Below are 86,895 nucleotides of genomic sequence, written 5' to 3' on the forward strand. Positions count from 1 at the left end.
CATCGACGCCAACGGCATCATGCACGTGACCGCGAAGGACCTCGGCACGGGCAAGGAGCAGAAGATGACCGTCACCGGCGGCTCCTCGCTGCCGAGGGACGAGGTCGACCGCATGCGCCAGGAGGCCGAGAAGTACGCGGACGAGGACCACGCCCGCCGCGAGGCCGCCGAGACCCGCAACCAGGGCGAGCAGCTCGTCTACCAGACGGAGAAGTTCCTCAAGGACAACGAGGACAAGGTCCCCGGCGAGATCAAGACCGAGGTCGAGGCGTCCGTCGAGGAGCTGAAGGCCGCGCTCAAGGGCGAGGACTCCGCCGAGATCCGCACCGCCACCGAGAAGGTCGCCGCGGTCTCGCAGAAGCTCGGCCAGGCCATGTACGCCGACGCCCAGGCCTCGCAGGCCGCGGGCGGCGACGCCCACGGCGCCGAGGCCCCGAAGGCCGACGACGACGTCGTCGACGCCGAGATCGTCGACGAGGACCGCCGGGACGGTGCCGCGTGACGGAGGAGACCCCGGGCTACGAAGAGCAGCCCGACGTCCCTTCCGGCGCCACCTCTGACGACGCCGAGCCGCAGTCCGCCACCCCCTCTGCGGAGGGGGCGGCGGCCCCGGACGGGGACGCAGCAGCACAGTTGACCGGCCTGACGGCCCAGCTGGACCAGGCCCGTATGGCGCTCACCGAGCGCACCGCGGACCTCCAGCGGCTCCAGGCCGAGTTCCAGAACTACCGCCGCCGGGTCGAGCGCGACCGGATCGCGGTCAGGGAGGTCGCCGTCGCGAGCCTCCTGACCGAGCTCCTGCCCGTGCTCGACGACATCGGCCGCGCGCGGGATCACGGCGAGCTCGTCGGCGGATTCAAGTCCGTCGCCGAATCGCTGGAGACGGTCGCGGCGAAGATGGGGCTCCAGCAGTTCGGCAAGGAGGGCGAGCCCTTCGACCCGACGATCCACGAGGCCTTGATGCACTCGTACGCGCCGGACGTCACCGAGACGACGTGCGTGGCGATTCTGCAGCCGGGGTATCGCTTCGGCGAGCGCACCATCCGCCCCGCGCGGGTGGCCGTCGCCGAGCCGCAGCCCGGGGCGCAGACGGTCAAGGCCGAGGAATCGGCCGAGGCGGCCGATGACAAGGAGAGCGGTGGCCCGGACGAGGGCTGAGCTTGAACGGACGAGGGAGGAGGGACGTCGGGGATGAGCACCAAGGACTTCATCGAGAAGGACTTCTACAAGGTCCTCGGCGTCCCCAAGGACGCCACCGAGGCCGAGATCAAGAAGGCGTACCGGAAGCTCGCCCGCGAGTTCCACCCGGACGCCAACAAGGGCAACGCCAAGGCCGAGGAGCGCTTCAAGGAGATCTCCGAGGCGAACGACGTGCTCGGCGACCCCAAGAAGCGCAAGGAGTACGACGAGGCACGCGCCCTCTTCGGCAACGGCGGCTTCCGGCCGGGTCCCGGCGCGGGCGGCGGCAACTTCAACTTCGACCTGGGGGACCTCTTCGGAGGCGGCGCCCAGGGACAGGGAGCGGGAGGAGCCGGCGGCTTCGGCGGCGGTATAGGTGACGTCTTCGGGGGCCTGTTCAACCGCGGCGGCGCCACCACGGGAACGCGGACGCAGCCCCGGCGCGGCCAGGACATCGACACCGAGGTCACGCTCTCCTTCACGGAGGCGGTGGACGGCGCGACCGTTCCGCTGCGGATGACCTCGCAGCAGCCGTGCAAGGCCTGCTCCGGCACCGGCGACAAGAACGGCACACCTCGCGTGTGCCCGACCTGCGTCGGAACCGGCCAGGTGGCGCGGGGCTCGGGCGGCGGTTTCTCGCTGACGGACCCCTGCCCGGACTGCAAGGGCCGCGGCCTGATCGCCGAGCACCCCTGCATGGAGTGCTCGGGCAGCGGCCGTGCCAAGTCGTCCCGGACCATGCAGGTCCGGATTCCCGCGGGCGTCAGTGACAACCAGCGGATCCGGCTGCGCGGCAAGGGCGCGCCCGGCGAGCGGGGAGGCCCGGCCGGCGACCTGTACGTCACCGTCCATGTCGACGCCCACCCGGTCTTCGGCCGCAAGGACGACAACCTCACCGTCACCGTGCCCGTCACCTTCGCGGAGGCGGCGCTGGGCGGCGAGGTGAAGGTGCCGACGCTGGGCGGCCCCCCGGTGACCCTGAAGCTGCCGCCGGGCACGCCCAACGGACGCACCATGCGCGCCCGGGGCAGGGGCGCGGTCCGTAAGGACGGCACGCGGGGAGACCTCCTCGTCACCGTCGAAGTGGCGGTCCCCCAGGACCTGTCCGGCAAGGCTCGTGACGCTCTGGAGGCGTATCGCGAGGCGACCGCGGGTGAGGACCCGCGGGCGGAGCTGTTCCAGGCCGCGAAGGGAGCATGACGGAGCCATGGACACGACCGGTCGTCGACGCAACCCGTACGAACTGACCGAGGAGACTCCGGTCTACGTCATCTCGGTGGCGGCCCAGCTCTCCGGACTGCACCCGCAGACACTGCGTCAGTACGACCGGCTCGGTCTGGTCTCTCCCGACCGCACGGCGGGCCGGGGCCGCCGCTACTCGGCCCGTGACATCGAGCTGCTGCGCACCGTCCAGCAGCTGTCGCAGGACGAGGGCATCAACCTGGCCGGCATCAAGCGCATCATCGAGCTGGAGAACCAGGTGGCCGCTCTCCAGTCCCGTGTCGCGGAGATGGAGTCGGCCCTCGACGGCGCCGCGGCCGCCATGCGGCAGCGCGAGGCCGCCGTGCACGCCTCCTACCGCCGTGACCTGGTTCCGTACCAGGAGGTCCAGCAGACCAGCGCGCTGGTCGTGTGGCGTCCCAAGCGGTCGGCGGAGTAGAACCCGGTTGCCGGAGTGGACCCCGGTCGTCCGAGCGGAACCCGGGCGCCCTGGCAGGGCACGGACATCTGAAGGGGCCCGGAGGTCATCGACCTCCGGGCCCCTTCGCGCGTTCGGGACGCGAGGACCGCGTCACCGGCTCCGGGCACCGGCTCGGTTGCCGGCGGCGTACACGGCCGTCACCGAGTAGTAGCGGCCGTCTCCCAGTAGTAGGGGACTGCCCGCTGTAGTAGGGGACAGCCCGCTCGGCCGTGGCGTCGCGGTACGGGTCCTGGCCGGTGCCGCGGATTCCGCTGGAGGAGCCTTTTTCGGACGTCGTCCGGTGCGCCTCGTGCGAGGCCACTCCCGAGGTCACTCCCGAGGCCACTCCCGAGGCCGCGGTCCGGCCGGTCCCCGGTCCGCCCTTCTCGGAGGGATCGGTGACGGCCGGGCGGCGGGGCACGGCCGTCACCCTCCGGTCGGTGGTGGTCGCCGCGCGGTCCCTCCCGCCCGCGGACCGGTTGCCCTCCGTGTCGTGGGCGCGGACCTCGTCATACCAGGTCTCGACGGTCGGCGGGAGGGGCGCGTGGGTGTGCCCGGTGGCGGTCGCGGTGGTCCCTCGCTTCCCGGTCCCGCCGCCCTTGAGGCGATGGGCGACGCGCTGTCCGGCGAGGTCCGTCACCTGGTTCCTGGACCGGGCGGCCCGGCCCCTGCCCGCGGCGGTGTCGTCATGACGCCGGAGAACCCCTCCGCGGGTGGCTTGATCTGATCGGTGCCGAAGAGGGAGGCTTTTTTGTTGATGAAAGTAAGCCTTTGTCTCTCTTGTCCATTTGGAGAACGCGGGCGCACAGGGGCCCGGTTCTCCTTGATGGCGAAGCGTTGGTCCGTCTTTTCCCGTGCGTCGGGGAATGCGGCATTCGCGAAGAACCGTGGTTCGCGGCAAGAGTGATGTGCGGTTGGTCACGGTGAAGGTGGCCGTGCCGGTCGCGGTGAGCGGCCCGACCGCGGTGGTGAACGCGAGGGTGGGGGAGGGGGGTGCCCTTCGCGCCGACGGCTCTGTCCCGCGTTCCTCCCGGTCCGCCTGATCGTCAACGATGGTTAAAAATCTGTTGGCGATCACGTCCCCTGTGAACGGGAGTTGGTTGTACGGGTGAATGACAGAAGGTGAAGCTGAGGGGATTGGTCGAAGGTTGGGCGTAGTCTTTTCCCGTCGTGTTCACTTGTGGAACACGAAGCGCCGTTGCCATCTCGTTAAGTGGTTACTCCTTGACGCTGAGGTGATCGCCGCGTTGGCTTTCAGCCACCTGGGTCGCAATGCTGCAACCTCGCCCGGAAGGCACCTGATGTGAACACTCGTAACACCGGCCTCCGCCGTACCGCCATATCCCTGGCGTCGTCCGCCATGGCCGTCTCCCTCACCGGCTGCGGCATGGGCTTCGGCGGGAGTGGCACCTCGGCAAGCCCCACGAAGGGCAACGACATCAAGGTGGGCCTGCTCCTTCCCGAGAAGGAGAACTCTCGTTACGACAAGTTCGACTACCCGATCATCAGGGAGCAGGTCCGCAAGCTCACCGACGGCAAGGGCGACGTCGTCTACTCCAACGCCGAGCAGGACGCGGCCAAGCAGCTGCGCCAGTTCCAGCAGATGGTCGACGACAAGGTCGACGTCATCCTCGTCGACGCGGTGGACTCGGTGACCATCGCCAAGGGTGTGCGCAAGGCGAAGGAGGCCGGTATCCCGGTCATCGCCTACGACCGTCTGGCGCAGGGCCCGATCGACGCGTACATCTCCTTCGACAACGAGTTGGTCGGCGAGGTCCAGGGCAAGGCCCTGGTCGGCGCGCTGGGCACCAACTCGGCCTCGAAGAAGATCATCATGATGAACGGCTCGCCGACCGACCCGAACGCGGCGCAGTTCAAGGCCGGCGCCCAGTCCGAGCTCCAGGACAAGGTGATCATCGCCAGCTCGTACGACACCAAGGACTGGAAGCCGGAAAACGCCAAGGCCAACATGGAGCGGTCCATCCAGAACGTCGGCCTGAGCAACATCGCCGGTGTCTACGCCGCCAACGACGGCATCGCGGGCGCGGTCATCGACGTCTTCAAGGCCGCGGGCGTCACCAAGGTGCCGCCGGTCACCGGTCAGGACTCCGAGCTCGTCGCCGTGCAGCGGATCATCAAGGGCGACCAGTTCATGAGCGTGTACAAGTCGTACCCGCAGGAGGCCAGCGCCGCCGCCGAGATGGCCGTCGCCCGGGTCCAGGGTCGCTCGATCGAGTTCGACGCGCTCACCCGCGACAAGGTCAGCAGCCCCACGAACAAGGACATCCCGTCCCAGCTCGTGCCCGTGGTGGACCTCACCAAGGACAACATCGAGGACACGGTCATCCAGGACAGCATCTACTCCGTCAAGGAGATCTGCACGGTGCCCTACAAGGCGGCCTGCGGCGCGCTCGGTATCAAGTAGGTCCGTCCCCCGGCCGTCTCGGGACCGAGGCGGTGGGCACGGTTCCGGCCCCGGCTGCGGGTGCGCGCCATGAGCGCGCAGCCGCAGGCGGGGCCGCTCCGTATCCGCCCCGGTGGGCACCCCGTCGGCGGTTCGGCCGTCATCCCGACCGGTGCCCCGCGCGGCGCGGGAGGCCCCTCGGGGGAGCTGTGCGGCCGTCTGGCCGCACGGCACCGACTCGGCCCGGCCCGGGAGCGCACACGGCCTGCCCGGCGCGCTCAGGGGCGTACGCCCTCATCCGGCGTGATCGCCCCATGCCCACCTCGCCCGCGTCGACGCCGACGGCCGGGAACTGGACGCGGGAACCTGACATGGGTACGCGCGTGAACGCGGACCCCGAGGACGACGGCGGCGCCTGTCGCACCGCCACGGACGGCATCGACGGGAGTCACGCCTGCGGGGCTGCGGCCGGGACGCGGGCCGGCGTGCTCGCGGGGCCGTTCCGCGGTGTCACCCGCACGTCCGGGTGGCATCCCCTTCAGCTTGTTGCAGCGAGCGTGGCGAAGATCCTGATTTGTCAGGACGAGAAGGGGCGAACGGACGCCCCTCGGCGACACAGCCTTGTTGCGGTGCAGGACGCGTCCGCGCATAGTTGCGCTGCGGAGGACGCCCTGACGCGGGGCTGCACGCCAGGGGTTGGAGCTGGAGCCAGGGGTGGGAGATGGCCGGGCACGGGACGGACAGGCATCCGCACGGCGCTGACCGACTGTGCGATGCGGGCGACCGGGTGTACTCACGGGCCGTGCGGCGTGGCCGGGTGCCGCGCGAGGACGCCGAGACGGTGCCCTGCCTGCTGGAACTGGCGCTGCTGCACCCCGATCCGGACGACATGGGCTGGCTGGTGCCGACCTCGCCCCAGGAGGTCATGACCAGGCTCCTGCGGGGCGTGTACGAGGAAGTCAGCGCGAGCCAGGCGCGGGTGGGCGACGCGGTGTCGGCCTTCGAGTGGTACGCGGGCCTCGGCGGCCGGGTACGGACGCCGGCCGAAGGGGTGGCGATCCGTGTCCTCGACGGGCTGCCCCGGATCCACGCCGCCATGGACAAGGCGACCGAGGAGTGCACCAGCGAGGTCCTGACGGTGCAGCCGGGCGGCATCCGGCGCGAGGACGAACTCGTGGAGGGCCTGCACCGGGCGATGGAGATGCGCCGGCGCGGGGTGCGCATGCGCGATCTGTACACCCACGTGGCCCGGCACGGTCAAGGCCTTCTGAACTACATGGAGTTGATGGGCGACGCGGCGGAGGCCCGCACCCTCGACGAGGTCGTCGAACGGCTCATCCTCTTCGACCGCACCGTCGCCTTCATCCCCGCGAACTCGGACCGCACGATCGCGCTGGAGCTGCGTCACCCGGCGCTGGTCGACTACTTGGTGACGGTCTTCGAGCGGTTGTGGCGGCTGGCGATCCCGCTGACCTCGCCGATGCCCTCGACGGGCATCGAGGGAATCACCCACCGGGAGCGGTCCATCGCGGCGTTGCTGGCCGAGGGGCACCAGGACGCGGTCGTCGCGGAGCGCCTGGGCATCAGTGTGCGCACGTGCCGGGCGCACATCGCCCGGCTGTCGGAGACACTGGGAGCGGCGAGCCGGACGCAGTTGGGTGTGCGCATCGCCCAGGCGGGACTTGACGGGCCGCAGCGTTCCCCCGCACCCGAGGCGGTCACCGTCGTGGAGGCGGCGTCGGGAGCCCCCGCCGTCCCCGACCGCGGATCCCCGGCCGGCCGCTGAGGAAGGCGGGCCGGTCCCGGCCCCTGCCGCCCGGGAGGCGGACCGGACGGTCTGACGGCAGCCGGCGTCACTCCCCTGCCTCGGGCTGGTCCAGGAGTCCCGACTGCGCTATCAGGAAGCCGAGTTGAGCCCGGCTTCCGCTGCCGAGGGCGGAGGCCAGCTTGGCGATGTGGGCGCGGCAGGTACGGACGTTCATGCCCAGGCGGCGGGCTATGGCCTCGTCCACGTGCCCCTCGATGAGCAGTTTGGCGATGGAGCGCTGGACACCGGTGACGCCGTTGGGGCCGACGTCGTTCGGAACGTCCTCGGTGAGCGGGACCGCGCGTTGCCACAGCTGCTCGAAGACCTTGCTCAGGTACAGCACCAGGCCGGGGTGGCGGAGTTCGAGGGCGACCCGCCGGTCGTCGCTGGCCGGTATGAAGGCGACGGTGCTGTCGAAGATGATCAGCCGCTCGATGAGTTCCTCCAGGGTGCGGACCTGGATCCTGCCGCCGGATATGCGCTCCACGTAGGCGAGCGTTCCCTGGCTGTGTCTGGCGGTGTGCTGGTACAGGGTGCGGATGCGCACCCCGCGGTCGGTGAGCGGTCTGTCGCGCTCCAGCGCCTGCATGAGGGCGTCGGCGGGGCGGCCGCCGCCCGGCTGGATCGTCAGCATCTCCGTGTGACACTCGGCGGTGGCCGAATTGAGCGCCGCGTTGATCCGGTCGAACCCTTCCAGGACAGTGATCGCGTGGATGCTCGCCGCGCTCTGCGTGCTGATCGCGATGAACGGATCGAAGGAGTCGGTCAGTTCGATCGCCAGCCGGCGGCGTTCCTGGATCTCCCGTTCCAGAGGCTGCAGGCGCTGGGCGAGCGCGACGGACGGCGGAACCGGGCGCAGCCACTTCTCGTCGTCGGGGTCGGGATGAAGCAGTGCGAACTCCAAGAGGCAAGGGGCTGTTTCCACTTCGACCCGAGTGATGCGGCCGGAGTGCAGCGCACTGGCGTAAAGGCGTGCTCCTTCGTCACACAACGTGGTGACAGCGTGGGGATGTGTCGGTTGTGAGTTCTTTGTGGTCAAATCTCCACCCCCCAGGGTCCTGAACGTGCAGGAACATGATGCATCGCTCCTGTGGCATTGACGTGCCTGAATAAGCCATCGTCTTGTGACGACGGGGGAGAAGATTCCATCAAGTGAGGACGAAGCCGACTATGCGAGCGAGATTGCTTGGTTCAGTGCTTGCCGCAGTCTTCTCTGTCGCTGTGGCGTTCGGCGCCCTGGGAGGCTCGGGTCTTGATGCCGGGGGTGCCCGGACGTGGGCCGACCCGGACAGTGGTTGGACCAGCGTGAAGGCGACCCCGGCGGACAGCGGCTGGACCGCTGTCGAGGCGGGGGTCCAGGGAGACAGTGGCTGGACCGCTGTCGAGGCTGCGACCCAGGGAGACAGTGGCTGGACCGCTGTCGAGGCCGCGGCCCAGGGAGACAGCGGCTGGACCCGCGTCGTGGCGGTCCCCGCGGACAGCGGCTGGACCGACGCCGTGGCGGTCCCGGCGGACAGCGGCTGGACGATCATCTCCGCGGGCGCAGAAGCATGACCATTCCTCCCGACGACCGTTCCTTCCGCCGAGAAATGGCCACCGCCTACCGGTCCGGCTGGCATTTCATCGACCTGGTCACCGCCATCCCCGGCAGCGGCGACTCGCTGATGGTGACCGTGTTCGGTGAGCCCGTCGTCGTCACCCGCGACGACGACGAGGACGTACGGGCGTACCGGTGTCTGCGGCGGCCTCGGGGGGCGCCGCAGCCCGTCCGGTGCGCCATTCGTTACGGAATGATCTTCGTGAACCTCGATCAGCGTGACCACCAGCTGACCGGACCGGACGTCCCGGACGTCCAGACCATCGCAGCCACCCCCCGCAGTGCCTGACGCGATTCCCCCGTCGTAGTAGATCGCGCAGGTACTTCCCCCCGCAGCGGCGTCACCGTGACCTGAACACGGTGACGCCGCTGCAGTTTCCGGGGAAATCTCCGGTTTTCGCCGGATCCCGGCAAGGGCTGGAACCGGTCGCGGGACGTGAGGTCGCGGGACCGGGTCAGGGCGCGTCCGCGTGTGCGGGCGGCGAGCCGCGGCGCGGGGCGCGGGGCCGCTCGCCCCGTCGGCTGTCCGGGGGCTCGGCCCGCCCGCCGGTGCCGGTCGCGGGCTCATCCGCGGCCCATCGCCGCCGTGAGCTCGATCTCGATCACCACGCGGGACGGGTTCGGCGACGGTGTGCGCTCGTACCGCTCCGCGTAGCGCCGCACCGCCTCCGCGACGCGCGCCGGCTCCGTGGAGACCCGGGCCCTCCCCTCCAGCGTCGCCCATCGCGGGCCGTCCACCTGGCAGACCGCCACACGCGCCCCGTCCGTCCCCGCCGCGAGCACATGGCCCACCTTCGCGCTGGACTTGTCGGTGATGACCCGAGCGAGACCGGCCTCGGGGTCGTATGTAACGCCGACGGGCACCACGTGCGGGCTGCCGTCGGGGCGGAGGGTGGTCAGGGTGCACAGATGGCGCTCGCGCCAGAAGCTCAGGTAGGCGGCGTCGGGCTGCCGCGGGTCCACCGGATAGGAAGCCATGGGGCCCGAATCTACGCCTCATGGGCGTCCATTTCCCTCCCCTTGCAGCCTTGAGTGGAATAGACTCAACTTTGTGTAAGTTGACCGAGTCAGGAAACGGTCAGGAACGCCAGGAGGAGGAGAACGCGAACGTGGACGCCGAGCTGACCAACAGGAGCCGGGACGCGATCAACGCGGCCAGCAACCGCGCCGTGAAGGAGGGGCACCCGGACCTCACCCCCGCCCACCTGCTGCTCGCTCTGCTGGAGGGGCAGGACAACGAGAACATCATCGATCTGCTGGCAGCCGTGGACGCCGATCAGGCCTCCGTGCGCGCCGGCACCGAGCGCGTGCTCGCCGGCCTGCCCAGCGTGACCGGCTCCACCGTCGCGCCCCCGCAGCCCAACCGCGAGGTGCTCGCCGTCATCGCCGACGCCGCCGAGCGTGCCAAGGAGCTCGGCGACGAGTTCATCTCCACCGAGCACCTGCTCATCGGGATCGCCGCGAAGGGCGGAGTGACCGGCGACGTACTCTCCCAGCAGGGCGCCAGTGCCAAGAAGCTGCTGGACGCGTTCCAGAAGACCAGGGGAGGGCGCCGGGTGACGACCCCGGATCCCGAGGGCCAGTACAAGGCGCTCGAAAAATTCGGCACCGACTTCACCGCCGCGGCGCGTGAGGGCAAGCTCGACCCCGTCATCGGCCGGGACCACGAGATCCGCCGGGTGGTGCAGGTCCTGTCCCGCCGTACGAAGAACAACCCCGTCCTCATCGGCGAGCCCGGCGTCGGCAAGACCGCCGTCGTCGAGGGGCTCGCCCAGCGGATCGTGAAGGGCGACGTACCGGAGTCGCTCAAGAACAAGCGGCTCGTCTCCCTGGACCTCGGCGCGATGGTCGCCGGCGCGAAGTACCGGGGCGAGTTCGAGGAGCGCCTGAAGACCGTGCTCGCGGAGATCAAGGACTCCGACGGGCAGGTCATCACCTTCATCGACGAGCTGCACACCGTCGTGGGCGCGGGCGCGGGCGGCGACTCCGCCATGGACGCGGGCAACATGCTCAAGCCCATGCTCGCCCGCGGTGAGCTGCGCATGGTCGGCGCCACCACCCTCGACGAGTACCGCGAGCGGATCGAGAAGGACCCGGCGCTGGAGCGGCGCTTCCAGCAGGTGCTGGTCGCCGAGCCGACCGTCGAGGACACCATCGCCATCCTGCGCGGTCTCAAGGGCCGCTACGAGGCCCACCACAAGGTCCAGATCGCCGACAGGGCGCTGGTGGCCGCCGCGACCCTGTCCGACCGCTACATCACCTCCCGCTTCCTTCCCGACAAGGCCATCGACCTCGTCGACGAGGCGGCCTCACGGCTGCGCATGGAGATCGACTCCTCCCCGGTCGAGATCGACGAGCTCCAGCGGGTCGTCGACCGGCTCAAGATGGAGGAGCTGGCGATCGGCAAGGAGACCGACGCGGCCAGCCGGGAGCGCCTGGACAAGCTGCGCCGCGACCTCGCCGACAAGGAGGAGGAACTGCGCGGTCTCACCGCACGCTGGGAGAAGGAGAAGCAGTCCCTCAACCGTGTCGGTGAGCTGAAGGAGAAGCTCGACGAGCTGCGCGGCCAGGCCGAACGCGCGCAGCGAGACGGCGACTTCGACACCGCCTCCAAGCTGCTCTACGGCGAGATCCCCACCCTGGAAAGGGACTTGGAGGAAGCCTCGCAGGCCGAGGAGGAGGTCGCCAAGGGCACGATGGTCAAGGAGGAGGTCGGGCCGGACGACATCGCGGACGTCGTCGGCGCCTGGACCGGCATCCCGGCCGGCCGTCTCCTGGAGGGCGAGACACAGAAACTCCTGCGGATGGAGGCCGAGTTGGGCCGCCGCCTGATCGGCCAGGCCGAGGCCGTGGGGGCGGTGTCCGACGCGGTGCGGCGCACCCGGGCCGGTATCGCCGACCCGGACCGGCCCACCGGCTCCTTCCTCTTCCTCGGCCCGACGGGCGTCGGCAAGACCGAACTCGCCAAGGCGCTGGCCGACTTCCTCTTCGACGACGAGCGGGCGATGGTCCGCATCGACATGTCGGAGTACGGCGAGAAGCACAGCGTGGCCCGGCTGGTCGGCGCGCCGCCCGGGTACATCGGCTATGAGGAGGGCGGCCAGCTCACCGAGGCCGTACGCCGTCGCCCGTACAGCGTGATCCTGCTCGACGAGGTGGAGAAGGCGCACCCCGAGGTCTTCGACGTCCTGCTCCAGGTGCTGGACGACGGGCGGCTGACGGACGGTCAGGGGCGGACGGTCGACTTCCGCAACACCATCCTGATCCTCACCTCGAACCTGGGCAGCCAGTTCCTGAGCGGGCAGAGCCTCGCCGATCCGATGAGCTCCGAGGAGGAGCGGAAGCGGCAGGTCCTGGAGGTGGTCCGCGCCTCCTTCAAGCCGGAGTTCCTGAACCGGCTGGACGACCTCGTCGTCTTCTCCGCGCTCGACCAGCGGGAGCTGGAGCGCATCGCCAGGCTCCAGATCGACCGCCTGGCGAAGCGGCTCGCCGAGCGCCGGCTCACCCTGGAGGTCACCGACGCGGCGCTGGCCTGGCTGGCCGAGGAGGGCAACGACCCGGCCTACGGAGCGCGCCCGCTGCGGCGCCTCGTCCAGACGGCCATCGGCGACCGGCTGGCCAAGGAGATCCTGGCGGGCGAGGTCAAGGACGGCGACACGGTCCGCGTGGACGCCTTCGGCGACGGCCTGATCGTGGGACCGGCGACCGGCAAGACGCTCTAGCCCCAGCCCCAGCCGTAGCCCGGTGCCGGTGGCAGTACCGGAACCCCGTACCGGTACCGGCTCTACCGGAACTCGGCGAGCGAAGGACCCGCGGCACACCAGCCGCGGGTTCTTCGCATGTTCACGCCAGCGCCGTACGAGCGACTCCCGGCGTGCCCGTGCGGGCGGTCCCCGCCAGGCCTGATGCCCGTACGTGACCGGATCTTGTCAGCCACCGGCGGACAGGCCCCGTCAGGGGTTGCCGCTCCCCTCCCCGCATGGGGGAGGATGGCACCATCCGTACGAAGGGAAATACACGGTGAGCATCGACCCGTCCTCGATTCCGAACTTCGGGGGCCAGCCCGAGCCGCAGTCCGGCGGCCCCGCGGGCCCCGTGGTCCCGGATCAGGACCTCGTGAAGCAGCTCCTCGAACAGATGGAGCTGAAGTACGTCGTCGACGACGAGGGTGACCTCGCGGCGCCGTGGGAGGAGTTCCGTACCTACTTCATGTTCCGCGGCGAGGGTGACCAGCAGGTCTTCTCGGTGCGGACGTTCTACGACCGCCCGCACCAGCTCGACGAGAAGCACGCGCTCCTCGAGTCGATCGACGACTGGAACCGCCGCACCCTGTGGCCCAAGGTCTACAGCCACACCCACGACGACGGCACCGTCCGCCTGATCGGCGAGGCGCAGATGCTGATCGGCACCGGCGTCAGCCTGGAGCACTTCGTGTCCTCCACGGTCAGCTGGGTGCGCGCCGCCATCGAGTTCGACAAGTGGCTCGTCGAGCAGCTCGGCCTCGAGCAGGAGATCAACGAGGCGGAGAAGCCCGAGGACGACGGCGGAGCCGAAGCCGAAGACGAGTAGGCCCGTCCTCGCAGCGGCGCTCCTCACGGCGCGCACCGGCCCTGGGACAGGTCCTAGAGCGGGGTGCGCGCGATCACGACCAGATAAGCGCCGTAGGCGAACGAGAGCCCGGCCAGGGCACCGACCACCAGGGTCGCGTGCCAGGGGCGGGCTCTCGCCGTTCGCACCAGCGCGCGGGCCAGCGGCAGCAGCAGCGGGAACGCCGGCAGCAGGAACCGCGGCTTCGACTCGAAGAACCCCGAGCCGCCCAGCGCGATCAGCAGCAGGACGCCGCTGTAGACCAGCAGCGGCAGGGGCGCCCGGTCCGCGATCAGCAGCCCGTACAGCAGGACGGCCGCGGCGACGATCATCATCGCCATGGGGAACACGAACCGGTCCCCGTGCAGCAGCAGGTGCTTGACGAAATGGAGCGACCCCGCGCCGAGGTCGAAGCGCGAGCCCCACAGTCGCTGCACCTGGAAGTAGCCGCCGAGCAGGTCGCCCTCGCGGTGTCCCACCCACAGCGCGTAGCCGCCCCAGCCGATCGGGGCGAGCGCGGCGCCCGTCCACAGCCTGTGGGAAACCTTTCCGCGCCGCCGCCAGATCTCGTGCGCCGCCGCCGCGAGGACCGCCGCGGCGACCGCGAGGCCGTTCGGCCTGGCCAGCCCCGCGAGCGCGGCCAGCGAGCCCGCCCACAGCCAGCGCCGGCCGAGCACCGCGTACAGCGACCAGGCGGCGAACGCGGTCAGCACGGGTTCGGTGTACGCCATCGTCAGCACCACCGAGTGCGGGAGCAGCGCCCACAGCAGCACCAGCGCGGTACCGACCGCCCGGCCGTACAGCCGGGCCCCGACCGCGTACACCCCGCACACGGCGACCGCCGCCGCGGTCCAGGAGACCAGCAGGCCTGCCGAGCCCCCGGTGAGCGGGGTGAGCGTGACGACGGCCCGGACGGCGCCCGGGTAGAGCGGGAAGAACGCGAGGTCGCTGTAGACCACCGCGGGGTGGAGGTGGAGCGTCCGGCCGTAGCCGTGCGCGGCGATCCCCAGATACCAGGACGAGTCCCAGGACCGCGCGAGCAGGACGACCGGATGCCTGCCGGTGGCCCAGGCGGTCCAGGCGAGCACGAGGAGACCTGTCAGGCGTGCGGCGGCGAACAGCCCGAGCGCCGTGATCGCGGCGGACACCGGACCGCGTGCGGCGCGGGACGGGCGTGCGGCGGCGAACCGTCCGAGTGCCGTGATGGCGGCGGACGCCGGGCCGAGTGTGGAGCGGGACGGGCAGACGACACGGTCGCCGGGCTCCGTGAGAGCGGGGCGAGCGAGGGTGCTCGGGTGGGTCACACCCCGAACTGTGCGTTTTCCGCGGGGTGTTTGCGAGCTTTGATCGCCCGTGCGGGTTTCGTTCCGGGGCTTCCGGCGCGCCGCCCGCGTGTGGGGTGCCGCCGGTGCTAGACGGCCCCGCACGGCGGGTTCCCCCGTGCTTCCGGTCCGGCCGGCGCTGTGCTCGATCCCTGAGCCGAGCCGAGGCTGTCAGCTCTCGTAGTGGTAGCGGCACTGTGCGATCAGGGCGCCGTCCTCGGTGGCCTTGTAGATCAGTCGGTGCTCGTCGTTGATGCGGCGTGACCAGTAGTCCTGGAATCCGTGCTTGAGCGGTTCCGGTTTCCCGATCCCCTCGTTGCCGTTCCGGGCCGTCGTCCCGGTCCGTGACAGCAAGCTCCCGCACGGTCCGGCGCTGTGCTTCGAAGCCGCTTCCTGGGCCGCCTTCATAGGCGAGTTGAAGGCCGGGCACCACCGTTCCTGAGGCGGCCGGGCCTCGGCCGCGGTCCGTCTTCCGGGCTCGCCGGGCTTCGGTCACCGTCCGTCTTCCGGGCTCACCGGACCCTTGTCCGCGAGGGTCCGGCGAGCCGCTGACCTCCTGAAAGAACCGGGGGAAAGAACTACCCGCCCACCCACCCTCCCCGCCGGGAAGCCCGCGTCACTCGTCCGGGTGACCGGCTTGCAGGGGCGGGATGCGGACCGTTACGTTCGCCGCGACAACCGAAAAAAGTACGGCCCCCGGCCGGGACGGCAATCCCGAACGAGGGCCTGACCAACCAGGAAGTGCGACCTTCCCGATGGCTGAATCGCAGTCTAACGCGCGCCTGCGCGCCGACGCCGGAGCTCCGACCTCCGGCGTGATCCACGTACGCACCCGCCTCACGGCCGACTTCACCGTGCTCTCCAACGCCCTCGCCCAGCGACGCGGCAGCGCGGTCACGATCGGCGTCGCGGCGTACATCTCCTCACTGCCCGACGGCTCCTCCGTGAGCATCGCCGCCCTGTGCGAGCACTTCAGCGAGGGCGAGATCCTGATCTCGCGGGCGCTCAGGGAGTTGGAGACGGCCGGATACCTGGAGCGCCGCCGCGAGCGCCTGTCCACCGGGCAGATCCGTACCCGGACGTACTTCTACGACGTACCCGGCGGCGATCCGGATCCGGACGGCCCGCCCGAGCCGCCGAAGCCGCCCCGGCCCCGGCAGCAGCCGGCCACGGCGGCGGCGGTCCCGCCCGCGTCCGCGGCCGTGCAGCCGCCCGTACAGGCCGAGGCCGAGACGCCGATCCCGCTTGCCGACGCCGACTCGCTTGCCGATGCCGACCCACAGGCCGTCGCCGTACTCGCCGCTCTGCGCCGGGTCGACGCCCGCCTCATCCTGTCCGCGCGGGAAGCCGCCCGCCTCGCCCCGGCCGTCGCCCGGTGGCTCGCGGCAGGTCTCCTGCCCACGCAGATCACGGACCACCTCACCGCACGGCTCCCGGACCATTTCCTGACGCGCCCGGCAGGCATCCTCGCCTACCGGCTCAAGGAGACTCCCCTCTCCCCTCCTCTCCCCGAACCGGCCCGAAGCGCAGAACCCCTCGTGCGTCCGGCGGTCGTGCCCATGCGGAACTGCGACGGCTGCGACCGGGGGTTCCGCACGGCGGAACCCGGCCGCTGCCGGGACTGCCGATCCCGGGACCGACTCCGCCCGGCCGGCTGAGCCGATGACCGGGTGTGCGGTTCACACGATCGCCTCGCGCTTCTCTTTCGGCGACGGCGTGATTCAGGTTCCCGGAGGCCGCCGCCACGCTTGGTGACTGTCAGCCGGCCAGTGCCCTGAGCCGGGAGACCGCCTCCTCCAGCACGCTCGTCCGCTTGCAGAACGCGAAGCGGACGAAGGGCGCGCCCTGCTCGCGGTGGTCGTAGAAGACGGCGTTCGGGATGGCCACGACACCGGCCCGCTCGGGCAGGGCGCGGCAGAAGGCGAAACCGTCGCTCTCGCCGAGCGGGCGGATGTCGGTGGTGATGAAGTACGTGCCCGCGGGCTGGAAGACCTTGAACCCCGCCTCCGTGAGCCCGGCCGCCAGCACGTCCCGCTTCGCCAGCATGTCCGCGCGGAAGGCCTCGAAGTATGTGTCCGGCAGCGCGAGCGCCTCGGCGACGGCGTACTGGAACGGCCCGGAGGCCACGTACGTCAGGAACTGCTTCGCCGACCGTACGGCGCCGACCAGGGCCGGCGGAGCGGTCACCCAGCCCACCTTCCAACCGGTGAACGAGAACGTCTTGCCCGCGCTGCCGATGGTGACCGTCCGCTCGCGCATCCCCGGCAGAGTGGCCAGCGGCACGTGCTCGGCGTCGTCGAAGACCAGGTGTTCGTAGACCTCGTCCGTCACCACGAGCAGGTCCCGCTCGACGGCGATCCGCGCGATCTCCGTCAGCTCCGCGCGGGTGAGGACGGTGCCCGTCGGGTTGTGCGGGGTGTTGATCAGCAGCAGCCGGGTCCGCCCGGTGACCGCGTCGCGCAGTTCGTCGAGGTCGAGCCGGAAGCGCCGGTGGGCGGCTCCGTCGGGCGTGCCCTCGGCCGTGCTCCCGGTCGTGCCCTCGTCGGGGCGCAGCGTCACGGGCACGCGCGTGCCGCCCGCCATGGCGATGCAGGCCGCGTACGAGTCGTAGTACGGCTCCAGGGCGATCACCTCGTCGCCGGGCTCCAGGAGCGCGAGCAGGGCGGCGGCGATGGCCTCGGTGGCGCCCGCCGTCACCAGGACCTCGGTGTCGGGGTCGTACGACAGGCCGTAGTGGTGCTTCTGATGCGCGGCGACCGCGGTGCGCAGTTCGGGGACGCCCGGACCCGGCGGGTACTGGTTGCCGCGTCCGTCCCGCAGCGCGCGTACGGCGGCCTCCCGGATCTCGTCGGGACCGTCCGTGTCCGGGAAACCCTGGCCGAGGTTGATCGAGCCGGTACTCATCGCGAGGGCGGACATCTCGGCGAAGATCGTCGTCCCGAACTCGGCGAGCCGGCGGTTCAGGAGGGGGCGCGCGCTGGAGGTCATGCCGGTCATCCTCCGCCCGGGCCCGGGAGTTCCTCAACTCGCGGCCCCCTCGGACGGCTCCTTCGGTCCGCCCGCAGACGGCCCGTTTCCGGTCCCCGGGAAAGTTGGTGGACATCGCCGCCGACACAGATCGGAGGCAGCGGCCGCCGAACGGACCCCATCGAAAGAATTTGACCGAATCAGTTCGGCAAGTGATGATCGTCGATCAACTCAGCTGTTTTTGAGACTACTTGAGGGAACTTGATGAATCAGAAGATGAGAAGTCGCGTCGCGTCGTTCCTGGCGGCCAGTGTCCTCGTCGGCGGAACCTCCCTCACGCTCGGAGCGACCGACGCGGCGGCGGCCGACTTCACGTTCTCGAAGAGCTCGGTGTCCGCCGACGGGAGCTTCAAGGTCGAGGTCTACTACGGCGGCGACCACGCGGGCACCATGGAGTGGAACGGCGACCCCTCGGGCAGCCAACCGGGTGACGCGTTCCGGGTGGTGGACTGGTCCGCAGACGGGTTCGGCATTGAGGCGCGCATGGTCGACCCGACGACGGGGCGTTACGCGACCACGCGTGGGGAGCCGTCCGTCTACTACAGCGGCTGGAGCACCGGCAACCTGGCTGAGGGCACCGAGGTCTTCATCCAGGTGTGCGGGATCAAGGGCACCGGGTCGTGGTGCAGCATCGCGTACGAGGGCCACGCGTAAACAGCACGCGGGCCGTCCGGCCCGGTGGGACTTCGACGGCCCCTGACCTGCTGATGAGCAGATCAGGGGCCTTCTTCGTGCGGGCCCTCTCCGGCGTTCGACCGGCTGCCGGCGGGGATGAGCGATGTGCCGTGCCCCGGTGGGCAGTTGGGTGTCCGGGTCTAGTGGCGGAGGCGAACGAGAGCGGTCGGCCGCTCCGTGCGGACGCGCGTGCAGCAGCGGCGTTCGAGAGCGCCGGACGAGTCCAGGAACCCGCCGACCCGCACTCGCTCGGGCGCATGGTTCTGCGCAGGTCAGGGGTCATCCCTACATTCGGAAGCTCTGGAGTTCCTCAACTCTGCTTTGAGCCGTGAGGCGTGGGGGCATCTCCCTGCCACGCGAGAGCGGAATCGAGAAGCACGGCCCACGGGGGGCCGCTTCGGGGGAACGGAAGGAGGGTGACGCCATGGTCGTCGGCATCATCCTGGGGGTCGTCCTGCTCGTAGTGATCGTGAGGGCCGCCATGAGGGCCCGGAGGAGGAACGGCCGTTCCACGAGGGACGGTGGCAGTTGGTGGGCCGGTGGCGCGGGGGCGGCCGGGGGTGCCGAGTCCTGCGGTTCGTCAGGCGGGCACCACGGAGGTCACTCCTGCGGGGGTCACTCGTCGTGCGGAGGTTCGTCCTGCGGAGGCGGGTCCTCGTGCGGCGGGGGCGGATGCGGCGGAGGCAGCTGACACGGGGCAGCTGAGCTCCCTCGCGGGAAGGTGTCCCGCGCGCGGACGTGCCCGTCGGCCGGTGACTGTCGACGGGCACGTCCGTGCGCGGGGCGCACGCCGTAGTTGAACAGTTGAGCTGTGAGGCCCTCGGGGGGATGGAAACCGCACGAAGTTGGGTAAAACCGCTGTGGCGGCATCACAGTTCATGATTCCCTCTAAACCACCAAAGCAGCCCTGGTAAATCGCCAAGCAGCCCTGGGTCGACAGGCCTCGGAAGTGCATCGGATGGTCCTATCGGACGCGTCCTTCGGATGCCCTTCCGGCCGGGCTGACCGGGCCGTTCCCCCGGTGTTGACCGGGTGCGCCGGAACCCCACCTCACCTTTGCGTGCTAGCGGAGCCGACCCATGCTCACGACCCTGAAAACCTCGTACACCGACACGCGCGCGGCCGATCTCGCCTGGGCCCTGGGCCGCGAACCGCTGCCGGCCCTCGCCACCCTCGACCTCGAACTTGCCGGGGCGAAACTCCAGTTGAGACTGCTCGGAGCATCCCACCAGGTACTCCTGGAGGAGGAGCGGGGCAGTTGTTCGGAGACCGTCGCCTGCATCGCCGGCAGCAGCACACCCCTGCCGCTGGGTGTCGCGAAGCGGTTCGACGACTGGGAGTACGAGTTCGCGGCCCGCGTCGAGATCCTGTCCCCCGGCTCCTTCGCGGGCCGTGCCCAGGAGCTGCTGGCGCTGGTCTCCGACCACCCCCAGGGTCTCGCCGGCGTCTTCCCCGGCAGCCCGCACGCGTTCACCGCGATGCTCGCCCAGCGCCACGAGGGCCAGGTCCATTGGCGTACGTGGCACGCGTACCCGCAGGACGGCCAGTTGGTCGCGACGCGTACGCGGGTCGGCGTGCGGAAGGACGCCTTCAGCGCGTCCGGCGTCTGAGGTCTTCCGCGCCCCCTTCGTGTCCCGTGCACGGGCGGTCGCGAGGGGGACGTACGCGCGGCGGGAAAGAGGCGGGCGCGGATGTGGGGTTCGCGCGCGGTGTGCCGGGAAGATGCCCAGGTCAACTCCGCGCGGCATAAAGAGCAACGGTTTCCACACGTGTGGGTGACGAGGCGTGGTGGCGGCGTGACGTAGCGTTCACGACGTGATCGAACCGCACGCGCCAGCTCCCCCCGGCGCGCCGCCGCCCTGGGGCGTCCAGGGCCAGGCGCGGCTGCCCGTCCGTCCGGGCATCGGCAGGTTGCTCGTCCTGGCGGGAGTGTTCGTCTGCGCGGCATGCGGACTCGTGTACGAACTCGAACTCGTCGCCCTGGCCTCGTACTTGATCGGCGACTCGGTCACCCAGGCATCCGTCGTGCTCTCCGTCATGGTCTTCGCGATGGGCGTCGGCTCCCTCGCCGCCAAGCGGCTGCGCCCGCGCGCCGCGGCCGGCTTCGGCGCCATCGAGGCGGCGCTCGCCCTGGTCGGCGGATGCAGCGCGATGGCCCTGTACGCGGTGTTCGCCTGGACGGGCGCGTGGGGCGGCCTGTGGGCGGACGGGCCCCGCTGTCTGCTGGTGGTCTTCTCGCTCGCCATCGGCCTGCTCATCGGCGCCGAAGTCCCCCTCCTCATGGAGCTGATACAGCGCATCCGCCGCCAGGACCCCGGTGGCGCGGTCGCGGACCTGTTCGCGGCCGACTACGTGGGCGCCCTCGTCGGAGGCCTGGCCTTCCCGTTCCTGCTGCTGCCCCTGCTGGGCCAGCTGACGGGCGCGCTGCTGACCGGAACGGTGAACGCGGTCGCCGGCGGAGCGCTCGTACTGGGCCTGTTCCGAAAGGACTTGAGCCGCCGCGCGCGCTGGACCCTGGTCCTCGCCAACGTCGTCGTCCTCGGCCTCCTCGCCTCCGCCGCGGTGCTGGTCGGAGACTTCGAACGGGCCGCGCGGCACGCGCTGTACGGGGCGGACGTACGCGTCGCGCTCCGCACCGGTGTGCAGGAGGTCGTCCTCACCGGCGGCACCCGCGGCCGGCCGCTCCACCTCTTCGTCGACGGCCGCCTGCGGTTCAGCGGCCACGACGAGCACCGCTACCACGAGGCGCTGGTCCACCCCGCGATGAACGGCCCGCACGCCCGCGTGCTCATCCTCGGCGGCGGTGACGGACTCGCCGCCCGCGAGGTACTGCGCCACTCCGGGGTACGCCGTGTCGACATTGTCCAGCCCGACACGGACCTGGTCCGGCTGGCACGCCACGACGCCGCGCTGTCCGCCCTCAACCGCCATGCTTACGACGATCCCCGGGTGCACGAGGTGACGGCGGACGCCTTCAGCCGGCTGCGCGACGCCCGGCTGCGCGGCCCCCGGTCGACGTACGACGTCGTCATCTCGGACCTGCCCGATCCGGGCATCACCGCGAGCACCAAGCTGTACTCGCAGGAGTTCTACGGCCTCGTGCTCCGCGTGCTCGCCCCCGGCGGGCGTCTCGTGGTCCACGCGGGCCCGCTGGCCGACCGGCACCGCGCCTTCTGGACGGTCGACGCGACGATCCGTGCGGCCGGCCTGTTCACCAGGCCCTACCGTGTCGGCGGCCGGGACTCCGGATTCACGGCCGGTCCCGACCGGCTGGTCGGCGGCGCGGCGGGCTCCGCGGGCGACTGGGGTTTCATCCTGGCCTCCCGTACGCCCGGGCCCCTGCGGCTGGACTCCTCCTGTCCGCGGCTGCGCACCCTCACCCAGGCGGCCCTGACGGCGGACGCGCGCGCCGCCTTCCGCAGCCGCTTCCTCCGCCCCCTCCCGCCCTCCACGCTGGTGCATCCGCGGTACACCGGCTGAGGCCCGGGTGCGGGAATCCCGTGATACGCGGGTGCGGTCCCGGTCCCGCTGGGTAGGCTCGGCTGACATGGAGCATGAGGTGTTCGTTCCGTTTCCGGCCGGGCGGCTGAGGGAGGCGCTGGCCGATCCGGTCCGGGTCGCCCGCGCGATCCCGGGTCTCCAGCAGGACGCGTCGGCCGTCTCCGGCAGCGCGGCGGACGCGGAGGCGGGCGCGCCGCGCGTCTCCGGGACCGAGCCGCCCGTCTCCGGGACCGGGCGGGGCGCCGAGGAGATGACCTCCGGCGCCGGAGGCGAGCGGGACGCGGGGGCCGCGCGTGTCGCCGGGCGGCTGAAGGTCCGCATCGCCGGTCACACGATCACCTATCGCGGCGCGTTCCGCGTCACGGCCCAGGCCGACGGCTCGTACGCCGTGGAGGGCGACGCCTCGGAGGTACGCGGCGGGGGCACCGTGAAACTGGCGCTGACCCTGCGGCTCCTGCCCGCCGAAGGCGGTACCGCCCTCGTGTTCGGCGGCACGGCCTCCGGCGACGGCCGCGTGGCCGAACTCCCGCAGGACGCGGTGTCCTCGGCGGGACAGCGCCTGCTGAGCCGCTTCGGAGAAACCCTCGCGGCGGACCTCGCGAAACGGGCCGACTCCGCTTCCGGAGCCGCTGCCGCGTCCGAGCGCGTGTCCGGGGCCCAGCGCCTGTCCGGTGCCGAGGATCGACTCCGGTCCGAGCCGACAACCGATGCCGACGCCGACGCCGACACCGACCTCGACTCCGGATCCGATCTGGAAACCGGATCCGAGACCGGGGCCGAAGCCGAGACCGGGGCCGAGACCACGGCCGAAGCCGGATCAGAGCCGGAAACCGGATCCGAGGCCGGAGGAGGCCCCGAATCCGGACCCGAGGCCGAACCCGAGGCCGGGGCAGAGTCCGAACCAGAGCCCGAACCAGAACCCGAGGCCGGAGCAGTGTCCGAACCAGAACCCGAGGCCGGAGCAGAGTCCGAACCTCGACCCGAGTCCGGAGCCGGACCCGAGGCCGAAGTCGAGGCGTCCTCCTTCTTTGAGGCGGACGCGCCGCTTGAGGCGGACGTGCCGCCCTCTTCGCTCGATCCGTCGGCCGGGGACGACGAGTTCGACGGGGAGGACTTCGTGGCGGAGGCCGCTGCCCCGGGGAGGGCGGACGCGATGGCCGAGGCGGCCCACGCGCGCCGGACGATGATCGGCCGCAGCGCGGAGGAGGTGGACCACGCTCCGCCGCGTGGCCGCTACGCCCCCGTCCCGCCGCCGGAGGCCACCGCCGCCCGCGACACCCTTCGCTGGGCGGCCCCCGCGGCGGCCCTGGCGCTCGCCTCGGCGATCGTCGTGACCCGGGCGCTGCGCAAGCGCCGTTGAGGGCGGCGGACAACGGGGCGTTCCCGTCCCAGTAGGGTCGACCCCGTGAGTAACGAAGACATCACGCTGACCGCGGGTGACGCGGAGGTGACCGTGACGCCGGGGAACGGCGGACGGGTCGGGAGTCTGCGGGTCGGCGGTCACGAACTGCTCCGGCAGGGAGCGAAGTTCGGGTGCTTCCCGATGGTCCCGTGGTGCGGGCGGATCCGCGACGGCAGGTTCCTCGACGGCGCCGACGTGCGGCAGATGCCGCTCAACTCCCCGCCGCACGCCATCCACGGCACCGCCCGCGACGGCGCCTGGACCACGGCCCGCGTCACCGCGGACGATGCCGTGATCACGTACGCCCTGGTGGATCCCTGGCCGCATCCCGCCCGTGTCACCCAGGCCTTCACCCTCAGCGAGGACGCCCTGACGGTCACCATGGCCGTGGAGACGTACGGGGACTCGTTCCCGGCCCAGATCGGCTGGCACCCCTGGTTCAACAGGAACCTGGGGGACGGCGGCGAGGACGTCCGCGTCGACTTCCTGCCCGGCTGGCAGGAGGAGCGGGGCGACGACCACCTGCCCACCGGTCGCCGCGTCGACCCGAAGCCCGGCCCCTGGGACGACTGCTTCGGCATGCCGGACGGCGTCGACGTCACCCTCACCTGGCCCGGGCGGCTGGAGCTGAAGGTCGCCAGCCGCGAGCAGTGGGTCGTCGTCTACGACGAGCAGGAGGCGGCCGTGTGCGTGGAGCCGCAGACCGGTCCGCCGAACGGGCTCAACACCCACCCCCGGCTGGTCACACCCATCGAGCCCCTCGAAGCCACCACGACCTGGAGCTGGCGGCGCCTCTAAGCTGGCGTCCATGAGTGATGTACGCGGAGCGCTGCTGCAGCAGATCAAGGACAAGGCCGTGGTGCACGGCAAGGTGACCCTCTCCTCGGGTCTTGAGGCCGACTACTACGTGGACCTGCGCCGGATCACCCTGGACGGCGAGGCCGCCCCGCTCGTCGGACAGGTCCTCCTCGACCTCACCGCCGACCTGGAGTTCGACGCGGTCGGCGGGCTGACCATGGGCGCCGACCCGGTCGCCGGGGCCATGCTGCACGCCGCCGCCGCGAGCGGGCGCAAGCTGGACGCCTTCGTCGTCCGCAAGGCCGCCAAGGCGCACGGCCTGCAGCGCCGTGTCGAGGGTCCGGAGATCAAGGGCCGGCGCGTCCTCGTGGTCGAGGACACCTCGACCACGGGCGGCTCCCCGCTGGAGGCCGTCCAGGCCGTCCGGGAGGCCGGAGCCGAGGTCGTCGGCGTCGCCACGATCGTCGACCGCGCGACCGGTGCCGCCGAGAAGATCGAGGCCGGAGCCGGTGTTCCGTACCTCTTCGCCTACTCCAAGGGCGAGTTGGGGCTCGACTGACGAAACTCCCGCGGGGCCCCGCCGACGGCAGGGTCCCGCATGTCGGATGGGGGTCTGGAGCATCCGGCGATGTCTGGAAAGATGGGGCCGACGATGACGTCGCCCCCCTAGGTCAGGGCCATAAGCACCAGTCCCGTCGTACCGCAGCAGCAGTACGCAGACCCGCACATACAAGGAGCGGACAGATGCCCATCGCAACCCCCGAGGTCTACAACGAGATGCTCGACCGGGCGAAGGCAGGCAAGTTCGCCTACCCGGCCATCAACGTGACCTCGTCCCAGACCCTGCACGCTGCGCTGCGCGGCTTCGCGGAGGCGGAGAGCGACGGCATCATCCAGATCTCCACCGGTGGTGCGGAGTTCCTGGGCGGTCAGCACAAGAAGGACATGGTGACGGGCGCCGTCGCGCTCGCCGAGTTCGCGCACATCGTCGCCGCGAAGTACGACATCACGGTCGCGCTGCACACGGACCACTGCCCCAAGGACAAGCTGGACGGCTACGTACGTCCGCTGCTCGACATCTCCGCCGAGCGCGTCGCCCGCGGTGAGAACCCGCTGTTCCAGTCCCACATGTGGGACGGTTCCGCCGAGACCCTCGCCGACAACCTGGCCATCGGCCAGGAGCTGCTCGCCAAGGCCGTCGCCGCGAAGATCATCCTCGAGGTCGAGATCACCCCGACCGGTGGCGAGGAGGACGGCGTCAGCCACGAGATCAACGACGAGCTGTACACGACCGTCGACGACGCGCTGCGCACCGCCGAGGCCCTCGGCCTGGGCGACAAGGGCCGCTACCTGCTCGCCGCCTCGTTCGGCAACGTGCACGGTGTGTACAAGCCGGGCAACGTCGTCCTGCGCCCCGAGCTCCTCAAGGACCTCCAGGAGGGTGTCGCCGCCAAGTACGGCAAGGCGAGCCCGTTCGACTTCGTCTTCCACGGCGGCTCCGGCTCCACCGCCGAGGAGATCGCCACCGCGCTGGAGAACGGCGTCGTGAAGATGAACCTCGACACCGACACCCAGTACGCCTTCACCCGGCCGGTCGTGGACCACATGTTCCGCAACTACGACGGTGTCCTGAAGGTCGACGGCGAGGTCGGCACCAAGTCGAAGTACGACCCGCGCACCTGGGGCAAGCTCGCCGAGGCCGGCATGGCCCAGCGTGTGACCGAGGCCTGCGCCGCCCTGCGTTCCACGGGCACCCGGCTCAAGTAGTCGTCCGGTGGTCCGCCGGTAGGCCATCGGCACTCCTCGCCGGTGGCCCGGCGGTCACCCTGCGCAAGGGCCCGGCACCTCCCACGGTGCCGGGCCCTTCCGTATGCTCCGAGGTATGGCTGTTCCTGCGCGGGACGCATCGGACGTGTCGGACGGCGGCCCCGCCGTCCGGATCGCCTCCCGGACCGGGAAGTGGATCCTGCTGACCACCGTCCTCGGCTCCAGCATGGCCCTGCTGGACTCGACGGTCGTCAATGTGGCTCTGCCGACCATCGGCCGTGACCTGAACGCGAGCCTCGCCGCCCTCCAGTGGACCGTGAACGGCTACATGCTGTCGCTGGCCGGGCTGATCCTGCTGGGCGGCTCGCTCGGGGACCGTTTCGGGCGCCGGAAGGTCTTCGTCATCGGCGTGGTGTGGTTCGCCGCCGCCTCGCTGCTGTGCGGGCTCGCGCCGAACGTGGGCGTGCTCATCGCGGCCCGTGTCCTCCAGGGCGTCGGCGGGGCGCTGCTCACCCCAGGCTCGCTGGCGATCATCCAGGCCTCCTTCCACCCGGACGACCGGGCCCGCGCCATCGGCCTGTGGTCGGGCTTCGGGGGTGTCGGGGCCGCCGTCGGGCCGTTCCTCGGCGGCTGGCTGGTGGACGGGCCCGGCTGGCGCTGGGTCTTCCTGCTGAACATCCCCGTGGCGCTGGTGTGTGCCCCGATCGCCTTGCTGCACGTTCCGGAGTCGGTCGGCGGTACCTCCCGCGCGACCGGAGCCGAGAGCGGGGGAGACAAGCCCCACCGCGGCTTCGACGTCCTCGGCGCCGCCCTCGGCGCGCTCTCCCTCGCCCTGGTGACGTACGCCCTGATCGAGGCCAGGAGCGGTTCCCCGCTCGTGTGGGTGGCGGCGGTCGGAGGTGTGGCGGCGGGGGTGGCGTTCGTGTACGTCGAGAAGCGGCGGCCCGATCCGATGATGCCGCTGGACATCTTCGCCTCGCGCCAGTTCACGGCCGTCAACCTGGTGACCCTGTGTGTCTACGCGGCCTTCGGCGGCTTCTTCTTCCTGACCGCGCTCCAGCTCCAGGTCGTGGCGGGCTACTCGGCGCTCCAGGCCGGTACGGCCCTGCTGCCGACCACGGTCTTGATGCTGCTCTTCTCCGCCCGCTCCGGCGAGATCTCCCAGCGCATCGGCCCGCGCATCCCGCTGACCGTCGGACCGCTGCTGTGCGCGGCGGGCATGCTGCTGATGCTGCGGGTGGGCGAGAACGCGTCGTACGTGGCCGACGTACTGCCCGCGCTGCTGGTGATGGGCCTCGGCATGGTGACCCTGGTCGCGCCGCTGACCGCGACCGTCCTGGCCTCCGTGGACGTCGGGCGGGCGGGCCTGGCCAGCGGGATCAACAACGCGGCGGCCCGCGTGGCCGGGCTCCTCGCCGTGGCCGCGCTGCCGCTGCTCACCGGTATGGGAGCGGAGGCGTACCGCTCGGCGGAGGCCTTCGACGCCGCCTTCCGGCGGGCGATGCCGCTGTGCGCCGGTGTGCTGGTGGTCGGCGCGGTGCTGGCCTTCACGACCGTACGGCGCCCGGCGCCCGGCTGCCTCCGCCCCGAGTGCCACACGCACGGCTCGCTGACGGCGCCCCCGCTGGAGCCGGAGCGCTCCAGGGGCGTCCTCGGGGCCCCGGGCTCCCCCGGCTCTCCAGGCTCTTCGGGTTCTTCGGGTTCTACGCCTTCCAGCGCTGGTCCAGCTTCGTGATCGTGCCGGAGGCGTCGAGCCGTACGCCTACGCCCGTACGGGCTACCACCGCGGTCTGGACGCCCTGCGCCGCAGCGGCTGGAAGGGCCACGGCCCGGTGCCGTGGGGAAACGGCGCTACATGTGATCGTGCCGTTTCTGCGTTCTGGGCCGCCGTCGCTGTCCGAGTGACGGCGGCCCAGACGTTTCAGCTGCGGTGGCTATCGCTTCAGCTCGGTGTACGCCTCGGCGCTGCTGTCCTTGAGGAACTGCCAGCAACGCTCCGTCTCGTCCTTCTCGTCGATCTCGCCGGCGGCGCGAGCGAGGCCGGCGAGGCAACGCAGGAACCCGCGATTGGCCCGGTGGCTCCAAGGGATGGGGCCGTGCCCCTTCCATCCGGCCCGGCGCAACGCGTCCAGACCGCGGTGATAGCCGGTGCGCGCGTAGGCGTACGACTCGACCACTCGCCCCGCCTCGAAGGCGTCGTCGGCGAGCATGGCCCAGGCGAGCGAGAACGTGGGGTACTTCGCCGCGACCTCGGCCGGGGGCTGGGATTCCTCACCCAGCAGGCGGTATGCCTCTTCGTTCTCCGGCAGGTACGTCGGCTCCGGGCCGCCGAGCAGGTTCTTGTGCGTAGTCATGGAAGCAGTCTGTCACTTGCGGACGGGCACTCGGGGTGCCCATGAGGCTCGCTACACCGCACTCACCGAAGACCTGGAGGAGCAGATCGCGGAGTCGCGCCGGGAGCGGGCCCTGCACCGCGCCGAGGCCGCGACCTTCGCGGACGGCCCCGTCGGCATACGGGAGCGGTGGATCACCCCGGACGCCATGGCCCGCGATCTGGCCGCGCACTTCGGGGTGGCCGGCAGGGGCCGCCCCGCGGGGACCCTGACGCGGGTCCGCCCGGTGTGACCAGGCGGACCTTGCGGTTTTGGGGGACGATTGTGGAGGATGCCCGGTGGGGACCGGGGCCCCCGTGTCGGTAACGGCAGGGGCGGACCGCTACCCGGAGCACATTGCAGGAGACAGCGATGTCCCACCAGGCTCAGCCCACGCAGGCTCAGGAGCCCGAGACTCCGCATCTCGACTTCCAGGGCACGACGCCGTACGAGGACTACGTACAGGCGGACGTGCTCACCCACCTCCAGCACACCCTCTCCGACGACCCCGGAGAGATGGTCTTCCTGGTGACGACCCAGGTCATGGAGCTGTGGTTCACGGTCATCGTCCACGAGTGGGAGACGGCGGCCAAGGCGCTGCGCGCCGACGACGTCCCCGTCGCGGTGGCCGCGCTGAAGCGGTCCGTACGCGAGCTGGACGCGCTCAACGCGTCCTGGCGCCCGCTCGGACAGCTCACCCCCGCGCAGTTCAACTCCTACCGTTCGGCCCTCGGCGAGGGTTCCGGTTTCCAGTCGGCGATGTACCGGCGCATGGAGTTCCTGCTCGGCGAGAAGTCCGCCTCCATGCTCGTCCCGCACCGGGGCGCGTCGCGGGTGTACGCCGAGCTGGAGAAGGCGCTGCACGAGCCGAGCCTGTACGACGAGGTGCTGCGGCTGCTCTCGCGGCGCGGGCACGCGATCCCGGCCTCCGTGCTGGAGCGCGACGTGTCGAAGCGCTACGAGCCCGCGCCCGAGGTGGAGGCCGCCTGGGCGGCTCTGTACTCCGGTGACGACAGCGACGAGCTCGCGCGGCTCGGCGAGGCGCTGACCGATGTCGCCGAGCTGGTGTGGCGCTGGCGCAACGACCACCTCGTCGCCACCCGGCGGGCGATGGGCTCGAAGACCGGCACGGGCGGCTCCGCCGGGGTGGCCTGGCTGGAGAAGCGCGCGCAGAAGAACGTGTTCCCCGAGCTGTGGACGGCGAGGTCCCATGTCTGAGCGAGCCCTTGTGTCCGCGTCGGCCGCGCGGGCCGCCGAACTGGACGCGGCCGACGAACTCGCCGGGCTGCGCGAGCAGTTCGTGCTCGACGACGTGGTGTACCTGGACGGGAACTCGCTCGGCGCGCTGTCGGCCGGGGTCCCCGGCAGGGTCGAGGACGTCGTCCGCAGGCAGTGGGGCGAACTCCGCATCCGCTCCTGGGAGGAGAGCGGCTGGTGGACCGCGCCCGAGCGGATCGGCGACCTGATCGCCCCGCTGGTCGGCGCGGCGGCCGGACAGATCGTGGTCGGCGACTCGACCAGCGTGAACGTCTTCAAGGCCCTGGTGGGCGCGGTACGGCTGGCGGGCGAGGGACGCGACGAGATCCTCGTCGACGCGACGACGTTCCCGACGGACGGGTACATCGCGGCGTCGGCGGCCCGTATGACGGGCTGCGAGCTGCGTCCGGTCGACCCTGACGAGGTGCCCGCGGCGCTCGGCCCGCGCACGGCGGCCGTGCTGCTCAACCACGTCGACTACCGCACGGGCCGGCGCTTCGACCTCCCGTCCCTGACGTCCGCGATCCGTGCGGCGGGTGCCGTATCGGTGTGGGACCTGTGCCATTCCGCGGGCGCCCTGCCTGTCGGTCTTGACGAGCACGGGGTGGACCTCGCGGTCGGGTGCACCTACAAGTACCTGAACGGCGGCCCGGGTTCGCCCGCGTACCTCTACGTCCGGGCCGGCATCCAGGACCGCTTCGACTCGCCGCTCCCCGGCTGGAACTCGCACGCGGACCCCTTCGGCATGAGCCCGTCGTACGCACCCGCGCCCGGCGCGCTGCGCGGACGGGTCGGCACGCCGGACATCCTGTCGATGCTGGCCCTGGAAGCGGCTCTGGAGGTGTGGGACGGCGTCTCGATCGACAGCGTCCGCGCCAAGTCCCTCGCCCTGACCGACTTCTTCCTGGAGTGCGTCGCCGCGTACGTGCCCGAGGGGCGGGTCGAGTCCGTGACTCCCTCCGCCCACGCGGAACGGGGCAGCCAGGTGGCCCTGCGCTGCGCGGACGCGGGCGCCGTGATGAAGCGCCTGATCGACAACGGCGTCGTGGGCGACTTCCGCCACCCGGACATCCTCCGCTTCGGCTTCACACCTCTGTACGTCGGCTTCGCCGACACGGAGAGGGCCGCACGGGTACTGGCGGAGACGCTGAGCTGACCAGGGGCAGTACGGCCCCCGAGCCGGCCGGCAGGGCCGATCCGGCCCATCGGGCGCAGGATTCAGCTCTTCCGGCGTTTGAGGAGCGGGGTCTGGGGCGAACCCCAGGGACGATGGGGGAGGGCAGGGGCGGAGGGAGTGAAATCCCTCCGGCCCTGCCCGGTACCGCCGGGTGTCGGCTCCGCCCGGTACCGCCGGGTCACCGAGCGTGACAACCCGTTGTTAGCGCACGTCACCGGCCTGATACCGTCCCGGCCGACGGCCGAATTGTTCCTTGGTCCGCCAAATCCGTTTCACCGCTGAGAGGTTGGAGCATGCAGGACGACGCCGTATCCCGGGACGGCGACGACGCCGCGGCGCGGCACCGCGCGGGCGCACAGCGCGACGGTGCACCTCGGGACGGTGCGTCTCCGGAAGGTGCACCCCGGGACGGTGCCGCCATCGCGCGCGACGCCGCCGAAGAGGCATCCGCCTTCTCGCACCCGGCCGTGGACCCCGACGTCACCATGGCGTACGGCGACCACCCCGACCAGGTGATCGACTTCTACGCCCCGCGCGAGCCCGACCCGGCGGTCCTCACCCCTCTCGTGGTCGTCCTGCACGGTGGTGCCTGGCGGGCCCCGTACGATCGCCGCCACATCACCCCGTTCGCCGACTTCCTGACCCGCCGCGGATTCGCCGTGGCGAACGTCGAGTACCGCCGCGGCCAGGCGACGTCTTCCGCGCCGGGCGGGCCCGCGATCCCCGCGCAGGGCGGCCCCCCGACCCCCGGACCGGACGGCGCGGCCTCTTCCGGGGCCGACGGATCCGGCGACCGAGGCGATGACAGGGCTCAGGGCGGCACCGGCGCCGGAACTCCGGTCGCCGGCCGGTGGCCCGACACCTTCGACGACGTGGCCGCCGCGCTCGACGCTCTGCCCGCCCTCGTACGCGCGGCGCTCCCGCAGGCCGACCCCGGGCGCATGGTGATCACCGGCCACTCGGCGGGCGGTCACCTGGCCCTGTGGGCCGCGGCCCGTCACCTCCTGCCGGACGACGCGCCCTGGCGCACAGAGCGCCCCGCGCCACTGCGCGGTGTCGTCGCCCTCGCCCCGATCGCGGACTTCCAGGTTGCGGAGAAGCTCGATGTCTGCGGCGGGGCGTCCCGCCAACTCCTGGGCGGAGAAGCGACGTTCGCGGAACGCCTGCCGTACGCCGACCCGGTGCGGCTGCTTCCCACCGGCATCGCCACCACCCTCGTCCAGGGCCGTACCGACATCGTCGTTCCGCAGGCGGTCGCCGAGTCGTACGCGGACGCGGCGGCCAAGGCGGGCGAGGTGGTCGGTCTGACGCTTCTGGAGGGCGTCGGCCACTTCCCTCTGATCGACCCGGCCGCCGACGCCTGTGCCGTGGTGGCGGAGGAGATCGCCCAACTGGCCTGGTAGTCGGACGACCGACACTCGACACTCGGCGACCGGCGACCGGCGACCGACCTGGTGGCCGGGCGACTGACCTGCAGCCAAAGGGCCTCAACAACCTTGGAAAGCAGGGAAGTTGACCTTACTCGTCCGAACCCTGGTCATACCCGTAGTACCTGAGAGCTACTTTCCAGATGGGGTCCGCAGCGGGACGCGGACGACAGGTGACGATCCGTAATTTCCCTTCCAGCGACGCCCGATGAACGGGCGGACGGGGAGGGGCGGACACCATGGATTTCCGGGCGCAGCCGATCGGCAAGGTGAGAGCGGACGTCCCCGTGGACCCGCCAGGGGGCAGGCCGAGCGCACCACCCGCAGCGCCCGAAGCTCCTTGTCCTCGCGTCGAAGCTCCTCGCCTCCTCGTCGAAGCCCCTTGTCCCAGTGCCGAAGCCGCTTGCCCCCGCGTCGAAGTCCCTTTCCACCGTGTCGAAGACCCCGGCCGCCGCGTCGAGGCCCCTCTCCGACGCGTCGAAGTCCCGAACCGCCGATCCGGAGACGGGTTCGCCCGTCGGCTGCGCCGGACGCTGCTCGCCGCGCTCGTCACGGCCGCGGTCGTCGTCCCCGTGTCCGGCGCCGCCCGCCCTGAGATCCCCGCGCCGGCACCCGCGGTCCTCGCACCACTGACGGCCGCGACACTGGACAAGGCGTACGAGGCGAACCGGGCCAACGCCGCGCGGGCGGCCCGGATGGCCGCGGACCACGGCGACCGCACCCGGGCCGCCGCCGACCGCGCCATGGCCGTCCCCTCCCGGCGTTTCCTCTCCTACGACGGCCGGGGACCCGGCCGGGCCGTCGAGGTCTTCGGCGACCTCGCCCACGCCGACCGCGTGGCGGTCCTGGTGCCGGGTTCGGACACCACGCTGGAGACGTACGGCCGTTTCCGCGCCGGTGCCGTCGCCCTGCACGACCGACTCGGCCCGCGCGGCGCCGTCCTCGCCTGGCTCGGCTACGAGACGCCCGGCACCGTGAGCACCACGGTCCTGACGACGGACCGCGCGGATCGGGCGGCCCACCTCTTACGGGCGTTCCTGCGCCAACTGCGCGGTGTCGTCGGCCGGTCGGCGCACCTGTCCCTGCTGTGCCACTCGTACGGCACGGTGGTCTGCGGCCGCGCGGCCCCGGGCCTGGACGTGAGCGACATCGTCGTCGTGGGCAGTCCGGGCACCGGAGCCTCGTCCGCCGCCGCGCTGCGCACCTCCGCCCGCGTCTGGGCGGCCCGCGGCTCCGCCGACTGGATCGCGTACGTCCCGCACGTGAGCGTCGGCCTCTTCGGTACGACCGTCGGTCTCGGCCCCGACCCGGTGTCCCCGTCCTTCGGCGCGCGGGTCTTCCAGGCGGGCACCGGCGGCCACAGCGACTACTTCGCACCGGGCTCGGTGTCCCTGGCCAACCTCGCCCGCATCGTCCTCGGCGACACCTCGGAGGTGACCCGTGCGTGACCTGACCGGCACGACCGCCCTGACCGGCGTACGGACCGCGATCCACCGCATCGAGCGCGCCACCCCCGTCGAGCGGGACCGCGCCGTCGACGCCCTGCGCGCCCTCGCGATCCTGGGCGTCGTGCTGGGCCACTGGCTGGTGACCGCGCTGGTCGCGGACGGCGGCGCACTGCGTACGGCGAGCCCGTTGCAGCACATGCCCTATCTGACGCCGATCTCGTGGCTCTTCCAGACGCTTGCCGTGTTCTTCCTGGTGGGCGGCCATGTGGCGACGAAGAGCTACGCGTCGGCCCGGGCGCGCGGCACGACGTACGGACAGTGGCTGCGCGCCCGGACGGGCCGCCTCCTGAGGCCGGTGGCGGCGGTGCTGGTGCTCTGGGCGGTGGCGACGGCCTGTCTGATCGCGTCCGGTGCGGACCTCGGCACGGTGCACACACTCGTGAAGCTGGCACTGTCCCCGCTCTGGTTCCTGGTGGTCTTCGCCGGACTGACCGCGGCGACACCGCTGCTGACCCGCCTCAACCCGCTGTGGCCGCTGGCCGTCGTCCTCCACGTGGACGTCATCCGCTTCGGCTTCGGCGGCCCGGCGTGGCTCGGCTGGGTGAACCTCGCGGCGGGCTGGCTGGTGCCGTACGCGCTGGGCGCCGCCTGGACACGCGGCGAGCTGGAGCGGCGGCGCGCGGGCTGGGTACTGTTCGGCGGCGGCGCGGTGACGACGGCGGTGCTGGTGACGTGGGCCGGTTATCCGGCGTCCATGGTCGGCATACCGGGGGCCGCCGTCTCCAACCTGAACCCGCCGACGCTGGCCGCGGTCACCTTCGGGCTTGCCCAGTGCGGACTCGCCCTGCTGCTGCGCGAGCAGCTGCGCCGGGGAATGCGGCGCCCCGCCGTCTGGGCGGGCACGGCCTTCGCCAACCTCTCCGCGATGACGATATTCCTCTGGCACCAGACGTCGCTGATGGCGGTGACCGCCCTCGGCCTGCTCGCGGGCCGGCTTCCCGGCCTGCACACCACCCCCGACTCCCTGGCCTGGGTGGCCGCGAGAGTCGCCTGGCTGCCCGTGTTTCTCTGTGCCCTCGCCCTGTGCTGGTGCGCCTTCAGCATCCACGAGCGGGGACCGCGCCGCCCCACGGGACGCCCGTCCCGAGTCGTCCGCGTCCACCGCGGTCGTGGCCCGGCCACACCCGAGGCGGCGCCTCGTGCCTAGGCTTGACGACGTGACCAGCGAGGAGCACCGGCCCCCGAACAGCGAGCCCGCCACGCTCCCTGACGCCCCCTCACACCCGCCCGAGACCCCTGCCCATACCGGCGTGCCCGAGACCTCCGCCCCCGCCCCCGTGTCCGAGACCTTTGCCGCCGCTCCCGTGTCCGAGGCTTCCGCCGCTGTCCCCGCAGCCGCACCCATCGGCGCACCCATCGGCGGTGACCCCATTACCGCACCCTTCCGCGGTGACCTCACCACCGTGCCCACCAGCCGTGGCCTCCGTTCCTCCAGAGGCACCCGCGTTCAGACACTGGCCCAGGCCCCTTTCCCGTTCCTGCGCGGGATCCTGGCCGAGCTCGCGGTGCCGGCGGCCGCGCCGCTGCCACCGCTGTCCCGGCCCCGTTGGCTGCGCCGCCTGCCGCATGTCGTGGTGTGCCTGATCGCCCTCTGCCTCGGGCTGGCGGCCATGGACGAGCTGAGCGACGGCTATCGACTGGGATTGCTGGGCACGGTGAGCGGCCTCGCGCTGGGCGTGGCGATCGTGTTCGCGCTGTGGCGTCCCGTGCCGGCCTGGTGGCTGTCGCTCGGCGTCACCGTGGTCGCCGCCGCCGCTGCCCGCTCGGACATGGTGGCGGCCAACCCGGGACCGGGACCGGACTGGCCTTGGAGCACGTCCACGATGACGGCGCAGGCCTTCGTGCTCTTCCTGCTCGCCCTGCGGCTGCCCACGCGCGTCGCTGTCGGCGCGCTGTCCCTGACCTGTCTGGCCACCTATGCGCTGCAGGGCCTGGCCGGCGAACCGTCGTACCCTCCGACGGGCATGCTCCCTGGACCCTCGTACCACCCGGGACCCTCGTACTACCCGACGGGAGCGCTGGCGGTCGTGGTCTTCGCCGCCGTCGTCCTTCTCGGAACGGCGCTGCGCGGTCGCCGGGAGGCCCGGACCCAACTGGTCGAGCAGGCGTTCCTGACCGAGGAGGAGCGTGCCCGCCGCACGGTCCTGGAGGAGCGCAGCCGTATCGCGCGCGAACTCCATGACGTGGTCGCGCACCACATGTCGGTGATCTCCATTCAGGCACAGGTCGCCCCGCACCTGGTCGAGAACCCGACCGACGAACTGAAGGAGAACCTGGAGGGCATCCGGCAGAACGCCCTGGAGGCGCTGACCGAGTTGCGCCGGGTGCTCGGAGTGCTGCGTTCGGAGAATCCTGAGGATCCGTACGGACTCGGCGCGGGTGCCGGCGTGGCGCCGGATGCCCCGCAGCCCACGCTGGGCCGCCTCGACGCCCTGGTCGAGAACACCCGCGCCGCGGGACTGGACGTGACCACGGAGATCAGCGGGGAACAGCTTCCCCTGGCGCCCGGCGTCGAACTGTCGGCCTACCGGATCATCCAGGAGGCACTGAGCAACGCCCTGCGCCACGCGCCGGGTTCCGCCGTCAAGGTGGAGCTCTGGCACTTCCCGCGAGGTCTCCAGGTGAGAGTCGTCAACTCGCGGCCCGAGCGTCCCGCTCCGCCGTCCCCGGGCGCGGGACACGGACTGCTCGGCATGCGCGAGCGCGTCGCGATGCTGGGTGGCACCCTCGTGACCTCGGAGACGTCGTGCGGCGGATTCGCGGTGGCGGCCTTCCTCCCGGGCAACGGCCACGGCGCCGCACCCACCGACGACGATGCGCCCGCCCACGATGCCGCCCGGACCGGAGGTACCTTCACCAGCCTCCCAGACGAAATCTGTACAGGCCTCCCAGGAGAAGAGAAGCCATGACGACCATGAGCGGCACCATCCGCGTACTGATCGCCGACGACCAGCAGATGGTCCGGCAGGGATTCACCGTGCTGCTCAACACCCACCCCGGCATCGAGGTGGTCGGCCAGGCCGTCGACGGACTCGACGCGATCCTCAAGGTCGCCGAACTCTCCCCGGACGTCGTCCTGATGGACATCCGCATGCCCGAACTCGGCGGCATCGAGGCGACCCGTCGCATCACCACCGACACGCCGCACATCAAGGTCCTGGTGCTCACCACCTTCGACCTCGACGAGTACGTCTACGAAGCACTCCGCGCCGGTGCCTCCGGTTTCCTCCTCAAGGACGCCTCGGCCGACCAACTCGCGGAGGCGGTCCGCGTGGTCGCGGCCGGCGACGCCCTGCTCGCTCCCGGCATCACCCGTCGCCTCATCGCCGAGTTCTCCCGCCTCGGCTCCACCCCGCGCGCGCCCCTCAAGCAACGGATCGGCGACCTCACCGAACGCGAGACCGAGGTCCTGGCCCACATCGCCCAGGGCCTCTCCAACGCCGAGATCGCCCAACGCCTGGTGGTGGCCGAGCAGACCGTGAAAACCCACGTGGGCCGCATCCTCGTCAAACTCGGCCTGCGCGACCGCACCCAAGCAGCGGTCTTCGCCTACGAATCAGGTCTGATCCGCCCCACGGGCTACTGACTCGCCCTACGGTCCCCGGAGCTCGGCACCCACCCCTATGATCCCCGGGGCTCTGCACCCACCCCGGGAGTCCCCGGGGCTTCACCCCGGCCCTACCCGTAGTACCTGAGACGGACCCGCAAGGACCCTCCTCGCAGGTGACGACCACACACCCCGCCCGGCCCTACCGTTTTGAACGTGACCGAGACGACCCAGACGCAGACGACACCCCCGCCCCCCGGTGGTGCGGGGGCCAAGCCCCGAAGCCCGGAGCACCGCATCGCCGCGGACGCCGTGCGCGGCCTGCGGCAGGACATGTTCCACGACGCCTTCGCCTACCGCCCGCTCCCTCCCAGGCGCACGGACGGCTTTCTCACCCGCCGCCTCCCCGGAGCCCTGCGTGCAAAGGCGGCCTGGATCCCACACGGGACGGTGGTGGCGGCCGGGCTGCTGGCGATGGCCGCGGGCTACACAGCCGTCGGCGGCCCGTTCGCCCCCCTGCTGTGCGGGCTCCTCGCTCTGATCCCGGTCCTGGCGACCCTCGTCCGCCCGGTCGGCGCCTTCTGGCTCTCGATGGCGGCGACCCCGGTCGTCGCCATGTTCGGCAGCAGCTGGGGCGACTGGCCGTGGGCGCCCGGCAGTTTCATGGCGCACATCACCGTGATGACGGTCGTGGCGCTGCGGTCACGCCCCCGCGTCGCGGCCTGGATGTGGCTGCTGACCGCCGGTTACGGCCTGCTCGCGGACACGCTCTTCGGCGGGGGCTATTACAGCGTCAACACGTCCCCGATGCTCTTCCTCTCCGCGCTGGTCCTCCTGGTCGTCACGGTCCTGAACATACGCAGGGAGGCCGAGCAGGAGGTGACGGCCCACCAGTCGGAGACGGCGCAGGAGCGTTCCAGGCGCACCCTCCTGGAAGAGCGCACGACGATCGCCCGCGAGCTGCACGATGTGGTGGCGCACCATATGTCGGTGGTCGCCATCCAGGCGGAGGCGGCGCCCTACCGGGTGGAGAATCCGCCCCCGGAGCTGGAGCAGGCCTTCGTCACGATCCGGGAGAACGCGGTGGCGGCGCTGACCGAGCTGCGCCGGGTGCTGGGCGTGGTCAGGGCCGAGGACTACGAGGCCCCGGACGCGCCGCAGCCCACTCTCGCCGATCTGGACGTGCTTCTCGCCAATGTGCGGGACGCGGGTCTGACCGTGGAGAAGGCGGTCACCGGCGCGGTGCGCGAGCTTCCGCAGGGCGTCGAGCTGTCGGCGTACCGGATAGTCCAGGAGGCTCTCAGCAACACCCTGCGGCATGCGCCGGGAGCGTCGGCCCGCGTCGAGATCGGTTATGTCCTCGGTGGGCTCGGCCTGCGCATAGTCAACGGTCCCGCGCCGGTGACGACCCTGGAGAAGTCCACGCACGGCGCGGGGCACGGCATCACGGGCATGCGCGAGCGGGTCACGATGCTGGACGGTGAGATGACGACGGGCGTCATGGACGACGGAGGGTATGAGGTGGCGGTGTTCCTGCCGGTGCCGTCGGGGGAGGAGACCGGATGACGGGCGGCACGGGCCGCGCGATCCGCGTACTGATCGCCGACGACCAGATGATGGTCCGCGAGGGCTTCTCCGTGCTGCTCGGCGCGATGCCGGACATCGAGGTGGTCGGTGAGGCGGTCAACGGCCGGGAGGCGGTCGACCGGGTCCGCGAGCTGCAACCGGACGTCGTGCTGATGGACATCCGCATGCCGGAGATGAACGGGATCGACGCGACCCGGGAGATCGTCGCCGCGGACGGTGCCGCGAAGGTGCTGGTGCTGACGACGTTCGATCTCGACGAGTACGTGTATCAGGCGCTGCGGGCAGGGGCGTCCGGGTTCCTGCTCAAGGATGCCTCGGCCCGCCAGCTCGCCGACGGGGTGAGGGTGGTGTCGGCCGGGGAGGCGCTGCTCGCCCCCTCGGTCACCAGGCGGCTGATCACGGAGTTCTCCAAGCTCGCGGACGCGCCCCGGCTGTCGGCGACGGCGCACGCGGCGTACGGGGATCTGACCGATCGGGAGACGGAGGTGCTGGTGCTGATCGCGCAGGGGCTGTCGAACGCGGAGATCGCCGCGCGGCTCGTCGTCGCGGAGTCGACGATCAAGACCCATGTGAGCCGCATCCTGGTGAAGCTGGGCCTGCGGGACCGGACGCAGGCGGCTGTGTTCGCGTACGAGGCCCGCCTGGTCACCCCGAGATGACCGTGGCACGGCCGGTCGCGCCCCGGTGACCGTGGCACGGCGGGCGCACGGGGCGACGGGCAGGAGCCGGATCCGCCGGGTGACCGGGAGGGGAGGCGGCGGGTGACCGGGAGGGGAGGCGGCGGCCCGCTGTCAGGACGGCCCTGTTCAGCGGGGGGCAGGTCGGGCTAGCGTCCTTTCATGGCAGCTTTGGAGAGTTCGCGGGCCACCTTCGACCCGTGGGATCCGGCGTTCGTGGCGGACCCGTACCCGGCGTACGAGGAACTGCGCGCGCGGGGCCGGGTGCACTACTACGAGCCGACGAACCAGTGGCTGGTGCCGCACCACGCGGATGTGTCGGCGCTGCTGCGGGACCGCCGGCTGGGCCGGACGTATCAGCACCGGTTCACGCACGAGGACTTCGGGCGGACGGCGCCGCCGCCGGAGCACGAACCGTTCCATGTGCTCAACGATCACGGGATGCTCGATCTGGAGCCCCCGGACCACACGCGGATCCGGCGGCTGGTGTCGAAGGCGTTCACGCCCCGCACGGTCGAGCGGCTGAAGCCGTATGTGGAGGGGCTGGCGGGTGAGCTGGTCGGCCGGCTGGTGGAGGCGGGCGGCGGGGATCTGCTGACCGATGTGGCGGAGCCGCTGCCGGTGTCGGTGATCGCGGAGATGCTGGGTGTCCCGGAGTCCGAACGGGCGCCGTTGCGGCCCTGGTCGGCGGACATCTGCGGGATGTACGAGCTGAATCCGTCCGAGGAGGTGGCGCGGAAGGCGGTGCGGGCGTCGGTGGAGTTCACCGAGTACCTCCGGGGGCTGATCGAGGCCCGCCGCAAGGAGCCGGCGGACGATCTGATCTCGGGGCTCATCACGGCGCACGACGAGGGAGACCGGCTCACCGAGCAGGAGATGATCTCCACCTGTGTGCTGCTGCTGAACGCGGGGCACGAGGCGACGGTCAACTCGACGGTGACCGGCTGGTGGACCCTGTTCCGGCACCCCGGGCAGCTGGCGGCGCTGCGGGCGGACCACACCCTGATCCCCACGGCGGTGGAGGAGCTGATGCGCTACGACACCCCGCTCCAGCTGTTCGAGCGCTGGGTGCTGGACGACATCGAGATCGACGGGACGACGGTCCCCCGGGGTGCGGAGATCGCGATGCTCTTCGGTTCGGCGAACCGTGACGCCGAGGTGTTCGCGGCCCCGGAGACGCTGGACCTGTCCCGGGCGGAGAACCCGCACATCTCCTTCAGCGCGGGTATCCACTACTGCATCGGCGCTCCGCTGGCCCGGCTCGAACTGGCGGCGTCCATGAGCGCGCTCCTGACCAGGGCCCCGGCTCTCCGGCTCACCGAGGAGCCGGTCCGCAGTCCGAACTTCGTGATCCGCGGACTGGAGGGTCTGTCGGTCGAGGTCTGACCACCTGGGCCCCCGCCGACAGACATCGCCTCCGCCTCCGAGCGGCATCGCCTCCGCCTCCGAGCGGCATCGCCTCCGCCGCCGACCGGCATCGGCAGGCCCTTCCCGGTGGCGCGGCCTCTTTCTGTCGCCGGGCCGCGCCTTTTCGCACCGCCGTACTCGCGACCGGTCGTGCCGTCGGCCTGCTTCCGCCGTTGGACCGGTCCCGCCTGTCACCCCGTCAGCCCACCCCGTCAGCCCACCTCGCCCGCACACCGTCAGGCCGACTCGCCGCCCGGATCGCCGCTCAGGTCGTCAGGTCGCGGCGGCGCAGGGACGTCAGTCCCGCTGCCGTGAGGGCCGCCGCGATCCCGGTGAGGACGAGGACCGGTGTCCAGGCCATGGTGCCGCCCGGCAGCTTCGGGAGGTGGCCGAAGGGGGAGAGGTCCATGACGGTCTGGGGGATGTTCAGGGCGGGGCCGATCCAGCCCAGGAGGAGGGAGAGGCCCGCCACGGCCCAGGCGCCGGGGGCAAGCCGGGGCGAGAGGCCGTGGAGCAGGACGGCGACGCCGCCCAGGGTCCAGATCGCGGGGACCTGGACCAGACAGGCGCCGAGGACGGCGCCGAGTTCGAAGCCGTAGCCGAGACCGAGGCCGAGTCCGCCGAGCAGCATGATGAGGACCGCGCCGCCGAAGGCGAGGACGAGGTGCCCGCCCGCCCAGCGCAGTCGGCCGACGGCGGCGGCGAGCAGGGGTTCGGCGCGCTGTGAGGTCTCCTCGCCGTGCAGCCGGAGCACGGAGGAGACGATGTAGAGGGCGGCGACCATGCCCAGCATGTTCACCATGGCGGCGAGGAACGCGTCGGTGATCCCGGCCTGCCCGCCCATCCGCTCGATGATCTCGCGGGTCTTGGCGTTGCCGCCGACCAGGTCCGCGGCCCCCTTCGTGATGCCGCCGAACGCGGCGCCCGCGGCGAGGAAACCGAGGCTCCAGCCGAGCACCGCGCCGCGTTGCAGCCGCCAGGCCAGCGCTCCGGCGGTGCCGAGGCGGCCGGTCGCGGGTCCCGGCCGGGTGGGCAGGAAACTCATGCCGACATCGCGCCGCCCGGCGAGTGCGTAGGCGGCGCCACCCTGTACGGCGATGGCCGCGACGAAGATCGGCAGGACCCACCAGCGTTCGTCCGCGAAGGCGCGGAGGTTCTCCAGCCAGCCCACCGGGGAGATCCAGGTCAGCGGCGACGAGCCGTCGTCGGTGGCCGAGTCGCCCGCAGCCCTGAGGACGAAGGCGGCGCCGATCAGCCCGCCCGTCAGTCCCTTGGCGAGCCGCGCGCTCTCCGTCAGCTGGGCGACGATCGCGGCCATGGTCGCGAAGACCATCCCGGTCGCGCCGATGGCGAGTCCCAGCGCCAGGGCCCCGGAGCCACCCTGTCCGGCGAGGCCGCCCGTGATGAGCAGGGCGAGGAGGCCGTTGGCGACGAGCGCCGCGAGCAGGGCCGCGGTCAGCGGAGCCCGCCGTCCGACCATCGCGGCGGAGACGAGTTCCTGCCGTCCGCTCTCCTCCTCGTCACGAGTGTGCCGTACGACGATGACCAGGCTCATGATGGCGGCGAGGACTCCCGCGTAGCCGCCGATGCGCCAGGCGGTGAGTCCGCCGAGCGAGTCGCTGAACACCGGCCCGTAGGTGGCGCGCAGGGAGCTGTTGGTGAGCATCTGCTGTGCCAGGGTGGCCCGTTCGGCCGGGGTGCTGTAGACGGTCTTCAGCGAGGCCGGCAGGGAGAGCACCATCAGACCGGTCACGCCGATCCACAGCGGCATCATCACGCGGTCGCGGCGCAGCGCGAACCTCAGGAGCGTTCCGGTGCCGGCCAGCGGGCGGGAGCCGCCGACGCGTACGGCGAAGGCGCCGGCGGTCGTGGCGGTCATCGGGCCATCGCCTCTTCGGAACCGTCCGCCGGGACGTCCCCCTGGTAGTGCCGCAGGAAGAGCTCCTCCAGGGTCGGCGGGGTCGAGGTCAGCGACCGTACGCCGGAGTCGGTCAGCGACCGCAGGACGGCGTTCAGTTTGTCGGTGTCGACGTGCAGCCGGACCCGGCACCGGACTCCGTCCGGCCGGACCCCGGCGGCCTGGTCGTCGAGGTCCTGGACGACGAGGTCGTGGACCCCGGGCAGGGACGCCAGCCCGTTCGGCGGGCCGGTGAGTTCGGCGGTGACGCTGGTGCGGGTGAGATGGCGCAGGTCGGCGAGGGAGCCGCTCTCGACGGTCTGGCCCTTGCGGATGATGCTGACGCGGTCGCAGAGTTCCTCGACCTCGCTCAGGATGTGCGAGGACAGCAGGATGGTGCGGCCCCGGTCGCGTTCCTCCCGGACGCACCGCTGGAAGACCTCTTCCATCAGCGGGTCGAGGCCCGAGGTCGGCTCGTCCAGGATGAGCACGTCGACGTCCGAGGCGAAGGCGGCGACGAGGGCGACCTTCTGGCGGTTGCCCTTCGAGTAGGTGCGCCCCTTCTTGGTGGGGTCGAGTTCGAAGCGCTCGATCAGGTCGGCGCGCCGCGCCGGGTCGAGACCGCCGGTCCGTTTGCCGTCCTGCCCGCCGCGCCGGGCGCGGCCCCCGTTGTGCAGCCGCCCGTAGAGGTCGATGACCTCGCCGCCGGAGAGGTTGCGCCACAGGGTCACGTCGCCGGGGACGTAGGCGACCCGGCGGTGCAGTTCCACCGCGTCGGCCCAGGGGTCCATGCCCAGCATCTGTGCCGCGCCCGAGTCGGCGCGCAGCAGGCCCAGCAGGACCCGGATGGTGGTGGACTTCCCGGAGCCGTTGGGGCCGAGGAAGCCGTGCACCTCACCGGCCTCGACCTCCAGGTCGAGGCCGTCCAGCGCGTGCGTCCTGCCGAACGACTTGTGCAGTCCGGCGACGCTGATTGCCTTCGTCATGGCCCAGAACGTACGCTTCTTTCAGAAATTTGTGAAGTTAAGGAAGCGTGTAAATATTGGATACACTCGGCGGCGGTGCGTGAGCAGGGGAGATGATCGACAGATGGCCGAACCGACCGCGGCGGAACGGGATCCGGAGGCGGTCTCGAAGTTCGTCGAGGGCTTCGCGGCACAGCTGGTCGAGGCCGGGATGCAGCGGATGCCCTCACGGGTCTTCGCGGCGCTGCTGGCCTCCGACGCCGGCGCCATGACCTCCGCCGAACTCGGCGAGCAGCTCCAGGTCAGCCCCGCCGCCGTCTCCGGGGCGGTGCGCTATCTCGCGCAGCAGCACTTGGTCTCGCGCGAGCGGGAACCCGGTTCGCGGCGCGAGCGGTACCGCGTGCACAGCAACCAGTGGTACGAGGCGCTGACCAACCGTGACGCGGTGCTCAAGCGCTGGGAGCTGGCCCTGCGCGTCGGCGTCGACTCCCTCGGTTCCGCGACTCCCGCCGGGCGGAGGCTCTCCGAGACCCTCGCGTTCTTCGAGTTCATCGACGGCGAGATCGCCGCGATGATGGAACGCTGGCGCGCCCACCGCGAGACGCTGTACGGCGACGGGTGACGACCGGGACCGGGCGGCACCCCGGTCCCGCTCCGTCGGAGCGGTCAGTGGGTGGCCGGCAGGGTCAGGCCCCAGGCCGATTCCCGTACCGTCCAGGTCCGGGTCCGGACCGGGCCGCTCACCACGGAGTCCGCGCGGTAGCGGAAGTCGGCGCCGGAGACGGTGACCTTGTGGCCCAGCAGCCGCAGGGGCGGGGACCCGGCCCCCACGGACACCGCGCGGACCTCGATCTCGGCTCCGGTTCCCGATCCGCCCGGTGTCACGGACACGGCTTCCACGGGCTGGTCCAGATCCACCACGCACACCCCGTCGACCTCGATCCGCAGCCGGGAGGGCCCGAGTCCGGCTGTGGCGGCGAGCCGGGAGGGACGGGTGGCGAAGGTCCGTACGAGGGACTGGCAGGTGCGGAGCCAGGGGTGCGGTCCGGCCTCTCCGGGTGCTCCCGCGTGCACCGGAGCGGGCGGCCGGGAGGGCAGCGAGGGGATGCGCAGCGCGCCGAGCACCACGCCGTCACTGTCGTCCACGAGCAGGTCGAGCCGTCGCTCGGCCCCGTCGAGGACCGCCCTGGCCGCCGCCACGGCGCCCATCGGCACCCCGAGCGAACGGGACAGCGACAGCACACCGCCCACGGGTACGAAGGACAGCCCGCACGCGGCGAGTTCCCGCCGCCGGTGCAGCAGGGACACCGCCCGCAGCAGGGCACCGTCGTCACCGATGACGACGGGTCGGCGCGCACCCCGGCGGATCAGTGCCCGAGCGAATTCCTCGGGCCCCTCCGGAAGGCACACTTTCGTCGCCGCACCCGCGCTGAGCACGTCTTTCGCGATCCGGACGGACTCGCCGTCCGTCCGTCGGGCGACCGGGTCGATGACCACCAGGAGCTGGTCGGAAGCCGCCACCTCGGTCCTGCCTCGCTTCCTCGGGTAGCATCTTTGTGCAAGAGCCCCTTGCGCCTTTGCGCCAGGGGCTTCGTCTATTCCGGGGCATCCGGTCCGACGGTCGCGGCCAATGGTGGTCGCCGGCGTACGCAGCCGTAGCCAGAACCAGCCGCGTACGTCCCCGACCTTGGACATGCCCCGCCCGGAAGGGGTGTACGCCTGTGCCCGCACTTGTGCTGCTCGGTGCTCAGTGGGGTGACGAAGGCAAGGGAAAGGCCACCGACCTGCTCGGTGGATCCGTGGACTATGTGGTGCGCTACCAGGGCGGCAACAACGCCGGCCATACGGTAGTCGTGGGCGACCAGAAATACGCTCTCCACCTCCTCCCTTCCGGAATCCTCACGCCGGAGTGCACTCCGGTGATCGGCAACGGAGTCGTCGTCGACCCGTCCGTCCTGTTCTCCGAGCTGAACGGACTGAACGAGCGCGGCGTCGACACCTCCAAGCTGCTGATCAGCGGAAACGCTCATATCATCACGCCTTACAACGTCACTGTCGACAAGGTGACGGAACGCTTCCTCGGAAAGCGGAAGATCGGCACCACCGGGCGCGGCATCGGTCCGACATACGCGGACAAGATCAACCGCGTGGGCATCCGCATCCAGGACCTCTACGACGAGTCGATCCTCACCCAGAAGGTCGAAGCGGCGCTGGAGGTCAAGAACCAGCTCCTCACCAAGCTCTACAACCGCCGCGCCATCGAGGCGGGCCAGGTCGTCGAGGAGCTGCTGAGCTACGCGGACCGGCTCAAGCCGTACGTCGCGGACACCGTCCTGGTCCTCAACCAGGCGCTGGAGCAGGACAAGGTCGTGCTCTTCGAGGGCGGCCAGGGCACGCTGCTGGACATCGACCACGGCACGTATCCGTTCGTGACGTCGTCCAACCCGACCGCGGGCGGCGCCTGCACGGGCGCCGGCGTCGGCCCGACCAAGATCAGCCGGGTCATCGGCATCCTCAAGGCGTACACGACCCGTGTCGGCTCGGGCCCGTTCCCGACCGAGCTCTTCGACGCGGACGGCGACGCGCTTCGGCGCATCGGCGGCGAGCGCGGCGTGACGACCGGCCGTGACCGGCGTTGCGGCTGGTTCGACGCGGTCATCGCCCGCTACGCGACCCGCGTGAACGGTCTGACCGACTTCTTCCTCACCAAGCTGGACGTCCTGACCGGCTGGGAGGAGATCCCGGTCTGCGTGGCGTACGAGATCGACGGCAAGCGCGTCGAGGAACTCCCGTACTCCCAGACCGACTTCCACCACGCGAAGCCGATCTACGAGAACCTCCCCGGCTGGTCGGAGGACATCACCAAGGCGAAGACCTTCGCGGACCTGCCGAAGAACGCGCAGGACTACGTGAAGGCGCTGGAGGAGATGTCGGGCGCGCCGATCTCCGCGATCGGCGTCGGACCGGGCCGCACCGAGACGATCGAGATCAACTCGTTCATCTAGCGCGGAGCGGTGTCCGGAGCGGGTGTCCGGATCAGGTTCCGAACCAGGAACCGGAGCGGTATCCGAACCAGGAACCGGAGCGGTATCCGGACCGGGAACCGGAGCGGTATCCGGACCGGGAACCGGAGCAGTTGCCGGATCAGGCTCCGAAGCCGTTTCCGGAAGAGTTGTTCCACGAGTGCGCCCCCGGCCGACATCCGGGGGCGTACCCGTACCCGTGGAGCCCGCCTCAGCGCGAGGTCAGTCTCCACAGGTGGTCGGCGGTGCCGTTGTCGTCCCACTGCAGGACCTGGGCGCCGGTGGAGGTGCTCATGCCGTTCACGCCGAGCAGCAGACCGCTGTTGTAGTTGGCGATCTTGTAGTAGCCGTCACCGGCCGGGATCAGCTGCCAGAGGTGGTCCGCGGTGCCGTTGTCCGCCCAGATCAGCGCGGTCCCGCCGGCCGCCGTGCTCGCGTTCGTGATGCCGAGCAGCAGGCCGCTCGCCTTGCCGGTGATCCGGTAGAGGCCGGATCCGGCGGCGGAGAGGGTCCACGACTGGCTGGTGCCGGTGGAGGACGTCGCCTGGACGACCGCGGTGCCCTGGGCCGTGCCCGCGCTCTGGGTGTCCAGGGCGAGGGCGCTGTTCTTGTTGGTGACCTGGTAGGTCCCGGCGAGCGAGGTGGAGCTGCCGCTGGGGGTGATGACCAGGTGGTAGCCGTCCGAGGCGTTCATGGCCACGGGGACGGTGACGGACCCGTTCGAGACCGTGTAGTCGGCCTCCGAGATCGTGTACGGGGCCGATACGGCCGTGGTGCGGCCCTTGGACGGGGTGTACTCCAGCTTGGCGTGCACCGTGCCGCCGAACGCGGACAGTGAGCCGAGGCCCTTCACCGTCACGGCCGTGGAACCGGTGCCGCCGCCGAAGACGACGCTGATCTGCCGGCCGTCCCCGGTACGGGACGCGGCTCCGTCGATGCCGGTCTGGGCCGGCGGCGTGGTGGGGACCATGCTGCCCGACATGTCGCCGTACCACTTGTACAGCCAGTACGAGCCGTTGGGCGATCCGCCGGTGTCGGTGAGGGTGTCGCCGAGGGTGCCGTAGTGGTTCCAGAAGGCGAGCTCGGCGTCATGGACGCCCGCCCGCTCGAACTTGGCGACATAACCGACGAGCGAACCCGGCACCCCCACCTCGGTGGGCGTCGCGTACTCCTCGATGGAGATCGGGCGTGCGCTGATGCCGAGACCGCTTTCCAGGGACCGGTACGCCGCGACGTGCGCCGCGATGTCCTGGGAGCCCTGGAGTTCGTGCCAGGCGATGATGTCGGGGACGGTCCCGGCTGCCTTGGCGGCCGTGAGGAACGTGCTCATCCAGCTCTGGTTCCACGCCGAGTGGCTGGGACCCTGGATCGGGGTGGTGGCGTCCTTGGCGCGTACCTCCTTGTAGGTGCGCGTCCAACCCGCCTCGAACGTACCGGCGTCGGTGGTGTCCCAGGTCCAGTCGGGTTCGTTCCACAGCTCGTAGGCACGGACGTTGGTGGCGGACGAGGACTTGACCGACGCGATCTGGGTGTCCACGGCGGACAGCCAGTTGCTCCAGCTCACCCACTTGTAGGGGAAGTTCGGGTACCAGTCGGGCATGCGGACGACGACTCCGGCGCCGGCCCGCGCGGCCTTGGACGCCACCTTCAGCGCGTCGCCCCCGGGCGCGGGTTCGCCGTTGGGGAGCTGTGAACCGCCCGGCGCCATCTGGACGAAGGTGTTCGGCTTGAGCGGGGTGACCAGGCCGTCGGCCGGGGTGCTCGCGTCGGCGAGGCCGTACAGGCTGCCGCTCGCCGCGTGGGTGACGGAGCGGAGGGTCTGGTCGGCGTTGACGACCAGGGTGGTGGCCGCGGTGGGGGCCGCCTGGGCGGGCGGTGCGGTGAAGAGGGCGGCGGCCAGGGCGACGGCCCCCAACGCGGCCGGCGCCCGGCCACGATGGGGCCTGACGGCGGCGCGGCGCACTCGGCTCGCGGGGTCCGTTCCGGCTGTGCGGCTCGTACCGTCTGCGCGGCTCGGACCGACGATGTGGCTCGTACTTCGTAAGCGGCGAATGGAGCTCGTGCGTCTTGTGCGGCTCGTGCGGCTCATGGAGGAGCCTCCTGGAGGTGGGGAGCGGGGAACGCCTGCTCAGTCCTTCACCGCGCCCGCGGTCACGCCCGCGGCCACGTAACGCTGTGCGAGGACGAGCAGGACGGTGGCGGGGATCGACGCGACGACGGCGGTGGCCATGATCGCGTTCCATTCCTGGTTGTTGTTGCCGATGTAGTGGTAGATGCCGAGGGTGATGGGGCGCATGTCGCCGCCGCCGTCGAGGGTGTTGGCGAAGACGAAGTCGGACCAGGCCCACAGGAAGCCGAAGAGCGAGACCGTGACGATCGCGTTGCGGCTCACCGGCAGGACGACGGAGCGGAAGATCCGCCAGGTGCCGGCGCCGTCGATGCGGGCCGCGGAGATGAGTTCGCCGGGGATGCCCGACATGAACGCGGCGAAGATCATGACGCCGAACGGCACGGCGATGGTGGAGTCCGCGATGATCAGGCCCCACCAGGAGTCGATCAGTCCGAGGTCGAGGAAGAAGCCGTAGAAGCCCATCGCCATGACGATGCCCGGGATCATCTGGGCGACCAGCAGCGCGAGGGAGAGCGGTCCCGCGCCGGGCGGGCGCAGCCTGGCGAGGGAGTAGCCCGCCGGGGCGGCGAGGACGAGGGTGAGGGCGACGGTCCCGAGGCCGATGAGCAGGCTGGTGCCGAGATAGGGCAACTGGTCGTTCAGGACGGCCCGGTAACCCTCGAAGGTGGGGTGCAGCGGGAACAGGTCGGGCGGGCTCTTGCGCATGTTCCGCTGCGGGGTGAGGGAAACGTTCAGCATCCAGTACACCGGGAAGAGCATGAGCGCGGTGAGGGCGACGCCGAGCACGGTGTGACGGCGCTTGCCCGTACGGGACTTCACGGCTCCTGCCTCCTCTGGACGCGGATGTGCAGCAGCCCGAAGGCGAGGGCGATGACGATGAGGATGTTGCCGACGGCGGCACCGGGGCCGAACTTGGGCAGCAGGGTGCCGAATCCGAGCTGGTACGACCAGGTCGCCAGGGTGGTCGAGGAGTCGCCGGGGCCGCCCTTCGTCATGATCCAGATCAGGTCGAAGACCTTGAGGGTGTAGACGAGGCCGAGCAGCAGCGTGATCGCCGAGACCGGGCGCAGCAGCGGGAACGTGACGCGGCGGAACTGCTGCCAGGTGTTCGCCCCGTCCAGGGCGGCGGCCTCGTGCAGCTCGGCGGGGATGTTCTGGAGGCCGCTGTACAGGATGACCAGGTTGAAGGGGATGCCGATCCAGATGTTGGCGATGACGACCGAGGTCAGCGCCCAGTGCGGTGAGGTGAGCCAGCCGACGGGGTCGACGCCGACCAGGTGCAGGGCGTAATTCACCACGCCCGACTCGCTGTTGAACATCCAGGACCAGGTCGACGCAGACACGATCAGTGGCAGCAGCCAGGGGATCAGGAACAGGGCCCGCAGGGTCGGGGCCAGCGGGAACCGGCGGTTGAAGAAGACGGCGAGGGCGAGTCCGGCGGCGTACTGGACGGCGATGGACGCGAAGGTGAAGAGCATCGTGTGCCGCATCGCCGGGGCGAAGGACGGGTCCTCCAGGACCGTGCGGAAGTTGTCCCATCCGGAGAAGGGGGCGTCGCCCGCGACGAAGGATCTGACGGTGTAGGCGCGCAGGCTCAGGTCGAGGTTCCGGTAGAGCGGGTAGGCGTAGAAGGCGGCGAGGTACGCGGCCAGCGGGGCGAGGAAGGCGAGCGCGGTCAGCCGGCTTCGGTGGTGGTGGGTGAGCATGCGGAGGCCTCTGCGGTTTGCCGGGTGCGGTGCGGTGCGGGTGGGGCCGGGTGCGGTCCGGTGGGTGGGTCGGGGCCGCGCCGGTACATCCGCCCGCGTCCGAACGGATCCCACCGGCGTCGCGAGGTGGACGCGGGTGCCGATCCGTCCGGCCTGCGGGCATTTGATGTACCGGCACGTCCCCTCCCGCGCGTACCCGGCTGCGGGTGCGTCGTGGTGGCCGATCAGCCCGGGAAGTTCAGCCCCTCCGGCGTTCGAGGAGCGGGGTCCGGGGCGGAGCCCCAGGGGTGATGGGGGACCTACCCCTTGGAGGCCGCGGTCTGGGCGTCGGACAGGGCCGCGGCGGGGCTCTTGGCACCGGAGAGGGCCGCCTGCACGGCGGTCCACATCGGCTGCGAGATGGTGGGGTACTTCGTGCCCAGACCCCCGCTGGTTCGGCCGCGCGCCGCGGCCACCGCGTCCACCCAGGGCTGGAGCTTCGGGTTCGCCTTGACCTGCTGGGCCTGGACCGCGGCGGTGGGCGCCACATAGGTCAGCGTCGTGTCGCTCGCCAGCAGGTTCTGGGCGCTGGTCAGGCAGGAGACGATCTTCTTGGTGGTGTCGTAGCGGCCGGTGTCCTTCTGCACGGGAACGGTGACGAACTCGCCACCGGTGGGGACCGGTGCCGAACCGCCGTTCTGCGCGGGGATGTTGACGATTCCGTACGGGAATCCGGCCTTCTCGGCGTTGGCGAGCTGCCAGGTGCCGTTCTCCCCGAAGGCGTAGTCCCCGGTGGCGAACTCCTGCCAGCTCGTGGTCTGGGTGTTGTTCAGCACGTCCTTGGGGGCGTAGCCCGCGTCGACCCACTGCTTCCACAGGGTGAGGGCCGCCGCGCCCTTGGCGGAGTCGAGCCGGGCGAGGTCGCCGCCGGCGCCCCAGAACCAGGGCAGGAACTGGAAGCTGCCCTCCTCGGTGTTGATCGCCGAGAAGGTGATGCCCTTCTTGCCCGCCGCCTTGGTCTTCTTGAGGGCCGCGGTGAGGGACGGCCAGTCCTTGATGGCGGCCGGGTCGACGTGCGCGGCGGAGAGGACCTTCTTGTTGTAGTAGAGGGCGAGGGTGTTGGCGCCGATGGGGACGCCGTAGGCCGCGCCGTCGATGGTGCCCGCGCCGATGATGTTCTTCTGGATCGGGGCCGTGTCGAGGCCGAGGTCGCTGGTCTTCGTGAGGATGCCCGCCTCCACGAGGGTGGAGACGACCGGGTTGTCGACCAGCATCACGTCGGGCGCGTTGCCCTGCTGGGCCGCGAGCAGGGCCTTGTTGCCCAGGTCCGTGGTGTCGTACGCGGTGCGCTTGACCTTGACCCCGGCCTCGGTGCCGCACGCGGTGACGCGCTTGCCCCAGTCGGAGGAGGCGTCGAACTGCGGGTACGGGTCCCAGAAGGTGTACGTCGAGGACGAGCCGGACGTGGAGGAGGAGCCGGAGCCGCCGCCGCACGCGGTGACGGTGGCGAGGGCACAGGCGGTGGCTATGGCTGCGGTCAGGGTGCGGCGGGTGCTTCTCACGGGGTGACCTCGTTGTCGGGAGAGGGACGTGCGGGACGTGCGGAGACGTGCAGAACGTGCGGCGACGTGCGGGATTCAGGACGTGGGCAGCCAGACGCGCATGGCGCCGTCCTCGCGGTTGGCCCAGGCGTAGTAGGGGATCGCGGTGAGTTCGACGGGGTCGCCGGCCGACGGGGCGTCGTGACCGGAGGCCGGACGGTAGGGCCACCAGGAGCCGTCGGAGGGGAGATCGCGGCGGTGTCCGGCGGCCAGCACGGTGGTGACGCCGCCGAGCAGGTCGGGGCGCTGTTTGACGGCCGGTGGGCGGGAGGTGTCGAGGACGATGTCGTCGAGGCCGCCGCCCGGGTGGTCCGCCTGCTCCAGGCAGTACACGAGCGGGCCGCGCTCGATCGCCGCGCAGCCTCGCACGGCGTCCACTCGCGGGTCGGCAGCGGTGAGCCGGGCGTCCAGGGCGAGTTCGAGGATCACCCGGTCGCCGGGGGCCCAGGTCCGCTCCAGGCGCAGCCAGCCGTCCTCGACGGGCGCGTCCGTGCCGTCGTAGGTCCGCTCGCCGTCGTGCACCCGGAACGCCTCGCACCACTGCGGGACGCGGAGCGACAGGGTCCAGGGGGTCCCGGGCGTCTCCTCGACGGTCAGGGCGATCGTGCCGTGCCACGGGTAGTCGGTCTCGGCGCGGACGGCGACGGGGGCGCCGGCCAGGTCCGCGCGGTACTCGCCGGTGACGTACTGGTGGATCTGCAGACCACCGGCGTCGGTGGACGCGAGGTAGTGCTCCAGGGAGGCCAGCAGCCGCATGACGTTGGGCGGGCAGCAGGCACAGCGGAACCAGCGGGTGCGGCGGGCCGACTGGTCGCCGCCGGGGTCGGTGTGGCCGTCGCGGACCTGGAGCGGGTTCACGTACAGCCAGCTCTCGCCGTCCAGGGAGACTCCGGCCAGGAAACCGTTGTACAGGGTCCGCTCGATCAGATCGGAGTAGTGGGCCCCGCCGGTGAGCAGGGCCATGCGCCAGCTCCACTGGACGGAGGCGATGGCGGCGCAGGTCTCGCAGTAGGCGCGCTCGTTGGGGAGTTCGTACGGGTCGCCGAAGTCCTCCTCGTCGTGGTGGGCGCCGAGCCCGCCGGTGAGGTGGGTCTTCGTCGCCACCATGGCCCGCCACAACCGCTCGGTGGCTGAGCGGAGTTCGGCGTCGGCGGTCTCGGACGCCAGGTCGGCCGCCGCGGCCAGCAGATACAACTGCCTTACGGCATGGCCCTCCACGGTGGCCGCCTCGCGCAGCGGGACCCGGTCCTGGCAGTAGGCCTCGCCGCCGAGCAGACCGTGGCCGTGCCGGTCGACGAAGTAGCCGGCCAGGTCGAGGTAGCGGCGTTCGCCGGTCTCCCGGTAGAGCTCGACCAGGGCCGTCTCGATCTCGGGGTGGCCGTCGATGCCGTCGAGGGGCTTCCCGCTGCCGGGGGCCCCGAAGACCGAGTCGACGTGGTCGGCGAAACGACGGGCCACGTCGAGGAGTTCGGGGCGCCCGGTGGTGCGGTGGTGGGCGACCGCCGCCTGGATGAGATGGCCCGCGCAGTACAGCTCGTGGCCCCAGCGCAGGTCCTGGTAGCGCTCGCCGTTCTTGCGGAGCTGGAACCAGGTGTTGAGATAGCCGTCGGGCTGCTGGGCGGCGGCGACCAGGGCGATGATCCGGTCCACCTCGGCGGCCAGGCCGCCGACGGGCTCCTCGGCCAGCCGCCAGGCGGCGGCCTCCAGCCACTTGTAGACGTCGGTGTCGAGGAACGGGTACGCGCCCTGGAACTCGCCCTCGGCCGCGCCCGCCGCCAGCCGCAGGTTGTGCAGGTTGCCCGCCGACTCCAGCAGATCCGGGCCCTGGGGGAGGGAGGTGCGCGCGTTGACCTCACGGCGGGTGTGCCAGAAACCGGCGCCGATCGTGACGGGCGCGGGGCGCAGCGCGCCGAGGGCACCGGAAGTGGGGTGGACGGGTCCCGTGCCGGGGAGGGCGGCGGAGCGTGTGCGGGGCATGGTTCTCCGGTTCTCGTCGGAACACGTTCGACGGGTCGTGCATCGTTCGGAAGCGGGTACGGCAGGGCGTTCGGGTCGGGTACGGGTACGGGTATGGCAGGGCGTACGAGTCGGGGCCGGGTGCGACGGCTGCTCGGGTCGGGTACGGGAACGGACGGCTGCTCCGTCACAGCCGTACGGCCGGTCGTTGAGGAACTCGTTTGAGCAACCGTTTTCCTGCCGGAAAGTAGAGGGGAGACGGCCGGAGGGGTCAAGGGGCGTGACGCAGATTTTTCCCCGCTGCTCAGGCTCTGGCCCGCACCCCTGGCCGCTGGCACGATGGGGTCGCTAATGTCGTCGGCGAGGGACCACGACGTCCCGGACGACGCGAAGGAAAAGGATTGCCCGTGACTTCTGCTCCGCGTTCGTCCTCCGCCGGCCGGGCCAAGCTCGCCGATGTCGCCGCCCTCGCGGGGGTCAGTGTGGGCACGGCGTCGAAGGCGCTGAACGGCGGCGGGCGGATGAGGCCCGAGACCCGTCGGCGGGTTCTCGACGCCGTGGAGTCGCTCGGCTTCCGGCCCAACCAGCACGCGCAGAGCCTGCACACCGGCCGCAGCTGGACGGTCGGCCTGATGACGACGGACGGCATCGGCCGCTTCTCCACCCCGGTGCTGCTCGGCGCGGAGGACGCGCTCGGCGCCGGGAAGATCTCCGTGCTGCTGTGCGACACCCGGGGCGATTCGATCCGTGAGCAGCACCATCTGCGCAACCTGATGGACCGCAGGGTGGACGGCATCATCGTCACCGGACGCCGCACGGACCCGCGCCCGCCGCTGACCGGCGTCGACCCGATCCCCATCGTCTACGCGCTCTCCCCGTCCACCGACCCGGCCGACACCTCCGTCGTCTCCGACGACCGGGGCGGCGCCCGGCTCGCCGTGGAACATCTGCTGGCCGCGGGCCGGACCCGGATCGCGCATGTCACCGGCCCGGAGCACCACGCCGCCGCCCGCGACCGCGCCCGGCACGCGGCCGGGCACCTGGAGCGTTCCTCGCTCCGACTGGCCACCGGGCGCGTCCACTTCGGCGAGTGGAGCGAGGCGTGGGGGCGCCGGGCCGCCGACGCCGTGCTGCGCACGGCCCCGGACACGGACGCCTTCTTCTGCGGCAACGACCAGATCGCCCGGGGAGTCGCCGACGCGCTGCGCGAGCGGGGTGTGGACGTCCCCGGCGACATCGCCGTCGTCGGCTACGACAACTGGGACACCATGGCGCTGGCCTGCCGTCCGCCGCTCACCACCATCGACATGGACCTCACCGAGATCGGCCGGATCGCCGCGCTGCGCCTCCTGGAAGCCATCGACGCCATCGGCGTGGACGACGATGGCGTCGACGCCGCCGACGCGGAGCCGGCACCCGGGGGTGTCCACACGGTCCCGTGCCGACTGGTGGTGCGCGAGTCGAGCTGATCGGAGCCTCGCCCCCGGCCTCCCGGCCTCCCGGCCCTCGGGCTCCGGTTCCGGGTGCCCGCCTTCCGGCCGCCCCCGGTGTGCCCCGGTGAGCGGCCGGAGTGGCCCGGCAGTTGGGTCGGACGCCGCCGTGAGCGCTGTCCGACAGTGGGGTGAACGTGGTTCGAAACCCCGGTCCGGTGTGCCCCGGAAACCTTGAACTGACCTTTAATTGACCTGGAGATGGGCTTCTCCTGGTTCCGGAGGGGATAGGTGGGCGACCACGCTCTACGCGTGTAGTCCCGCATGGCTCGCACGGCACGTCCCCCGCCTCCGCCACCCCAGTTCCCAGGAGTCCGCATGTCCGTCAATCCTCTGAACCGCCGGGAGTTCGTGAAGAGGTCGGCCGTCACCGGCGCGGCCGTGGCCGTCGGCGGAGTGGTCGCGGCGGCCCCCGCGCAGGCGGCGGACCGCAAGCACCCGAAGCCGCCCCGCACCTGGTCGTTCTCGATTCTGGGCACCACCGACCTGCACAGCCACGTCTTCGACTGGGACTACTACACGGACGCGGCGTACAAGGACAGCAAGGGCAACTCGGTCGGTGTCGCGCGCGTCGCGACCCTCGTCAAGCAGCAGCGCGCCGCCAAGGGCGAGGACCACGTCCTGCTCGTCGACGCCGGCGACATCATCCAGGGCACCTCGCTGGCGTACTACTACGCGCGCGTGGACCCCATCGTCGCCGCGGACGGCAGGCGGGGCCCCAAGCACCCCATGGCCATCGCGATGAACGCCATGCGGTACGACGCCGCCGCGCTCGGCAACCACGAGTTCAACTACGGCATCGAGACGCTGCGCAGATTCGAGGAGCAGTGCCACTTCCCGCTGCTCGGAGCCAACGCGCTGGACGCGAAGACCCTGCGCCCGGCCTTCAAGCCGTACACCGTGAAGCGCGTCCGTGTCCCCGGCGCCCCGGACATCAAGGTCGGCATCCTCGGCCTGACCAACCCCGGAATCGCCCTGTGGGACAAGGACAACGTCGCCGGGAAGATGACGTTCACCGGGCTCGTCGAGCAGGCGAAGAAGTACGTGCCCAGGATGCGCGCGCTCGGCTGCGACGTCGTGTTCCTCACCGACCACTCGGGCCTGGACGGCAGTTCGTCGTACGGCAGCGAACTCCCGTACGTGGAGAACGCCTCCAACCTCGTCGCCCAGCAGGTCCCCGGCATCGACGCGATCCTCGTGGGCCACACCCACACCGAGGTCTCGTCCTACACGGTCACCAACACCGAGACAGGCAAGGACGTCGTCCTCTCCGAGCCCTACTGCTACGGCATGCGGCTGACCGTCTTCGACTTCGAGCTCGAACTCGTCCGCGGCCAGTGGAAGGTCACCAGCACCAAGGCGCAGACCCTCAACAGCAACACCGTCGAGGAGGACGCCGAGATCACCCGGCTGATCAAGGCGGACCACGACCTGGTGGTGAAGTACGTCAACACGCCCGTCGGCACCTGTACTGCCGACCTCTCCGCGGCGGAGGCGTGCTGGAAGGACGTCCCCGTCATGGACTTCATCCACCAGGTCCAGATGGCGGCCGTAGCCACCGGCCTGTCGACGGCCGACGCGGCCCTGCCGCTCATCTCCGTCGCCGCGCCCTTCAGCCGCACCGCCGACATCCCCCAGGGCGACGTCACCATCCGCGATGTCGCCGGGCTCTACATCTACGACAACACCCTTTACGGCAAGAAGCTGACGGGCGCCCAGCTCAAGGACTACCTGGAGTACGCGGCGAAGTACTACCACCAGGTCCCGTCCGGGACCGCGGTGGACACCGCCACCGTCACCAACGCGAACAGTTTCTGGGACTACATGTACGACACGGCGGCGGGCGTCTCCTACGAGATCGACATCGCGCAGCCGGAGGGGTCGAGGATCAAGAACCTCTCCTACAACGGCTCCGCGGTCGCGGCCGACCAGGTCTTCGTCGTCGCCGTCAACAACTACCGGGCCAACGGAGGCAGCGGCTACCCGCACATCGCGGCCGCCGACATCGCCTACAGCTCAACCAATGAGATCCGCCAGCTGATGATCGACTACGTGACGGCCAAGGGCTCGCTGAACCCGGCGGACTTCGCGGTCACCAACTGGAAGCTGACGCAGGACGGCACACCGGTCTTCTGACCCGGCGCGCCCGCCTTCCGGTCCAGCGCGTCCGCCGCCCGGTCCGGCACGCTCGGCGCCCCCGCCCCACGGGCGACGCGGCCCAGGCCTCACTGGAGAGTGGCGTCTGGGCCGCCGCGTGAGCACGCCGACGGCGGGGGGAATGGCCTGGAAGCACACGTTTGTCTGCTTCTGCGTGCGTCGACCGGCGGAGAAGGAGAGAGCGATGCGCGTGATGCTCAGGGCGACCATGGACACGGAGAAGGCCAACGAGCTCATCAGTGAGGGAAAGCTTCCGCAGCTGATGCAGGAGACGATGGAGCGGCTCAAGCCGGAAGCGACCTACTTCACCACCCACGAGGGCAGCCGCGCCTGCTACATGGTCTTCGACCTGCAGGACAGCAGCCAGATCCCGGTGATCGCCGGGCCGCTCTTCATGAGCCTCGGCGCCCGTATCGAGCTGGCGCCCGTCATGAACGCCGAGGATCTGAAGAAGGGCCTGGCCCAGCTGGGCTGACGGCCGGGGCCGCCGTGCCCGCCGGGGCCGGCCGGTGCGGGGCCTCCGCGGCCGGGGCCCCGCACCGTGCGGCGCGGTTCAGCTGAAGATGATCATCGAGCCCTGGGCGAGACTCCGGGTGGCCGCCGCGTGCAGGCCCAGCCAGACGTGACGTTCGCGGGCGAAGGGGCTGGCGTCGTAGGGAGCCGGAGCCGCGGGCTCCTCCAGCTCCGTGGGAGCGCTCGGGGGCTGCGGTGGCACCGGGGGGTTGGCCGGGTCGATGCCGATCGAGGGTGCCACGAACTCGAGTTCGCGCAGGAGGGCGTGGGAGGAGCCCAGGGGCCCGCCGCCCGCGAGGAGTTCGTCGTTGGCCAGCGGGTGCGGGAACTCGACCGGCACGTACGCGCCCGCGTGGTCGTAGTGCCAGACCAGATGCGACTGCTGGGCGTTCGTCTCGAACATCTCCAGCAACTGCTCGTAGTCGCCGCCCAGTTCGTCGACCGGCGCCACCGCGAGCCCGCACATCTGGAGCAGGTACGCGCGGCGCAGGAAGTGCAGCGCGTCGTAGTCGAATCCGGCGACCGGGGCCACGTCACCCGACAGGCCCGGCATGTACGCGTACACCGGCACCGGGGGCAGTCCGGCCTCGGCGAGCACCTTGTCGTAGAGCGCGAGTTCCTCGGCGAAGGGGTTGTCGGGGGTGTGGCACAGCACGTCGACGAGCGGGACCAACCACAGGTCACAGGCCAACAGACGGCTCCTCTTGCTCCTTGGGGTGCAGGGTGGTCAGGGCAGCGTAGTGCGCGTGGCGGTCCTGTGAAGAGGCCGGTACGCAAACTTGGGCCCCCGGGTGGGCCGGGGTCCGTCCGCCGCTCGGGGGCCGCGCCCCCATCCCCCCGATCGCCCGGAGGGGGTGTCCTCAAACCCGGGACCGGGACGAACCGGGTCCCGGTCCGTGTCTCAGGGGGCGTCGAGGCGCTCGATGAGGGCGAGAGCGTGCTCGTTGTACGCCGCCACGATCGCCCGTGCCGTGTCGGCGTCGCGGCGCGCGAGGGCGTCCACCAGCTCCGTGTGGCCGGACCAGAGCTGGCCCCGGAGGTCGGAGACCCGGCGCAGGTGCTGGACCGTGCAGACCCAGGACTGGACCCGCAGCCGGTGCAGGAAGTCGCCGAGGTAGGTGTTGCCGAAGAGGCTGCTGAGTTCGCGCCAGAAACGCAGGTCGTAGCCGATGAGGATGTTCAGGTCGCCGGCCGAGGCGGCGCGCTTGGCCTCCTCGCCGCGGCGCCGGACGCCCGCGAGGGCGGCGAGCGTGCGGGGGTCGTCGGCCTGCCGCATGCCCTCGGCCACGAGGGCCTGGAACATGCCCTCCGTGATCAGGCTGCGCGCCTCGACCATGCCGCGGTAGTCGGCGGCCGAGTACTCGTGCACCCGGAACCCGCGGTGCTGGTCCGCGTCCAGGAGCCCCTGGGCCGACAGGTCGACCAGTGCCTCACGAACGGGGGTGGCGGAGACGCCGTACTGCTCGGCGATCTCCTTCACCGTGAACTCCTGACCCGGCCGCAGACGGCCCCCGAGCACCTCGTCACGGAGCGCGTCCGCGATCTGCTGCCGCAGGGTGCTGCGGGTTACGGCGCCCGTGCCGCCGGTGCCGGCCATGGTGGTCGTCTCACTCCCCAACGCGTGGGTGGGCGGGTGCGCGTGTCTGCTCGCGTATCCCTTCGAGCAGGCCACCATACGCCGTGGGGGCCGGCGGGCGGATTGCCCGGACCCCCGAAGGGGCGCGGGCGACCGCGCGGCCGACCCCCACCGGGGCGAACCCCCTTACGGCGTCACACCGTGTGCTCGTCCGCCACCGAGAGTGCCTCGTCCAGGGCCGCGAGACCTTCCTTGGCCTCGGCCTCGGTGATGTTGCACGGCGGTACGACGTGGGTGCGGTTCATGTTGATGAACGGCCACAGCCCGCGGGCCTTGGCCGCGGCGCCGAACGCGGCCATCGGCGCGTTCGCCTCGCCCGTCGCGTTGTACGGGACCAGCGGCTCCCGGGTCTCCCGGTCCTTCACCAGCTCCAGCGCCCAGAAGACGCCCGTGCCGCGCACCTCGCCGACGCTCGGGTGCCGCTCGGCCAGCTCGCGCAGCCCGGGTCCGAGGACCGTCTCGCCGATGACCGCGGCCTGGTCGACGATCCCCTCGTCCTCCATGACGTTGATCGTCGCGACGGCGGCGGCGCAGGCCAGCGGGTGGCCGGAGTAGGTGAGCCCGCCCGGGTAGGGCCGCCTGGCGAAGGTCTCGGCGATGGCGGCGGAGATCGCGACGCCGCCCAGCGGCACGTAGCCGGAGTTCACGCCCTTGGCGAAGGTCATCAGGTCCGGCGTCACCTCGTAGTGGTCGGCGGCGAACCACTTGCCGGTCCGGCCGAACCCGGCCATGACCTCGTCCAGGACGAAGACGATCCCGTAGCGGTCGCAGATCTCCCGTACCCCGGTGAGGTAGCCGGCCGGCGGCGTCATGATGCCCGCGGTGCCCGGGATCGTCTCCAGGATCAGGGCCGCTATGGTCCCCGGTCCCTCGAAGGCGATGGTGTCCTCCAGGTGCTGGAGCGCGCGCTCGCACTCCTGCCGCTCGCTGTCCGAGTGGAAGGGGCTGCGGTACAGGAAGGGCGCCCAGAAGTGGACGACACCGGCGGCTCCGCTGTCGTTCGGCCAGCGCCGCGGGTCACCGGTGAGGTTGATCGCGGTGGAGGTGGCACCGTGGTACGAGCGGTAGGCGGAGAGCACCTTCGGGCGGCCGGTGTGCAGCCGGGCCATCCGCGTGGCGTTCTCGACGGCCTCCGCGCCGCCGTTGGTGAAGAAGATCTTGTCCAGGTCGCCCGGGGTCCGCTCGGCGATCAGCCGGGCCGCCTCCGAACGCGCCTCGACGGCGAAGGCGGGCGCGAACGTGGACAGGGTCGCGGCCTGTTCCTGGATCGCGGCGACGACCTTCGGGTGCTGGTACCCGATGTTGGTGAAGACGAGCCCGCTGGTGAAGTCCAGATACCGCTTGCCTTCGTAGTCCCAGAAGTACGACCCCTCCGCGCCGGCGACGGCGAGCGGGTCTATGAGCTCCTGCGCGGACCAGGAGTGGAACACGTGCGCGCGGTCCGCGGCCTTCACGGCGGCGCCGGCCTGGGGGTTGGGCTGAGGGGTCATGCGGCGAAGCGTAAATGTCCACGGACCGGGCGCGGTATCGGCGTCCTGTCTGTGGTCGGGGGCTTTCCGCGACAGTCTGTCGGGCTTGGCCGACGTGGTGCGCCCTGCCGGGCTCGGCAGGGGTGGTGCGTCGGCCAGCACCGGAACCGTGGCCGGCCCGGACACCGGCACCGGCGTCGAGGCCGGTACCGTCCGCGTTCCGGAGCGCCTGGCGGCCCGTCCCGACGATCCCCCGGCGGCCGGCGACGACGAGACGGCGGGACCTGTTACTGAAACGGGATCGGTCGTGACGGATCCGTGGGCACAGCCCCGCCCACCTCCCCGTATGGCGCACTATCCTCGGTCTGTTGCACATATTTGGGGGAGGGTGGCGCTGCCATGGAGAACCTGGGGGCAGGGGATCCGCACGAGATCGGGGCGTACCGACTGCTGGCGCGGCTCGGTGCCGGAGGGATGGGCCATGTCTATCTCGCGCGGTCCGACCGGGGACGTACGGTCGCCGTCAAACTCGTCCGGCCGGAACTCGCGGAGCAGGAGGAGTTCCGGGCGCGCTTCCGCCAGGAGGTGCGGGCCGCGCGCAGGGTCGGCGGGCTCTGGACCGCGCCCGTCCTGGACGCGGACACCGAGGCGGCGATCCCCTGGGTGGCCACCGGCTATGTCGCGGGGCCCTCGCTGCAGGCCGTCGTCGGGCGCGACCACGGCGCGCTGCCCGAGCGTTCCGTGCGGATCCTCGCCGCGGGCCTCGCGCACGCGCTGAAGGACATCCACGCCGCGGGCCTCATCCACCGGGACCTCAAGCCGTCGAACGTCCTCGTCACCATCGACGGCCCCCGCGTCATCGACTTCGGTATCGCCCGCGCCCTGGAGACGGTGACCGACGGCGGCCTGACCCACACGGGGGCGCTCGTCGGCTCGCCCGGATTCATGGCCCCCGAGCAGGTGCGCGGCGACCGTGTCACGCCCGCGTGCGACATCTTCTGCCTCGGATCGGTCCTGTCGTACGCGGCCACCGGCACCCTTCCGTTCGGGGCGGCCAACAGCGGCGTGCACGCCATGATGTTCCGCATCGCGCAGGAGGACCCCGACCTGACGGGTGTTCCCGAGGGCCTGGCCGACCTCGTACGCGACTGTCTGCGCAAGGATCCCGGTGCCCGGCCCGGTCTCGACGAGATCCTGGAGCGCACGGGCGCGGAGGACACCGTCGCGCAGGGACGCACCCTCGATCCCTGGCTGCCCGCCTCGCTGGTTGCCCAGCTCGGGCGGCACGCGGTGCAGCTGCTCGACCGGGAGAACCCCGACGACGGACAGGCGCGGGCCCGCTCCGGTGCTCCGGCGCTCGGTGCCGCCCCCGCGAGGCCGGCCCTGCCGCCCGCGTCAGTGGCGCCGGTCCCCGCCCCGGACCTGTCCAAGCCGCCGTCCGGCTCGCCCGCCGCCTCGGCCTCGGCCGCCTCCTCGACGCCCTCGGCCTCCTCCTCGGCGCCCGCCGCGTCCGCCGAGGCCTCCCCGGACCACACCCCCAGGTCCGCCGGGGAGGGCGCCACTCCGCCTCCCCCGGGGCAGCCCGGTCCCGTGAACCATCTCCCCACCGTCATCGGGGGCTCGGGCGCGACGCCTCCCCCGGCGGCGCCGGCCGGTCCGCACCCCGCCTACGGCTACCCGCCGCAGCACCCGCAGCCCGCCGGCCAGGGCCCGGCCCACCCCGCGTACGGCTATCCGCAGGCCGGCTGGGGCTCGCCGCAGCCGGCGTACGGCTCGACGCCTCCCTACGGTCCGGGCGTCGCCCCCCACCCGTACGGACCCGGCGGTGCGACCCCGCCCTACGGGCCGACCCCTCCGTACGGTCCCGTGGCCGCGCCGCCCGGCTCCGAGCCCCCGGCGAGGAGCGGCCGTTCCACCGCCCTCCTCGTCGTCGTGGCCCTGGTCGTCGCGCTCGGCGCGGGCGGCAGCGTGTACGCGCTGCTGAAGGGCAACGCGGGCGGCGGCGGCCAGGACGATCCCAAGGCGTCCGCCCCGGCCTCTGGCGAGACGACACCGGGGCAGAGCGCGTCGCAGACGCCGACCGTCGACTCCGAGTCCCCCAGCGCAGGGGCGTCGCAGGGCGGCACCGTCCCGGAGGCGTTCCTCGGCACCTGGGACGGTGTCATCGACAACTCCACCGGCCACCACACGCGTCGGCTGACCATCCGACAGGGCGGTGTCGGCGACACGGTGCTGACGGTCACCGCGGACGGCAGCAACTACCACTGTGTCTTCCAGGCCGCCCTCGCCGCGGCTCCGGGGCCCGGCGGGCCGCTGGACATCGGTCCCTCCCAGGTCACCGTCGGTGAACCGCCGTCCTGCAAGCCGGGTGCCGCCTCCGAGGTCACGCTCCTGCCGGACGGCCGGCTGCGGCGGGCGAAGACCGGCTCGGCAGCCGAGGCCGAGCTGATCTACACGAAGAGCGGCTGAGCCCGGAACCCCGCCCTGGGACCCCGCCCGGGGGCCGCGGCAAGCGGCAGCGGACCCCGGGGAAGGCGCCGACTTCCCCGGCCGCCCGGGGCTGCCGAAGTTCACCTCCCGTATGTGGGCTGTTTCCGGCCGGAGTCGTACGGTGACCGCACCACAGTGCTCGGGGGAGTGGCTCACGGTGAGTTGGCTGAGCGCAGAGAACGTCGTGGCCGTCGGGACCGCCGTCATCGGTGTCGTCGCCTCCGCCGTGATGGTCTGGTACGAGCGAAGAGTGCCGCGCCGCAAGACCGTCGGCTATCGCGTCCAGATGGACAATCCCATCGGCGACGACGTCCGCTCGGGACGCGCGAACGTGCGGCTCGGGCTGTTCGACGAGGCACCCGGTATGTCCGACGCCACCCTGGTGCTGCTGCGGATCGAGAACGACGGCTCGCAGAGCATCGCCGGGGACGACTACACGAGCCATGAACGGCACGGACTGACCGCGGTGTTCACCGACCGCACCATCCGCGGTGTGTCCGTGACCCAGCCGCCCGGCACCGACCACCTGATGGACCACTTCACCCCGGCAGCCGGTCTCGGTTACGACGACGGCACACTGCGCATCCCGCGGGTCCCGCTCAACCGGGGCGAGCACTTCAAACTGCTCGTCCTGCTGTCGGGCGGCGACGTGGGATGTCCGATACGGATCGTCGGCGGGATCCGGGACGGTGAGGTCCGGCCCAACCGCAGTACGACACCGGACGACCAGCCGCCGCTGTTCAGCCGCGCGGCCCGGCTGATCACCGTGCTGCTGACGGTGTGCGTCGTCACGCTCGCCCTGATCGTCGTCCTGCGCGACGACACCCCGCCCCCGATCGGCTGCGAGCGGGGCACGCTGACCGTCACCGGCTCGACCGCCTTCGAGCCCGTGATGCGCGAACTGGCCGAGAAGTACCAGCACGACTGCCTGGGCTCCACGATCACGGTGGACGCCCACGGCAGCACGGCCGGCGTGCGCGAACTCGACACGGCGGGCACGGCGTCGAAGAAGGGGTCCCCGGCCCTCGTCGCCCTCTCCGACGGCCCGAAGCCCGGCGACCTCCCGCGGCTGCGGGAGAACCGGATCGCGGTGTCGGTCTTCACGCTGGTCGTCAACAACGCCGTCCCCGTGAAGAACCTGTCGCTGACCGACGTACGACGTCTCTACCGCGGCGAGATCAGGAACTGGAAGCAGCTCGGCGGACCCGACAGGCCCGTCCTTCTCGTCAGCCGGGACGCCAACTCCGGTACCCGGCAGGTGTTCCAGCGCCGGGTCCTCGGACGCGGCGAGATCGCCAACTCCTCGCTGGACTGCGTCCACAAGGACGACGCGACGGCGCCGCTCGTGCGCTGCGAACTCGACTCCACCGACCAGGTGCTGAACACGGTCGCCAAGCTGCCCGGCGCGATCGGCTACAGCGAACTCAACGACGCCACCGGCCACAAGGGCCTGCACCGGATCAGCCTCGACGGTCACACCGCCTCCGTCGAGGACCTGGAGCGCGGCACCTCGGACTACCCGTACCGCGAGATCGAGTACGCCTACACCTACGGACAGCCGCCCGCGGACTCCCTCGCCTCCAGCTTCCTCTCCTACATCAGCCGGGGCAGCGGCCAGGACGTCATCCGCACCCACGGCCATCTGCCGTGCGGGACGCCGGTCGGGCTGAGGATCTGCGGCGCCGGGTGACGCGGCGCCGGCCCCGGCGCACGGTCCGGCGCCCGGTGACGCGGCGCCGGCCCCTGCACACGGGGCGCCCAGGATCCGCTAGCGGGGCTCGGGCGGGCGCTGGCGAGGCATGTTCGGGCGGGTTCCCGGCGGGAGCGGGACACGCCCGCTCAGGGGCGACCCGTCGGGCCGGGACGCTCCCGCCGACGACGACTGGATCCCCAGCGGCGCCGGTCCCGTGCGGAACTCCACCATCCAGTCCGCAGTCTCGGTGCGCACCAGCTCCGTGACGTCCTCCGAGAACCTGCGCAGCACCCCGATGCACCGGTCGGCCGCCTCGCTGGCCGTTCCGTCCGCGGGCCCGAGAACCTCCCGGACGCTCTCGGACGCCCAGTCGAACTGAAGTGCCTGAAGGCGCCGCTGTACGGCCTGCGCGGTGGCCACATCCCTTATCCACCCGGAGGTCACTCCGAAGAACCGGTCGACGGCGACGCAGGAGACCGCGAGCAGCAGTGCCAGATATCCCCACGGAGCCGCTCCTCTCGCCGACCCGGTGAGGTCGAGCAGCGGCAGTCCGGCCCCGGCGACGGCTCCCAGCGAGGCCCCGCACCGCAGCAGCCGCGCCCCCCACCGCTTCCACACGCGGTCGGAGAGGTACCAGGCGGCGGTGTCGAGTGCCCCCTTCTCCACCCAGCGGTAGAGCTCATGGAGCCGCTCGGCGGGCTCTCCCCAGTCGCCGAGCGGAAACGGCCGACCGGTCAGGTCGCCCGGCCGCAGCCCCGCCGCGCCCTCGCTCCGCCCCTCCTGGGGCGGCCCCTCCGGCTGCATCTCCGGCTGACTCACCGGTACTCCCTAGTTGACGACGGTGATGACGGACGACGGTGACGACGGTGACGGCACTGACACTGCGTGACGCCCTGTGACGCGTGGTGCGATTGCGCAGCCCCCTTCCTACCGCCCAATGGGTGGCGATGGACCGGGTTTACCGGCTTTTCCGCCTGGAAGAGGGTCTTGATCAGGTATAGGCGCCGTGACGGTGTCACTCGAAAGAGTGCTTGGGCGACGGGCCCGTCGACCACGTAGGCTCGTGCTGGACAGGAAAAACGGTCCACACAGCCGTACTCGAAACCAGGAGCTGATCGTGATTCCCGGTGGTGGCCAGCCCAATATGCAGCAGTTGTTGCAGCAGGCCCAGAAGATGCAGCAGGACCTCGCGAGCGCGCAGGAGGAGCTGGCGCGCACGGAGGTCGGGGGCCAGTCGGGCGGCGGCCTGGTGAAGGCGACCGTGACGGGCTCGGGAGAGCTCCGCGGTCTGGTGATCGACCCGAAGGCGGTCGACCCCGAGGACACCGAGACGCTCGCCGACCTGATCGTGGCGGCCGTCCAGGCGGCGAACGAGAACGCGCAGGCGCTCCAGCAGCGGACGCTCGGCCCGCTCACCCAGGGGCTGGGCGGCGGCAGCGGCATTCCCGGTCTGCCTTTCTAAGACCGGTGGTGGCCAACTACCGTACGCACCAGGAAGAGACGTAGGACGGGACCAGGCGGTACCAGGACACTCGGAAAGGCAATCCGTTGTACGAAGGCGTTGTTCAGGACCTCATCGACGAACTGGGGCGGCTCCCCGGCGTCGGTCCCAAGAGCGCGCAGCGGATCGCCTTCCACATCCTTCAGGCGGAGCCGACGGACGTCCGTCGGCTCGCTCAGTGCCTGATGGAGGTCAAGGCGAAGGTCCGCTTCTGCGCGACCTGCGGCAACGTGGCGCAGGAGGAGTTGTGCAACATCTGCCGCGATCCGCGCCGCGACCTCTCGGTGATCTGTGTGGTGGAGGAGCCCAAGGACGTCGTCGCGGTCGAGCGCACGCGTGAGTTCCGGGGCAAGTACCACGTGCTCGGCGGCGCGATCAGCCCGATCGAGGGCGTCGGCCCGGACGACCTGCGGATAAGGGAACTCCTGACCCGCCTCGCCGACGGAGAGGTCACCGAGCTCATCCTGGCCACGGACCCGAACCTGGAGGGCGAGGCCACGGCCACGTATCTCGCCCGCATGATCAAGCCCATGGGCCTCAAGGTCACCCGCCTGGCCAGCGGCCTCCCGGTGGGTGGCGACCTGGAATACGCGGACGAGGTCACGCTCGGCCGCGCCTTCGAGGGGAGACGACTTCTAGATGTCTGACGCCACGCTGCACGAGACCAGTCCGGACCCCGACGACTTCGTGGTCCAGATCGCGGACCAGGTGGAGAGCTTCCTGGTCGCCGTCACCGAGGTGGCCAAGGGCGACGAGCCGGACTCGGCCGTGCCCTTCCTCCTCCTTGAGGTATCCCAGCTCCTCCTGGCCGGCGGCCGTCTCGGCGCGCACGAGGACATCGTCCCCGACGAGCGCTACGAGCCCGACCTCGGCCCGGAAGGGGATGTGGACGAACTCCGCGAGCGTCTCGCGGTCATGCTGGAGCCGATCGACGTCTACTCCGAGGTCTTCGACCCCTACGAGCCCCGCAAGGCCCCCGTCCCGGCCCGTATCTCCGACGACCTGGCCGACGTCATGGCCGACCTGCGCCACGGCATGGCCCACTACCGGGCCGGCCGCACCACCGAAGCCCTGTGGTGGTGGCAGTTCTCCTACTTCTCCAACTGGGGCTCCACCGCCTCCGCGACCCTGCGTGCCCTGCAGTCCGTGGTGGCCCACGTCCGGCTGAACCAGCCGCTGGAGGAGCTCGACGGCCTCGACACCGACCAGGAGATCGGCGAGGAGGCCCTCGCGGAGGAGGCCGGCAAGGTGATGGCGGAGGAGATCGCGGGGCCGCTCGGCCTGCGCACGGTCAAGTAGCCGCGCTCGGGTCCGCGCCGGTCACGTAGCCGCGCTCGTCCTGCGCACGGTCAGGCAGCCCTGCTCGGTCCTGCGCCCGGTCACGCAGCCCTGCTCGGTCCTGCGCCCGGTCACGCAGCCCTGCTCCGTCCGCGCCCGGTCGAACAGTCGGCCGTGCTCCGGCGCGCCCGCGGTGTGACTCGGGGCACTTTCGGAGTGGCGGGGCCTCGGCACGGGCAGGTGCCGTCTCGGAGCGGCCGGAGGTCCCTTACCGACCTGACAGTCCGGAGTGATCACGTCGTGAGCGGGACATCTCACGATGCGATACCCCGGAAGGGAAATCCGGCCGCTCGTTAGACTGAGCCGACCGCAGTAGTGCGGTGCAGAGACGGACTGAGCGAGGAGCGCACGTGGGCCTTGTCGTGCAGAAGTACGGAGGTTCCTCCGTAGCCGATGCCGAGGGCATCAAGCGCGTCGCCAAACGGATCGTGGAAGCGAAGAAGAACGGCCACCAGGTGGTCGTGGTCGTTTCCGCGATGGGCGACACGACGGACGAGCTGATCGATCTCGCCGAGCAGGTGTCTCCGATGCCCAGCGGCCGGGAGTTCGACATGCTGCTGACCGCCGGAGAGCGGATCTCCATGGCCCTGCTGGCGATGGCGATCAAGAACCTGGGCCACAGCGCCCAGAGCTTCACCGGCAGCCAGGCAGGCGTCATCACCGACTCGGTCCACAACAAAGCGCGGATCATCGACGTCACCCCCGGCCGTATCCGTACGGCGCTCGACGAGGGCAACATCGCCATCGTCGCCGGGTTCCAGGGCGTCTCGCAGGACAAGAAGGACATCACCACGCTGGGCCGCGGCGGGTCCGACACCACGGCCGTCGCGCTGGCCGCGGCGCTCGACGCCGAGGTGTGCGAGATCTACACCGACGTGGACGGCGTGTTCACCGCCGACCCGCGCGTGGTGAAGAAGGCGAGGAAGATCGACTGGATCGCCTTCGAGGACATGCTGGAGCTCGCCGCCTCCGGCTCGAAGGTGCTGCTCCACCGCTGTGTGGAATACGCCCGCCGTTACGACATCCCGATCCATGTGCGGTCGTCCTTCAGCGGACTTCAGGGCACCTGGGTCAGCAGCGCACCGCTCGTTCAGAAGACACAGCAGCAAGGGGACCAGAAGGTGGAGCAGGCCATCATTTCCGGTGTCGCTCACGACACCTCCGAGGCCAAGGTCACGGTCGTCGGTGTCCCGGACAAGCCGGGTGAGGCCGCCGCGATCTTCCGCGCCATCGCCAACGCCGAGATCAACATCGACATGATCGTGCAGAACGTGTCGGCTGCCACCACGGGCCTCACGGACATCTCCTTCACCCTCCCGAAGACCGAGGGCCGCAAGGCCATCGACGCCCTGGAGAAGGCGAAGGGCGTGATCGGCTTCGAGTCGCTGCGCTACGACGACCAGATCGGCAAGATCTCGCTCGTCGGCGCCGGCATGAAGACGAACCCGGGTGTCACGGCCGGCTTCTTCGAGGCGCTCACCGACGCCGGGGTCAACATCGAGCTGATCTCCACCTCCGAGATCCGTATCTCCGTCGTCACCCGCGCCGACGACGTCAACGAGGCCGTACGCGCCGTGCACAGCGCCTTCGGACTCGACTCCGACAGCGACGAGGCCGTCGTCTACGGAGGCACCGGGCGATGACCGTACGACCGACGCTCGCGGTCGTGGGAGCGACCGGGGCCGTCGGCACGGTCATGCTCCAGATCCTGTCCCAGCACGCGGACATCTGGGGCGAGATCCGCCTGATCGCCTCACCGCGCTCGGCCGGCCGCAAGCTGGCCGTGCGCGGTGTCGAGGTCGAGGTGGTGGCCCTGTCGGAGGAGGCCTTCGACGGGGTCGACGTCGCCATGTTCGACGTTCCGGACGAGGTGGCCGCCCAGTGGGCGCCGATCGCCGCCGCCAAGGGCGCGGTCGTCGTCGACAACTCCGGCGCCTTCCGGATGGACCCGGAAGTGCCCCTCGTCGTCCCCGAGGTCAATCCGCACGCCGCGCGCGTGCGGCCGCGCGGGATCGTCTCCAACCCGAACTGCACGACCCTGTCCATGATCGTGGCGCTGGGTGCCCTGCACGCCGAGTTCGGGCTGCGCGAACTCGTCGTCTCCTCGTACCAGGCGGTCAGCGGCGCGGGCCGCGCGGGCGTCGACACCCTGCGCCGGCAGATGTCGCTCGTCGCGGGTACGGAACTGGGTACCAGCCCCGGTGACGTACGCCGGGCGGTGGGCGACGACACGGGCCCGTTCCCGGAACCGGTCGCGCTGAACGTGGTGCCGTGGGCCGGGTCGCTCGCCGAGGACGGCTGGTCCTCGGAGGAGATGAAGATACGCGACGAGACCCGCAAGATCCTCGGGCTGCCCCGTCTGAAGGTCGCCGTGACCTGCGTCCGCGTCCCCGTCGTCACCACGCACTCGCTGACCGTGCACGCCCGCTTCCAGGACGAGGTGACCGTCGACAAGGCGAGGGAGATCCTGGCCACCGCGCCCGGCGTCGTGCTCTTCGACGACCCGGCCGCCGGGGAGTTCCCCACGCCCGCGGACGTGGTCGGCACCGACCCGACCTGGGTGGGCCGGGTCCGCCGGGCACTGGACGATCCGTCGGCCCTCGAACTGTTCGTGTGCGGGGACAACCTCCGCAAGGGCGCCGCCCTGAACACCGCTCAGATCGCGGAGCTGGTGGCGGCGGAGATCATCAGGGCCTCCTAGGCCGGCCCCGGACGTGCGTCGGTTCCCGGGGGTCGCCGCTTCCGGCGTGCGTCGGTTCCGCAGGTTCTGCGCTCCGGGCCGGCGTCGGCCGTAATCCCGGTGCCCTGTGGGCGGTGGGTTTGTAGGATCTCTCTCGGTTCAGTGATCAACTTAATGGTCCGGACCACTTGAACGGATCCCTGTCGGCGTTCGAAGATTTTGCTCCCCGCACTCCGCAACCACGCGGAGGGCGGGGAGCGTCTATGCGGACGCCATTCAGGGCGTCCGGGGGGCGGCAGAACATTGGGCATAGGGGAAGAGCTGTTACGCATGAGGGCATCTGGTGCACTGTCGCGCGCACTCAACGGCGTACCGGCGGGCGGTCCGGGGGGCGTTCCGGTGGACGGAATTCCCGCCGATGTGACACCCGGCGCGAATGTGATGCCTGTCGCGTACAACCCTCCCGGGGGGACGTGCGTCCAACTGGCGTGGCAGAGGTACTCGAATTCACCGCGGTACAGACAAGGGGCGTGGCCCTGCGTCCACCCCGCCGACTCCGCGGCCCCGGCGCGTCCGGCGGCATGCCGGTGATCGCGCCCATGCCCTCAGCGCGGCCCGCCCGCATTCCGAACCAGCGCGACGGCGCCGAGAACAGCCTGGCGGCGGGTACGACCGTCGACCATCTCACCGAGACCTACCGGGCGCACTACCGGTCGCTCCTGGGCCTCGCGGCGCTCCTGCTCGACGACACCGCCTCCTGTGAGGACGTCGTCCAGGAGGCCTTCATCCGGGTGCACTCGGCGCGCAAACGCGTCCGGGACCCGGAGAAGACGCTCGCCTATCTGCGCCAGACCGTCGTCAACCTCTCGCGCTCGGCCCTGCGCCGGCGCATCCTCGGCCTCAAGCTCCTCTCGAAGCCGATGCCCGACATGGCGAGCGCCGAGGAAGGCGCCTACGACCAGTTGGAGCGCGACGCGCTGATCAAGGCGATGAAGGGACTCCAGCGCCGCCAGCGCGAGGTCCTGGTCCTGCGCTACTTCGCGGACATGACGGAGGCCCAGGTCGCCGAGACGCTCGGTGTCTCCCTGGGTTCGGTGAAGGCGTACGGCTCGCGGGGCATCGCCGCGCTCCGCGTCGCCATGGGGGCCTCGGCATGAGCGGGTACGAGGACCGGCTGCCCCCCGAGGGCGAGAAGCGCCCGGAGCAAGAGCACAAGCAATCGCACGCTGGGAACGGAACTGTGAACCACGGCCCCGACGAACAGCCCGACACCCTGGGCACGGACGGACTGGGATCCGAAGGACTCGGCTCCGACGAGCTGGCACTGCGTCGGCTGCTGCACCAGGCCGTCCAGGAGATCGAACCCACCGACGGCACCCTGGACCACCTGCGCCGTGCGGTACCGGCCCGGCGGGCGCGCAAGCGTCAGGCCGTGGTCGGCATGGCGGCGGCGGCGCTCTTCTTCGGCACGGCGATCCCGGCGTTCGTCCATGTCTCCAACTCCCCCGGGTCGAACCCCGACCCCTCCATCGCGGCCAACAGCTCGCAGGCCCAGGGCGGCGCGAGCCAGGGCAAGGGCTCGGACGGCGGCGGCAAGGACGGCGGCGGCTCCGCGGGCACCTCCAAGGGCAACGGCACCGGCGGCAGTTCGGAGAGCCCGGGCGACAAGGGCAAGGACGCGGGCGGGGCCGCCACGGGCGGTGCCGACCCCTCGGCCTCCGCCTCGGCCGCCACCACCTGCACGCCGGACCAACTCGGCGGAGCCTCCGGTACCGCCGCCGCCCCGGACTCCACCGGCACCGTCTACGGCTCCTTCACCGTCTCGAACGTCTCCGCCACCGCCTGTACGGTCGCCGGTCCCGGCACCGTGGGCACGCTCGCCCAGGGCGCGGCGGACGCCTCCAGGATCGGTGTGGCCACACATGTGGCGGGCGACGCCGCCGCCGGGCTGCCGGACCCCTCCACGGAGGTCACCTCCCTGGTCCTCCAGCCGGGCACCTCGTACGTGGTGAAGTTCGCCTGGGTGCCGTCCTCGACATGTCCGGCCACCGTGGACCCCTCACCGGACCCGACCCCGACGCAGGGCACCACCGACACCGGCGGCACGACCACCGACGGGGCCACCGGCACCTCGCCCCAGCTCCTCGTCGAGGACGGGGTGCAGGACGGCAGCGTCATCGTCACCAGCACTGCGGCGACGGGCGGCGCGGCGGCTTCGGTGACCGTGTCCAACGCCTGCGCGGGCACGGTCTACCACACGGGGATCCTGGCGTCGTCCTGACGGACGGGCGCCGCCGGTTCCGACCGGTGCGTACCGCTCGCGTCGAGCGGCACGCACCGCTCGTGCGAAGCCGTGGGCGGCGCCGGGGCGGACCCCGTACTCGGGCTCACCCCGGTCGATCCGGTCGGCCGTGGTGTCAGGCGGTGGCGGACGGCGTCGCCGGAGCGCCGGTGCCGCTGCCGGTGTCGGCGTCCTCGGACTGCTCCTTCCCGGCGTCCGGGGCGTCAGGGACAAGCCCCAGTTCGGCGTCGCGGACGAACTCCACCTCGCGGCGCAGTAGGCGGAACCACATGAAGACGACGAAGCCCGCGAAGACGAACCACTCGCCGGTGTAGCCGAGGTTCTGGAACGCCTTGAGGTCCAGGCCCGTGTTGTCCGGAGCGGTCGGAGGCACGGTCCTCATCCCGGTGTCGGCCTTGCCGAGCGTGATCCACGCGTCGTACGGGGTGTACGGCACGAGGTTCACCAGCGACGCGGAACTGATCGCCGCGGTCTGCCCCGGGGGAAGTCCGCCGGCCGTGCTGACACCGTTCGACCCGGGACTCTCGGACGCCTGGAGCGCACCCGTGACGGTGACCTCGCCGCCGGGTGCGGCCGGGGCCTTCGCCGGGTCGGCGGCGCCGGGCAGCCAGCCCCGGACGACGGGCAGCGCCTTGCCGCCGTCGACCCGCAGCAGCGTCAGCACGTAGTACCCGCTCCTGCCGTCCAGTTCCCGGCCGGGCACGAGAAGCTGCTTGCCGTACCGGCCCTTCGCGGTGGTCTGCTTGCCGGACGTCTCCGTGGTCACGGGCAGCATCTCGGCCAGCGGCCGGGCGGGGTCCGTTTCGGCCGTGGAGGCCGCCGCGTCCGCCGCCCGGTGGTCCCGCACCCGGTCCTCGAACCGCCCCAACTGCCATGACCCCATGAAGATGCAGAAGGGGATGGCCAACAAGATGAAGACGTTGATCCCCCACCAGCGGGGCGTCAGCAGGAACCGGTACACGCCTTCCACGGTACGGGGCGGCCGGGCCGGACTCGGCCGTGGGGCCGCTCAGTACCGCTCGGCCAGATGCTCCCGGCCCGCCGGGGGCTCGTACGGCTCGGGCCAGAAGTCGGTCACCGTGGCGATACGGCCCTCCTCGTCGACCGTGAAGAACGTGATCGCGTGCATCTCCTCCAGGCCCACCGTGACGTGGGTCCAGGTGACGGCCTGCCCGGGCTCGGCCACGACGCGCTCTGTCCGGACGTGCCAGTCGCCCGGATACTCGCGGTTGAACTCGACGTACCGCTCCCTGCCGCTGATGCGCTCCCGCGTCTGCGGCAGGGTGTAGACGACGTCATCGGCGAGCAGGTCCGCGAACGCCCCCCACTCCCGGGCGTCCGCGGCGGCCCAGTAACTCTCGACGGTCTTGCGCAGATCGGTCATGCGAAAAAGTCTGCACCCCGGCACTGACAACGGCCCTGACCTGCGCGCCTATGCCCAGGACGGGACCGTCCCCGCCCGAGTCCGGGGAGCGCGGGCGCAACCGCGCGAGCCACTCGGCGGGCGGCGGAGCGCGCGCGGGCAGCGGGGTTGTCCACAGGCTGGGGACCTCGTCGGCGCGAGGCGGGGTGAGCCAGGCACTATGGGGCCATGACTGAGAGCACCAGGTCCACCGAGCAGCAGCAGGCAGACATGCCCGACTGGGAGAAGCGTTTCCGGGCACCCCGGGTGTCGCTGCCGGACTGGGCGGAGGACGCCCCGCACCGCTCCCTGTTCGTCTCGAACGCGACGGGGACGTACGAGCTGTACGCGTGGGACCGCGCGACGGGGGAGCAGCGCCAGGCCACCCACCGGGCGAACGGCACGACGGACGGGGTGCTCTCGCCCGACGGCGAGTGGATCTGGTGGTTCGACGACAAGGACGGCGACGAGTTCGGCATCTGGCGGCGCCGCCCGTTCGATGCCGCTCTGGTCGAGGGAGGCGTCGACGAGCCGGCGGTCCCGGGCCTCGAACCCTCCTACCCGGCCGGCCTGGCCATCGGCCGCGACGGGCGTACGGCCGTCGTCGGCCGCTCGACGGACGACGACGGATCGACGATCCATGTGGCCCGCGCCGGCGAGGCGCCGGTGGAGATCTACCGGCACCGCGAGTCGGCCGGGGTCGGTGACCTCTCGCACGACGGTTCGCTGATCGCCGTCGAGCACACCGAGCACGGCGACGCGATGCACTCGGCGCTCAGAGTGCTGCGCCCGGACGGTTCGACGGTCGCCGAGCTCGACGACACCGAGGGCGGCACGGTCGAGCTGGGCCTCGAGGTGCTGGGCTTCGCCCCCGTCGACGGGGACACCCGACTGCTCATCGGGCACCAGCGGCGCGGCCGCTGGGAACCCCTGGTGTGGGAGGTGACGACCGGCAAGGAGACCGACCTGGGCCTCGATCTCCCCGGTGACGTGGCCGCCGAGTGGTATCCGGACGGCTCGGCCCTCCTGATCGCCCACAGCTTCGAGGCGCGCAGCGACCTGTGGCGCTACGACCTCGCCTCCGGCGAGCTGACCGCGGTCGCGACCCCGCCGGGCACGGTCTCCGGGGCGACGGCCCGCCCGGACGGGACGGTGGAGTACCTGTGGTCGTCCGCGGCCGAGCCGTCCGCCGTCCGTTCGACGACCGGCGAGACCGTCCTGGACCCGCCCGGCCGGAAGTCCCCGGGATCGGTCCCCGTGGAGGACGTCTGGGTCGAGGGGCCCGGCGGGCGCATCCACGCCCTGATCCAGAAGCCGGCGGGCACCAGCGGTCCGCTGCCCACCGTCTTCGAGATCCACGGCGGTCCGACCTGGCACGACAGCGACTCCTTCGCGGCGGGTCCGGCGGCCTGGGTCGACCACGGCTACGCGGTGGTGCGGGTCAACTACCGCGGTTCCACGGGCTACGGCCGCGCGTGGACCGACGCGCTCAAGCACCGCGTCGGTCTCATCGAGCTGGAGGACATCGCCGCGGTCCGCGAGTGGGCGGTGGCGTCCGGCCTGGCCGACCCCGACCGGCTGGTCCTCACCGGCGGTTCCTGGGGCGGTTACCTCACCCTCCTCGGCGTCGGCACCCAGCCCGACGCGTGGGCCCTCGGTATCGCCGCCGTCCCGGTCGCCGACTACGTCACGGCGTACCACGACGAGATGGAGGCGCTGAAGGCCATGGACCGTACGCTCCTCGGCGGCACCCCGGAGGAGGTCCCCGAGCGCTTCGAGGCGTCCTCCCCGCTGACCTACGTCGACGCGGTCAAGGTCCCGGTCTACATCTCGGCCGGCGTCAACGACCCCCGCTGCCCCATCCGCCAGATCGACAACTACGTCGCGCGCCTCGCCGCCCGCGAAGCCGTCCACGAGGTCTACCGCTACGACGCGGGCCACGGCTCCCTGGTCGTCGACGAACGCATCAAGCAGGTCCGCCTGGAACTGGACTTCGCGGAACGGCACCTGGGGAAGTAGCCCCGGAACCCCGGCGGAGGGCCGGGCCCCCGACCCCGGGCGGGGGCGGGGGCGTCCTCCGCCGGGCCCTCCGGCCTTCCCCCTCCGCGGGCCCTCTTCGGCAGGCCCCCTCCGCCGAGCCCCTACGGTGGGCCATCTCCGGTGGCCCCTCTCCAGCGGGCCTTCTCCGGTGGCCCCTTCCGCCGGATCTCTCCGCCGGGCCTCTCCGTCGGGCCGGCTAGGTTCCGGACCGCTGCCGGGGCCGCCGGCCGAGCAGCTCCGCGAGCCCCCGCCGGGTCGCGGCGAGCACCACGCGGTCCTCGGACCGCAGGACGTATGTGGAGGGCAGGTCCCACACCAGCCGGGGCCCGCGCGAGGCGGACGCGGTGGCCGCCCGGCGTTCTTCGGGCGTCGCCGTGTCCAGCGCGAGCACCCGCCACGCCCCCGCACGGAAGGCCTCCCCCACCGTGCGCCCCTCCAACTGCGGATGCCCGCCCACGTCCACCGCGGCGAACAGCAGAACCCGCCGCTCGACGGGGATCGCCCCGAGGATCTGCCGCCCCATCATCGCCCCCGCGAAGGCGGGCGCGGCCAGATGGGACACGCTGCGGCTCCGGGTGAGCGCGTCCGGATGCGCGGCCCGCAGGGTGCGGTACACGGCGGTCGCGAAGTCGTCGTCGTACAGCCGCAGGACGACCCGCAGATCGGGCCGTAGGGTCCGCGCGTAGAGCACGGCCTCCAGGTTCATCGTGTCCGCGCTGGTCAACGCCAGCAGCGCGTGAGCCCGATGAATCTTGGCGGCCTCCAGTACACCTTCCTGCGTCACGTCCCCGAGCACCACGGGCACCCGCAGCCGCCGCGCCAGCGCGAGCCCGCGCGCCTCGGGATCGGCCTCGACGCACACCACGGGAATGTGCAGCTCCCGCAGCCGCGCCAGCACCCTTGTGCCGATCTTGCCGACCCCGAGCAGCACCACGTGCCCGGACAGCCCGCGCGGCGGCTTGCGCAGAGCGGTCCCGCTGCGGAAGGTGCCGAGCGCCTCCAGAACCGCGGCCAGCAGCACCGGCAGCAGCAGCAACCCCACCATCCCGGAGCAGAGTTGGAGGATCTGGCGGCCGAGCGGCTCGCCGATGGCCGGATTGTTGATGGCGAAGAGATCGAGCAGGGTCAGATACGTCGCCTGGAGCGCGGGCTCCCCGGTGACCAGCACCGACGCCACGGCGAGCCCGATGACACACCCGACGAGCCCCGCGAACGACCAGCGCAGCCGCCGGGACAGCAGGGAACCGAACCACGGGACGACACCCCGCCCGGCGTTCAGTTCGGGACCGGAGTACGAGACGTTCTCCAGGACGACGGTGCCGCGTCCGGTCGCGGCGGCCACCGCCCTTTCGTCGGGCAGCAGTCGGGGCCCCTGCGCGCCGCTGCTCTCGGAGCCGTCGGCGCCGGCCGGGTCGTTGGTCGTGGCGGACAGCAACGCCAGCGTGCACAGCCCCGGATCGGCGACTTCACCCGGACCGGGCGGCGGCCGCTCCACCGCGCGCAGCATCAGTCCGTCGGTCTGGACGACCTTGCTGGTGCCGGCCACGGCGGTCGCGGCCAGCGCGGGCGCGGCCGTGTCGGCATCGGACAGCACGGTGGTGGAGGCGTCGTAGACCTCGACGCGCCTGCGCGCCCGCACGGCGTCGGGCCCTGGGGCGCCCCCCGCGGCGTTCGAGGCGTCGGCCCCGCCCCCGGCGGTGAGCGCGCTGTCGGCAGCGGCGGCGGCGAGTGCCGAAGCCTGGTCGAGGAGGGCCTCGATGTGCTGCCCGAGGCGCCGGTTGTAGAGCCGCAGAACCAGCCGGATCCGCGGGTTGAGCCGCCGGGCGGTGAGCGCGGCACGGATATTGGTCTCGTCGTCGTCGTACACGAGCGCGAGCGCGGCGGCCCGCTCGACACCCGCGTAGGCGAGCGCGCCCTCGGTGAGCTCGGCGGCCTCCACCACCCGCTCGGCCCCGGGAGTCTCATCGGTCCGGCCGCCCCCGGACTCCCCGGCGCGGCCCCCGTCCCCGGAGCCGCCCCCGTTTCCGGAGCCGCCCCCGTTCCCGGAGGCCCGGTTCACCGCCGCCGACACCCGGTCGAACAGGGCCGTGGTCCGCGTCCGCCCGACAACCGGCGGCCGCGTACCGCCCTGCGCGGGCGGCACCACGAGGGTCACCCGCTCGCCGTACACCCCACGCAACTCGGCGGCCAGCCGATGGGCCAGGGCGTCGTCCCCGGCCACCACCATGTGCTCGCCGACGTCACTCGACGCACTCTGAGACGGAAGATTCCCCACAAGGAAGAAGACTGCCGCACTGGTACGGGTGGTTCCAGTGGGAGACCCCGGTAACCGGCCTTGCAGTCCAGCCCGTTCACTGAGGCCGTTGCGTCAACTCTTCCTTCGCTCCGCGGGTGCTCTCAGGCGATCGCAGGTGCTCCTGACGCGCCCGAGGATGACATCCGGTAGAGGCCCTCTGAACTGCTGTTCAGCTGTCGGGGTGGCGGGATCGAATCCACGGCCTCTTCGTCCCGAATCAGGCACCGCCTACGCATCGCTCGCGCTGAGGTTCGGTTGACGAGCTCACGGGCCGGCGCCATCCCGGCTGCGGGCCCTTGAGGGCCGCGGGCCGGGGCACACCTTCTCGGTCGGACGCCTCGTCCTGGCCCGGATCTTCCCGGAGAGGCTGTGACCCGCCCGAACATGAGCACCGCACATCGAAGTGCCGTCCGGTGCCGGAGGCTCTTTACGGGGGGCGTCAATTGGGTGATGCTGACCCGGCGTTGGAGGGAAGATCGACACGGTAGGGGCCGGTCGGTCCGGAGGGGGAGGCCGCCGTGGTGCGCGTAGAGCTGCTTGGACCGATTCAGGTGTACGCCGAAGATGTGACGCCGGTCGAGGTGGGTGGCGTCCGGCTGCGGATGCTCCTCGCCAGGCTCGCCCTCGAAGAGGGCCGGACGGTGTCCGTCGACTCGCTCGTCAACGGCCTGTGGGGAGAGGAGCCACCCGCCGACGCGGCCAACGCGCTGCAGGCGCTGGTGTCCCGGCTGCGCAGGGCGCTGCGCGGGTCCGCGGCGGTGGAGTCCGCGTCCGGCGGCTACCGGCTCTCGGTGCGGGCCGAGGACGTGGACGTTCACCGTTTCGAGGATCTGACCGCCCGGGGCAGGCGGTTACTCGCAGCCGGGCGGGCCGACGAGGCGGCCTCGCTGCTCGGAACGGCGCTCGGGCTGTGGCAGGGCGCGGCGCTCGCCGATGTCCTCGACGCCCCGTTCGCCGGGCCCGTCGCGACCAGGCTCGACGATCTGCGGACCGCGGCGGCCGAGGACCGCTGCGATGCCGAGCTGCGGCTCGGACGGTACGGAGAGGTGCTGGCCGACCTCGAAGCGGCCGGTGCCGAGCGGCCGTTGAGCGAGCGGGTCGCAGGGCTGCGGATGCGGGCTCTGTCCGCGGCCGGACGGCAGTCCGACGCCCTCGCGGTGTACGAGGCGATACGGGAGCGGCTCGACGACGAACTCGGCGTCGTCCCCTCGGCCGAGCTGCGGGAGGTCCATCTGGCCCTGTTGCGAGGTGAGCTGGAGACGCCCGTCGAGCGGGCCGAGGCCGCCGCGAGCCGCCTCCCGGCCAGGCTGACCAGCTTCGTCGGCCGTGACGGCGAACTGGGCTGGCTCGGCGGGCAGTTGGCCCACAGCCGGCTCGTCACCATCGTCGGCCCCGGCGGCGCGGGCAAGACCCGGCTCTCCTTCGAAGCGGCCACCCGGGACCGCGCCCACGCGCGAGGCCGGGTCTGGTTCGTGCCGCTCGCCGGTGTGAGCGCACCGGACCAGCTGGCCGACGCGGTACTCGGCGCCCTCAGTTCCACCGACGGCCGCCTCTACGACGCCGGCCAGGGGCAGCGGGCCACCCCGGTCGAGCGCATGGCCGGGCTCCTCGGCAGCGGCGACGCCCTGCTCCTGCTCGACAACTGCGAGCACCTCGTCGAGGCGGCCGCCGAACTCGCCGCCGAACTCCTCGACCACCTGCCGGAGTTACGGATCCTCGCCACCAGCCGCGAGGCCCTCGCCATCACCGGCGAGTCCCTGTGCCACCTCGGCCCCCTCGACGTACCGGTGGGATCACCGGAGCCCGCCGAGGCCGCACAGTCGCCCGCCGTCCGCCTTTTCGTCGACCGGGCCACCGGAGTCCGGCCGGACTTCACGCTCGACGACTCGACCCTCGACGCCGTGGTCGAGGTCTGCCGACGGCTCGACGGGATGCCGCTCGCCCTCGAACTGGCCGCGGCGAAGCTCCGCTCGATGAGCGTCGAGCAGATCGCGCGCCGCCTCGACGACCGCTTCCGCCTCCTCGCCTCGGGCAGCCGCACCGCCCTGCCCCGCCAGCGCACCCTGCTCGCGCTCGTCGAGTGGAGCTGGGACCTGCTCGACGAACCCGAGCGGATCCTCGCCCGCAGACTCTCGGTGTTCCCGGGCGGCGCGACCGTCTCCGCGCTCGAAGCGGTCTGCGCGGACCCGTCCCTTCCGGCCGCCGACATCCCGTACGTCCTGGACGCCCTGGTCGAGAAATCGCTGGTCGACACCGTCGACGAAGGGACGGGCGAGCCGCGCTACCGGATGTTCGAGACGGTACGCGCGTACGCGGCCAGGCGGCTCGCCGACGCCGAGTCCGGGGACGCCGTCACCAAGCGCTATGCCGCGTACTTCCTGGCGCTCGCGGAAGAATACGAACCCCGCCTTCGTACCGGCGAACAGCTGCGCGCGATCGAGGTCTTCGACGCCGAACACGACAACCTCGTCCTCGCGCTGCGCTCGGTCGTCGACGCCCGGGACGGGAACCTGGCCGCACGCTTCGCCGGGGCGATGTTCTGGTACTGGGGGATCAGGGGGATGAGCACCCAGCTCGACACATATCTGGCGGAGGTCGCCGGGCCGGATTCCGCCCAGGCACGGGATTCCGTACGGGCACGGGATTCCGTACGGGCAGGGGGCGGCGAACGTCCGGCCGCCGAGGGCGAGTCGGCGACGGCACGTGAGTTCCACCCGGCCCTACTGCTCCTGCGGATGTCCCAAGTCTCCTTCCCCGCAAGCGCATCAGGACCGGGCGGAACCGCGGACCAGGACCCCCTCGACTCGCCCGACCCCTGGGTGCGGGCCAGCGCCCACCTGGCGCGGGACTTCGCCCTCACCGAACAGGGCGACCTGGTCACCGGCGCCGAGTCCCGCATCGAGGCCCTGCGCGGCTTCGAGGAGGTGGGCGACCGCTGGGGGCTCGTGATGAGCCTGCTCCCGATCGGCCGCGACCACTCCCTGCGCGGCGAGTACCACCAGGCCATCGCCACCTTCGAACGGACCGTGGCACTCAGCTCCGAACTCGGCACCGAGGACTACCTCTACCTCAGCAAGGCCAGACTCGCCCGCGAACGCCGGCGCAGCGGCGACCTGGCAGGCGCCTTCCGCGATCTGCACGCCGCACACCGGCAGGCCCGCGAGCGCGGACAGCTGCGCCTGGAGGCCAACATCCTCGTGGGCCTGGCCAATGTGCACCGCAGGGCCGGTGACCTGGCGCAGTCGGACGCGACCCTCGACCGTCTTGAGGCGCTGAGCGCCCGGCGCCCCTCTCTCAGGGAACTGGGGCGCGACCTGATCGTCAGCACCCGCATCGAGAACCGTCTCGCCGAGGGGGACGCCGTGCAGGCCAGGGCCCTGCTGCCGGAGGCGGCCGGCGCCCTGTTCGGCCAGGGAGCGGGCGCCGCGCTCGCCTGGGTGGCCGAACTGCTCGGCGGACTGCGGACCCTGGAGGGTGCTCCCGAAGACGGCGCCAGGTCGCTCGGCATGAGCCAGGTGATGCGCGGCGCCTTCGACTGGGGCGAGCCGGAATGGTGCGAGCTGGTCGACCGCATCGTCGCGACGCTGGGCGAGGAGGGCTTCAAGAGAGCGTACGAGGAGGGAGCCGCGTACTCCCGTGAGGACGCGCTGCGGTGGCTGGAGGCCGAGACCGAGCGGGCGGTGCCGCGGATCTGACGAGGCGCGCGCGGTCACGCGGACAGCCGGGCGGGGTCCGCGCCACCCCCGTGGGCGCCGACCCCGCCCGGCAGGGCTTGTCACCGGAGGATCATCCGGCGTTCTTGCGGTAGGCGTGCATGGCCAGCGGGAAGAAGACCACGATCACGCCGGCCATCCAGGCGAAGGTGCCGGCCAGGGAACCGGCGACCGGGCCGCCGTTGAGCAGGCCGCGGACCGTGTCGGCCACCAGGGAGACCGGGTTGACGTCGGACCAGGCCTGGAGCCAGCCGGCCATGCCCTCCCTGGGGATGAAGACGTTGCTGGCGAAGGTGAGCGGCAGGATCAGGATGGTCATCAGGCCCTGTACGGAGGTGGGGTTCTTGATCAGCATCCCGAGGTACACCGAGATCCAGGAGAAGCTGAGGGCGAAGCCGACGAGCAGGGCGAGCGCGGCGAGCGTGGATACCGGGCCGGTCTCGACGCGGTAGCCCATGACCAGGGCGAGGACGACCAGGGTGCCCAGACAGGCGACATAGCGGACGACATCGGCAAGGACGGCGCCGATCAGGGGGCTGGAGCGGGCGATCGGCATGCTGCGGAACCGGTCGAAGATTCCGGTGCTGGCGTCCGCGCTGAGCGAGGCGCCGATGCCGACGCTGGCCTGGAAGACGGCCATGACCATGACTCCGGGGACGACGAGCCGCAGGTAGCCGTCGGTATCGCCGCCGGACATGGCGTCCCCGAAGAGGTAGATGAACATCAGCAGGCTGATGATCGGGGTGAGGATCACATCGACCAGCTGCATCGGCGACTTCATGAACTTGGTGACGCCGCGGCCGGCGAGGGCGAGGCTGTGCTGGGCGGTCTGTGCGAGGCCGATACGGCTCGGGAGCTCGGCGGGGGCGCCGAGGGGCTGGGTGCTCATGACGGGGTCCTCTCGGGAAGTCTGCGCGGAACGGGGGAGCGGGGGCTCAGGCGGCGACGGGCTGGTCGTCGGTGACGGCGGGAGCGTGTCCGGTCAGGGCGAGGAAGACCTCGTCCAGGCTGGGCAGCCGCAGACCGAGTTCGTCGGCGGTGATGCCGACGCCGTCCAGGCGGCGGGCGACCGCGGCGACGATCAACGGGTCGTCGGCCGGCACGGTGAGTACGCCGGAGTCCTCGGCGGGGGTGTGTCCGGACAGCTCGGCGAGCATCCCGGCGACCTGCGGCACATCGGCGGCCACGGTGGGCCGGACCTGGAGGATCTGGCCGCCGACACGGCGCTTGAGCTCACCGGGCCGGCCCTCGGCGACCTTGCGGCCCTTGTCGAAGACGGTGATGGAGTCGGCGAACTGGTCGGCCTCCTCCAGGTACTGGGTGGTGAGCAGCACCGTGGATCCGTCGGCGACCAACTGCCCTACGACATCCCAGACTTCCTGCCGGGCGTGCGGGTCCAGGCCGGTGGTGGGCTCGTCCAGGAAGAGCACCTGGGGCCGGCCGACCAGGGAGGCGGCCAGGTCCAGACGCCGTCGCATACCGCCGGAGAAGGTGGCGATCGGCTTGCGGGCCGCCTCGGTGAGGGAGAAGTTCTCCAGGAGCTCGGCGGCCCGCGCCTTCGCATTGCTCCGGGACAGGCCGAGCAGCCGCCCGATGAGCACCAGGTTCTCGACGCCGGACAGGGTTTCGTCCACGGAGGCGTACTGACCGGTCAGCCCGATCAGCTGCCGGACCTTGACCGGGTCCTTGACGATGTCGTGGCCGCCGATGGTGGCGTGTCCGCCGTCGGGGCGCATCAGCGTGGCCAGGATGCGCACGGTGGTGGTCTTGCCGGCGCCGTTGGGGCCCAGGACGCCGACGACCTTGCCGGCCGGGACCTCCAGGTCGACGCCGTCCAGGGCGGTGAAGTCCCCGTACTTCTTGACCAGTCCCTCGGCCCGGATCGCGTACGCCATGTTCAACAACTCCTCGTCAGGTCCTCGTCGTTCTCGATGACCATGACGATGCCTGGCCCCGCTGACAGTCCGCGGACAGCACGCTGACAGCGGTCGTCGACAGCTGTCAGGCGGTATCAGAGGAGTCCGCGAACAGGCCCGGCACACGCTCCCCCCAGGAGCGTGTGCCGGGCCGCCCCCTCGTACCGGTGGAGAACCGATGGAGAACCGGTGGTTTCATCCCCGGCCTGTCTGGGGGCGGCCCGGAGACTTGTACGGGACCTGACCGACGGTCGGGCTTCGCCGATGGCCACGAGGTGACCTGCCAGGCGGTGGGCTGTGTACGGGAGCGTTCACCTGCGTTCGTCGGCGGCTGGGCTTCGGTCGGCCCTCAGGCCTTGGTCCCGTCCGAACGACCGTGAACGTGACTGAACGAGACGGAAACCGAGACGGCGGCACACGGTTCAGCCACTGTCCTTGCAGCCAACCGCTGACGGCATGTCGTGGCACAACTGATCCTGGTGAGACTGGACCTCACCCCCACCTAAGAAGATCATGAAGATCAAGATGGCCATGACGGCTTGGAGGACAACCGTCACGACGGCGTCGACCCATGCGGCTGTCACGGCCGCCGCAATGGCGAGGACTCCGACTCCGCCGGCGGCGACCAGATAGCCCCACAAGGGATCGGTTGTGACGGTCGCCTCAGGGTCGAGATCGAAACCGGACAGGAACCAGAGTCCGAAGATCACAGCCAGGGCGATCAGCTCCAGGAGCACGAGACCGCACCCGGCTGCGATGTCGGCACCCCGGTCCGCACGGCGCCGCTGCCTGGAGCCGGTGGTGGCGTCGAAGGCCGGAGGGGCAACGGGTAAGTCCATACTCGCCACTCTGCCCACACGCGTAAGGCGGCACATGAGTACGGGTACTCAGCTCCGCACCAGGTGGATCCCGTGATCCACCAGGCACCTTCCCATCGATCCCGCGTCAGCTCCTCTGGAGCGGTTGCCGTCGACCACTGCCGTCGACACAAAAACCAGAGGCCCTCGATGGCCACGAGATGACCTGCCAGCGCCGGCCGCGCACACCCTTTGCCATCGGCGTGGGCGGACACACGCCTTCCAACTGCGTTGGTGAGGTGGCGGGGAGTGTGCAGGAGCGTTCACCTGGGTTCATGGGTGGCTGGATGGCGACGCTCGGGCAGCTTCGGGTCTCGCCTGAACAGGCGTGAACTGGGCTGAATAAGACGGAAATTGAGACGGACGCAGGCCGTTGCAGAGGGTCTTACGGCTTGCGAGCTACTTCCGTCCGGGTGTCCATTTCATGCCGAGCCGATAGGCTCGCGAGATCACGTCGTGGATAGCAGGGCCGTCCTGCGGGGTAAACCACCTCACCTCGCGCTGCACGACGAGCTCCGCCTTTTGGCGCTTGATCAAGGCAATCGCACATGCGTGGCCCTGCGGCGGGCACTCATCGAGGCGCACCTCAAAGCGGTCGCCGCGATCAGAAGCGAGGGTCACTACGGCGTCGAGACCGCGGAAGTCCCCGGAACCGCTGTAGATGTAGACGAAGAGCAGGAGCTTCGAGAACTCAGCTTGATGGTCGAGATTGATCACCAGGTTCTCGCCTGCGGCTCGGGTGCCGGTCCGATCGTCCGCGTCCAATGCGACATAGGGGAAGCGATCCACCGCGCCGAATGCGTTGCCGAGGGCCTGCACGACGGTCTTGCTGCCGTCGCTGCATCTGATCATGCAGCCAAGATCGAGATCCACATCCCTGGCTGCGCTTGCCCGCAACGAAGCCCGCATTCGCCGGAACCAACCACCATTTACCTCCTGGGCTGCCCGTTCTGCCGTCGCTCGCGGTGAGGTCCAGTTCAGGTTGACCCGGATCAGCCCAGAGGTCACCCCATGCTTGTCCAGCGAGACCGTAGGCGAGGCCTTGGTCAGGACCACTGCTCCAGAGTGAGTCATCTTCGCAGTTCCTTTGTGGGAGTAGAAGATCCAGGGGTGCGGCTCGACAACACGGACGTCGCGTGAGAGCCGGAAGTGATATCCCATAGCCGCTGCAGCCGCCGAGGTGAAGGTTTGCATATCTGTGACCAACTTGTCGTCATTGCATGGCATTCTCCGTCGTATCGCTAGTAGGCGGGATTCCGTCGGTATGTGCGCCCTACGCGGAGGCCGTCCAGCATGGATGGCGAGCGCCTCGCGCTCTCAGCTTGGGAAGCTGAGGTGATCTAAGAAGGCTTCCGCATACCGGTCGATGGGCGTGGTCAGTCGAACTGGGTTCTGGATCGGGTGATCGCGGCGGCGCCGGTGCATGAAGACAGGGTCC

The 86,895-nt window shown here is 71.3% G+C and carries 72 protein-coding genes and 2 pseudogenes; 48 read left to right on the top strand and 26 right to left on the bottom strand.

Going from position 1 to position 86,895, the window contains the following annotated elements; translation table 11 throughout:
* The 4 genes from ACFYW8_RS38665 to ACFYW8_RS38680 all read left to right on the top strand — a co-directional run.
* On the top strand, positions 1-502 hold a 502-nt coding region (locus ACFYW8_RS38665; RefSeq protein WP_389089991.1), incomplete at its 5' end, for an Hsp70 family protein.
* Complete coding sequence (grpE, locus tag ACFYW8_RS38670; RefSeq protein WP_365878919.1) at positions 499-1,158, top strand: nucleotide exchange factor GrpE; 660 nt, start codon at positions 499-501, stop codon at positions 1,156-1,158. The genes ACFYW8_RS38665 and grpE, both read left to right, overlap by 4 nt.
* Before the next feature lie 33 nt (positions 1,159-1,191).
* Positions 1,192-2,379, top strand: a complete 1,188-nt coding sequence (gene dnaJ / locus ACFYW8_RS38675) for a molecular chaperone DnaJ (RefSeq protein ID WP_389089995.1) — start codon at positions 1,192-1,194, stop codon at positions 2,377-2,379.
* Positions 2,380-2,386: 7 nt separating this feature from the next.
* Complete coding sequence (locus ACFYW8_RS38680; protein WP_389089998.1) at positions 2,387-2,839, top strand: heat shock protein transcriptional repressor HspR; 453 nt, start codon at positions 2,387-2,389, stop codon at positions 2,837-2,839.
* Positions 2,840-2,924: 85 nt separating this feature from the next.
* Here ACFYW8_RS38680 and ACFYW8_RS38685 read toward each other — a convergent pair whose 3' ends face one another.
* Entirely contained in the window at positions 2,925-3,500 is a 576-nt protein-coding gene (locus ACFYW8_RS38685; RefSeq protein WP_389090000.1) for a hypothetical protein, read from the bottom strand.
* A gap of 663 nt (positions 3,501-4,163) precedes the next feature.
* Here ACFYW8_RS38685 and ACFYW8_RS38690 point away from each other — a divergent pair.
* Complete coding sequence (locus tag ACFYW8_RS38690; protein ID WP_389090002.1) at positions 4,164-5,285, top strand: sugar ABC transporter substrate-binding protein; 1,122 nt, start codon at positions 4,164-4,166, stop codon at positions 5,283-5,285.
* Positions 5,286-5,985: 700 nt separating this feature from the next.
* On the top strand, positions 5,986-7,050 hold the full coding sequence (locus tag ACFYW8_RS38695; RefSeq protein WP_389090005.1) for a LuxR C-terminal-related transcriptional regulator: 1,065 nt from the start codon (positions 5,986-5,988) through the stop codon (positions 7,048-7,050).
* A 67-nt stretch (positions 7,051-7,117) separates the two neighbouring features.
* Here the strand turns inward: ACFYW8_RS38695 and ACFYW8_RS38700 are convergent, their stop codons facing one another.
* Complete coding sequence (locus ACFYW8_RS38700) at positions 7,118-8,110, bottom strand: helix-turn-helix transcriptional regulator (protein WP_365878929.1); 993 nt, start codon at positions 8,108-8,110, stop codon at positions 7,118-7,120.
* A gap of 266 nt (positions 8,111-8,376) precedes the next feature.
* On the opposite strand from ACFYW8_RS38700, the gene ACFYW8_RS38705 reads away from it, so the two are divergent.
* Positions 8,377-8,625 (top strand): hypothetical protein, encoded by a 249-nt coding sequence (locus tag ACFYW8_RS38705; protein WP_389090009.1) that lies wholly within the window; start codon positions 8,377-8,379, stop codon positions 8,623-8,625.
* Positions 8,622-8,957, top strand: coding sequence for a hypothetical protein (locus ACFYW8_RS38710; RefSeq protein ID WP_365878933.1), 336 nt, complete (start codon positions 8,622-8,624; stop codon positions 8,955-8,957). Before ACFYW8_RS38705 ends, ACFYW8_RS38710 begins: the two co-directional genes overlap by 4 nt.
* A gap of 275 nt (positions 8,958-9,232) precedes the next feature.
* Here the strand turns inward: ACFYW8_RS38710 and ACFYW8_RS38715 are convergent, their stop codons facing one another.
* The gene (locus tag ACFYW8_RS38715; RefSeq protein WP_365878935.1) at positions 9,233-9,646 is read right to left on the bottom strand and encodes a TIGR03618 family F420-dependent PPOX class oxidoreductase; all 414 of its coding nucleotides are present in this window, start codon (positions 9,644-9,646) and stop codon (positions 9,233-9,235) included.
* 131 nt (positions 9,647-9,777) lie between these two features.
* Here ACFYW8_RS38715 and clpB point away from each other — a divergent pair, with 131 nt between their 5' ends.
* Positions 9,778-12,390 (top strand): ATP-dependent chaperone ClpB, encoded by a 2,613-nt coding sequence (clpB, locus tag ACFYW8_RS38720; protein ID WP_389090156.1) that lies wholly within the window; start codon positions 9,778-9,780, stop codon positions 12,388-12,390.
* A gap of 298 nt (positions 12,391-12,688) precedes the next feature.
* On the top strand, positions 12,689-13,237 hold the full coding sequence (locus tag ACFYW8_RS38725) for a YbjN domain-containing protein (protein ID WP_365878939.1): 549 nt from the start codon (positions 12,689-12,691) through the stop codon (positions 13,235-13,237).
* A 53-nt stretch (positions 13,238-13,290) separates the two neighbouring features.
* Here the strand turns inward: ACFYW8_RS38725 and ACFYW8_RS38730 are convergent, their stop codons facing one another.
* Together ACFYW8_RS38730 and ACFYW8_RS38735 are read right to left on the bottom strand one after the other, a co-directional pair.
* Positions 13,291-14,559: a hypothetical protein gene (locus ACFYW8_RS38730; RefSeq protein WP_389090016.1), complete on the bottom strand. Its 1,269-nt coding sequence runs from the start codon at positions 14,557-14,559 to the stop codon at positions 13,291-13,293.
* Positions 14,560-14,748: 189 nt separating this feature from the next.
* Positions 14,749-14,904, bottom strand: a pseudogene (locus ACFYW8_RS38735) (Txe/YoeB family addiction module toxin); the annotation flags it as partial.
* Here ACFYW8_RS38735 and ACFYW8_RS38740 point away from each other — a divergent pair.
* Positions 14,894-15,019 carry a DUF397 domain-containing protein gene (locus ACFYW8_RS38740; RefSeq protein WP_389090019.1) on the top strand — a complete coding sequence of 42 codons (126 nt, stop codon included), beginning with the start codon at positions 14,894-14,896 and terminating at the stop codon, positions 15,017-15,019. The pseudogene ACFYW8_RS38735 and the gene ACFYW8_RS38740 overlap by 11 nt on opposite strands.
* Positions 15,020-15,332: 313 nt before the next feature.
* A complete protein-coding gene (locus ACFYW8_RS38745) occupies positions 15,333-16,235 on the top strand; it encodes a hypothetical protein (RefSeq protein WP_389090021.1) in 903 nt (300 codons plus the stop codon).
* A gap of 100 nt (positions 16,236-16,335) precedes the next feature.
* Here ACFYW8_RS38745 and ACFYW8_RS38750 read toward each other — a convergent pair whose 3' ends face one another.
* On the bottom strand, positions 16,336-17,574 hold the full coding sequence (locus ACFYW8_RS38750; RefSeq protein WP_389090024.1) for a pyridoxal phosphate-dependent aminotransferase: 1,239 nt from the start codon (positions 17,572-17,574) through the stop codon (positions 16,336-16,338).
* 246 nt (positions 17,575-17,820) lie between these two features.
* On the opposite strand from ACFYW8_RS38750, the gene ACFYW8_RS38755 reads away from it, so the two are divergent.
* The 9 genes and pseudogenes from ACFYW8_RS38755 to ACFYW8_RS38795 all read left to right on the top strand — a co-directional run.
* Positions 17,821-18,258: a hypothetical protein gene (locus ACFYW8_RS38755; RefSeq protein ID WP_389090027.1), complete on the top strand. Its 438-nt coding sequence runs from the start codon at positions 17,821-17,823 to the stop codon at positions 18,256-18,258.
* A 1,100-nt stretch (positions 18,259-19,358) separates the two neighbouring features.
* A complete protein-coding gene (locus ACFYW8_RS38760; protein WP_365878954.1) occupies positions 19,359-19,889 on the top strand; it encodes a DUF2617 family protein in 531 nt (176 codons plus the stop codon).
* 205 nt (positions 19,890-20,094) lie between these two features.
* A complete protein-coding gene (locus tag ACFYW8_RS38765) occupies positions 20,095-21,759 on the top strand; it encodes a polyamine aminopropyltransferase (RefSeq protein ID WP_389090031.1) in 1,665 nt (554 codons plus the stop codon).
* Between the two features lie 67 nt (positions 21,760-21,826).
* On the top strand, positions 21,827-23,140 hold the full coding sequence (locus tag ACFYW8_RS38770) for a hypothetical protein (RefSeq protein ID WP_389090033.1): 1,314 nt from the start codon (positions 21,827-21,829) through the stop codon (positions 23,138-23,140).
* Positions 23,141-23,185: 45 nt separating this feature from the next.
* On the top strand, positions 23,186-23,980 hold the full coding sequence (locus ACFYW8_RS38775) for an aldose 1-epimerase (RefSeq protein ID WP_389090036.1): 795 nt from the start codon (positions 23,186-23,188) through the stop codon (positions 23,978-23,980).
* 10 nt (positions 23,981-23,990) lie between these two features.
* The gene (gene pyrE / locus ACFYW8_RS38780) at positions 23,991-24,539 is read left to right on the top strand and encodes an orotate phosphoribosyltransferase (protein WP_389090039.1); all 549 of its coding nucleotides are present in this window, start codon (positions 23,991-23,993) and stop codon (positions 24,537-24,539) included.
* A 185-nt stretch (positions 24,540-24,724) separates the two neighbouring features.
* Positions 24,725-25,747, top strand: a complete 1,023-nt coding sequence (fbaA, locus tag ACFYW8_RS38785; protein ID WP_355856022.1) for a class II fructose-bisphosphate aldolase — start codon at positions 24,725-24,727, stop codon at positions 25,745-25,747.
* A 115-nt stretch (positions 25,748-25,862) separates the two neighbouring features.
* Positions 25,863-27,482, top strand: coding sequence for an MFS transporter (locus ACFYW8_RS38790; protein ID WP_389090043.1), 1,620 nt, complete (start codon positions 25,863-25,865; stop codon positions 27,480-27,482).
* Positions 27,481-27,588 (top strand): annotated as a pseudogene (locus ACFYW8_RS38795) (DUF3151 family protein); the annotation flags it as partial. The gene ACFYW8_RS38790 and the pseudogene ACFYW8_RS38795, both read left to right, overlap by 2 nt.
* 93 nt (positions 27,589-27,681) lie before the next feature.
* Here the strand turns inward: ACFYW8_RS38795 and ACFYW8_RS38800 are convergent.
* Positions 27,682-28,101 carry a DUF3151 domain-containing protein gene (locus ACFYW8_RS38800; protein WP_389090046.1) on the bottom strand — a complete coding sequence of 140 codons (420 nt, stop codon included), beginning with the start codon at positions 28,099-28,101 and terminating at the stop codon, positions 27,682-27,684.
* Positions 28,102-28,117: 16 nt separating this feature from the next.
* On the opposite strand from ACFYW8_RS38800, the gene ACFYW8_RS38805 reads away from it, so the two are divergent.
* The 11 genes from ACFYW8_RS38805 (at position 28,118) to ACFYW8_RS38855 (ending at position 40,685) form a co-directional block, all read left to right on the top strand.
* Positions 28,118-28,372, top strand: coding sequence for a hypothetical protein (locus ACFYW8_RS38805; RefSeq protein WP_389090049.1), 255 nt, complete (start codon positions 28,118-28,120; stop codon positions 28,370-28,372).
* A 119-nt stretch (positions 28,373-28,491) separates the two neighbouring features.
* Entirely contained in the window at positions 28,492-29,337 is an 846-nt protein-coding gene (locus ACFYW8_RS38810; RefSeq protein ID WP_365878972.1) for a tryptophan 2,3-dioxygenase family protein, read from the top strand.
* Entirely contained in the window at positions 29,330-30,532 is a 1,203-nt protein-coding gene (gene kynU, locus ACFYW8_RS38815; RefSeq protein WP_389090053.1) for a kynureninase, read from the top strand. The genes ACFYW8_RS38810 and kynU overlap by 8 nt, the downstream gene beginning before the upstream one ends.
* Positions 30,533-30,846: 314 nt before the next feature.
* Positions 30,847-31,956, top strand: coding sequence for an alpha/beta hydrolase (locus tag ACFYW8_RS38820; RefSeq protein WP_389090056.1), 1,110 nt, complete (start codon positions 30,847-30,849; stop codon positions 31,954-31,956).
* 596 nt (positions 31,957-32,552) lie between these two features.
* Positions 32,553-33,428: an alpha/beta hydrolase gene (locus ACFYW8_RS38825; RefSeq protein WP_389090059.1), complete on the top strand. Its 876-nt coding sequence runs from the start codon at positions 32,553-32,555 to the stop codon at positions 33,426-33,428.
* The gene (locus tag ACFYW8_RS38830) at positions 33,421-34,635 is read left to right on the top strand and encodes an acyltransferase (protein WP_389090062.1); all 1,215 of its coding nucleotides are present in this window, start codon (positions 33,421-33,423) and stop codon (positions 34,633-34,635) included. Before ACFYW8_RS38825 ends, ACFYW8_RS38830 begins: the two co-directional genes overlap by 8 nt.
* Before the next feature lie 358 nt (positions 34,636-34,993).
* Complete coding sequence (locus ACFYW8_RS38835) at positions 34,994-36,397, top strand: sensor histidine kinase (protein ID WP_389090159.1); 1,404 nt, start codon at positions 34,994-34,996, stop codon at positions 36,395-36,397.
* Positions 36,394-37,074 carry a response regulator transcription factor gene (locus ACFYW8_RS38840; RefSeq protein ID WP_365878980.1) on the top strand — a complete coding sequence of 227 codons (681 nt, stop codon included), beginning with the start codon at positions 36,394-36,396 and terminating at the stop codon, positions 37,072-37,074. Before ACFYW8_RS38835 ends, ACFYW8_RS38840 begins: the two co-directional genes overlap by 4 nt.
* A 177-nt stretch (positions 37,075-37,251) precedes the next feature.
* Entirely contained in the window at positions 37,252-38,601 is a 1,350-nt protein-coding gene (locus ACFYW8_RS38845; protein ID WP_389090067.1) for a sensor histidine kinase, read from the top strand.
* Positions 38,598-39,281, top strand: a complete 684-nt coding sequence (locus tag ACFYW8_RS38850; protein ID WP_261706724.1) for a response regulator transcription factor — start codon at positions 38,598-38,600, stop codon at positions 39,279-39,281. Before ACFYW8_RS38845 ends, ACFYW8_RS38850 begins: the two co-directional genes overlap by 4 nt.
* A gap of 180 nt (positions 39,282-39,461) precedes the next feature.
* Entirely contained in the window at positions 39,462-40,685 is a 1,224-nt protein-coding gene (locus ACFYW8_RS38855; protein ID WP_389090072.1) for a cytochrome P450, read from the top strand.
* A 286-nt stretch (positions 40,686-40,971) separates the two neighbouring features.
* Here ACFYW8_RS38855 and ACFYW8_RS38860 read toward each other — a convergent pair whose 3' ends face one another.
* Complete coding sequence (locus tag ACFYW8_RS38860; RefSeq protein WP_389090075.1) at positions 40,972-42,585, bottom strand: ABC transporter permease; 1,614 nt, start codon at positions 42,583-42,585, stop codon at positions 40,972-40,974.
* Positions 42,582-43,589, bottom strand: a complete 1,008-nt coding sequence (locus ACFYW8_RS38865) for an ATP-binding cassette domain-containing protein (RefSeq protein WP_389090078.1) — start codon at positions 43,587-43,589, stop codon at positions 42,582-42,584. The genes ACFYW8_RS38860 and ACFYW8_RS38865 overlap by 4 nt, the downstream gene beginning before the upstream one ends.
* A 103-nt stretch (positions 43,590-43,692) precedes the next feature.
* Between ACFYW8_RS38865 and ACFYW8_RS38870 the strand changes: the two genes are divergently transcribed.
* Positions 43,693-44,190, top strand: a complete 498-nt coding sequence (locus tag ACFYW8_RS38870) for a GbsR/MarR family transcriptional regulator (RefSeq protein WP_389090081.1) — start codon at positions 43,693-43,695, stop codon at positions 44,188-44,190.
* 44 nt (positions 44,191-44,234) lie between these two features.
* On the opposite strand, the gene ACFYW8_RS38875 is transcribed toward ACFYW8_RS38870, so the two are convergent.
* Positions 44,235-45,089, bottom strand: coding sequence for a diacylglycerol kinase family protein (locus ACFYW8_RS38875; RefSeq protein ID WP_389090084.1), 855 nt, complete (start codon positions 45,087-45,089; stop codon positions 44,235-44,237).
* A 200-nt stretch (positions 45,090-45,289) separates the two neighbouring features.
* Between ACFYW8_RS38875 and ACFYW8_RS38880 the strand changes: the two genes are divergently transcribed.
* Entirely contained in the window at positions 45,290-46,573 is a 1,284-nt protein-coding gene (locus ACFYW8_RS38880) for an adenylosuccinate synthase (RefSeq protein ID WP_389090087.1), read from the top strand.
* Positions 46,574-46,802: 229 nt separating this feature from the next.
* Here ACFYW8_RS38880 and ACFYW8_RS38885 read toward each other — a convergent pair whose 3' ends face one another.
* The 5 genes from ACFYW8_RS38885 to ACFYW8_RS38905 form a co-directional block, all read right to left on the bottom strand.
* Positions 46,803-48,506 (bottom strand): RICIN domain-containing protein, encoded by a 1,704-nt coding sequence (locus tag ACFYW8_RS38885; protein ID WP_389090090.1) that lies wholly within the window; start codon positions 48,504-48,506, stop codon positions 46,803-46,805.
* A gap of 213 nt (positions 48,507-48,719) precedes the next feature.
* On the bottom strand, positions 48,720-49,541 hold the full coding sequence (locus ACFYW8_RS38890; protein ID WP_389090094.1) for a carbohydrate ABC transporter permease: 822 nt from the start codon (positions 49,539-49,541) through the stop codon (positions 48,720-48,722).
* The gene (locus ACFYW8_RS38895; protein WP_389090097.1) at positions 49,538-50,428 is read right to left on the bottom strand and encodes a carbohydrate ABC transporter permease; all 891 of its coding nucleotides are present in this window, start codon (positions 50,426-50,428) and stop codon (positions 49,538-49,540) included. Before ACFYW8_RS38895 ends, ACFYW8_RS38890 begins: the two co-directional genes overlap by 4 nt.
* Before the next feature lie 299 nt (positions 50,429-50,727).
* A complete protein-coding gene (locus ACFYW8_RS38900; RefSeq protein ID WP_389090101.1) occupies positions 50,728-51,969 on the bottom strand; it encodes an extracellular solute-binding protein in 1,242 nt (413 codons plus the stop codon).
* 75 nt (positions 51,970-52,044) lie between these two features.
* Entirely contained in the window at positions 52,045-53,985 is a 1,941-nt protein-coding gene (locus ACFYW8_RS38905) for a glycoside hydrolase family 127 protein (protein WP_389090104.1), read from the bottom strand.
* Positions 53,986-54,371: 386 nt separating this feature from the next.
* Here ACFYW8_RS38905 and ACFYW8_RS38910 point away from each other — a divergent pair, with 386 nt between their 5' ends.
* From ACFYW8_RS38910 to ACFYW8_RS38920, 3 genes are all read left to right on the top strand, one after another.
* Positions 54,372-55,433 (top strand): LacI family DNA-binding transcriptional regulator, encoded by a 1,062-nt coding sequence (locus ACFYW8_RS38910; protein ID WP_389090107.1) that lies wholly within the window; start codon positions 54,372-54,374, stop codon positions 55,431-55,433.
* A gap of 339 nt (positions 55,434-55,772) precedes the next feature.
* Positions 55,773-57,590, top strand: a complete 1,818-nt coding sequence (locus tag ACFYW8_RS38915) for a bifunctional metallophosphatase/5'-nucleotidase (RefSeq protein ID WP_389090110.1) — start codon at positions 55,773-55,775, stop codon at positions 57,588-57,590.
* Positions 57,591-57,795: 205 nt separating this feature from the next.
* Entirely contained in the window at positions 57,796-58,086 is a 291-nt protein-coding gene (locus ACFYW8_RS38920; RefSeq protein WP_389090113.1) for a hypothetical protein, read from the top strand.
* Between the two features lie 78 nt (positions 58,087-58,164).
* On the opposite strand, the gene ACFYW8_RS38925 is transcribed toward ACFYW8_RS38920, so the two are convergent.
* From ACFYW8_RS38925 to ACFYW8_RS38935, 3 genes are all read right to left on the bottom strand, one after another.
* Positions 58,165-58,815, bottom strand: a complete 651-nt coding sequence (locus ACFYW8_RS38925; protein ID WP_365879013.1) for a hypothetical protein — start codon at positions 58,813-58,815, stop codon at positions 58,165-58,167.
* 210 nt (positions 58,816-59,025) lie between these two features.
* On the bottom strand, positions 59,026-59,721 hold the full coding sequence (locus ACFYW8_RS38930; RefSeq protein ID WP_365879061.1) for a GntR family transcriptional regulator: 696 nt from the start codon (positions 59,719-59,721) through the stop codon (positions 59,026-59,028).
* A gap of 173 nt (positions 59,722-59,894) precedes the next feature.
* Positions 59,895-61,250 carry an aspartate aminotransferase family protein gene (locus ACFYW8_RS38935; protein ID WP_389090118.1) on the bottom strand — a complete coding sequence of 452 codons (1,356 nt, stop codon included), beginning with the start codon at positions 61,248-61,250 and terminating at the stop codon, positions 59,895-59,897.
* A gap of 378 nt (positions 61,251-61,628) precedes the next feature.
* Between ACFYW8_RS38935 and ACFYW8_RS38940 the strand changes: the two genes are divergently transcribed.
* Both ACFYW8_RS38940 and ACFYW8_RS38945 read left to right on the top strand, forming a co-directional pair.
* Positions 61,629-63,698: a serine/threonine-protein kinase gene (locus tag ACFYW8_RS38940; protein ID WP_389090121.1), complete on the top strand. Its 2,070-nt coding sequence runs from the start codon at positions 61,629-61,631 to the stop codon at positions 63,696-63,698.
* A gap of 178 nt (positions 63,699-63,876) precedes the next feature.
* Positions 63,877-65,409, top strand: coding sequence for a substrate-binding domain-containing protein (locus ACFYW8_RS38945; protein ID WP_389090162.1), 1,533 nt, complete (start codon positions 63,877-63,879; stop codon positions 65,407-65,409).
* A gap of 78 nt (positions 65,410-65,487) precedes the next feature.
* Here ACFYW8_RS38945 and ACFYW8_RS38950 read toward each other — a convergent pair whose 3' ends face one another.
* Positions 65,488-66,231, bottom strand: a complete 744-nt coding sequence (locus tag ACFYW8_RS38950; protein WP_365879022.1) for an SLATT domain-containing protein — start codon at positions 66,229-66,231, stop codon at positions 65,488-65,490.
* Between the two features lie 298 nt (positions 66,232-66,529).
* Here ACFYW8_RS38950 and ACFYW8_RS38955 point away from each other — a divergent pair, with 298 nt between their 5' ends.
* From ACFYW8_RS38955 to ACFYW8_RS38985, 7 genes are all read left to right on the top strand, one after another.
* Positions 66,530-66,874, top strand: a complete 345-nt coding sequence (locus ACFYW8_RS38955; protein WP_365879024.1) for a YbaB/EbfC family nucleoid-associated protein — start codon at positions 66,530-66,532, stop codon at positions 66,872-66,874.
* A gap of 86 nt (positions 66,875-66,960) precedes the next feature.
* Positions 66,961-67,560, top strand: a complete 600-nt coding sequence (gene recR / locus ACFYW8_RS38960) for a recombination mediator RecR (RefSeq protein ID WP_389090125.1) — start codon at positions 66,961-66,963, stop codon at positions 67,558-67,560.
* The gene (locus ACFYW8_RS38965) at positions 67,553-68,212 is read left to right on the top strand and encodes a DUF5063 domain-containing protein (protein ID WP_355842956.1); all 660 of its coding nucleotides are present in this window, start codon (positions 67,553-67,555) and stop codon (positions 68,210-68,212) included. The genes recR and ACFYW8_RS38965 overlap by 8 nt, the downstream gene beginning before the upstream one ends.
* 389 nt (positions 68,213-68,601) lie before the next feature.
* Positions 68,602-69,894 carry an aspartate kinase gene (locus ACFYW8_RS38970; RefSeq protein WP_389090127.1) on the top strand — a complete coding sequence of 431 codons (1,293 nt, stop codon included), beginning with the start codon at positions 68,602-68,604 and terminating at the stop codon, positions 69,892-69,894.
* Entirely contained in the window at positions 69,891-70,952 is a 1,062-nt protein-coding gene (locus ACFYW8_RS38975) for an aspartate-semialdehyde dehydrogenase (RefSeq protein ID WP_389090129.1), read from the top strand. Before ACFYW8_RS38970 ends, ACFYW8_RS38975 begins: the two co-directional genes overlap by 4 nt.
* Before the next feature lie 560 nt (positions 70,953-71,512).
* On the top strand, positions 71,513-72,088 hold the full coding sequence (locus ACFYW8_RS38980) for a SigE family RNA polymerase sigma factor (RefSeq protein WP_355842990.1): 576 nt from the start codon (positions 71,513-71,515) through the stop codon (positions 72,086-72,088).
* Entirely contained in the window at positions 72,085-73,212 is a 1,128-nt protein-coding gene (locus ACFYW8_RS38985; RefSeq protein WP_389090132.1) for a hypothetical protein, read from the top strand. The genes ACFYW8_RS38980 and ACFYW8_RS38985 overlap by 4 nt, the downstream gene beginning before the upstream one ends.
* Positions 73,213-73,348: 136 nt before the next feature.
* On the opposite strand, the gene ACFYW8_RS38990 is transcribed toward ACFYW8_RS38985, so the two are convergent.
* The gene (locus tag ACFYW8_RS38990) at positions 73,349-74,194 is read right to left on the bottom strand and encodes an SURF1 family protein (RefSeq protein ID WP_389090135.1); all 846 of its coding nucleotides are present in this window, start codon (positions 74,192-74,194) and stop codon (positions 73,349-73,351) included.
* A gap of 48 nt (positions 74,195-74,242) precedes the next feature.
* The gene (locus ACFYW8_RS38995) at positions 74,243-74,617 is read right to left on the bottom strand and encodes a nuclear transport factor 2 family protein (RefSeq protein WP_365879034.1); all 375 of its coding nucleotides are present in this window, start codon (positions 74,615-74,617) and stop codon (positions 74,243-74,245) included.
* A gap of 207 nt (positions 74,618-74,824) precedes the next feature.
* Between ACFYW8_RS38995 and ACFYW8_RS39000 the strand changes: the two genes are divergently transcribed.
* Positions 74,825-76,654, top strand: a complete 1,830-nt coding sequence (locus ACFYW8_RS39000; protein ID WP_389090139.1) for a prolyl oligopeptidase family serine peptidase — start codon at positions 74,825-74,827, stop codon at positions 76,652-76,654.
* Positions 76,655-76,871: 217 nt separating this feature from the next.
* Here the strand turns inward: ACFYW8_RS39000 and ACFYW8_RS39005 are convergent, their stop codons facing one another.
* A complete protein-coding gene (locus ACFYW8_RS39005; RefSeq protein ID WP_389090169.1) occupies positions 76,872-78,902 on the bottom strand; it encodes an NAD-binding protein in 2,031 nt (676 codons plus the stop codon).
* 635 nt (positions 78,903-79,537) lie between these two features.
* On the opposite strand from ACFYW8_RS39005, the gene ACFYW8_RS39010 reads away from it, so the two are divergent.
* Positions 79,538-82,666 (top strand): BTAD domain-containing putative transcriptional regulator, encoded by a 3,129-nt coding sequence (locus ACFYW8_RS39010; RefSeq protein WP_389090142.1) that lies wholly within the window; start codon positions 79,538-79,540, stop codon positions 82,664-82,666.
* Positions 82,667-82,757: 91 nt separating this feature from the next.
* Here ACFYW8_RS39010 and ACFYW8_RS39015 read toward each other — a convergent pair whose 3' ends face one another.
* The 4 genes from ACFYW8_RS39015 to ACFYW8_RS39030 all read right to left on the bottom strand — a co-directional run bounded on the left by ACFYW8_RS39015 (position 82,758) and on the right by ACFYW8_RS39030 (position 86,513).
* Positions 82,758-83,573 (bottom strand): ABC transporter permease, encoded by an 816-nt coding sequence (locus ACFYW8_RS39015; protein WP_365879041.1) that lies wholly within the window; start codon positions 83,571-83,573, stop codon positions 82,758-82,760.
* Between the two features lie 46 nt (positions 83,574-83,619).
* A complete protein-coding gene (locus ACFYW8_RS39020; protein WP_389090147.1) occupies positions 83,620-84,579 on the bottom strand; it encodes an ATP-binding cassette domain-containing protein in 960 nt (319 codons plus the stop codon).
* 443 nt (positions 84,580-85,022) lie between these two features.
* Positions 85,023-85,475, bottom strand: coding sequence for a DUF6234 family protein (locus ACFYW8_RS39025; protein WP_389090150.1), 453 nt, complete (start codon positions 85,473-85,475; stop codon positions 85,023-85,025).
* A gap of 381 nt (positions 85,476-85,856) precedes the next feature.
* The gene (locus tag ACFYW8_RS39030; RefSeq protein ID WP_389090153.1) at positions 85,857-86,513 is read right to left on the bottom strand and encodes a hypothetical protein; all 657 of its coding nucleotides are present in this window, start codon (positions 86,511-86,513) and stop codon (positions 85,857-85,859) included.
* Between the last annotated feature and the right edge of the window lie 382 nt (positions 86,514-86,895).

The organism is Streptomyces sp. NPDC002742 (assembly GCF_042888885.1).
Classification (GTDB): Bacteria; Actinomycetota; Actinomycetes; order Streptomycetales; family Streptomycetaceae; genus Streptomyces.

Bases quoted from the DNA above. Each gene is read 5' to 3' on its own strand.
- ACFYW8_RS38860 (WP_389090075.1), bottom strand. From the start codon at position 42,585: ATGACCGCCACGACCGCCGGCGCCTTCGCCGTACGCGTCGGCGGCTCC.
- ACFYW8_RS38745 (WP_389090021.1), top strand. From the start codon at position 15,333: ATGGCTGAATCGCAGTCTAACGCGCGCCTGCGCGCCGACGCCGGAGCT.
- ACFYW8_RS38695 (WP_389090005.1), top strand. From the start codon at position 5,986: ATGGCCGGGCACGGGACGGACAGGCATCCGCACGGCGCTGACCGACTG.
- ACFYW8_RS38930 (WP_365879061.1), bottom strand. From the start codon at position 59,721: ATGGCCGGCACCGGCGGCACGGGCGCCGTAACCCGCAGCACCCTGCGG.
- ACFYW8_RS38905 (WP_389090104.1), bottom strand. From the start codon at position 53,985: ATGCCCCGCACACGCTCCGCCGCCCTCCCCGGCACGGGACCCGTCCAC.
- ACFYW8_RS38940 (WP_389090121.1), top strand. From the start codon at position 61,629: ATGGAGAACCTGGGGGCAGGGGATCCGCACGAGATCGGGGCGTACCGA.
- ACFYW8_RS38935 (WP_389090118.1), bottom strand. From the start codon at position 61,250: ATGACCCCTCAGCCCAACCCCCAGGCCGGCGCCGCCGTGAAGGCCGCG.
- ACFYW8_RS38755 (WP_389090027.1), top strand. From the start codon at position 17,821: ATGAGAAGTCGCGTCGCGTCGTTCCTGGCGGCCAGTGTCCTCGTCGGC.
- ACFYW8_RS38820 (WP_389090056.1), top strand. From the start codon at position 30,847: ATGCAGGACGACGCCGTATCCCGGGACGGCGACGACGCCGCGGCGCGG.
- ACFYW8_RS38920 (WP_389090113.1), top strand. From the start codon at position 57,796: ATGCGCGTGATGCTCAGGGCGACCATGGACACGGAGAAGGCCAACGAG.
- ACFYW8_RS38715 (WP_365878935.1), bottom strand. From the start codon at position 9,646: ATGGCTTCCTATCCGGTGGACCCGCGGCAGCCCGACGCCGCCTACCTG.
- fbaA (WP_355856022.1), top strand. From the start codon at position 24,725: ATGCCCATCGCAACCCCCGAGGTCTACAACGAGATGCTCGACCGGGCG.
- dnaJ (WP_389089995.1), top strand. From the start codon at position 1,192: ATGAGCACCAAGGACTTCATCGAGAAGGACTTCTACAAGGTCCTCGGC.
- ACFYW8_RS38985 (WP_389090132.1), top strand. From the start codon at position 72,085: ATGAGCGGGTACGAGGACCGGCTGCCCCCCGAGGGCGAGAAGCGCCCG.
- pyrE (WP_389090039.1), top strand. From the start codon at position 23,991: ATGAGTGATGTACGCGGAGCGCTGCTGCAGCAGATCAAGGACAAGGCC.
- ACFYW8_RS38850 (WP_261706724.1), top strand. From the start codon at position 38,598: ATGACGGGCGGCACGGGCCGCGCGATCCGCGTACTGATCGCCGACGAC.
- ACFYW8_RS38760 (WP_365878954.1), top strand. From the start codon at position 19,359: ATGCTCACGACCCTGAAAACCTCGTACACCGACACGCGCGCGGCCGAT.
- ACFYW8_RS39020 (WP_389090147.1), bottom strand. From the start codon at position 84,579: ATGGCGTACGCGATCCGGGCCGAGGGACTGGTCAAGAAGTACGGGGAC.
- ACFYW8_RS38800 (WP_389090046.1), bottom strand. From the start codon at position 28,101: ATGACTACGCACAAGAACCTGCTCGGCGGCCCGGAGCCGACGTACCTG.
- ACFYW8_RS39025 (WP_389090150.1), bottom strand. From the start codon at position 85,475: ATGTGCCGCCTTACGCGTGTGGGCAGAGTGGCGAGTATGGACTTACCC.
- ACFYW8_RS38865 (WP_389090078.1), bottom strand. From the start codon at position 43,589: ATGACGAAGGCAATCAGCGTCGCCGGACTGCACAAGTCGTTCGGCAGG.
- ACFYW8_RS38980 (WP_355842990.1), top strand. From the start codon at position 71,513: ATGCCGGTGATCGCGCCCATGCCCTCAGCGCGGCCCGCCCGCATTCCG.
- ACFYW8_RS39005 (WP_389090169.1), bottom strand. From the start codon at position 78,902: ATGGTGGTGGCCGGGGACGACGCCCTGGCCCATCGGCTGGCCGCCGAG.
- ACFYW8_RS38840 (WP_365878980.1), top strand. From the start codon at position 36,394: ATGACGACCATGAGCGGCACCATCCGCGTACTGATCGCCGACGACCAG.
- ACFYW8_RS38895 (WP_389090097.1), bottom strand. From the start codon at position 50,428: ATGCTCACCCACCACCACCGAAGCCGGCTGACCGCGCTCGCCTTCCTC.
- ACFYW8_RS38915 (WP_389090110.1), top strand. From the start codon at position 55,773: ATGTCCGTCAATCCTCTGAACCGCCGGGAGTTCGTGAAGAGGTCGGCC.
- ACFYW8_RS38995 (WP_365879034.1), bottom strand. From the start codon at position 74,617: ATGACCGATCTGCGCAAGACCGTCGAGAGTTACTGGGCCGCCGCGGAC.
- ACFYW8_RS38750 (WP_389090024.1), bottom strand. From the start codon at position 17,574: ATGACCGGCATGACCTCCAGCGCGCGCCCCCTCCTGAACCGCCGGCTC.
- ACFYW8_RS38770 (WP_389090033.1), top strand. From the start codon at position 21,827: ATGGAGCATGAGGTGTTCGTTCCGTTTCCGGCCGGGCGGCTGAGGGAG.
- ACFYW8_RS38710 (WP_365878933.1), top strand. From the start codon at position 8,622: ATGACCATTCCTCCCGACGACCGTTCCTTCCGCCGAGAAATGGCCACC.
- ACFYW8_RS38680 (WP_389089998.1), top strand. From the start codon at position 2,387: ATGGACACGACCGGTCGTCGACGCAACCCGTACGAACTGACCGAGGAG.
- ACFYW8_RS38975 (WP_389090129.1), top strand. From the start codon at position 69,891: ATGACCGTACGACCGACGCTCGCGGTCGTGGGAGCGACCGGGGCCGTC.
- kynU (WP_389090053.1), top strand. From the start codon at position 29,330: ATGTCTGAGCGAGCCCTTGTGTCCGCGTCGGCCGCGCGGGCCGCCGAA.
- ACFYW8_RS39000 (WP_389090139.1), top strand. From the start codon at position 74,825: ATGACTGAGAGCACCAGGTCCACCGAGCAGCAGCAGGCAGACATGCCC.
- ACFYW8_RS38790 (WP_389090043.1), top strand. From the start codon at position 25,863: ATGGCTGTTCCTGCGCGGGACGCATCGGACGTGTCGGACGGCGGCCCC.
- ACFYW8_RS39015 (WP_365879041.1), bottom strand. From the start codon at position 83,573: ATGAGCACCCAGCCCCTCGGCGCCCCCGCCGAGCTCCCGAGCCGTATC.
- ACFYW8_RS38870 (WP_389090081.1), top strand. From the start codon at position 43,693: ATGGCCGAACCGACCGCGGCGGAACGGGATCCGGAGGCGGTCTCGAAG.
- ACFYW8_RS38965 (WP_355842956.1), top strand. From the start codon at position 67,553: ATGTCTGACGCCACGCTGCACGAGACCAGTCCGGACCCCGACGACTTC.
- ACFYW8_RS38810 (WP_365878972.1), top strand. From the start codon at position 28,492: ATGTCCCACCAGGCTCAGCCCACGCAGGCTCAGGAGCCCGAGACTCCG.
- ACFYW8_RS38855 (WP_389090072.1), top strand. From the start codon at position 39,462: ATGGCAGCTTTGGAGAGTTCGCGGGCCACCTTCGACCCGTGGGATCCG.